This window comes from Actinoplanes sp. NPDC048796, assembly GCF_040650035.1.
Classification (GTDB): domain Bacteria; phylum Actinomycetota; class Actinomycetes; order Mycobacteriales; family Micromonosporaceae; genus Actinoplanes.
Genome location: NZ_JBEZGO010000001.1, coordinates 278,987 through 390,595, shown reverse-complemented (window position 1 = coordinate 390,595; position 111,609 = coordinate 278,987). Strand labels below are relative to the sequence as shown.

The 111,609-nt window shown below is 71.6% G+C and carries 108 protein-coding genes and 1 pseudogene (1 of these 109 running past the window's edge); 62 read left to right on the top strand and 47 right to left on the bottom strand.

Annotated elements, in window-relative coordinates; translation table 11 throughout:
- The first annotated feature begins 161 nt into the window (after window positions 1-161).
- The gene (locus AB0C26_RS01925) at window positions 162-659 is read left to right on the top strand and encodes a DUF456 domain-containing protein (RefSeq protein WP_360239969.1); all 498 of its coding nucleotides are present in this window, start codon (window positions 162-164) and stop codon (window positions 657-659) included.
- Here AB0C26_RS01925 and AB0C26_RS01920 read toward each other — a convergent pair.
- Window positions 648-1,892, bottom strand: a complete 1,245-nt coding sequence (locus AB0C26_RS01920; protein WP_360243457.1) for a serine hydrolase — start codon at window positions 1,890-1,892, stop codon at window positions 648-650. The genes AB0C26_RS01925 and AB0C26_RS01920 overlap by 12 nt on opposite strands.
- 149 nt (window positions 1,893-2,041) lie before the next feature.
- Complete coding sequence (locus tag AB0C26_RS01915) at window positions 2,042-2,473, bottom strand: hypothetical protein (protein ID WP_360239966.1); 432 nt, start codon at window positions 2,471-2,473, stop codon at window positions 2,042-2,044.
- A 204-nt stretch (window positions 2,474-2,677) separates the two neighbouring features.
- On the opposite strand from AB0C26_RS01915, the gene AB0C26_RS01910 reads away from it, so the two are divergent.
- Window positions 2,678-3,028, top strand: a complete 351-nt coding sequence (locus AB0C26_RS01910; protein WP_360239963.1) for an Lsr2 family protein — start codon at window positions 2,678-2,680, stop codon at window positions 3,026-3,028.
- Window positions 3,029-3,034: 6 nt separating this feature from the next.
- Here AB0C26_RS01910 and AB0C26_RS01905 read toward each other — a convergent pair whose 3' ends face one another.
- The 4 genes from AB0C26_RS01905 to AB0C26_RS01890 form a co-directional block, all read right to left on the bottom strand.
- The gene (locus AB0C26_RS01905) at window positions 3,035-3,952 is read right to left on the bottom strand and encodes an LLM class flavin-dependent oxidoreductase (protein WP_360239960.1); all 918 of its coding nucleotides are present in this window, start codon (window positions 3,950-3,952) and stop codon (window positions 3,035-3,037) included.
- Between the two features lie 14 nt (window positions 3,953-3,966).
- Window positions 3,967-4,434, bottom strand: a complete 468-nt coding sequence (locus AB0C26_RS01900; RefSeq protein WP_360239957.1) for a MarR family transcriptional regulator — start codon at window positions 4,432-4,434, stop codon at window positions 3,967-3,969.
- Between the two features lie 90 nt (window positions 4,435-4,524).
- Complete coding sequence (locus AB0C26_RS01895; RefSeq protein WP_360239954.1) at window positions 4,525-5,661, bottom strand: PP2C family protein-serine/threonine phosphatase; 1,137 nt, start codon at window positions 5,659-5,661, stop codon at window positions 4,525-4,527.
- A 101-nt stretch (window positions 5,662-5,762) separates the two neighbouring features.
- On the bottom strand, window positions 5,763-6,152 hold the full coding sequence (locus tag AB0C26_RS01890) for an ATP-binding protein (protein ID WP_360239951.1): 390 nt from the start codon (window positions 6,150-6,152) through the stop codon (window positions 5,763-5,765).
- Between the two features lie 136 nt (window positions 6,153-6,288).
- Between AB0C26_RS01890 and AB0C26_RS01885 the strand changes: the two genes are divergently transcribed.
- Window positions 6,289-8,127: a sigma-70 family RNA polymerase sigma factor gene (locus tag AB0C26_RS01885; RefSeq protein ID WP_360239948.1), complete on the top strand. Its 1,839-nt coding sequence runs from the start codon at window positions 6,289-6,291 to the stop codon at window positions 8,125-8,127.
- 10 nt (window positions 8,128-8,137) lie between these two features.
- Window positions 8,138-9,139, top strand: a complete 1,002-nt coding sequence (fgd, locus tag AB0C26_RS01880) for a glucose-6-phosphate dehydrogenase (coenzyme-F420) (protein ID WP_360239945.1) — start codon at window positions 8,138-8,140, stop codon at window positions 9,137-9,139.
- Here the strand turns inward: fgd and AB0C26_RS01875 are convergent.
- Entirely contained in the window at window positions 9,126-10,766 is a 1,641-nt protein-coding gene (locus AB0C26_RS01875) for a glycosyltransferase (RefSeq protein ID WP_360239942.1), read from the bottom strand. The genes fgd and AB0C26_RS01875 overlap by 14 nt on opposite strands.
- Window positions 10,767-10,997: 231 nt before the next feature.
- On the opposite strand from AB0C26_RS01875, the gene AB0C26_RS01870 reads away from it, so the two are divergent.
- Together AB0C26_RS01870 and AB0C26_RS01865 are read left to right on the top strand one after the other, a co-directional pair.
- Window positions 10,998-11,870, top strand: coding sequence for an LLM class F420-dependent oxidoreductase (locus AB0C26_RS01870; protein ID WP_360239939.1), 873 nt, complete (start codon window positions 10,998-11,000; stop codon window positions 11,868-11,870).
- On the top strand, window positions 11,867-12,523 hold the full coding sequence (locus AB0C26_RS01865) for an HAD family phosphatase (RefSeq protein WP_360239936.1): 657 nt from the start codon (window positions 11,867-11,869) through the stop codon (window positions 12,521-12,523). The genes AB0C26_RS01870 and AB0C26_RS01865 overlap by 4 nt, the downstream gene beginning before the upstream one ends.
- Here the strand turns inward: AB0C26_RS01865 and AB0C26_RS01860 are convergent.
- Window positions 12,471-13,634 (bottom strand): FAD-dependent monooxygenase, encoded by a 1,164-nt coding sequence (locus AB0C26_RS01860; RefSeq protein WP_360239933.1) that lies wholly within the window; start codon window positions 13,632-13,634, stop codon window positions 12,471-12,473. The genes AB0C26_RS01865 and AB0C26_RS01860 overlap by 53 nt on opposite strands.
- A gap of 79 nt (window positions 13,635-13,713) precedes the next feature.
- On the opposite strand from AB0C26_RS01860, the gene AB0C26_RS01855 reads away from it, so the two are divergent.
- The 4 genes from AB0C26_RS01855 (at window position 13,714) to AB0C26_RS01840 (ending at window position 16,745) form a co-directional block, all read left to right on the top strand.
- Complete coding sequence (locus tag AB0C26_RS01855) at window positions 13,714-14,367, top strand: TetR/AcrR family transcriptional regulator C-terminal domain-containing protein (RefSeq protein ID WP_360239930.1); 654 nt, start codon at window positions 13,714-13,716, stop codon at window positions 14,365-14,367.
- A gap of 75 nt (window positions 14,368-14,442) precedes the next feature.
- Window positions 14,443-16,113 carry a sodium:solute symporter family protein gene (locus AB0C26_RS01850; RefSeq protein ID WP_360239927.1) on the top strand — a complete coding sequence of 557 codons (1,671 nt, stop codon included), beginning with the start codon at window positions 14,443-14,445 and terminating at the stop codon, window positions 16,111-16,113.
- 12 nt (window positions 16,114-16,125) lie between these two features.
- A complete protein-coding gene (locus AB0C26_RS01845; RefSeq protein ID WP_360239925.1) occupies window positions 16,126-16,404 on the top strand; it encodes a hypothetical protein in 279 nt (92 codons plus the stop codon).
- 89 nt (window positions 16,405-16,493) lie between these two features.
- Complete coding sequence (locus tag AB0C26_RS01840; RefSeq protein ID WP_360239922.1) at window positions 16,494-16,745, top strand: hypothetical protein; 252 nt, start codon at window positions 16,494-16,496, stop codon at window positions 16,743-16,745.
- A gap of 4 nt (window positions 16,746-16,749) precedes the next feature.
- On the opposite strand, the gene AB0C26_RS01835 is transcribed toward AB0C26_RS01840, so the two are convergent.
- A complete protein-coding gene (locus tag AB0C26_RS01835) occupies window positions 16,750-17,889 on the bottom strand; it encodes a PQQ-dependent sugar dehydrogenase (RefSeq protein WP_360239919.1) in 1,140 nt (379 codons plus the stop codon).
- A gap of 116 nt (window positions 17,890-18,005) precedes the next feature.
- Between AB0C26_RS01835 and AB0C26_RS01830 the strand changes: the two genes are divergently transcribed.
- The 6 genes from AB0C26_RS01830 (at window position 18,006) to AB0C26_RS01805 (ending at window position 27,672) form a co-directional block, all read left to right on the top strand.
- Window positions 18,006-19,481: an alpha/beta hydrolase gene (locus AB0C26_RS01830; RefSeq protein WP_360239916.1), complete on the top strand. Its 1,476-nt coding sequence runs from the start codon at window positions 18,006-18,008 to the stop codon at window positions 19,479-19,481.
- Window positions 19,482-19,528: 47 nt separating this feature from the next.
- On the top strand, window positions 19,529-21,400 hold the full coding sequence (locus AB0C26_RS01825; protein WP_360239913.1) for an MFS transporter: 1,872 nt from the start codon (window positions 19,529-19,531) through the stop codon (window positions 21,398-21,400).
- Between the two features lie 13 nt (window positions 21,401-21,413).
- Entirely contained in the window at window positions 21,414-23,171 is a 1,758-nt protein-coding gene (locus tag AB0C26_RS01820; RefSeq protein WP_360239910.1) for an ABC transporter ATP-binding protein, read from the top strand.
- Between the two features lie 64 nt (window positions 23,172-23,235).
- Window positions 23,236-25,152: an ABC transporter ATP-binding protein gene (locus AB0C26_RS01815; protein WP_360239907.1), complete on the top strand. Its 1,917-nt coding sequence runs from the start codon at window positions 23,236-23,238 to the stop codon at window positions 25,150-25,152.
- 82 nt (window positions 25,153-25,234) lie between these two features.
- Window positions 25,235-27,031 carry a gamma-glutamyltransferase gene (locus AB0C26_RS01810; RefSeq protein ID WP_360239905.1) on the top strand — a complete coding sequence of 599 codons (1,797 nt, stop codon included), beginning with the start codon at window positions 25,235-25,237 and terminating at the stop codon, window positions 27,029-27,031.
- A 116-nt stretch (window positions 27,032-27,147) separates the two neighbouring features.
- Complete coding sequence (locus AB0C26_RS01805) at window positions 27,148-27,672, top strand: peptidase M23 (protein WP_360239902.1); 525 nt, start codon at window positions 27,148-27,150, stop codon at window positions 27,670-27,672.
- Between the two features lie 799 nt (window positions 27,673-28,471).
- Here the strand turns inward: AB0C26_RS01805 and AB0C26_RS01800 are convergent.
- A complete protein-coding gene (locus AB0C26_RS01800; RefSeq protein ID WP_360239899.1) occupies window positions 28,472-29,491 on the bottom strand; it encodes a hypothetical protein in 1,020 nt (339 codons plus the stop codon).
- Window positions 29,488-29,829 carry a helix-turn-helix transcriptional regulator gene (locus tag AB0C26_RS01795; protein ID WP_360239896.1) on the bottom strand — a complete coding sequence of 114 codons (342 nt, stop codon included), beginning with the start codon at window positions 29,827-29,829 and terminating at the stop codon, window positions 29,488-29,490. Before AB0C26_RS01795 ends, AB0C26_RS01800 begins: the two co-directional genes overlap by 4 nt.
- A 62-nt stretch (window positions 29,830-29,891) precedes the next feature.
- On the opposite strand from AB0C26_RS01795, the gene AB0C26_RS01790 reads away from it, so the two are divergent.
- On the top strand, window positions 29,892-30,065 hold the full coding sequence (locus AB0C26_RS01790) for a hypothetical protein (RefSeq protein ID WP_360239893.1): 174 nt from the start codon (window positions 29,892-29,894) through the stop codon (window positions 30,063-30,065).
- Here AB0C26_RS01790 and AB0C26_RS01785 read toward each other — a convergent pair.
- The 5 genes from AB0C26_RS01785 to AB0C26_RS01765 all read right to left on the bottom strand — a co-directional run bounded on the left by AB0C26_RS01785 (window position 30,062) and on the right by AB0C26_RS01765 (window position 36,244).
- Entirely contained in the window at window positions 30,062-32,185 is a 2,124-nt protein-coding gene (locus tag AB0C26_RS01785; RefSeq protein WP_360239890.1) for an ATP-binding protein, read from the bottom strand. The two genes, AB0C26_RS01790 and AB0C26_RS01785, sit on opposite strands and share 4 nt — an antisense overlap.
- A 179-nt stretch (window positions 32,186-32,364) precedes the next feature.
- Window positions 32,365-32,985 (bottom strand): tRNA (guanosine(46)-N7)-methyltransferase TrmB, encoded by a 621-nt coding sequence (gene trmB, locus AB0C26_RS01780; RefSeq protein WP_360239887.1) that lies wholly within the window; start codon window positions 32,983-32,985, stop codon window positions 32,365-32,367.
- A gap of 60 nt (window positions 32,986-33,045) precedes the next feature.
- On the bottom strand, window positions 33,046-33,444 hold the full coding sequence (locus AB0C26_RS01775) for a hypothetical protein (protein WP_360239884.1): 399 nt from the start codon (window positions 33,442-33,444) through the stop codon (window positions 33,046-33,048).
- Between the two features lie 83 nt (window positions 33,445-33,527).
- Window positions 33,528-34,469, bottom strand: coding sequence for a hypothetical protein (locus AB0C26_RS01770; protein ID WP_360239881.1), 942 nt, complete (start codon window positions 34,467-34,469; stop codon window positions 33,528-33,530).
- 1,172 nt (window positions 34,470-35,641) lie between these two features.
- The gene (locus tag AB0C26_RS01765; RefSeq protein WP_360243454.1) at window positions 35,642-36,244 is read right to left on the bottom strand and encodes a hypothetical protein; all 603 of its coding nucleotides are present in this window, start codon (window positions 36,242-36,244) and stop codon (window positions 35,642-35,644) included.
- Between the two features lie 332 nt (window positions 36,245-36,576).
- Here AB0C26_RS01765 and AB0C26_RS01760 point away from each other — a divergent pair, with 332 nt between their 5' ends.
- The gene (locus AB0C26_RS01760) at window positions 36,577-37,371 is read left to right on the top strand and encodes an alpha/beta hydrolase family protein (RefSeq protein ID WP_360239878.1); all 795 of its coding nucleotides are present in this window, start codon (window positions 36,577-36,579) and stop codon (window positions 37,369-37,371) included.
- Here AB0C26_RS01760 and AB0C26_RS01755 read toward each other — a convergent pair.
- Window positions 37,304-38,209, bottom strand: a complete 906-nt coding sequence (locus tag AB0C26_RS01755; RefSeq protein ID WP_360239875.1) for a PAC2 family protein — start codon at window positions 38,207-38,209, stop codon at window positions 37,304-37,306. The two genes, AB0C26_RS01760 and AB0C26_RS01755, sit on opposite strands and share 68 nt — an antisense overlap.
- Before the next feature lie 208 nt (window positions 38,210-38,417).
- Here AB0C26_RS01755 and AB0C26_RS01750 point away from each other — a divergent pair, with 208 nt between their 5' ends.
- Window positions 38,418-39,131, top strand: coding sequence for an EcsC family protein (locus AB0C26_RS01750; RefSeq protein WP_360239872.1), 714 nt, complete (start codon window positions 38,418-38,420; stop codon window positions 39,129-39,131).
- 61 nt (window positions 39,132-39,192) lie between these two features.
- A complete protein-coding gene (locus AB0C26_RS01745) occupies window positions 39,193-39,783 on the top strand; it encodes a fibronectin type III domain-containing protein (protein WP_360239869.1) in 591 nt (196 codons plus the stop codon).
- Here AB0C26_RS01745 and AB0C26_RS01740 read toward each other — a convergent pair.
- The 5 genes from AB0C26_RS01740 to AB0C26_RS01720 all read right to left on the bottom strand — a co-directional run bounded on the left by AB0C26_RS01740 (window position 39,767) and on the right by AB0C26_RS01720 (window position 45,336).
- Window positions 39,767-40,588, bottom strand: coding sequence for an NAD(P)-dependent oxidoreductase (locus tag AB0C26_RS01740; protein ID WP_360243451.1), 822 nt, complete (start codon window positions 40,586-40,588; stop codon window positions 39,767-39,769). The two genes, AB0C26_RS01745 and AB0C26_RS01740, sit on opposite strands and share 17 nt — an antisense overlap.
- A 194-nt stretch (window positions 40,589-40,782) precedes the next feature.
- Window positions 40,783-42,186: a cytochrome P450 gene (locus tag AB0C26_RS01735; RefSeq protein ID WP_360239866.1), complete on the bottom strand. Its 1,404-nt coding sequence runs from the start codon at window positions 42,184-42,186 to the stop codon at window positions 40,783-40,785.
- A gap of 23 nt (window positions 42,187-42,209) precedes the next feature.
- Entirely contained in the window at window positions 42,210-43,622 is a 1,413-nt protein-coding gene (locus AB0C26_RS01730; RefSeq protein WP_360239863.1) for a class I adenylate-forming enzyme family protein, read from the bottom strand.
- Complete coding sequence (locus tag AB0C26_RS01725; RefSeq protein WP_360239860.1) at window positions 43,622-44,356, bottom strand: glycosyltransferase family A protein; 735 nt, start codon at window positions 44,354-44,356, stop codon at window positions 43,622-43,624. The genes AB0C26_RS01730 and AB0C26_RS01725 overlap by 1 nt, the downstream gene beginning before the upstream one ends.
- On the bottom strand, window positions 44,353-45,336 hold the full coding sequence (locus AB0C26_RS01720) for a ketoacyl-ACP synthase III (protein WP_360239857.1): 984 nt from the start codon (window positions 45,334-45,336) through the stop codon (window positions 44,353-44,355). The genes AB0C26_RS01725 and AB0C26_RS01720 overlap by 4 nt, the downstream gene beginning before the upstream one ends.
- A gap of 64 nt (window positions 45,337-45,400) precedes the next feature.
- Between AB0C26_RS01720 and AB0C26_RS01715 the strand changes: the two genes are divergently transcribed.
- From AB0C26_RS01715 to AB0C26_RS01705, 3 genes are read left to right on the top strand one after another with little or no spacing between them, the layout of a single operon-like run.
- The gene (locus AB0C26_RS01715; RefSeq protein WP_360239854.1) at window positions 45,401-46,975 is read left to right on the top strand and encodes a Na+/H+ antiporter; all 1,575 of its coding nucleotides are present in this window, start codon (window positions 45,401-45,403) and stop codon (window positions 46,973-46,975) included.
- Window positions 46,972-47,238, top strand: coding sequence for a UBP-type zinc finger domain-containing protein (locus AB0C26_RS01710; protein ID WP_360239851.1), 267 nt, complete (start codon window positions 46,972-46,974; stop codon window positions 47,236-47,238). Before AB0C26_RS01715 ends, AB0C26_RS01710 begins: the two co-directional genes overlap by 4 nt.
- A 1-nt stretch (window position 47,239) precedes the next feature.
- Window positions 47,240-48,145, top strand: a complete 906-nt coding sequence (locus AB0C26_RS01705) for a ketopantoate reductase family protein (protein ID WP_360239848.1) — start codon at window positions 47,240-47,242, stop codon at window positions 48,143-48,145.
- Here AB0C26_RS01705 and AB0C26_RS01700 read toward each other — a convergent pair.
- On the bottom strand, window positions 48,128-49,345 hold the full coding sequence (locus AB0C26_RS01700; RefSeq protein WP_360243448.1) for a glycosyltransferase family 4 protein: 1,218 nt from the start codon (window positions 49,343-49,345) through the stop codon (window positions 48,128-48,130). The two genes, AB0C26_RS01705 and AB0C26_RS01700, sit on opposite strands and share 18 nt — an antisense overlap.
- A 64-nt stretch (window positions 49,346-49,409) precedes the next feature.
- Window positions 49,410-51,296: an amylo-alpha-1,6-glucosidase gene (locus AB0C26_RS01695; protein ID WP_360239845.1), complete on the bottom strand. Its 1,887-nt coding sequence runs from the start codon at window positions 51,294-51,296 to the stop codon at window positions 49,410-49,412.
- Between the two features lie 223 nt (window positions 51,297-51,519).
- On the opposite strand from AB0C26_RS01695, the gene glgX reads away from it, so the two are divergent.
- Genes glgX through treZ form a run of 3 tightly spaced genes read left to right on the top strand, consistent with a single transcriptional unit; the run spans window position 51,520 to window position 57,632 of the window.
- The gene (gene glgX, locus AB0C26_RS01690; protein ID WP_360239842.1) at window positions 51,520-53,631 is read left to right on the top strand and encodes a glycogen debranching protein GlgX; all 2,112 of its coding nucleotides are present in this window, start codon (window positions 51,520-51,522) and stop codon (window positions 53,629-53,631) included.
- On the top strand, window positions 53,632-55,902 hold the full coding sequence (treY, locus tag AB0C26_RS01685; protein ID WP_360239839.1) for a malto-oligosyltrehalose synthase: 2,271 nt from the start codon (window positions 53,632-53,634) through the stop codon (window positions 55,900-55,902).
- Window positions 55,899-57,632: a malto-oligosyltrehalose trehalohydrolase gene (gene treZ / locus AB0C26_RS01680; protein WP_360239836.1), complete on the top strand. Its 1,734-nt coding sequence runs from the start codon at window positions 55,899-55,901 to the stop codon at window positions 57,630-57,632. Before treY ends, treZ begins: the two co-directional genes overlap by 4 nt.
- A gap of 210 nt (window positions 57,633-57,842) precedes the next feature.
- On the opposite strand, the gene AB0C26_RS01675 is transcribed toward treZ, so the two are convergent.
- Window positions 57,843-58,451: a hypothetical protein gene (locus AB0C26_RS01675; RefSeq protein ID WP_360239833.1), complete on the bottom strand. Its 609-nt coding sequence runs from the start codon at window positions 58,449-58,451 to the stop codon at window positions 57,843-57,845.
- 95 nt (window positions 58,452-58,546) lie between these two features.
- Here AB0C26_RS01675 and AB0C26_RS01670 point away from each other — a divergent pair, with 95 nt between their 5' ends.
- From AB0C26_RS01670 to AB0C26_RS01655, 4 genes are all read left to right on the top strand, one after another.
- The gene (locus tag AB0C26_RS01670) at window positions 58,547-59,662 is read left to right on the top strand and encodes a transporter substrate-binding domain-containing protein (protein ID WP_360239830.1); all 1,116 of its coding nucleotides are present in this window, start codon (window positions 58,547-58,549) and stop codon (window positions 59,660-59,662) included.
- A complete protein-coding gene (locus AB0C26_RS01665; RefSeq protein WP_360239827.1) occupies window positions 59,659-60,663 on the top strand; it encodes a hypothetical protein in 1,005 nt (334 codons plus the stop codon). Before AB0C26_RS01670 ends, AB0C26_RS01665 begins: the two co-directional genes overlap by 4 nt.
- Window positions 60,664-60,733: 70 nt before the next feature.
- The gene (locus tag AB0C26_RS01660; protein WP_360239824.1) at window positions 60,734-61,456 is read left to right on the top strand and encodes a protein phosphatase 2C domain-containing protein; all 723 of its coding nucleotides are present in this window, start codon (window positions 60,734-60,736) and stop codon (window positions 61,454-61,456) included.
- Between the two features lie 69 nt (window positions 61,457-61,525).
- Window positions 61,526-63,787 (top strand): EAL domain-containing protein, encoded by a 2,262-nt coding sequence (locus tag AB0C26_RS01655; RefSeq protein WP_360239821.1) that lies wholly within the window; start codon window positions 61,526-61,528, stop codon window positions 63,785-63,787.
- 7 nt (window positions 63,788-63,794) lie between these two features.
- On the opposite strand, the gene AB0C26_RS01650 is transcribed toward AB0C26_RS01655, so the two are convergent.
- Together AB0C26_RS01650 and AB0C26_RS01645 are read right to left on the bottom strand one after the other, a co-directional pair.
- Window positions 63,795-64,181 carry a hypothetical protein gene (locus AB0C26_RS01650; RefSeq protein WP_360239818.1) on the bottom strand — a complete coding sequence of 129 codons (387 nt, stop codon included), beginning with the start codon at window positions 64,179-64,181 and terminating at the stop codon, window positions 63,795-63,797.
- Window positions 64,182-64,252: 71 nt separating this feature from the next.
- Complete coding sequence (locus tag AB0C26_RS01645) at window positions 64,253-67,750, bottom strand: ATP-dependent helicase C-terminal domain-containing protein (RefSeq protein ID WP_360239815.1); 3,498 nt, start codon at window positions 67,748-67,750, stop codon at window positions 64,253-64,255.
- A gap of 103 nt (window positions 67,751-67,853) precedes the next feature.
- On the opposite strand from AB0C26_RS01645, the gene uraD reads away from it, so the two are divergent.
- The 12 genes from uraD (at window position 67,854) to AB0C26_RS01585 (ending at window position 80,535) form a co-directional block, all read left to right on the top strand.
- Complete coding sequence (gene uraD, locus AB0C26_RS01640; protein WP_360239812.1) at window positions 67,854-68,384, top strand: 2-oxo-4-hydroxy-4-carboxy-5-ureidoimidazoline decarboxylase; 531 nt, start codon at window positions 67,854-67,856, stop codon at window positions 68,382-68,384.
- The gene (uraH, locus tag AB0C26_RS01635) at window positions 68,371-68,733 is read left to right on the top strand and encodes a hydroxyisourate hydrolase (RefSeq protein ID WP_360239809.1); all 363 of its coding nucleotides are present in this window, start codon (window positions 68,371-68,373) and stop codon (window positions 68,731-68,733) included. The genes uraD and uraH overlap by 14 nt, the downstream gene beginning before the upstream one ends.
- 5 nt (window positions 68,734-68,738) lie before the next feature.
- On the top strand, window positions 68,739-69,599 hold the full coding sequence (gene pucL / locus AB0C26_RS01630; protein WP_360239806.1) for a factor-independent urate hydroxylase: 861 nt from the start codon (window positions 68,739-68,741) through the stop codon (window positions 69,597-69,599).
- Window positions 69,596-70,936 (top strand): 8-oxoguanine deaminase, encoded by a 1,341-nt coding sequence (locus tag AB0C26_RS01625; RefSeq protein WP_360239803.1) that lies wholly within the window; start codon window positions 69,596-69,598, stop codon window positions 70,934-70,936. Before pucL ends, AB0C26_RS01625 begins: the two co-directional genes overlap by 4 nt.
- A gap of 236 nt (window positions 70,937-71,172) precedes the next feature.
- Complete coding sequence (locus tag AB0C26_RS01620; RefSeq protein WP_360239800.1) at window positions 71,173-72,570, top strand: DUF1996 domain-containing protein; 1,398 nt, start codon at window positions 71,173-71,175, stop codon at window positions 72,568-72,570.
- 55 nt (window positions 72,571-72,625) lie between these two features.
- A complete protein-coding gene (gene aceB / locus AB0C26_RS01615; RefSeq protein ID WP_360243445.1) occupies window positions 72,626-74,194 on the top strand; it encodes a malate synthase A in 1,569 nt (522 codons plus the stop codon).
- A 1-nt stretch (window position 74,195) separates the two neighbouring features.
- Entirely contained in the window at window positions 74,196-75,314 is a 1,119-nt protein-coding gene (locus tag AB0C26_RS01610) for a DUF6986 family protein (protein WP_360239797.1), read from the top strand.
- A gap of 45 nt (window positions 75,315-75,359) precedes the next feature.
- The gene (locus AB0C26_RS01605) at window positions 75,360-76,298 is read left to right on the top strand and encodes a DUF6454 family protein (RefSeq protein ID WP_360239794.1); all 939 of its coding nucleotides are present in this window, start codon (window positions 75,360-75,362) and stop codon (window positions 76,296-76,298) included.
- Between the two features lie 742 nt (window positions 76,299-77,040).
- Window positions 77,041-77,895, top strand: a complete 855-nt coding sequence (locus tag AB0C26_RS01600) for a polysaccharide deacetylase family protein (protein ID WP_360239791.1) — start codon at window positions 77,041-77,043, stop codon at window positions 77,893-77,895.
- Between the two features lie 23 nt (window positions 77,896-77,918).
- Window positions 77,919-79,232 carry an allantoinase AllB gene (gene allB, locus AB0C26_RS01595; RefSeq protein ID WP_360239788.1) on the top strand — a complete coding sequence of 438 codons (1,314 nt, stop codon included), beginning with the start codon at window positions 77,919-77,921 and terminating at the stop codon, window positions 79,230-79,232.
- Entirely contained in the window at window positions 79,232-80,212 is a 981-nt protein-coding gene (gene alc / locus AB0C26_RS01590) for an allantoicase (protein ID WP_360239785.1), read from the top strand. Before allB ends, alc begins: the two co-directional genes overlap by 1 nt.
- On the top strand, window positions 80,212-80,535 hold the full coding sequence (locus AB0C26_RS01585) for a TfoX/Sxy family protein (protein WP_360239782.1): 324 nt from the start codon (window positions 80,212-80,214) through the stop codon (window positions 80,533-80,535). The genes alc and AB0C26_RS01585 overlap by 1 nt, the downstream gene beginning before the upstream one ends.
- A gap of 80 nt (window positions 80,536-80,615) precedes the next feature.
- Here AB0C26_RS01585 and AB0C26_RS01580 read toward each other — a convergent pair whose 3' ends face one another.
- Window positions 80,616-81,680 (bottom strand): hypothetical protein, encoded by a 1,065-nt coding sequence (locus AB0C26_RS01580; RefSeq protein WP_360239779.1) that lies wholly within the window; start codon window positions 81,678-81,680, stop codon window positions 80,616-80,618.
- An 18-nt stretch (window positions 81,681-81,698) separates the two neighbouring features.
- Window positions 81,699-82,220, bottom strand: coding sequence for a hypothetical protein (locus AB0C26_RS01575; protein ID WP_360239776.1), 522 nt, complete (start codon window positions 82,218-82,220; stop codon window positions 81,699-81,701).
- Window positions 82,221-82,367: 147 nt separating this feature from the next.
- Here AB0C26_RS01575 and AB0C26_RS01570 point away from each other — a divergent pair, with 147 nt between their 5' ends.
- Genes AB0C26_RS01570 through AB0C26_RS01560 form a run of 3 tightly spaced genes read left to right on the top strand, consistent with a single transcriptional unit; the run spans window position 82,368 to window position 84,704 of the window.
- Window positions 82,368-83,090, top strand: a complete 723-nt coding sequence (locus tag AB0C26_RS01570) for a phosphotransferase (protein WP_360239773.1) — start codon at window positions 82,368-82,370, stop codon at window positions 83,088-83,090.
- On the top strand, window positions 83,087-84,166 hold the full coding sequence (locus tag AB0C26_RS01565) for a methyltransferase domain-containing protein (protein ID WP_360239770.1): 1,080 nt from the start codon (window positions 83,087-83,089) through the stop codon (window positions 84,164-84,166). Before AB0C26_RS01570 ends, AB0C26_RS01565 begins: the two co-directional genes overlap by 4 nt.
- Window positions 84,153-84,704, top strand: coding sequence for a DUF6817 domain-containing protein (locus AB0C26_RS01560; RefSeq protein WP_360239767.1), 552 nt, complete (start codon window positions 84,153-84,155; stop codon window positions 84,702-84,704). The genes AB0C26_RS01565 and AB0C26_RS01560 overlap by 14 nt, the downstream gene beginning before the upstream one ends.
- On the opposite strand, the gene AB0C26_RS01555 is transcribed toward AB0C26_RS01560, so the two are convergent.
- The gene (locus tag AB0C26_RS01555; protein ID WP_360239764.1) at window positions 84,676-86,253 is read right to left on the bottom strand and encodes a phospholipase D family protein; all 1,578 of its coding nucleotides are present in this window, start codon (window positions 86,251-86,253) and stop codon (window positions 84,676-84,678) included. The two genes, AB0C26_RS01560 and AB0C26_RS01555, sit on opposite strands and share 29 nt — an antisense overlap.
- Before the next feature lie 56 nt (window positions 86,254-86,309).
- On the opposite strand from AB0C26_RS01555, the gene AB0C26_RS01550 reads away from it, so the two are divergent.
- Window positions 86,310-86,441 (top strand): hypothetical protein, encoded by a 132-nt coding sequence (locus AB0C26_RS01550; RefSeq protein WP_360239761.1) that lies wholly within the window; start codon window positions 86,310-86,312, stop codon window positions 86,439-86,441.
- Here the strand turns inward: AB0C26_RS01550 and AB0C26_RS01545 are convergent.
- From AB0C26_RS01545 to AB0C26_RS01515, 7 genes are all read right to left on the bottom strand, one after another.
- Window positions 86,438-87,637, bottom strand: a complete 1,200-nt coding sequence (locus AB0C26_RS01545; protein ID WP_360239758.1) for an aminopeptidase — start codon at window positions 87,635-87,637, stop codon at window positions 86,438-86,440. The genes AB0C26_RS01550 and AB0C26_RS01545 overlap by 4 nt on opposite strands.
- Before the next feature lie 10 nt (window positions 87,638-87,647).
- Window positions 87,648-88,169, bottom strand: a complete 522-nt coding sequence (locus AB0C26_RS01540) for an NUDIX hydrolase (RefSeq protein ID WP_360239755.1) — start codon at window positions 88,167-88,169, stop codon at window positions 87,648-87,650.
- Window positions 88,166-88,756, bottom strand: a complete 591-nt coding sequence (locus AB0C26_RS01535; protein WP_360239752.1) for a methyltransferase domain-containing protein — start codon at window positions 88,754-88,756, stop codon at window positions 88,166-88,168. The genes AB0C26_RS01540 and AB0C26_RS01535 overlap by 4 nt, the downstream gene beginning before the upstream one ends.
- Window positions 88,753-89,541: an ATP-grasp domain-containing protein gene (locus tag AB0C26_RS01530; RefSeq protein WP_360243442.1), complete on the bottom strand. Its 789-nt coding sequence runs from the start codon at window positions 89,539-89,541 to the stop codon at window positions 88,753-88,755. The genes AB0C26_RS01535 and AB0C26_RS01530 overlap by 4 nt, the downstream gene beginning before the upstream one ends.
- The gene (locus tag AB0C26_RS01525) at window positions 89,522-90,361 is read right to left on the bottom strand and encodes a PhzF family phenazine biosynthesis protein (protein WP_360239749.1); all 840 of its coding nucleotides are present in this window, start codon (window positions 90,359-90,361) and stop codon (window positions 89,522-89,524) included. Before AB0C26_RS01525 ends, AB0C26_RS01530 begins: the two co-directional genes overlap by 20 nt.
- 100 nt (window positions 90,362-90,461) lie before the next feature.
- Window positions 90,462-91,484, bottom strand: coding sequence for a hypothetical protein (locus AB0C26_RS01520; protein WP_360239746.1), 1,023 nt, complete (start codon window positions 91,482-91,484; stop codon window positions 90,462-90,464).
- Window positions 91,485-91,544: 60 nt separating this feature from the next.
- Window positions 91,545-93,623 (bottom strand): cellulose binding domain-containing protein, encoded by a 2,079-nt coding sequence (locus tag AB0C26_RS01515; protein WP_360239743.1) that lies wholly within the window; start codon window positions 93,621-93,623, stop codon window positions 91,545-91,547.
- 226 nt (window positions 93,624-93,849) lie between these two features.
- Between AB0C26_RS01515 and AB0C26_RS01510 the strand changes: the two genes are divergently transcribed.
- From AB0C26_RS01510 to AB0C26_RS01490, 5 genes are all read left to right on the top strand, one after another.
- Window positions 93,850-95,961, top strand: a complete 2,112-nt coding sequence (locus tag AB0C26_RS01510; protein WP_360243439.1) for a SpoIIE family protein phosphatase — start codon at window positions 93,850-93,852, stop codon at window positions 95,959-95,961.
- Window positions 95,962-96,147: 186 nt separating this feature from the next.
- Window positions 96,148-96,879, top strand: a complete 732-nt coding sequence (locus tag AB0C26_RS01505; RefSeq protein WP_360239740.1) for a VOC family protein — start codon at window positions 96,148-96,150, stop codon at window positions 96,877-96,879.
- A gap of 29 nt (window positions 96,880-96,908) precedes the next feature.
- Entirely contained in the window at window positions 96,909-97,100 is a 192-nt protein-coding gene (locus AB0C26_RS01500) for a DUF3072 domain-containing protein (protein ID WP_360239737.1), read from the top strand.
- 102 nt (window positions 97,101-97,202) lie between these two features.
- Window positions 97,203-97,424, top strand: a complete 222-nt coding sequence (locus tag AB0C26_RS01495; RefSeq protein WP_360239734.1) for a helix-turn-helix domain-containing protein — start codon at window positions 97,203-97,205, stop codon at window positions 97,422-97,424.
- Window position 97,425: 1 nt separating this feature from the next.
- Window positions 97,426-98,025, top strand: coding sequence for a Clp protease N-terminal domain-containing protein (locus AB0C26_RS01490; RefSeq protein ID WP_360239731.1), 600 nt, complete (start codon window positions 97,426-97,428; stop codon window positions 98,023-98,025).
- On the opposite strand, the gene AB0C26_RS01485 is transcribed toward AB0C26_RS01490, so the two are convergent.
- Both AB0C26_RS01485 and AB0C26_RS01480 read right to left on the bottom strand, forming a co-directional pair.
- Window positions 98,022-98,429, bottom strand: coding sequence for a hypothetical protein (locus AB0C26_RS01485; RefSeq protein ID WP_360239728.1), 408 nt, complete (start codon window positions 98,427-98,429; stop codon window positions 98,022-98,024). The genes AB0C26_RS01490 and AB0C26_RS01485 overlap by 4 nt on opposite strands.
- 29 nt (window positions 98,430-98,458) lie before the next feature.
- On the bottom strand, window positions 98,459-98,926 hold the full coding sequence (locus AB0C26_RS01480; RefSeq protein ID WP_360239725.1) for a GNAT family N-acetyltransferase: 468 nt from the start codon (window positions 98,924-98,926) through the stop codon (window positions 98,459-98,461).
- Window positions 98,927-98,984: 58 nt separating this feature from the next.
- Between AB0C26_RS01480 and AB0C26_RS01475 the strand changes: the two genes are divergently transcribed.
- Both AB0C26_RS01475 and AB0C26_RS01470 read left to right on the top strand, forming a co-directional pair.
- A complete protein-coding gene (locus AB0C26_RS01475; protein WP_360239722.1) occupies window positions 98,985-99,425 on the top strand; it encodes a MarR family transcriptional regulator in 441 nt (146 codons plus the stop codon).
- A gap of 1 nt (window position 99,426) precedes the next feature.
- Window positions 99,427-100,374, top strand: coding sequence for a pirin family protein (locus AB0C26_RS01470; RefSeq protein ID WP_360239719.1), 948 nt, complete (start codon window positions 99,427-99,429; stop codon window positions 100,372-100,374).
- 506 nt (window positions 100,375-100,880) lie between these two features.
- Here AB0C26_RS01470 and AB0C26_RS01465 read toward each other — a convergent pair.
- Window positions 100,881-101,237 (bottom strand): DUF6401 family natural product biosynthesis protein, encoded by a 357-nt coding sequence (locus AB0C26_RS01465; RefSeq protein ID WP_360239716.1) that lies wholly within the window; start codon window positions 101,235-101,237, stop codon window positions 100,881-100,883.
- 91 nt (window positions 101,238-101,328) lie between these two features.
- On the opposite strand from AB0C26_RS01465, the gene AB0C26_RS01460 reads away from it, so the two are divergent.
- Window positions 101,329-101,685, top strand: a complete 357-nt coding sequence (locus tag AB0C26_RS01460; RefSeq protein WP_360239713.1) for a hypothetical protein — start codon at window positions 101,329-101,331, stop codon at window positions 101,683-101,685.
- Window positions 101,686-101,694: 9 nt separating this feature from the next.
- Here AB0C26_RS01460 and AB0C26_RS01455 read toward each other — a convergent pair whose 3' ends face one another.
- Entirely contained in the window at window positions 101,695-101,904 is a 210-nt protein-coding gene (locus AB0C26_RS01455; RefSeq protein ID WP_360239710.1) for a hypothetical protein, read from the bottom strand.
- A 257-nt stretch (window positions 101,905-102,161) separates the two neighbouring features.
- Between AB0C26_RS01455 and AB0C26_RS01450 the strand changes: the two genes are divergently transcribed.
- Complete coding sequence (locus AB0C26_RS01450; RefSeq protein WP_360239707.1) at window positions 102,162-102,683, top strand: hypothetical protein; 522 nt, start codon at window positions 102,162-102,164, stop codon at window positions 102,681-102,683.
- Here AB0C26_RS01450 and AB0C26_RS01445 read toward each other — a convergent pair.
- The 3 genes from AB0C26_RS01445 to AB0C26_RS01435 form a co-directional block, all read right to left on the bottom strand.
- On the bottom strand, window positions 102,680-102,859 hold the full coding sequence (locus AB0C26_RS01445; RefSeq protein WP_360239704.1) for a hypothetical protein: 180 nt from the start codon (window positions 102,857-102,859) through the stop codon (window positions 102,680-102,682). The two genes, AB0C26_RS01450 and AB0C26_RS01445, sit on opposite strands and share 4 nt — an antisense overlap.
- Window positions 102,860-102,928: 69 nt before the next feature.
- Window positions 102,929-103,393 carry an SRPBCC family protein gene (locus AB0C26_RS01440; protein ID WP_360239701.1) on the bottom strand — a complete coding sequence of 155 codons (465 nt, stop codon included), beginning with the start codon at window positions 103,391-103,393 and terminating at the stop codon, window positions 102,929-102,931.
- Window positions 103,390-104,433 carry a YihY/virulence factor BrkB family protein gene (locus AB0C26_RS01435; protein ID WP_360239698.1) on the bottom strand — a complete coding sequence of 348 codons (1,044 nt, stop codon included), beginning with the start codon at window positions 104,431-104,433 and terminating at the stop codon, window positions 103,390-103,392. Before AB0C26_RS01435 ends, AB0C26_RS01440 begins: the two co-directional genes overlap by 4 nt.
- A gap of 62 nt (window positions 104,434-104,495) precedes the next feature.
- Here AB0C26_RS01435 and AB0C26_RS01430 point away from each other — a divergent pair, with 62 nt between their 5' ends.
- Complete coding sequence (locus tag AB0C26_RS01430) at window positions 104,496-106,070, top strand: NAD(P)/FAD-dependent oxidoreductase (protein ID WP_360239695.1); 1,575 nt, start codon at window positions 104,496-104,498, stop codon at window positions 106,068-106,070.
- On the opposite strand, the gene AB0C26_RS01425 is transcribed toward AB0C26_RS01430, so the two are convergent.
- A complete protein-coding gene (locus AB0C26_RS01425; protein WP_360239692.1) occupies window positions 106,036-106,500 on the bottom strand; it encodes an SRPBCC family protein in 465 nt (154 codons plus the stop codon). The genes AB0C26_RS01430 and AB0C26_RS01425 overlap by 35 nt on opposite strands.
- A gap of 107 nt (window positions 106,501-106,607) precedes the next feature.
- Here AB0C26_RS01425 and AB0C26_RS01420 point away from each other — a divergent pair, with 107 nt between their 5' ends.
- Window positions 106,608-107,801, top strand: coding sequence for a glycosyltransferase (locus tag AB0C26_RS01420; RefSeq protein WP_360239689.1), 1,194 nt, complete (start codon window positions 106,608-106,610; stop codon window positions 107,799-107,801).
- 8 nt (window positions 107,802-107,809) lie between these two features.
- Here AB0C26_RS01420 and AB0C26_RS01415 read toward each other — a convergent pair whose 3' ends face one another.
- Window positions 107,810-108,262, bottom strand: coding sequence for a class I SAM-dependent methyltransferase (locus AB0C26_RS01415; RefSeq protein ID WP_360239686.1), 453 nt, complete (start codon window positions 108,260-108,262; stop codon window positions 107,810-107,812).
- Between the two features lie 80 nt (window positions 108,263-108,342).
- Between AB0C26_RS01415 and AB0C26_RS01410 the strand changes: the two genes are divergently transcribed.
- From AB0C26_RS01410 to AB0C26_RS01400, 3 genes are all read left to right on the top strand, one after another.
- The gene (locus AB0C26_RS01410; RefSeq protein WP_360239683.1) at window positions 108,343-108,588 is read left to right on the top strand and encodes a TetR-like C-terminal domain-containing protein; all 246 of its coding nucleotides are present in this window, start codon (window positions 108,343-108,345) and stop codon (window positions 108,586-108,588) included.
- A gap of 111 nt (window positions 108,589-108,699) precedes the next feature.
- Entirely contained in the window at window positions 108,700-110,061 is a 1,362-nt protein-coding gene (locus AB0C26_RS01405; RefSeq protein ID WP_360239680.1) for a histidine kinase, read from the top strand.
- A 7-nt stretch (window positions 110,062-110,068) separates the two neighbouring features.
- Entirely contained in the window at window positions 110,069-110,749 is a 681-nt protein-coding gene (locus AB0C26_RS01400) for a response regulator transcription factor (RefSeq protein WP_360239677.1), read from the top strand.
- A 63-nt stretch (window positions 110,750-110,812) separates the two neighbouring features.
- Here AB0C26_RS01400 and AB0C26_RS01395 read toward each other — a convergent pair.
- Window positions 110,813-111,028: pseudogene (locus tag AB0C26_RS01395) on the bottom strand (phosphatase PAP2 family protein); the annotation flags it as partial.
- Here AB0C26_RS01395 and AB0C26_RS01390 point away from each other — a divergent pair.
- Window positions 110,937-111,293 (top strand): hypothetical protein, encoded by a 357-nt coding sequence (locus AB0C26_RS01390; RefSeq protein WP_360243667.1) that lies wholly within the window; start codon window positions 110,937-110,939, stop codon window positions 111,291-111,293. The pseudogene AB0C26_RS01395 and the gene AB0C26_RS01390 overlap by 92 nt on opposite strands.
- A gap of 252 nt (window positions 111,294-111,545) precedes the next feature.
- Window positions 111,546-111,609, top strand: the 5' portion of a protein-coding gene (locus AB0C26_RS01385; RefSeq protein WP_360239674.1) for an ABC transporter ATP-binding protein. It continues 836 nt past the right edge of the window; the window shows 64 of its 900 coding nt (coding positions 1-64); it begins with the start codon at window positions 111,546-111,548; its stop codon lies off the right edge, out of view.

The following is a 111,609-nucleotide window of genomic DNA, read 5'->3' as shown; positions in this document are numbered from 1 at the left end:
CCGCCACCCGCAAACCCCGCGGGCGTCGAAAAACCGACTGCCATCTCACCGGCGGCGATCGCGGGACCGGTTTCTCAAAGCCGATCCGCGTGCCGGCTGCCTCACTATCGGGCGGGGAGGCCGCCCGCTTGAGGGTTGTGGGGGGCTGGCACCGTGGGGGCATGGATTTGACCGACTCGCACGGGGTGATCACGCTCATCGCCGGCCTGGCGATCGCGGTGGGGATCGTCGGCGTGGTGATCCCGGTGCTGCCCGGGCTGCTGCTGAGCTGGGCCGGGGTGCTGCTGTGGGCGCTGCTGGGCTCGGACAGCGCCGGCCGCTGGGTGGTGCTGGCGGTGGCGACGCTGGTGGCGCTGGGCGGGGCCGCTGTCAAATATCTGGTGCCGGGCAAGCGGCTCAAGAGCGTGGGCGTGCCCAATTCCGCGCTGCTGGCCGGCGGCGTCCTCGGCGTGATCGGCTTCTTCGTGATCCCGGTGATCGGCATCGTGATCGGCTTCGTGCTCGGCGTCTACCTGGTCGAGCTCCAGCGCCTCGGCCACGAACGCGCCTGGCCGTCGACCAGGCACGCCCTGGCCGCCGCCGGTATGGCCATGCTGATCGAGTTCACCACCGCCCTGGCCGTCGGCGTGATCTGGGTCTTCGGGCTCCTACTGACGTGATTTACGGGCCCTTTGGGTACGCCTGCGTTGGGTGAGCAGGAGCAGCAAGGGTGTGGCCGCCAGGAGAAGGGCCACTGAGGCCGCTGCGGCAACGGACAATAGTTGGGGTGAGGTCGGGCGGGTGTCGGCGGCCGCCGCGGCCTGGTTGCCTGTGGCGCTGGGCTCGGGGGCCGGTGCCGGGGTGGCGTTCTTGGCGGCCGTCTCCTCCGGCGTCACCAGCTTGCCGACCGAGGCGTCGGCCGGCAGCGAGAAGCCCCAGTCGAGCAGCGCGGCGCCCTGGTCGTACCCGCGCTGCGGCCGCGCCTCGGCGCCGAGCAGGGTGACCACGAGCCGCCGGCCGTTGCGCTGGGCCGCGCCGACGTAGCTGTGCCGTGCCAGCTTGGTGAAGCCGGTCTTGCCGCCCAGCGCGCCCGGGTACTTGTAGATCAGCTTGTTCTCGTTCTGGAACTGGAAGCCGCCCTTCTTCAGCGCCGGCTGCGCCGGCATCTGGGCGATCTTCGTCAGCGCGTACTTGCGGAAGTCGGCGTTGGCGAAGCAGACGCGGGCGATCAGGGCCAGGTCGTACGCGCTGGTGAACTGCCCCTGGCCGTCGAGACCCGAGGGGGTCACGGCGTGGGTCTGGAAGGCGCCGAGGCGCTTCGCGGTGTCGTTCATGGCGGCGACCGTCTTGGCCACGCCGTCCTTGCCGCCGCCACCGGCCAGCCGGGCCAGCGCGTTGGCGGCGTCGTTGCCCGAGTTGAGCAGCAGGCCCAGCCAGAGAGTCGAGATCGTGTACTTGCCGCCGACCACCAGTCCGACGGCCGAACTGCCCGGTTCGATCTTCAGGTCGTCGGCCGTGACGGTGATCGTCCTCTTCGGGTCGAGCTTGTCGATCGCGGTGGCCGCCAGCAGGGTCTTCTGCACGCTGGCCGGGGTCTGGTAGACGTGCGGCCCGCAGCCGCCGAGCACTTCGCCGGTGTCGAGGTCGGCGACCATCCAGGTGGTCGCGGTGACCGCCGGCGGCGCCTTCACCCCGGCCGGGACGACCAGGCCGTGGGTGGCCAGCGCGTCCCCGCCGATCGCGAAGCCGACCGGGTCGTCGGCCGGCGGCACCGGCCGCGCCGGCACCCCGGCCGGCGGCGCGATCTTCGGCTTGGGGCAGGGGATGACAGGCGCGGCCTTGCCGGCGGGGGCAGCGGCGACCGGCGCGGCAGCTCGGCCGGGGGCAGCGGCGGCGACGGCGGGGGCGCCGATGGCAGGGACGGCGGCGATGGCGGGGGCGCCGATGGCAGGGGCGGCGGCGATGGCGGGGGTAACCGCGATCGGGGCGGCGGCCAGGGCGGGGGAGGCCGCGATCGGGGACAGCACGGCGACGGCCGAGAGGGACGCCAGGATGGAGCGGATCAAGGCCAGGAAACTCCAGCTTCGAGTCGCTTGGTGAGCAACTGGGCGAGGGGCAGCGTCTCGCCGTCGCCGCCGCCGGCGCCGACGATCAGGCGGGGGACGCTCGGGGACAGGTCGGCGCCGGTGAAACGGGCCCGCCACGAGGCCGGCACGGTCAGCACGTAGTACTCGCCGTCCTCGCCGACGGCGACCGAACGATTCGATTTCAGGTACCACCCGCGCACATGAGTCCGGTACGTGGATCGGCCGTCGAAGGTTCGAGCCATCAACGTTTGTGGATGAATATCACGCTCGGCGGCGTGTCGGACGAAGTCGGCCAGCAGCGCCGCCGCCTCCCGGGCCTCGGCCGCGCGACTTTCCTCCATCGCGGCGGCGTGGCCGGCGACGGCCTGCCGGCGCTTTTCCCGCCAGTCGTCGTCGCGCGCGCTCATGCCAGTGACCCTAAGTGATGCGCCGCCGCGGGGCCAACCGAGCTATCGCCACCGATTTTCCGGTAATGACGGCCCGCCATTTGAATACCGGTGAGGTGTCCTCGTCAAAAGAATGGCGAATTCTTCCAGAGAAACAGTTGCGCGCGAACCCGCGGCGAGCAACACTTGCACCGCGGTTGGTCGGATTACTACTCGGGAGTCGTCATGGCGCGGCAGGTAATCACCACTCTGATCGACGATCTGGACGGAAAGAAGGCCGATCGCACGGTCGAGTTCAGTCTGGACGGTATTAACTACACGATCGACCTTTCCGAGGCCAATGCGGGTAAGCTCCGCAAGGCCCTCGACCCGTACATCAACGCGGGCACGCGTCTCGGCCGCGCGTCGACCGGCCGCATCCCGGCTCGTCGGGGCCCCGGCGGCCGTACCGCCAGCTCCCGCGACGAAAACCGGCTGATCCGCGAGTGGGCCGTCGCCAACGGACACCAGATTTCCGAGCGCGGTCGCATTCCGCAGGGCGTCACCGACGCCTACCGCGCCGCCAACGGCCGCTGATATGGATTAGGCGCCGCCGGCGCGGAGCCGCGGCAGCCGGGAAGCGACCGATTCCAGGACCTTTTCGTCGCCGGCGTACCAACTCCGCTCGCGGGGCCAATGCGTGATGACGTCGGTGAAGCCGAGCTCGCCCGCGCGGCCGACCGCGTCGGTGAAGGCTTCCACGCTGCTCATCGAATAGACCGGCGACGAGTCGAGGTTCAGATAGCGCGGGACCGCGTCGCGGGCGCGGCCCGCCTCGTCGAGCGCCTCGTCGAAACCGGCCGAGAGCCGGGCCACCGAATCCCACCACTGCGCCGCGCTGTCGGGCACGCTGAAGTTGGCGCCGCCGGCCACCCCGGCCACGCCGGTGGTGACCCAGCCGTCGCCGAGCCGGGCGGCTAGCCGCAGCGCCCGCTTGCCGCCGGCCGCCACCACGAAGGGCGGCCGCGGCCGCTGCACCGGGCCGGGGTTGCCGCGGGCGTCGACGGCCGTGTAATAGCCGCCCTGATGGTTGACCGGCTCGTCGCCGAGCACCACCCGGTTGAGGACGTCGAGGAACTCGGCGAAGCGGTCGACCCGCTGGCCGGGGGTGAGCTCGGGCGTACCCAGAACCTCGGCGTCGAAGCCGACGCCGCCCGCACCCAGCCCGAGCATCAGCCGGCCCTGCGAGATGTCGTCGACCGCCGTCACCTCGCGGGCGAAGTGCACCGGGTGCCGGAAGTTGGGCGAGGCCACGTACGTGCCGAGGCGGATCCGCCGGGTCACCATGGCGGCGGCGGTCAGCGTCGGCACGGCGTCGAACCACGGGCCGTCGACGAGATCACGCCACCCGAGGTGGTCGTAGGTCCAGGCGTGGTCGAAGCCGTACTCCTCGGCGCGCTGCCAGCGCCGCCCGGCGACGGACCACCGCTGGTCGGGGAGGATGACGATGCCGATGCGCATCGGACGACGCTATCTCACGCCGTACGGCGGTCCTGATCCGCTCCCTCACCCGGAGCGCGGCGCGCCGCCTCGGCGAACGCCTCCAGAGCCCGTACCAGTTCCTGACGGGCCGCCGGTTCCATCTTGCCGAGCACGTCGCCCAGCGCCCGCCGGCGGCTTTCCCGCAGCTGGTCGAGGAGCCGGCGGGCGGACGGGGTGATCATCAGCCGCACCTCGCGGCGATCGCGGGGGTCGGGCACCCGGCGCAGCAGGCCGGTCGCCTCGAGCCGGTCGCACAGGCGGCTGGCCGAGGAGGGCACCACCTCGAGCGTCTCGGCGAGGCGGCTCATGTTGGTCTGCCGGTTGGCGGCCACGATGGTGAGCACACGCAGCTGGGCCGGTGGGACCGCCGGTGACTGGGCCAGCCGGGCCGCCTCGAGGACGGACACCAGCGAGTCGACCGTCGACTCGACAGCCGCGGCGACGTCGGTGTGCCGGTCCATGTCGGAACTTCCTCGTTCTGCAGACTTGCTCGGCGGTACGCTCGGATGCCCCTACCCGGCGGACGGGAAGTTCATGCCGTCTCAGGGCAGCTATCGCAGCCAATCCAGGCAGACGATGACCGCGTCGTCGTCCGGCTCGACGTCGGCATGGTAGTCGCGGAGCGCTCTCATGACGGTACCCACTGCCTCGGCCGGTGGCTGCAACCGCGTCCGCCGCAATGCGCTCAACAGTGCGGAAGCCCCGTATTCGGGACGGCCGGCCGGGGTGGCGGCGTGCACCCCGTCGCTCACCACGAGCAGTCGGTCGCCCGGTTCGAGCTGGAACTTCTGGGTCTCGTACCGGCTGTCGCCGAACATGCCGAGCGGCAGCTGCTGTTCGAGGCTGACCGTACGGATGTCGCCCTCATGGGCGATGAGCGCGCGCGGCGAGCCGGCGTCGACGGCCTCGACCGCGCCGTCGGTCAGGTCGATCTCCAGCAGCAGGGTGGCCACGTGCGACGCGCCGCCGTAGCGGGAGTAGACGGCGTCGGAGGCGAGCTCGGCCTGCTCGACGATGTTGGCGCCGGAGCGGCGGGCGTTGCGCATCGCGTTGACCGCGACCGTGGTGAGCAGGGCCGCCTCGATGCCGTCGCCGTGACCGTTGAGCACGGTCAGGGTCAGCCGGTCGCCGGTGACGGCCCAGTCGTAGTGGTCGCCGTACATGGCGTACGCCGGCTCGAGCTGGCCGGCCAGCTTGAATCGCTCGCCGCCGAGCGAGCGCCCGGGCAGCAGGGCCCACTGGAGTTCCGCGGCCATGGTGAGACGTTGCCGGCGCGACACCTGGTGGTAGCGGTCGGTGTCCTTCTCGGCGGCTCGCAGGGCGACCGCCAGCTCGTCGGCCACGGCACCCAGCTGCTCGACCAGGTCGGGCCCGGCCGCTTCGGCCAGGTCGACCCGGAGCACACCGAGCCGGTCGCCCCACACCGTCAGCGGGAGCAGGACCCGGGCCGGGGCGGTGTCGGCCAGCGGCAGCTGACTGCCGAAGACGCGCTGTTCGAGACGGCCGCCGGGGGCGCCGTCGGGATCGATCACCGGCCAGAGCGAGGTCAGGGTGAGGTCACTGAGGAAGATCTCGATCCCCGTCACCGGGGGAACGCACGTGCGCAGGTGCTCGGCGGCCACCTCGGGCAGGCGATCGGGCGGAGCCGCACGCAGAAGCGAACCGACGTGTGCCGGGCGGGTGGTCACGCGATCGTCCTTTCGGTGAGTGTGCGTGTGGCGGCCCATGGCAATAGTTGCCGCAGAGCAAGAATCATAGGGGCTTGCCCGCGGTGGGGTGACACTAGGTGTCAGGCGAACGACTTCTCGAAATGGATCAGGCTGCCGCGGCGGGGAACCGAGTGCATGCGTACGTTCTCGCCCAGCGCCTTGATCAGCATCAGGCCCCGCCCGTGCTCGCTGGACGAGGCCGGCGGCGTACCCGGGGAATCGGGGTCGAAACCGGGACCGTCGTCGCTCACATCGATCGAGCACCGGTCGTCGGCCACGTCGAGGCGGACCTCGAAGGTGTCGGTGCCGCTGGCGTGCCGCACCACGTTCGAGCACGCCTCGGTGATCGCGATCTCCAGGTCGTCGGAGACACGCCGGTTCACGTGCAGGACGTCGAGCGCGGAGCGCAGCAGCCGACGGACGGCGGGAACGCTGTCCGCCTCACGGGGAAGGGCCAGCCGGACTGTCATACGCATGTGCTTTTGTTTCCCGGTGCGGGCTCTCGCTAATCGCGCGGGCTTCATCCGACCGGCCGGGAAAAACGTGTTATCCGAGGCAGGCGGGGGCGTCTCCCTTCTGACCGACGCCCCGAGGAAAGGCAGGACCATGGCCGACCAACCCGACATCGCCACCGTTATCGCCGCGCGGGCCGGCGACCCGGTGGCCGTCGACCGGCTGGTGGCCGGCTACCTGCCGCTGGTCTACACGATCGTCGGGCGGGCCCTGGAGGGTCACGCCGACGTCGACGACGTGGTGCAGGACGTGATGCTGCGCGTGCTGCGCAACCTCGGTGACCTGCGCGAGCCCGAGGCGTTCCGGTCCTGGCTGGTCGCGATCACCGTGCGGCAGGTCCGCGAACGTTTCCGGGCCCGCCGCGGCGCCCCCGAGGCGCTGCTGCACGAGGACCTGCGTGACCCCGGCGCCGACTTCACCGACCTGGCGATCACCCGGCTCGAGCTCTCCGGCCAGCGCCGCGAGACCGCCGAGGCGACCCGCTGGCTCGACGAGGACAACCGCGAGCTGCTGTCCCTGTGGTGGCTCGAGGCCTCCGGCGAGCTCACCCGCGACGAGATCGTCGCCGCCACCGAGGTCACCCGCCAGCACGCCGCCGTCCGCGTCCAGCGCATGAAGGGCCAGCTGGAGACGGCCCGGGTGGTGGTACGCGCCCTCGCCGCCACGCCGCCGTGCCCCGACCTCCAGGCGGTCACCGCCGAGTGGGACGGCCGGCCCAGCGCCCTGTGGCGCAAGCGCATCGCCCGGCACACCCGCGACTGCCGGTACTGCTCGCCGTCGTGGAACGGCCTGGTCGCGGCCGAGCGTCTGCTGGCCGGCATGGCCCTCGTGCCGCTGCCGGCCACGCTGCTCGGCAAGGGCCTCACCGCCGGTGGCGCCGCCGCGACCAAGGCCGGCGTGGGAACCCACATCGCGGCCAAGGCCGGCCTGGGCCTCTCCCAAAAGGTGCTGACCGCGGCCCTGGCCACCACCGCGGTCGTCGGCGGCGGCGTCGCCGTCGTGGTCACCCGGCAGCCCGACCCGCCCAAGGTGGCCACGGCCGCGGTGGCCGCCCCCGCGCCCACCCCGACGACGGCGCGCCCGGCGCCCACCCCCGTGCGAACCTCGGCGCGGGCCACGGCCAAGCCGTCACCCACACCGTCGAAGACGCCGTCGGCCAAACCGACCAGCGCCGCCCCGATCGTGATCCCGGCCAAGGAGAGCACGAAGAAGGGCGTCGGGGTCTGGAAGTTCAGCGGATCCAAGGCGGCGCTGGCCGACGTCGGCGCCGGCTGGTACTACAACTGGGGCCCGAACAACAACGACGTGCCCGGCCCGTCCGGCGTCGAGTACGTTCCCATGGTCTGGGGCAAGGCCAACGTCACCGACGCCACCCTGTCCGAGGTCAAGAAGGAGGGCGACGTCCTGCTCGGCTTCAACGAGCCCGACATGGGCGGCCAGGCCGACATGACCGTCGAGGACGCCCTGGCCGCGTGGCCCAAGCTCCAGGCGACCGGCATGCGCTTGGGAAGCCCTTCGGTCGCGTACGGCGGTGACACCCCCGGCGGCTGGCTCGACCGGTTCATGAGCGGCGCCGAGAGCAAGGGCTACCGCGTCGACTTCATCACCCTGCACTGGTACGGCTCCGACTTCAGCGCGGCCGCGGTCAACCAGTTCCTGGGGTACGTGGACGCGGTGCACAAGAGGTACAAAAAGCCGATCTGGGTCACCGAGTTCGGTCTGATGAATTTCTCCGGTACGCCGAAATACCCGACCCAGGCGCAGTTGGTGACCTTCATCAAGGGCGCCACCAAGGGTCTGGAGAACCGGTCCTGGCTCGAGCGCTACGCGTGGTTCGGCCTGCCCGCGGTCGGCGACAGCGTCGACTTCGGGCTGTACAAGGACGGCGACAGTCCGACCGAGGCCGGAAAGGCGTACAAGGCCGCGGGCTAATGTCGTGAACATGATTCGGTTCGGCTACAAGGCCTCGGCGGAGCAGTTCCCGCCGACGGAACTCCTCAACTACAGCGTCCTGGCCGAGGAGCTCGGCTTCGACTCCGTCTTCGTCAGCGACCACCTCCAGCCGTGGCGGCACGACGGCGGTCACGCGCCGGCGGCGCTGCCGTGGCTGGGCGCGCTCGCCGCCCGCACCGAGCGGATCCTGATCGGCACGAGCGTGCTCACGCCGTCCTTCCGCTACCACCCGGCCGTGGTGGCCCAGGCGTTCGCCACGCTGGGCTGCCTGGCCCCGGAGCGGGTCGTGCTCGGCGTGGGTTCCGGCGAGTCGCTCAACGAGGTGCCGCTGGGCATTCCGTGGCCCGACGGCAAGGAGCGCTTCGCCCGCCTGAAGGAGGCGGTGCAGCTCATCCAGAAGCTGTGGCGCGAGGACCGGGTGACGTTCGACGGGCAGTTCTACCAAACCGAGAACGCGACGATCTACGACAAGCCGGAGATCCCGGTGCCGATCTACATCGGCGCCTCCGGCCCGTCCGCGACCCGGCTCGCCGGCCGCATCGCCGACGGCTTCATCACCACCAGCGGCAAGGGCCGCGAGCTCTACACGGACACGCTGCTGCCGGCGGTGCGCGAGGGCGCGGAGAAGGCCGGCCGCAAAATCGACGACCTGGACCTGCTGATCGAGGTCAAGGTCTCCTTCGACGACGACCACGAGAAGGCCCGCCAGGACACCCGGCACTGGGGCGCGCTGGCGCTGACCCCGGACGAGAAGACCGGCGTCGAGGACCCGATCGAGATGCAGCGCCTGGCCGACGAGCTCCCGGTCGAGCGCACGGCCTCCCGCTGGATCGTCTCGTCCGACCACGACGAGCACGTCGCCAAGATCGCCGAATACCTCGACATGGGCTTCAAGCACCTGGTCTTCCACGCCCCCGGCCCCGACCAGGAGCGCTTCCTGCGCCTGTACAGCGAGAAGATCCTGCCGCAGCTGCGCTCTAGGGTTTCTTGACCGACCGCAGCCGGCCCCGGCGGCCGCCGGTCGGGCCCGCACCCTCGCCGTTGATGACGCGCAGGTCGGGCTGAGACTGGCGGCCGGCGATCCGCCGCCGCCGGGCACCGACTTCCCCACTCTGCTTGGGCGCCCGGGGAAGCGGCAGCCACGCCTGTTCACCCATCCGCCCCTGCACATCCGGCCCGAAAAGCGGCTCCGGATGCCCCGCCGGATAGGGCGGCGCCGGCTGATTGCGAACACGCCGCTCCCGCCACAGATCCCCGGAAGGCGGCGCGGTACGCGGCGGCGGACTCCAGATCGGCTCCCCAGGCGCCCGCCGATCGGCCTGCCGCCACACCTCAGCGGTCGCCCCTTCGCGCAACCCTCGTCCCGCCGAGCCGTCTTGGCTCGTGAGCCCGTCTTGGCTCGTGAGGCGGTCTTGGTTCGTGAGGCCGTCCTGGTTCGCCGTCCCTTCGGCGCCTCTCCACGATCCGCGCTCTCGGCCCTTCGAGGGCTCTCGGAGGATCCAGCTCCTCGCCGATTCCCGACTTTCCCGATTTGTCCGGCGGGGCGGATGGTCGGCGGAGCGAGGTTCGGGGGTGATCCGATAGCCCGGCCCGTCCTGTTCGAGCCGGAAGCCCGGTCCGCGCTGAACGGGAGGGATGGTCGGGAACGAATCGCCGCCCGGGAACGGGCCCGCGGTGGAGGAGGGGCCGCTTGGGAACGGGCCGGCGGTGGAGGAGGGGGTGCCGCTTGGGAACGGGCCCGCGGTGGAGGAGGGGCCGCTTGGGAACGGGCCGGCGGTGGAGGAGGGGGTGCCGCTTGGGAACGGGCCGGCGGTGGAGGAAGGGGCCGAGCTTGGGAACGGGCCTGAGGCTGGGGGAGGGGTCGAGCCTGAGGCTGAGGAGAAAGCCGCCGGCCCGGCGGTCGTGGGTGAGGTGTGACGGCGGTCGGCGGCGGGCTTGGGCAGGGCAGTGTGGTTGCGCTCGCGGAGGGCGGTGCGTAGCCAGTGGTGCAGGTGGGGGCGGTCCGCGCGCCGGGTGCGGCGGATCGGTGGGAAGGCGACGCTGGGTACCTCCACGACGCGGAGACCGCGGCGGGACGGGCGGATGGCCAGCAAGGGGGTGATCTCGGGGCCCTCGCCCCAGGAGGCGCCGGCTCGGAGGGCGGGGTCGGGGAGGTTCAGCCGGCTTGCCGCGTCGCGCCAGAGGGCGGTGTAGCCGAAGCCGGGGTCGGTGCGGCGGGTGCCCAGCACGGCGTTCAGGCACCAGATCAGGAGCAGGTCGGCCCAGCGGCGGAAACGGCCGGCGGTCAGGTCGCGGCCGCCCGGTGTGTAGCGGGAGCCCACCGCCATGTCGGCTCCGGCGCGCAGGGCCTCGACGAAGCGCGGGATCTCGGCCGGGTCGGTCGAGCCGTCGCCGTTCAGGGTCACCACCACGTCGCCCCGGGCCGCGGCTATTCCGCACGCGAGGGCGTTACCGGGGCCGGGGCGGGTAGGAGACACCACGACGGCGCCGGGTCGCAGGGTTCGCGCCGCCACCGCGGCCGCCGTGCCCGCCTCGGCCACCACCACGACCTCGTCGACCGGGGGCAGGCCGCGCAGCAGCAGCGGCAGGCCCGCGGGGTCCCGGACGGGAAGGATCACGCTCACGGAAGGTGGCGAGGCGCGGTTCGTCGCTGGGTGAAGCGGCGAAGGAGACATGGCGGTGCTCCTCAAGCTTGTTTCTGATCTTCGAAGCTACCGGCCGGCAACCGTTCGGCAACTCGCCGATTCGGCCGAGGAAGATCGTTCCCGTGGCTCGAACCGGCCGTTGAGCGGACACCCCACGTACAAAAGCATGATTAGGTCTTGTCGGAACGTCGGAGGGAAACCGCTGTGAAACTTGGTTTGCACATCTCGAACTTCACCTGGCCCGAGGGGGCGCCGAGGCTGGGCGCGGTGCTGGGCGAGGTCGCCTCGGCGGCCGACGAGGCCGGCTTCGAGCGGATCAGCGTGATGGACCACCTGTGGCAGATCGGCCCCATCGGGCCGCCCGAGTGGGACATGCTCGAGGCGTACACCGCGCTGGGCTTCCTGGCCGCGCACACCAAGCGGGCCAAGCTGCTGACGCTGGTGACGGGCGTCGTCTACCGCGAGCCGGGCCTGCTGGCCAAGGCGGTGACCACGCTCGACGTGCTGTCCGGCGGGCGGGCCATCCTCGGTATCGGCGCCGCCTGGAACGAGGAGGAGTCGATCGGGCTTGGCCTGCCGTTCCCGCCGACGAAACAGCGGTTCGAGCGGCTCGAGGAGGCGCTGAAGATCTGCCGGCAGATGTTCGCCGGCGACGAGACCGCGTTCGAGGGCACCCACTACCGGCTGGGCCGGCTGCTGAACTCGCCGCAGCCGTTGAGCCGGCCGCGCCCGCCGATCCTGATCGGTGGCGGCGGGGAGAAGAAGACGCTGCGGCTGGTCGCCCAGTACGCGGACGCCTGCAACCTGTTCCCCGGGCCGGAGCTTCAGCACAAGCTCGATGTGCTCAAGCAGCACTGCGAGGACGTGGGCCGCGACTACGACGAGATCCAGAAGACGGTGATGGTCCCGTTCGATCTGGGCGAGAAGGGCGAGCGGGCCGGCGAGATCATCGAGACGCTGACCCGGCTGGCCGGGATGGGCTTTCAGGTCGGGCACGGTGGCCTGCGCAACGTGTGGGACACCAGGCAGTTCGAGATCTTCGCCAAGGAGATCGTGCCGGCGGCGGAGGCGCTGTGACCATCTCCGCGGTGATCTTCGACCTCGACGGCGTCATCATCGATACGGAGGAGGTGTGGGAGGACGTGCGGCGGTCGTACGTGGCGTCGTACGGCAAGTCCTTCCTCCCCGACTCTCAAGATCGCATGATGGGCATGAGTACGGGGGAGTGGTCGGCCCATCTCGCCGAGGAGGTGGGCGTTCCCCGTACGCCCGCTCAGGTCGCCGACGATGTGCTCGGCCAGATGGCCCTCCGGTACAAATCCGATCTGCCGCTCATTCCGGGTGCGGTGGAGACCGTGCGGCGGCTGGGGGAGCGCTTCACGCTCGGGCTGGCCAGCTCGTCGGCCCGCGTCCTGATCGACCAGGTGCTGGCCACGGCCGGGTTGACCGACGCCTTCAAGGTGACCTTCTCGACCGAGGAGGTGCCCCGGGGGAAGCCGGCGCCGGACGTCTATCTGGCCGCCGCCTCGGCGCTGGGCTGTGCACCCGGGGACTGCGCGGCCATCGAGGACTCCAGCAACGGCCTGCGCTCGGCGGCCGCCGCGGGGATGGCGGTGATCGCCGTCCCGCACGGCGTCTACCCGCCGGCCGCGGACGCGCTGGCCGGGGCCGCCCTGGTCATCGACCGCCTGTCGGATCTGACGGCCGAAGCGGTAGCGGCTCTGCGGTGAGCTCCAGGTTCGTGGCCCGGTCGGCCGCGATCTTGAAGGTGAGGTCGAGGAACCACTTCTTGTTGTTGAGGTAGTTCCGCAGCCGGATGCCCCGGTCCGACTTGGGGGCGAGGAATCGGCCGGTGGTGTCGCCGCCCTTCTGGGTGCCGCGCGCGAACCGGCCGATTCTCTTCTCGTACGCCGGAAACGCCACCCGATGGTCGCCGCGCGCCGCCGCCAGTTCGGCCGCGAGCACGTACGCGCAGACCAGCGCCGTCCCGGTGCCCTGCCCGCCGATCGTGGCCCCGCAGGCCGCGTCGCCGACCAGCGCGACCCGGCCCCGGGTCCACTCGGGCGCGTCGACCCGGCAGATCTGGTCGAAGTACAGGTCGTCGCCGATCGCGGCCAGCAGTTCGGGCGCGTGCCAGCCCATGCCCTCGTACCGCTCGCGCAGGATCCGCCTCGGCGCGGCCGGGTCGTGCCGGTCGTAGTCGATCCGCGGCGACGCGAAGACGGCGAAGGCGCCGTCCCGGCCCGTACTGATCATCCGGCCCGGCTCGTTGTAGAGGACGAAATCCTCCTCGACCGTGGGTGTGTTCCAGGTGGCCACGTAGTAGCCCAGGTGCTTCACGAAGCGTTCCTCGGGCCCGAACGTCAACCGCCGCACCCGTGAGTGCACCCCGTCCGCGCCGACCACGAGGTCGAAGGTGCGCTGCTTGCCGCCGGCGAAGGTGACGTCGACGCCGCCCTCGTGCTCGTCGAGCGCGGCGATGCTGTCGCCGAACAGGTACTCGGTGTGCCGGGCGCCGGCGCCGGCCAGGACCCGGGCCAGGTCGCCCCGCCGTACCTCCAGATCGCCTCCGGCCAGCCCGGCCGGCCATTCCATCTGCTTGGCGCCGCTCGCGTCGACGAACCGCATCGCCGTGCCGCCGGTCTGCACCGCGCGCAGCTCGTCGAGCACGCCCATCCGCTCGAGCAGGCCCATGTGCAGCGGCCCGCGGAAGTCGACCGCGTTGCCGCCCGTGCGCAGCTCCGGCGCGATCTCGACGATCGTCGGCTCGATGCCGAAGCGGCCCAGCCAATAGGCCAGGGCCGGTCCGGCGATGCTCGCGCCCAAGATCAGAACCTTCATGCCGTCTCCCCGTAGAAACTGTGTCCGTCGGACTCGGTTATTTCTGTGTACGGTAGACACTGTTTCCGAGGAGGGCAAGATGTTTTTCTGGGAGGAGCGGCCGCGGACCCGTGGCCCGAAACCGGCGTTGACCCTGGACCGGATCGCCGACGCCGCGATAGCGGTGGCCGACGCCGAAGGGCTGGCCGCGGTCACCATGCAGCGGGTGGCGGCCGATGTCGGCTACACGAAGATGTCGCTCTACCGCTACGTGCCCGGCAAGACGGAACTGGTGGCGGTCATGCTGGAGCGCGCGATCGGCGAGCCGCCGGTGGGAGGCGCCGGGGACTGGCGAACCGCGCTCAGCGCCTGGGCCGAGGCGCTGCTCGGCCGCTATGCGCCGCATCCGTGGGCGATCGAGGCCACCGCCGGTGGCCGCCCCATCGGGCCGAACGAGCTGAGCTGGATGGAGAGCGCGCTCGCCGTCCTGCCGGGCGGCCTCACCGGCGCCGAGCGGATGGACGCGGTCGCCGCCGTCGCCGGGCAGGTCCGCATGATCGCCGGTCAGGCCGCCACCACGGAGGGCGAGCTCACCGCGACCATCGGGCTCGTGCTGCGCGAGCACGCCGATCGATTTCCCGCGCTCGCGGCGGCGGTCAGTGACACGGCCACGCGCGGCGGCCAGGACCAGGCCTTCCGCTTCGGGCTGGAGCGGATCTTGGACGGGCTGGAGGTCCTTATCCAACGCCGGTAACGCGAAGGACACATTCAGGTGTGAAAGATCTTCGGCTTGGGTAGCCCATGGCGACTTTCGCCATGGAGGTGGCCTGTGGAGGTACTTGCGGCGAGCGGCCTACGGCTCGACCTCGACATCTTCGATTACCTGATCCTGATCCTCTACTTCGGCACGGTGCTCGGTGTGGGCTTCGCGGCGCGGAGAGCGATCAAAACGAGCGCGGACTTCTTCCTGTCCGGGCGCTCGATGCCCGCCTGGGTCACCGGCCTCGCGTTCGTCTCGGCGAACCTGGGCGCGCTGGAGATCCTGGGTATGGCCGCCAACGGCGCCCAGTACGGTCTGATGACCCTGCACTATTACTGGATCGGCGCCGTGCCCGCCATGGTGTTCCTGGGCATCGTGATGATGCCGTTCTACTACGGCTCCAAGGTGCACAGCGTTCCCGAGTTCCTGCGGCGGCGCTTCAACAACTCGGCCCACCTGTTCAACGCGGTCAGCTTCGCGGTGGCCCAGGTGCTGATCGCCGGCGTCAACCTGTTCGCCTTAGCCTTGATCTTGCAGGCGCTGCTCGGCTGGCCCCTGTTCGTCTCGATCGGCCTGGGCGCCGCGATCGTGCTGATCTACATCGGCATCGGCGGCCTGTCCTCGGCCATCTACAACGAGGTGCTGCAGTTCTTCGTGATCCTGGCCGGCCTGCTCCCGATCACGATCGTCGGCCTGGTCAAGGTCGGTGGCATCGACGGTCTGTTCGAGAAGGTGCGGCAGACCCCGCTCGGTGAGGCCGGCCTGCACACCTGGGCCGACACGGCCACCAGTAACAACCCGCTCGGCGCGAACTGGATCGGGATCATCTTCGGTCTCGGCTTCGTGCTCTCGTTCGGCTACTGGACGACCAACTTCGCCGAGGTGCAGCGCGCCCTGTCGGCCAAGGACATGAGCGCGGCCCGGCGTACCCCGATCATCGGCGCCTTCCCGAAGCTGGTGATCCCGGTCGTCACCGTCATCCCCGGCCTGATCGCGCTGGTCACGGTCAAGGGCCTGGGCGCCTCCGAGGGTGACCTCACGTACAACAACGCCATCCCGCTGCTCATGCGCGACCTGCTGCCGAACGGCGTGCTCGGTGTCGCGGTGACCGGTCTGCTGGCCTCGTTCATGGCCGGCATGGCGGCCAACGTGAGCGGCTTCAACACCGTTTTCACGTACGACATCTGGCAGCCCTACATCCGCAAGGGCCGCAGCGACAGCTACTACCTGAAGGTCGGCCGCTGGGCGACGCTCGGCGGCGTGGTCATCGGCATCGGCACCGCGTTCATCGCGGCCGGCTACGACAACATCATGAACTACATCCAGGCGCTGTTCTCGCTGTTCAACGCCCCGTTGTTCGCGACCTTCATCGTCGGCATGTTCTGGAAGCGGATGTCGGCCTGGGCCGGTTTCTGGTCGCTGGTGCTCGGCTTCCTGGCCTCCCTCGCGCTGTACATCGGGCACCTGACCGACGCCCTGCACTTCAACTCCGACCTGGAGGAGAGCTTCTGGGGCGCCGGCGCGGCCTTCGTGACCGCGGTCGTGGTGGCGGTCATCGTCACGCAGTTCACCCCGCCGAAGCCGGAGGAGGAGCTGCGCGGCCTCGTCTACGGCCTGGGTGGCTCCAGCACCAGCGGCGAAGTGATCATCTCGGGAGACAAGGTGTGGTGGCGTAACCCGGTCCTGCTCGGTGTCATCGCCGTCGTCCTGGCCTTCGTCCTGTACATCCCGGTCTGGTAAGGAGAGCCCGTCATGGAGGAAGACCAGAAGAAGGTGTCCGCGGCCGCGCGTCTGTTCGACGTCCGGCGCGTGATCGGCGGTCTCTTCGTCGTGTACGGCGTGATCGTCACGCTGCTCGGGATCTTCGACAACCAGTCGGAGATCGACAAGGCCGAGGGCGTACGGATCAACCTGTGGATGGGGCTCGGAATGCTGGTCCTGGGCCTGCTGTTCCTGCTCTGGCTGCGGCTCAGCCCGCCCGAGCCGCCCCAGCCGAACACCGACGAGACCGAGGGGTCCGAGACCCACTGATGGCCGGGTTGGTGCGACCCGGTTGCGGTCGGGTTGCACCACCTCCCCAAATCGTGGACCGGGGGCACCCGGCGTCCGATAGACACGGCATGGAACGCGTCGCCCCCATCAGCTACGCCACCGGCGGAAGCTCTCGCTCCGCCGGGTGGCAACAACAGGTCAGAGTCGACTACGTGGTCAACAAGGTCATGCAGACCCACCGAGGACGAGCCGAGGATTCGGTCGCGCAGGCCATCCATGACCAGCTCCGCGCCGTCGGCGTGGTGCCCAACGGCCGCCAGATCGCGGTGTACGCCGCCGCGATCTCGGCCCTTCCGGAACTGCCCCCCAACAACAAGTAGATCGTCAGGCCGCGGGGAACCGCAGGATCCGGTCATCGCCGTCCTGCGGGTCCCCGCGGCCGTCTCGATTCGAGGTGGTCAGCCAGAGCGCGCCGTCCGGTGCGGTCGCCACCGTGCGCAGCCGCCCGTACGTCCCGGTGAACTCGGCCCGCGGCTCCCCGCCGCCGAGCGGAACCACCCAAAGTCGTTCGCCGCGCAGGCCGGCCACGTAGAGGTTGCCGCCGGCGACGGCGGCCCCCGACGGTGAGGCCTCGTCGGTGGACCACTGCACGATCGGATCCACGTACCGGCTGTCGCCGGCCTTGCCCTCGGCCTCGGGCCAGCCGTAGTTCTTCCCGGGCTCGATGACGTTGACCTCGTCCCAGGTGTTCTGGCCGAACTCGATGCCGTACATCGTCTTGTCGGCGCCCCAGGCCAGACCCTGCACGTTGCGGTGGCCCATCGACCAGACCGGCGAACCGGCGGTGGGGTTGCCGGGCGCGGCGGCACCGTCCCGGGTGATCCGCAGAATCTTGCCGTTCAGGTCGCCGCGATCCTGCGAGGCGCTGCCGTCCCCGGCGTCACCGGTGCCCACGTACAGGAATCCGTCGGGCCCGAACGCGATCCGCCCGCCGTTGTGGATCCCGGCCTTGCCGATCCCGTCCAGGATGACCTTGCCCGCCGCCCCGTCCGTGCCACCACCCCCTTCGCCGACAAATCGGATAATTCGGTTATCCGACTCACTGGTGAAATAGGCGTACAAAAACTTGTTGGTCGCATAGTCGGGATCGACCGCGATACCGAGGAGCCCGCCTTCGCCGGCCGGTGAGACGCCGTCGAGGTGATGGACCTTGCGGGGATCGCCGCCACCGGCCGGGATCTGAAGGATGTCGCCGCTCTCCCGCTCGCTGACCAGGGCGCTGCCGTCCGGGAGAAAGGCAAGGCCCCAGGGGACCTCGATGCCGGTGGCGATGGTCTGCGGCTGTCCCAGTCGCGCGCCTCCGGCCGATCCCGGCGCCGATCCGGAGGTGGAGGCCGCGGCTGAGGCGGAGGGCGCGGGCGCGGCGGAATACGTGGCCTGGCCTTTCGGCGTGCTTTCCGCGTCCGAGCAGCCGACGAGCAGTGCTGTTCCCGCGGCGGCGAAGGCGAGACGGGTTCGGTTCATCGCCCCACGGTGCCACGCCCCGGCGAACTTCACCCATTCGCCAGACTCGCGATCGGCGTTCGTCCGAAGATGGGGCCGCGCGGTCCGACGGCCGTGCAGGGCGGAGATACAGCGCGGTGCGAGCTACGGCGCGGCCCTTCCGGGCCGCGATTCTCACGGTCATCACCCTGCTGACGTACGCGGTGACGCCCACCCGGGCCGCGGCCGCCACCTACGTCATCACGTGGAAGACCTGCCCGGAGAACGCGGCGGTCCAATGCGGAACCATGCGCGTCCCGGCCGACTGGGCGGACCCGTCCGGCCCCATGGCGATGCTGACGATCGCCCGGCGCCCGGCCGCCGACCCGGCCCGGCGCCTCGGCGCGCTGCTGGTGAACCCGGGCGGCCCCGGCGGCTCGGCGGTCGACTTCACGCTCGGCGCCACCCAGTTCTTCGGCGAGGAGGTCCGGGCCCGCTTCGACATCGTCGGCATGGACCCGCGCGGCGTCGGCCGCAGCACCCCCGTCCTCTGCTCGCGCGACCTGGTCGACGCCCAGCCCGACCCCCTGATCGATTCCCCGCGGGCGTACGACGCCACCATCGCGTACAACCGCAAGCTGGCCGCCGACTGCGCCGCCCGCACCGGCCCGGTCTTCCCCCACGTCGACACGGCCAGCGTGGTCCGCGACCTGGACGCCGTCCGGGCCGCCCTGGGCGAGCCGAAGATCAGTTTCTACGGCGCCTCGTACGGCACCCTGATGGGCCAGCAGTACGCCGAGCTCTACCCGTCCCGCCTGCGCGCCCTGGTCCTGGACAGCGTGATGGACCACAGCGCGGGCCTGACCCGCTTCCTGACCGAGGAGACCGACGCCGCCGAGGACGCGTTCCACCAGTTCACGGCCTGGTGCGCCCGCGACACCCAGTGCGTTCTGCGCGGCCAGGACCTGGCCCAGGTCTGGGCCGGCGCGGTCGCGCGGGCCCGCGCCGGGACGCTGCAGAACCCGTACGACCCGCCTCAGCCGTTGACCCTGGCCGAGCTGATCGGTGCCGCCTTCGCGGCGTTCTACGAACCGCAGTGGTACTCGTTCGCCTACTACCTGCGCGACGCGCTGGCCGCCAAACCCGCGGCCCGCAAGGCGCCCGCCCCGCCGGTCGACCTGATCGACCACAGCTTCCCCGCCGTGATCTGCGAGGACTGGCGCCTGCCGGTCAGCGGCTTCCCCGAACTGCGACGTCACCTGCAGACCCTGGCCAAGCGCTCCCCGCACATGCTGGTCTCGCCGCTGGCCCTGTCGGCGATGACCGGCTGCCTGGGCTGGCCGTCCGCACCGGACAATCCGCAGCGACCGGTCACGCCCCCGCCCGGCACGGCCCCGATCCTGCTGGTGAACTCCCGCCACGACCCGGCCACGGCGTACACCTGGGCGCAACGGGTGACGGCCCGGCTGGGCCCGAAAGCGCGATTGCTGACGTACGACGGCTGGGGCCACGTCATCTACAACCGGAGCCCGTGCGTGGCCGGCGCGGTGGACAAATACCTGACGGCCCTGACCCTGCCCGCCGCCGGAACAACATGCCCGTCGGTGGCGCCGCAGCCGTTCGGGGTGGGCTGAACCGGGGTACAGAGGCCGTCGGGACCGAGCGCACGGGGGCCGCCGCAATGACCTTGACCCGCTACGTGGGTGCGGCCGTGTGCGCCCGCCTCGCCGACGAGGGCGCCCGGGTGGCGATCCTGCTGCTGGCGCTCGACCAGACAGGCGACGAGGCCCTGGGCGGCCTGTTGATCGCGGCCCTGATGGTCCCGCACGTGGTGGCGGCGCCGATCACGGGCGCCCTGGCCGACGCGGTCCACCGCCGCCGGCTGTTCTATGTCCTGGCTTTCCTGGGGTACGCCGGAGCCCTGCTCACGGGAGCCGAACTGATCGCCCACTCGACGTGGGCCGCGGCGGCGTTCCTGATCCTGGCCGGCTGCTGCGCCCCGCTGCTGATCGGCGGCCTGAGCAGCCTGCTCCCCGACCTGGTGCCGGCCCGCTTGGAACGGGCTTTCGGCTTCGACGTGATGTCGTACAGCATCGCCGGAATCGCGGGCCCCGCCCTGGCCGCGGTACTGGCCGACCTCGCGGGCGCCTCCTGGTCGGTGGTGGGCCTGGTCACCTTGGTCGTGGCCGGCGCCGTCCTGGTCGCTTCGCTCCCACTCGGCACCGCCCCGCGACCCGCCAGCCCGCACACCTCGAGCGACCGCTCCCTGCCGGCATCACGCCCCGGCACCTCGAGCGGCGGCTCCCTGCCGGAATCCCGCCCTTACACCTCGAGCGACCGCTTCCGGCCCGCATCCCGCCCCGACACCTTGAGCGGCCGCCCCCAGCCGGAATCTCGCCCTCACACCTCGAGCGGCCGTTCCGTGCCGGTCTCCGCGCCGGACATTTCCGGCAGTGATTCCACGTCGATCTCCCCGGATATTCCTGACGACCGTTCCGGGCGAACTTCCCGGCCGCACTTCTCGGGCGGCCGTCTTCCCTCGGATCCCCCATCGGACATTTCGGGCGACGATTTCCGAGCGGCCCCCGCATCGGGTAATTCGGGCGACGGGTCGCGAGCGGCCCCTGCGTCGGGCATTTCGAGCGACGGGTCGCGAGCGGCCCCCGCGCCGGGCATTTCGAGCGACGGTTTGCGAGCCACCGCCGGGGCGGGCGTTTCAGGCGGCGCTTCGCCGTCGGCGGAGTCGGGTCTTTCGGGCGGCGCTTCGCCGTGGGCCGAGTCGGATCTTTCGGGCGGCCCTCGCCGGTCGGTGGCCGAGTCGGATATTTCGGGCGGCATTCCCCGGCCGGTGGCGGCGCTGGATAGTTCGGGCGGAGAAGTCGCGGGTGGAGAGGCGGTGGTCGAAAAGGCTGGGGGTGCTGGGCGGCGGCGGATTCAGTCGCCGCTGGCGGCGGTCACGGTCATGGTGCGGCGGCCTCGGCTGGGGGCGGTCACGCTCGGAACGATTTTCAGCATGCTCGGGGTGGGCGCCCTTCCCCTGGTCGCGGCGCTGCTGGCCGACGAGGCGGGGCGCGACGAGCTGACCGGGCTGGTGCTTTCCGCCGGGGCGGCCGGTGGGCTGCTCACCTCGCTGGTGCTCACCAAGTGGCCCATTCGGCGGCGGCCGCCCGAGTGGGTGGTCGCGGTCTCGCTGGCCGCCACCTCGGTGCCGTTCCTTCTGTTGATCCTGTTGCCGGTCGGGTGGGCCGGGCTGCCGCTCTTCGCGGTCGCCGGGGCGCTGGGTGTGCCGGTTTCGGTGGCGGTCTTCGCCGTACGGGATCAGGAGGCGCCGCCGGAGATCCGCACCCAGGTCTTCACCCTCGGGGCCGGGGTGAAAGTCACCGCGGCCGCCGCCGGGGCCGCCCTGGCCGGGCTCGCCGCGCCCGCCGGAATTGTCGCTTTGCTCGCCGGGATCGCGGTCTGTCAGGTGCTCGGGGCCCTGGCCGTCGTCGTGGTACCGCGGGTCACCCGGGCCGCGCGGCCGATCGCGAGTATTGTTAGCCAGGCTAACTAGATTGGAGGCGCCGTTGAGTCGTCGCGCGCCCCGGGCGTCCATCGATCCGGATGTTCGCAAGACCTGGCTGCGCCGGGCGCTGCCGCTGGTCAAGGCCCACAAAGTCCTGCTGATCACCTCGCTGACGCTGTCGTTCGCGGGTCTCGTCGTGCAGGTGCAGATCCCCAACCTGGTCCGCATCGGCATCGACGACGCGGTGGTCGACCGCACCGGCGACCTCGCCACGTACGTGTGGTGGATCGTCGGGCTCGCCCTGGTCCAGGGCGTGATCAACTATCTGGCCCGGCTCTACCTGCTGCGCACGGCGTACGAGATGGAGTACGACCTGCGCAACATCGTGTACTCGCATCTGGTGCGGATGCCGTTCGGCTTCTACGACCGGGTGCAGACCGGCGAGCTGATGTCGCGCTCCGGCTCCGACATCCGCGCGGTGCAGATGTATCTGGCCTTCGGCCCCTCGATCCTCGTGCAGTGCCTGATCGCGGTCGTCGCGTTCGGGCTCATGCTCTCGATCAACGTGCCGCTGGCCGTCGTCGCCATGGTGACCATGCCGGTCATCGGCGTCCTCGGCGTCAGCATGCGCAAGGCGATCTTCCCGGTGTCCTGGCTGATCCAGGCCCGCCTGGCCCAGCTGGCCACGGTCGTCGACGAGAACGTTCAGGGTGTACGCATCGTGAAGGCGTTCGCGGCGGAGGGGCGCCAGCTGCGGTCGCTGGCCGAGAGCGCCGACCGGATCCGCTGGGCGTACCGCCAGGACGCGCGGATCCGCAGCCGCTGGAACCCGCTGCTGGACAACCTGCCCCGCCTCGGGCTCGCCCTGGTGCTGCTCGTGGGCGGGCTCATGGTGATCGACGGGCACACCACAGTGGGCACGATCGTCGCCTTCAACTCCTACATCCTGATGCTGCAACCGCCGTTCCGGATGCTCGGCATGATGATCATGATGGGTCAGCGGGCCTCGGCGTCGGCGCGCCGCATCTACGAGATCCTGGATACGCCGTCGGACGTCGTGGACGGGCCGAACCCGGTCGTCGTACCGCTGCGCGGTGACCTCGCGTTCGAAGGCGTCGTGTTCGCGTACCCCAATGGGACCGTCGCCCTTGAAGGTCTCAACCTGCGCATCAGGCCGGGGGAGACCGTGGCGGTGGTCGGCGGCACCGGAAGCGGGAAGTCGACTCTGGGACGGCTGGCCGCGCGGTTCTACGACGTCACGTCCGGGCGGGTGACCATCGACGGGCACGACGTCCGTGACCTGAGCCTCGCGTCACTGCGCGAGCAGGTGGGCATCGTGCCCGACGAACCGTTCCTGTTCTCCCTCTCGATCCACGACAACATCGCGTACGGCAAACCGCACGCCTCCCGTGACGACGTCGTCGCCGCGGCCGTGGCGGCCGGCGCCGACGAGTTCGTCCGGAACCTACCGGAGGGGTACGACACTGTGGTCGGTGAACGCGGCTACACACTCTCCGGCGGTCAGCGGCAGCGCGTGGCGATCGCGCGGGCGCTGCTGGTCAACCCGCCGATCCTGGTGCTGGACGACGCCACCAGTGCCATCGACGTGACGGTCGAGCAGATGATCCACTCGTCGCTGCGCGACAAGATGCGCGGCCGTACGACGTTGATCGTCGCGCACCGCCTCTCCACGATCAGCCTGGCCGAGCGTGTGGTCCTGATGGCCGACGGCCACGTGATCGCCGACGGGACGCACGAGTCTTTGCTGGCCACAGAACCCCGATACGCGGAAGTTCTCGCAGCGCAGGTGACGGCATGACCGACTGCACCGGAGCGAGCGGAGCGGGCGCAGGGCCAGGAGGGCATGCCCGAGGAGGCTCAGCATGAGCATGTTCGGTGGAGGTTTCGGCGGCTTCAACGTCGGCGGACGGCCGGCCATGGGCGCGGCCGGCCGCAAAGGAAGCGGGCTGCCGTTCGCCGGCATCCCCGACGACCTGGCCGAGGGTGTGGCCAAGCTCGAATCCCGCGAGCCCGAGCACGGCGACCCCGGCGTCCGCTACGACCCGCACCGCGACGAGGGCGCCCGTATCTCGATCGGGCGGCTCCTGATCGGCCGCCCGGGCCTGCTGATCGCCGCGTCCCTGGCCATCCTCGTCGAGACGCTGCTGCTGCAGGCCGGGCCCTACCTGGTGCAGGTCGGCATCGACCACGGCATCACCGGCCGCGACGTCCGCGTGCTGATCATCGCGACCGCCTGCTTCGTGGCGGCCATCCTGCTCACCGGCCTGGCCACCGCCGTACGCATGCGCAAGAGCGGCCTTCTCGCCGCCGCCGCCACCCGCGACCTGCGGATCCGGATCTTCGCCCACCTGCAGCGCATGTCGCTCGACTACTACACGCGGGAGAAGGCCGGCGTCACCCTGACCCGGATGACCTCCGACGTGGAGTCGCTGCAGAATCTGCTCCAGGACGGCTTCGCCCAGTTCCTCATCCAAGGCCTGACCATGGTCGTGGTCACCGGGGTGCTGTTCCACTACAACGCCGAACTCGCCATCATCACCCTGGTCCTGGTCGTGCCGCCGCTCACGATCGCCTCACTGTGGTTCCGGCACGCCGCCGACCGCGGCTACAACCGCCAGCGCGACACCATCGCCGCCATGTTCGCCGACCTGGCCGAGTCGCTCAACGGTGTCCGCGTGGTCACCGCCCACAACCGTCAGGAGCGCAACGTCGTCGCGCACCGCGAGGTGGTCGGCTCGTACCGGGACGCCAACGACTGGACCGGCCGGATCAACGCCATCTACGGCCCCGGCACGTCGGTGATCGGCCTGATCGCGATGGCGGTGATGCTGCTGCTCGGCGGCCGGATGGTGCTGCGCGGCGAGCTGACGGTGGGCGAGCTGACCGCGTTCGTCCTCTACATCAACTCGTTCTTCCAGCCGGTGCAGCAGCTGGTCCAGCTCTACACGCAGTACCAGCAGGGCAAGGCGGCCATCGGCAAGATCCGCGGCCTGCTCTCGTCGGAGCCCTCGGTGGTGCCCGGACGGCGTACCCTCCCCCCGGTCGAGGGCGAGATCGTCTTCGACGACGTGACGTTCGGCTACCTGCCCGACCGCCCCGTTCTCCAAGGCGTGAACCTGCGCATCGCCCCCGGGGAGACCATCGCCTGCGTCGGCCCCACCGGCGCCGGCAAGTCCACCCTGGCCAAACTGGTGACCCGCTTCTACGATCCTTCGTCAGGCAAAATCACGATTGATGGGTACGATCTCCGCGACGTGACCCTGGAGTCCCTGCGTCGCCAGATCGGCGTCGTCCCGCAGGAGCCGTTCCTGTTCGCCGGCACCCTCCGCGACAACATCGCCTTCGCCAGCCCGTCCGCCACGGACGAGGAGGTCTGGGCCGCCGTGGACGCGGTCGGCCTGCGCGACCTGGTCGAACGTTCCCCCGACGGCCTGGACACCCCGCTGCACGAGCGCGGCCAGTCGGTCTCGTCCGGCGAACGCCAGCTGCTGGCGCTGGCCCGCGCGTTCCTGGCCTCCCCGCGCGTGGTCGTCCTCGACGAAGCCACATCGAGCCTCGACCTGCGCTCCGAGCTGCGGGTGGAGGCCGCCCTGGACGCCCTGCTGGAGGGCCGCACCGCGATCCTGGTCGCGCACCGCCTCTCCACGGCCATGCGCGCCGACCGCATCATCGTGGTCGACGACCATCGCATCATCGAGTCCGGCTCGCACGCCGAGTTGGTCGCCGCCGGCGGCGCCTACGCCGCGATGTTCGAGACCTGGGCGGCCCATTCGCGGTAAGCCGGCCGCGGTTGTGCGGCGCAATCGCGGTGAGTCTGGTAGGCAGGAATAGACCGTCAGCTCTGCCTACTTCGGAGGATCGATGCGGATCTTGCCGGTACTAGCTGCGCTTTCCCTGTCGGCGACGGCGCTCGCGGCGCCGACACCGGCTCTGGCCGGCGCTCCCACTCTCGGCCCGGCCGTTTCTTCGGGGCCCACGGCCACCGGGTACGGCGGTGCCGTCGCCACCGTCGACCCGACCGCGACCGCCGTCGGCCTCGACGTGCTGCGCCGTGGCGGCAACGCCGTCGACGCCGCCCTGGCCGCCGCGGCCACCCTCGGCGTGACCGAGCCGTTCTCGGCCGGCATCGGCGGTGGCGGCTTCTTCGTCTACTACGACGCCCGCAAACGCTCCGTCTCCACCATCGACGGCCGCGAGTCCGGCCCCGCCACGATGAGGGAGACCCACTTCATCGACCCGGCCGACGGCCTGCCCTACGACTTCCCGGAGGCGCGGGTCTCGGGTCTTTCCGTCGGTACGCCCGGCACGCTCGCCACCTGGGACACGGCCGCCCGCAAGTGGGGGACCCGCTCCCTGGCCAGCCTCCTGCAACCGGCCGCGCGGGTCGCCGACCGCGGCTTCACCGTCGACGCCACCTTCCGCCAGCAGGTGGCCGACAACGCCGCCGCCTTCGGCCAGTTCACCTCGACCAGCGACATCTACCTGCCCGGCGGCGCACCCCCGGCCGTGGGTTCCACGCTGCGCAACCCGGATCTGGCCGACACGTACCGCCTGATCGCCCGCAAGGGCATCGGTGTGCTCTACAACGGCCCGGTCGGCGCCGACATCGTCCGCACGGTGCAGCATCCGCCGGTCGACGCCACCCCGATCGGCTCGTGGGCGTACCCGATCCGCCCCGGCACATTGACCACGGCCGACCTGCGCAACTACCGGGTGCGGACGCCCGCCCCGACCCGTTCCGACTTCCGCGGCCTGACCGTCTACGGCATGTCGACCCCGTCCAGCGGCGGCGTGGCGGTCAGCGAAGCCCTCAACATCCTCGAGCAGAAGAAGGTCACCCGGCAGAACGCGCTGCACTACTACCTGGAGGCGTCGGCCCTGTCGTTCGCCGACCGCAACCGGTACGTCGGCGCGTACACCTCCCCGGACGTCCTGAGGAAGCTGGTCTCCGACCGGTGGGCCGGCCAGCGCGCCTGCCAGATCTCCCCGGCCCGCGCCCTCACGAAGCCCGTCCCGCCCGGCGACATCACCGCCTCCGGCTGCACCCCGGCCACCGTGGGTGGCCCCACCGAGCAGGGCATGAGCACCACGAACCTGACCGTGGCCGACAAGTGGGGCAACATCGTCGAGTACACGTTCACCATCGAGCAGACCGGCGGCAACGCCATGGTCGTTCCCGGCCGTGGCTTCCTGCTGAACAACGAGCTGACCGACTTCAACTTCACCAACACCCAGGCCCCCGCCGCCGACCCGAACCTGCCCGGCCCGAACAAGCGCCCGCGCAGCTCGATGTCCCCGACGATCGTCCTGAAGGACGGCAAGCCGTTCCTGGCCCTGGGCTCACCCGGCGGCGCCACCATCATCACCACGGTCCTGCAGATCCTGGTCAACCGCCTGGTCCTGGGCCAGTCCCTGCCGGCCGCGATGGCCGCCCCACGCGCCTCCCAGCGCAACTCGGCCGGCATCCAGGCCGAACCCGCGTTCCACACCACGTACGGCCCGGCCCTGACCGCCCTGGGCCACACCTTCGGCCCCGACGTCCCCGAACTGGGCGCCGCCACGGCTATCGAGCTGACCCCCCGGGGCACCTTCATAGCCACAGCCGAACCCACCCGCCGAGGCGGCGGCGCCGCCGCGGTGGTCCACCCCACCCACTGATCCCCACCACCGAGGCCCAGCGCGCTGAACAACAGCCGCTGGGCCTCGCGGCATCTTGCGGGAGGCCGGCGATACCCCTCGATTTGTGAGATCAACAACCGGTACTCTCTGCCGTCGTGCGCCCGCTTTTCGTGATCGCCGTCGCCGTCCTGGCCGGCTTCATCATCAGCCCTCTGCTTCGTGCCAACGCCGCCTGCACGCCGAGCCCCGCGGCCTCGACGTCCTCAGTGGTCCTGACCAAGTGGAGCGACGAGCAGGTCGCCAACGCCCGCCTCATCGTCAGCATCGGCAACGAGCGCCGGGTGCCGAACCCCGGCGTGGTGATCGCCGTCGCCACCGCCTTGCAGGAGTCCGGCCTCCGCAACCTGCGCGGCGGCGACCGCGACTCGATCGGCCTGTTCCAGCAGCGCCCGAGCCAGGGCTGGGGCACCCCCAAGCAGCTTTCCGACCCGGCCTACCAGACCCGAAAGTTCTACGACAAGCTGCTCACCATCGACGGCTGGCAGAAGATGCGCCTCACCGAAGCCGCCCAGGCCGTCCAGATCTCGGCCTACCCGAACGCCTACGCCAAGCACACCTCCTCCGCCACCCACCTCGTCGAAGCACTGAACTCTCCCGCCGCCTGCCCCTCGGAGGTCTGACGGCCGCGGTCCGCACGCCGGAGTCTGACGGCCGCGGTCCGCACGCCGCAGTCTGACGGCCGCGGTCCGCACGCCGGGTTCTGACGGCCGCGGTCCGCACGCCGGGGTCTGACGGTCGTGGCCCGCACGCCGGGGTCTGGCGGCTACGGTCCGCACGCCGGAGTCTGACGATCGTGGTCCGCACGCCGGGGTCTGGCGGCTACGGTCCGCACGCCGGAGTCTGACGGCCGTGGCCCGCACGTCGGGAGTCTGACGGCTGCCGCCTGGGTGTCACGGGTCTGAAGGCCGCAGTGTGCCGCGCGGTCGGGCAGGAGCCGCCGGCCGCTTCGGCTGCGGGCGCGGGCTGTGGCGGTGGCAGGCCGCAGGGATCGTCAGGCGGTAGCGGTAGCGGTGGCGGCGGCGGTAGCGGCAACGGCGAGGGTTGCGGTGGGCGGTGGCTGGAGCGGGAGCGTCGGCGGGGTGACGTGGGCGGCAGCGGAGAGCGGCGGGCGGTAGCGGTGAGCGGGCGGTTGCAGCAGCGGTGTGGGGTGGGCGGCGGCGAGCGGCGGCCGGAGGGCGGCGAAGAGCGGCAGCGGCGAGCATTGAGCCCGCGGTGGCGGCGGGCGGCAGCGGCGAGCGGCCGGCTGCGGTGGGTGGCGGGTGAGCGGCGGCCAGCGTTGAGCCCGCGGTGGGTGGCGGATGAGCGGCGGCGGCGAGCGTTGAGCCTGCGGTGGGCGGTGGTCGTGGGTGGTAGCGGCGAGCGGGCGGCTGTGGTGGGCGGTGGCGGCGAGCGGTCGGCGGTGGCGGCGGGTGGTGGCTGTCAGGTGTGGGCGCGTGGGGTCTTGTCGTAGCGCTGGGTGCTTCGGAGCGGGCCGCCGCAGGACTCGCAGCGGTCGTGGACGGTCAGGCGGCGGTGGAGGGACAGCGCCAGGAGCAGTAGCGCGGTCGCGGTGGCGGCGACCAGCATGGCTGTTGCGGCCAAGTCGGAGTATTCGGCGTTTGTCCGGCCGTAGAGGCTGTTGGTCAGTGCTTCGGTCAGCGACCGCAAAGTGACCAGGCCGATCGGGCCCAGCAGGATCAGCAAGGCCCAGCCGCCCCGGGGCTGGCCGGTCACGCCGAGGCCCACGGCGACCGCGATCGCCACGGCCAGCAGGGTGAGGCCGATCGCCGTCATCATGTATGTGGCGGCCTCGCCCATGTAGATCATGTTGTTCTCGATGATGGGCCGGCTGAGGGCGGCCGCCGCCGCACCGGCCGCCAGTGGGAGCAGTCGCTCGATCACGGGGAGCCGGCCGGCGCCGAGCGCCACGATTCCGAGCGCGAACTGCGCGAGCAGCACGTGGACCGGCGGCCGCCACACGTCGGTCGCGGCCGACAGCGGAACCACTGCCACCGTCCCCAGCAACGCGACCCCGATCGCCATCCGCGACCACTGTGGGCGAACGGCGAACAAGAACGCGGCCAGCAACCACAGCGCCCACACGACGGCGCCGAGCGAGGTGATCGGGCCGATCCGGGGAACAGCCCGCCAGGGGATGTCCGGCGGTGTCGGCGAGGACTCGAGGACCGCCCACAGCGCCGCCAGGGCCGTGGCCGTTGCCATGGCCAGCAGGCCGGCCAGGCGGAGGCCGGGGCGCAGCTCGGTGACCTCGGTGGCCCGCAGATGTTGGCGGGCGCCGCCCGTGGCCAGGTCGGCCACCTCGCGCCACGATGGTCGTCGCTTGCCGGGCGGCGCGAGTTCGAGGTACGTACCGACGATCTCCGACTCTCGCTCGTGCCGGTAGCGGGCCGGGTAGAACAGGCGGATCAGGAGCTGGTATCGGCGTTCCAGGGTGCTCATGCCCATCCTTCGTTGAGCCGGGGGATGTTGCGCAGGCGTTCGGTGGCCGCCTCGACGTTGCGGCGCATGCGTTCGGTCTCTTCCGCCAGGGTCGCGCCGCCCTGGGCCGACAGCCGGTAGTACCGGCGCAGCCGGCTGTCGACCACCTCCTCGTGGTCGACCTCGACCAAGGCGGCGTCGACGAGGCGGTCGAGCGCGCCGTACAGCGTGCCCGGCCGCAGCGTCACCCGCCCGCCGGACAACCGGCTCACCTCGGTGATCAGCCCATAGCCGTGTAGGGGCTCGCCGGCCAGCGCGGTCAGAATCAGGAAGGTCGGCTCCCGCAGCGGTGTTTCCACGTCCCGGAATATATCGGCTGCGAAGGTATGATGGAAGCCCGGAAAGCGGGTATGTCCCAGTCATGAGCGACGACACCGCCGAGGGCGCCAGCACCGATCAGCACGTCACGGGAGTGGAGGAGACCGGAGAGTTCACCACCGACAAGCCGCCCACCGACACCACCCCGGCCGACGGCAGCACGAACGCCGGCATCAACGAGACGAGCGCCAACGCACAGGAGGAAGCGCCCGACTAGCGGGCCACCAGCGGAAGCCGTACGAGCACCGTCGACCCCGGGCCGTCGTGGTCGACTAGTTCGATGCTGCCGTGGTGCTTGCTGACGACCGCGCGGCTCAGGGTCAGCCCCAGCCCCGTACCGGGAATGGCTTTGTCCCTGGTCCGCGCCGTCCGGTACAGCCCGGTGAACATCTTGTCCCGCTCGTCGTCCGAGACGCCCAGGCCGGCGTCCGAGACGGCCAGCTCGGCCGCGTGCCCGGTCGCCCGCAGGGTCACCCCGATGCGGCCGCCGTCGGGGCTGTACTTGACCGCGTTGCCCAGCAGGTTGTCCACCACCTGCCGCAGGCGCTTGCGGTCGCCCGGCAGCATCAGCTGGTCCGGCAGCTCGTCCTCGATCACCAGCGGGGCGCCGTCGATGGCCGCCCGCGCCTTGGCCACCGAGTCGCGTACCACCTCGGCCAGGTCCATCGGCATCAGCTGCACGTCGGCGTGGCCCGTGTCGAGCGCGTTCAGCTCCATCAGCTCGTTGATGATGTCGCGCAGCGAGTTCGTGTTCCGCTCGATCACTTCCAGCAGGCGGGGACCGTCCGCGACCAGGGACTTCTCGTCCGCCTCCCGCAGCAGCTCCGTGTAGGCGCTGATCGAGGTCAGCGGCGTGCGCAGTTCGTGCCCGACCAGCGCCAGGTACTCGTTCTTCGTACGGATCAATTGTCTTTGCAGATCCTCGACGAGCCTCTTCTCGACGAACTGGCCGATGTGCGCGGCGATGCCGGACATCAGGGCCAGCAGCTCGTCCTCCGGATCCTCCACCGTGTCGGCGAAGACGGTGAGCACGCCCAGTGTCTCGAAGCCCTCCCGTACCGGGATGGCCAGCGCCGTGTGCAGCCGCGACGTCGCCGCCGTCTCCTCCGAGATCAGGCTCTGCGGCTGGCCCACGTCGCGGATCCACAGCGGCTTGCCGACCTGCCAGGACCGCCCGGCCAGGCCGGTGCCGTACGGCAGGTCGACCGGCGTCTCGATGTCCTCCCGCCAGCCGGGCGCGCTCCACCGGGCCGCCGAGCGTACGACCGCGGCCGCCTTGTCGACCAGCCACAGCTCGGCGTGCACCCAGTCGAGCGTGCTCACCACCGACTCGAGCACGCGCGGGCCGGCCGCCTCGATGCTGGGCGCCTCGGCCAGCGCGGTGATCACCGCCAGTTCGCACGTGCGGAACCGCTCCACCCGCTTGCGCCGGGTCACGTCCTGCACGGCCTGGACCGCGCCGACCGTACGCCCGTCCGGCCCGACGATCGGGTGCGCGTCGACCAGGTAGTGCCGGGAACGCCCGTGCTGCCCGTGCAGCACCACCTCGGCGTCGGCCACGTGGTCGCCGCGCAGCGCCCGGAACAGTCCGAGGTCGGCCCGCCGGATCGGCTTGCCGCCGGCGTCGGTGAGCTGGTCGAGCGTGTCGTCGGACAGCCCGCTCTCACCCCACAGCTTGCGCATCCGCTCGTTGACGAAGACGATCTGCCCCTGCTCGTCGCACGCGGTGACCCCGTCATGCAGGCTGTCCAGGACCGCGTCGAGGAAGCGCCGCTGCCGGTCGATCTCGTACCGGTTCAGCTGTTCGGTGATGAGCAGGGTGCTGACCTGCGCGGCCTCGGCCACCGAGGCGATGTCGGCGGCCGACCACTGCCGGGGCTTCTCGTCGACCGCGCAGCAGATGCCGAGCACGGCGCCGCTCTGGTCGCGGATCGGATGCCCCAGGTAGGCCCCGGTCGATTCCAGGTTGTCGGCCGGCACCCGATCGTCGGCGTGCACGTCGTCGATCACCAGCGGGGCGTCACCGCGCACCACGAGACCGGCCAGCGAGTCCTCGAGGGGCGTGTCGGCGACGTCCTGCCAGGGGATCCGGAGCCCGTAACCCCCGTACAGCCGAAGCTTGCCGCCCTGCACGAAATGGATGAGCCCGACCGGAGCGTGCGCGGCCCGCGCCACGAGCGCCGCCAGTTGATCGGCGGCCCCACTGGTCAGCACGCCGCGATGAAGCTCGGCCACCTGCATCAGCCCCTCGGGCCGCCACGGCAGTCCACCCCCGGGCCCGGCGGCCGGCTCACGCGCCGTCTCTCCGCCGTTCAGGCCTGGGTCGTCTCGCCGCATCGCCTACCTTCCGGCCCGCCTCCGTTACCTTCACCCTATAAGGTGCCAATAACCAAAAAGACCCAAATTCGGTTGTACGGGGTTGGCGCGTACCCACACACAAGCACGGGGACCACCACCGGACGAGCGGCGTGGTCACGCGAGGCCGCCGGCCGTCTTCGGCGGCGGGGCCGGCCGGGTCAGTCGCGGCGCCGGTAGCGAAGATCGGCGATCGGCCGGCCGGCCAGGGAGCCGCGCCGCTCGAACTTGGTCTCCGGCCGGTCGGCCCGGTCGGTGTCGAGCCGTTCCAGCCCCGGATCGGCGTCCAGTGTCTCGGCCATCGCCTCGGCGTAGTGCGGCCAGTCGGTGGCGCAGTGCAGCACCCCGCCCGGGCGGAGCCGTTCCCGCAGCAGGGCCACGTTGCCCGGCCGTACGAGACGCCGCTTGTGATGCCTGGCTTTCGGCCACGGATCCGGGAAGAAGATGTGCACGGCGGCGATCGACCCCGGCGACAGCCGATGGACGAGTTCCATGGCGTCGCCCCGAGCCACCCGCAGGTTGTCCAGGCCGAGCTCCCCGGCCAGCGCGAGAAGGTTCCCGATGCCCGGCGTGTGCACCTCGATGCCCAGATAGTCCCGGCCGGGGTCGGCCGCCGCCATCGCCGCGGTGGTGTCACCCATCCCGAAACCGATCTCCAGCACGACCGGGGCGTCCCGCCCGAACAACTCGGGCAGGCTCAGCGGCGTACGGTCGCCGTCCTCGACGGTCAGCCCGAGACGCGGCCACAGTTCGGCGTGCGCGTCGGCGTGCCGCGCGCTCATACGACCGCGGCGCGGATGAAAGGTCCGGATGGGTGGATGTTCCTGCACCACCCCAGTTTTTCAGGCGCTGACGTCGATCCGGCGAGCGGCCGTCGTCTGCGCGAGATAGGCCAGGGCCTTGGCCATGTACGGGGCCACCGGGTTGGGGCCGCCGGTCCGCTCGTACCGCCGGTTGAGGTCCTTGACGTAGAGCGCCGAAGCGTCCTGCCCCGGCGCGAGCCGACCGCTGGCCCGCTCGGCCGCGATGATCGCCGCGAAGGCGGTGGGGTGGTCCTTGGCCGGATCGAACCCCGGCCCCACCCGCTGCCCCGTGACCTGAAAGATCAGCTCCCGGTCACTGCCGGTCAGCGAGTCGAAGTCGGTGCGCGCCGGCGCGGGCTTGTCCGCCCGGGAGGCCCGATGCAGCGGGGTCACCGGGGGGTGAGGGGTTCGCGCGGTACCGAGACCGGAGACGCTCATGCAGTACCTCCATCAGAGAGCCGGCCGGTGGCAACCTCGTCGCCACCGGTCAACACCCTCATCGGCACCTCCGGCGACTCTGCTTAGCCCACCGGCTGCACGCTGGGCTGCGACCCGGACCGGAACGGCTTGCGGGTCCCGTCGGCCAGCCCGACCACCATCACCCAGGAGCCACCGGCGTTCTGCCCGGTCGCCACGGCGCGCGCCTTGTCGACGTAGGCCAGCTCGCGGTCACCGGCCCCGCCGACGGTCCGCTTGGCCCGCGTGGTGGTGTCGTACTCGACGAGATGCACCGGCTCGTTCTGCGCCGCGGTCTCCCCTTCCTGGTAGGCGGTCCAGGCCAGCTTCCGCCCGTCCGGCCGCCAGCTGGGCACCACGGCGAACCCGCGGTTCTGCAGCGAGCCACCCCCGTACGCGGCCACGGTCTGCTCCCCGCCGGTGGCCACGGTCCCCACACTGAGGCAGGCGTCGTAGACCGACTCGCAGCTGCCACCCCGGAACGCGACCTGCTTCCCGTCAGGCGACCAGGCCACCGCGTCGTCCCCGGCCAGCCGCTCACTGAGCGACCCGGCCCGCGACGTCACCGGCGCCGGCTCGGCGGGAAGTTCCTCCCCACGGCAGTCCCGGGGAAACAGAACTTCCGGCTGCGCCTGCCCTTTGACGGCGATCCGGTACACCCCGGGCCCACCCGAACACGACAAAGACGAGAACGCGATCCACTTCCCGTCCGGCGACCACGAGGGCCCCGCGGCGGGCCGGGTGGTCAGCCGCCGCTGCCCACTCCCGTCGGCCCGCATGACCCAGAGCAGCCCACCCTTGAGAAAGGCGATCTGCTTCCCGTCCGGCGCCCACCGGGGCCGAGCCTGGTTACCGCCGGAGGTGAGCCGCTTCTCCGCCCCGCCGTCGCTGACGTAGACATCCCCACCGCGCACATAGGCGACCAGCCCAGGCAGCTTGCCCGCGGCCTGCGCCGCCACCGGTTGCACGAGGGTGCCCGCCGCGACCCCCGCCACCGCCAGGCCCACAACTCCACCAAATGCTCCCATGACGAACGCCCCCCGACGCGCCGGTGCCGTGCTGTACACCGAGAGCATCGTCGCAACCGTTCTGCACCTAAGGCATTCCCCACCCGAAACCCCGAATTTCCCCCACACGGCGGTAATCAGAGCTAGCGCCCGCCACCCGAACACCCACTACGCGCCCCACCCCGCACCTCGCGCCGCGCCTTCTCGCCCCGCGAGCCTTCTCGCCCCGCGAGCCTTCTAGCCCGCGAGCCTTATCGCTCCGCGCCGCGCCTTCTCGCCCCGCGAGCCTTCTCGCCCCGCGAGCCTTCTAACCCGCGAGCCTTATCGCTCCGCGCCGAGCCTTATCGCTCCGCGCCGAGCCTTCTCGCTCCGCGCCGAGCCTTATCGCTCCGCGCCGAGCCTTATCGCTCCGCGCCGAGCGTTCTCGCTCCGCGCCAGGACGCTTGCCCTGTGCCGCGTCAGGCCCTCCGTCCCCCGCACCGAGACGCTTGCCCTGTGCCGGCCGTTCCGCCCCGCCGCCCCGTTGGTTCCGCTTCAAAGCTGGGACCGCCCGTCCAAGGTTGGCTCGTCGTGGGGCTGTCCGTCCTGGGGCTGTCCGTCTTGGGGCTCCCCGTCTTGGGACTGCCCGCCCTGGGACCGCGCGGACGCTAGCCGACCGTTGGCCGGCTCGGCGCCGCGGAGGGCCAGGAAGGTGTTTTGGCTGTCCGTGCGCCGTCTCGAAGTGGTCGCGAACCGTCGACGCCACTCCGGAGGGGCCTGACGGCAACAGAGGGTGGCGCTGGCGTTGGCCCACGGCCGAACTACCACGGAGTGTGCAGGGTCGCGGCTGACCGGGGGATGCGAGCTAAGGGCATGCGAGACGCCCGCGAGGCGATGATCCGCCGCAACGACGGTGCGTCGGGCGGCCCTCGCGGATGCTGCGGCCCGGGTTTGCGGCGACGCCAGTGCGGATGGTGCGGCCCGGGTTTGCGGCGACGCCAGTGCGGATGGTGCGGGCCGGGTTTGCGGCGACGGCCTGGGTGGCAGTGCGGATGGTGCGGGCCGGGTTTGCGGCGACGGCCCGGGTGGGGGCTGGTAGCGCAATGGTCGCCGGCTGGGCGGTGGGTAGGGCGCGGCCGCCCCGGAGGACTTGGGCGGTCGGGAACCGGGGCGGCCGCGGGACGGTGGGTGGGTCAGGCGGGGGCGCCCCACATGGCGGTGAAGGCGGCGGCCTCGCCGGAGAGCCAGGCCTCGATGTCGTTGGGCTTGGCGGACGGGTCCATGCGGTGGGTGGTGCCGCGGCGCAGGTCGACCAGGACGGGCTCGGCGTTCGGCAGGATCTGGTCCATGTGGCGGGCCATCAGGTGCAGTGTTGCCGTCACGGCCTCGGGGGTGGGCGGGTTCTCGTCGAAGTGCAGGCGGACGGCCTCGCGGCGGCCGTCCTCGTAGCGCAGGCCGAAGTGGGGGTTGATCTTCACGGCCAGGGGGCCGACGGTGGCCAGGGCGTCGCGGGTCTGTGCCAGGCCTACCTGCTCGGGGTCGCCCAGGGAGGCCAGGTAGGTCTTGGCGCCGGCGCTGACCGACTCGTACAGCGGCTTCCAGCGCTCCTTGACCAGATCGACCACGCCGGACAGGTAGCTGCCGCCGGTGCGGAAGGCGATGTCGGCCTTCAGTGCCTTGACGAGCTGGCCGTGCGGGTTGAAGCCGGACCGGCGCTCGCGGGCGCGGCGCAGGCCGCCGACGAAGGTGGCCTTGGCCGGGCCGGTCCGCGTCACATACCGGGTGAAACCGAGCATGGTCGCGTACGGCGGGATGACGGGCACGGGGTTGGTCGAGGGAACACTCAGCACGGACGAGTTCACGTCGATCTCCTAACTCAAACACCCGAAACACGCTGAAGATCAGCAGGTCAGAGGGCGTCTTTCGTACATACATTCTAATCGACGGGTACGACATTCCCAACCGGGGCGTGGGCACAATGGTCGATATGTGAGTGTCGGCTTCGGAGAACTTCGGCGACGAGCTGCGCGGGCGGGCTGCGCGGGCGGCTGAGGGTGCGGCGGCGGGGGCGGAAGATCGCGTCGCCGTGGGAGCGAAGGGCGCGTGACGCCAGGCGTACGGTCGCTCAATGGCCTTGATCCGTGTTGATTTCGCCTCTGAGGCGCTGGAGCTGGACACCTCGATGACGGTCGTGCTGCCGCAGGACGGGGTGGAGCCGCCGCCGCTGCTCTACCTGCTGCACGGGCTCACCGACGACGACACCGCCTGGACGCGGTTCACCTCGATCGAGCGGTACGCCACCGAGCGCGGGCTCGCCGTGGTCATGCCGCAGGTGCACCGCAGTTTCTACGCCGACGAGGCGTACGGGATGAAGTTCTGGACCTTCCTCAGCGACGAGCTCCCGCGACTCGTCCACCGGTTCTTCAAGGTCTCCGATCAACCCCGGCGGACGTACGTGGCCGGGTTGTCCATGGGTGGCTACGGCGCCTTCAAGTGGGCGTTGCGCGAACCCCACCGGTTCGCCGCCGCGGCCAGCCTGTCCGGCGCGCTCGACCTGGCGTACCTGCAGGAACACGACGACCGGCCGCACATCCGCGCCCTCATGGACCGGGTCTTCGCCGGCCGTGAGGCCGAGGGCACCGACGACGACCTGCTGCATCTGGTCCGCCGGGCGCGCGTGGACCAGCTACCGCCGTTGATGCTGCGCTGCGGCACCGAGGACTACCTGGCCGAGATCAACCAGCGCTTCGCCGGGGCGTGCGCCGAGGCGGGAGTGACGCTGGATTCGGCGTTCACTCCCGGCGATCACGACTGGGCGTACTGGGACCGGGAGATTCAGCAGGTCCTGGACTTCTTCACGAATCCTCGCGGCCCTGTTCGGCCAGGAAGCGCTCCAGCTCGGCCCCCAGCTCCTCGGCCGTAGGCAGCGGACGGTCGGTGTCGGCGAGCAGGTTGGTCTCGCGGCCGCGCAGGAAGGCGTCGTACTGCGCCTCCAGCGAGGCCACCAGGCGGGTCGCCTGCTCGTCGTCGGCGATCTGCTTGTCGACGTCGTCGCGGACGGCCCGGGCCGCCTCGCGCAGGTCGCCGGTGGGCAGGGCCAGACCGGTGCCCGAGGAGAGCGAGTCGAGCAGCAGCTCGGCGGCGGCCGGGTACGTGGTCTGGGCCAGGTAGTGCGGCACGTGCGCCGCATAGCCCATGGCGCTGCGCCCGGCCTGGCCGAGCCGGAACTCGAGCAGGTTGCCGACGCTGCCCGGCACCTGCACCCGCTGGAGCCACGGCTCGCGGTCACCGAGCAGCGACTTGTCGGTGGCGTGGGCGGTGACGCTGCCGGGGCGGGTGTGCGGCACGGCCATCGGGATCGCGTTGAGCCCGACGGTCACCCGGACGCCGAAGCGCTCGGTCAGGGCCACCACGGCGCTGATGAAGCGCTCCCACTGCAGGTCGGGCTCGGGCCCGGTGAGCAGGAGGAACTCGGTGCCGAGCTGGTCGCGGACCAGGTGAAGGGCCAGGGCCGGCTCCTCGTAGCTCTCCCAGTGGTCCTCAACGAAGATCATCGGAGGGCGGCGGGACCGGTAGTCGAGGAGCTGGTCGACGTCGAAGGTCGCGATCACGCGGCTCTCCAGGCTGTCGAGCAGACTTTCCCGGGCCAGCTGGATCGCGCTGCCCGCGTCGACGAACCCGGTGAGCGCCTGGACGAGGACCGGCTCGTCGAGCTCGGGCAGGTCGTCGGCCAGCTCGTACAGCTCGTGTGGGTCGAGCACGTCGAACGCCTCCTGTTGTGGTCCAAAACGGGGTACCCGGTGCGAACAAGCCTGCCCCGGCTTTCATTCCGTGCGACCGGCTTGTGCCCGTCGACACATGAAAAACGTACCGAATCGGTGATGTGGCCCTGACGTTCGGGCAGCGAAGATCTCGGAGAAGGCACAACCGAAGATCGGGTCTCGCGTGCACGTGCATCCGCACGGCACAATGGCACGGGAACGTTCCCTTCCCCCCTCGGAGCGATCTGTGACCGAAGCCCCGCAACGTCCCGTACTCGCCGAAACCGCCGAACCCCCCGGCTCCCTCTGGTCGCGCATGAAGGCCGACCCGACGTACGCGCCGGAGCACCTCGCCCTCGAAGCCGTTCGCCGCCTCGGCCCCGAAGCCACCGAGTGGGTGCGCCTGACCCGCGCCGACCACCCCGAGCTGACCCCCCACCAGCTCGCCGACCTGGCGATCAAGAGGTTCACCACCCTCGCCCGCATCTCCGGCGCCGCCGCCGGCGCCACCGGCCTGCCCGGCGCGGTCCTCGACGTCGGCGTCCTCGCCTGGAATCAAGCCCGCATGGTGCTGCACGTCGCCGCCGCGTACGACCACGATCCGACCGCCTCCGAACGCGCCACCGACCTGCTGGTCCTCCAGCGCGTGCACAAGGTCGCGCAGACCGCCCGTCTCGCCCTCGGCGTCGCCGCGGGCCGGGAGCGGGCCAGCCGTCTGCTCGGCGAGGCGACCGCCCGGCCGCTGAGCGGCACGATGGTCCGGCTCGGCGTCAAGCTGGCCGGCATGGCCGGCGTACAGACCGCCAAGAAGATCTTCGCCAAGATGATTCCGGGCGCGGCCGTGGTCCTGGGCACCTGGGCCAACTCGGCCGCGACGAGAAATTTGGCGGTACGCACCCGCGAGCTCTACCGACGCGACTAAGTTGCCGCCGTCTCCGGCCGAACGGAACCCCTGACGGGAACCGAACGGACGGAGGCTGCGAGTGCGTCGTCGTTGGCTGGGCACCATGGGACTGGGCACGCTCGCGCTGGTGCCGTTGCTGGCCGCGTGCGGCAGCGGCGGCAGCACGCCGAACGCGCCGGTCACCCCCGGCACCACCTGGGTCCGCGTGGCCAACGGCAGCGCGACACCGTCCCCGGTGGTGACCGGCGCCAAGTCGACCGCGACCCCGTTCCCGACGGGCTTCCTGCCGCTGCCGAGCACGACGCCGGCGCCCACCCCCACGGGCTCGGCCTCGTGCCCGCCGAACAAGCGGAACCCGATCAACGGCGCCACCGCGGTCACCGGCGCCACCTCGGCCACCGTCACCTGGTACAACCCCGGCGGCGACAACCTGGTCGACTACCGGGTCACCGCGATCAGCCACGACGCCCTGCTCGGCGAGCAGCGCGACATCGGCTGGACGGTCGTCACCCCCGGCCCCGCCTGCGCGATGATGAGCGCCACGGTGACCGGCCTCGACCGCGACACCCGCTACGAGTTCTCGGTCGACGCGGTCACGACCCGCCTCGGCAGCGACGGCACGCTCGCCAAGACGGTCGCCCGTTCACAGGTGGTCAGCACAACCGCGTGACGGGGGCGTACCCGCACGCCAGCGCCCGCCCGATGTCCAGCACCAGGCCGTCGGTGACTTGATCGATGGAGTACGGCGTGAGCATCGGCTCCCGCCGCCACGAGCTCACCACGGCAACGGCCCGAGCGACGGCGACAGGCACATGCCGTACGGGCACACCGAGCACCGCCGCCACGGCCGAGTCCCGCCGGTACACGACATCGTCGGCGATGTTGTACGCCCCGGCCGGCCACCGAGGGGCGGCCAGGCAGGCCTGGGCGAGGTTGCCGACCGCGGTCAGACTCAGCGGAACGTCGGGCCCGGGCAGCCAGGCGCGCCCACCCCGAACGGTCCGCCGCAGCCGGGGCAGCAGGTGGGGATCGCCGTCACCGTAGACGGCGCGCGGCCGCAGCACGACCTTCCCGGCGTCGAGGGCGAGGCGTTCCCCGGCCGCTTTGGTACGCCCGTAGGCGGTCCGCTGCCCGTCGGTGGGATGGTCCTCGCCGACGGCCCGGTCATAGGGCCCCGGCCGGTAGACGCTGGCACTGCTGACCCACACCACGGGCCGATCCCCGGCGGCCGCGAGAAGCCGCCGGGTGCCGTCGACGTTCACCCGCTCGAAGTCCCCATGCCGCGAGTCCCCGACGGCCGCCGCCAGATGCAGCACCACATCAGCACCGGAAAAGTCGGGCACCTCCCGCGCGGCGTCCCACGGCCGGTGCCGCCCGACCGGCCCCGGCCGCCGCCCGTGGCAGGTCACGTCGTGCCCGTCCGCCGCCGCTCGCCGAGCCACTTCCGCCCCGCAGAACCCACTGGCTCCCGTCACCGCGACCTTCACCGAGCCTCTTCCCTCCCGCAAAACCCACTGGCACCCGTCACCGCGACCTTCACCGAGCCTCTTCGCTCCCGCAGAACCCACTGGCATCCGTCACCGCGCCACACCTTCACCGCCACCGTCATCGGCGCAGCAACTTTCGCCGCGCGCTTGTCCGTCGTCGTAGTGGGGTCCGCGGGCTTCCGTCATCGCGGCTCATCCGCACAGCCTCCGTTGCCCGGGCGCGGTCGGTGGCCTTCGCGACTCTCATCGGTGCGATGCGCCGCCGGCATGGCAGACGCGGTGCCGGGGAACGCCTCCGGGCAACCGGTGCGTTGCCCGGGGACGCGGGACGCGCCGGCGAAAGGGGCACCATGCGGGGCGCGCATCGTGGCTCGCACGGTCAGGGAGCGCCAGCCCGGCAACGCGGAGCGGCGGTCGGCCCGGGCCCGTACGACCGTCGGGCGGAAGGGGGCCAGGGCGGCCAGAACGTCCTCCAGCTGGGTGCGGGCGAGGCGGGCGCCGGGGCAGGCGTGCGGGCCGGCGCCGAAGACCAACTGCGAGATCTGGGCCGGCGCCGGATCCTCGGGACAGGGGTCGCGGCGGTGCGCCTCGGCGGCGTGCCGGGCGATCAGCAACATACGGTCACCGCCCCGGACCGGGCAGCCACCGACCTCGGCCTCGGCCGCCGCCACCCGCGGCAGCAGCGGAGTGGGCGCGGTGACCCGCAACAGCTCCTCGGCCAGCGCCGGCGACGCGGCGTGCTCCCACAGCCCGGCGTCGCAGGCCCAGGCCACCGCCCGGGGAATGGCCGCCACGGTGGTGTTGATCGCCGCCACGGCCAGCATCGCCGCCAGCGCCGCATCCTCCCGTCCGCCATCAAAGGCCGCACCCGGCCGCCCAGAGTCGAGCTCCGGCCCCTCTCCGCCGGGGCCGAGGGCTACGTCCCGCCGGTCGAGGTCGAGCGTTTTGGTCCGTTGGCCGCGGTGGAGCGCTGCGTCCGCGGCGGCGGATGAGAGGGCTGGGTCGGTTCGGGTGGGGTCGGGGGTTGTGGGTCGGGCGGTGGGGGTCAGGAGGGTGAGAAGGTGGGCGGCGGCTGCTTCGGCTGACTTCTCGGCGCGGTGGCGGGCCGGGCCGGGCAAATGGGCTCGGGCCGCGGCGGCGGCGGCCTTCCGGGCGGCCGCGGCCAGCGTCAGGGGGTCTACGTCGATCTTCAGGAGGGCCGCGGCGGTTGCTCCGGCGATCTCGGCCGTGAGGGGGACCAGGTCGACGTCCTCTCCTTTCTCCAGCGACTGAAGGCGGTCGGCGAGCAGGGCGGTCCAGATCGGGCGCAGGCGGGCCACCCCGGCCGCGCCCAGCAGGTCGGCGGTGCCGCGGCGGGTGTCGCGGTGCTCGTCGCCGTGCTGGTCGAACAGGGCGCCGCGGCCCGCGAGCGCGCCCGCGGCGCCGCCGGTCGTGCCCTCGGCCGTACGGTCCAGGGGGACCTTGGTCAGGGCCTTCCGGTATGCCTCCCGGTCGTGCACCAGCACATTGCGGCCGATCCGCAGCGCCGGCCGGCGGCGGGTGACGGCCAGCAGCGCGAAGAGGACCGGATGGCTGGCCAGGTACACGCGCCGATCACGACCGCGGGCGTTCACCGGCGGGCCGCCAGGGCCGCGGTGGCTTGGCGGTCGGGTTTGCGGGAGCGGCCGGCCAGGGGGATCCGGGCGAAGACGAGCCGGTCGGGGCGGGCCGAGCCCATCCGGGCCAGCGGCTCGCGGAGAGCCGACCGCACCGTGCGCTCGTCCGCGCCGGCCGTGGTCTGGACCACCGCCACCACGTGTTCGTCGCCGTCGCCGGCGGGGACGCCCACGAGCAGGGCCAGTTCGACGCCGGGGACGTGCAGCGACGGCTCGTACAGGCCGGGATAGATGTTCTCCGCCCGGCGCAGGATCATGTCCTTGGCGCGGCCGCCCAGGACGACCTTCCGGTCCTCCGTGACCCGGCCGATGTCGCCGGTGGCGACCCACTCGAAGGGATCGTCGCCCAGGTAGCGGTCGGCGGCGGTCGGGCCGGACAGCAGCAGCTCGCCGTCGGGGGCGACCTGGGCGGTGACACCCGGCAGCAGCCGGCCGACCAGGTCGCCGTCGCCGGTGAAGGCCGCTTTCTCCGACTCTTCGACGGCCGCGGCCGGGAAGACCTCGGTCAAGGCGTAGACGCCCCACGCCTCGGCCGCGCCGGAGCGGCGTACGGCCGAGAGCAGGGCGGCGCTGACCGGGGCCGAGCCGCTGTAGACGCGGCCGGTGAAGCGGGCGCCCGCGGCCAGGCCGGCGCGGATCTGCGGCGGGGTCAGGTAGGTCGCCTGCGGGTTCAGCTCGCGGATCTGGCGGGGCAGGGCCCGCCGCGACGGGAAGGCCACCGGGGCGCCCCCGGCCAGGGACGGCACCAGCACGAAGAACGTGCCGCCGAGCACCGGCGCGCCGGGCACCGGGCGGACCAGGTCGTGGACGGCTGTCATGCCGGCCGCTAGGGAACGGCGGGTGTGCACCACGGCCCGGGGGCGGCTTGTCGTGCCCGAGGTGAAGACGATGACGGCGTCGCCCTCACCCTCGTACCGCCGGGGGAGACGGCCCGGCCGGGGACGCAGCGCGGGCGGCGAGCCGGGCAGCCGGCGGCCGACGGTGCGCACCGGCGCTATCGCGCCGAGTTCGGGCAGGGCGAGGTGGGCGCGGCGGGCCAGGCGGGCGGCCCAGCCGGCCACGGCCTGGGCGGCGGCGTCGGCCAGCACGAGCTTGGGCGCGGCCAGGGCCAGGCGGGCCCGCAGGACGTCCGGGCCGGCGGTCGGGTCCAGCACGGCGACGCGCAGGCCCAGGTGGTACGCGGCGAGCAGGGTGGCCAGCGAGCGTGGCCCCGGGCGTACGGCCAACGCGATGGTGTCGCCCGGATCGAGGTCGGCGAGCGCCACGGCGTAGCCGCGGACGAGCTCGGCCAGTTCGCCTCGGGTGGCGCCGGGCAGGGCGGGGCGGCCGTCGCCCGCGTGCAGGGAGTCGAGGAGTTCGGTGAGCATCAGCGCGGGTCCGCCGTCCGGAGGCCGCTGCCGCGGTCCAGGTACCACTTGGCGGTGCCGAGTACGCCGTACGCCCGAATCCGCCTGGTGGAGTTGGCGACCACCATCTCGCGGCTGTGGACGATGGCGGCGGTCGTGCGCCGCACGCGGTTGAGGAAGGTGCGGTCGGTGGGGGAGGGGCGCCGGGGCATGCCGCCGCACGCCTGGTAGAGCTCGGCGGTGATGGCCATGTTGTTGCCGGCGTGCATGCGGTACGGGGCCTTGAACTCGGGCTTGCGGTGCGCGGGGCGGATGCGGCCGAAGAAGGCGGCCAGACCGACCAGCACCCGGAAGAAGCCGCGGCCGAGGGGACCGTGCTCGTCCGCCCGGGCGGTGATCTTGCCGCAGGCCATGCCGTTGCTTCTGGTCAGGGCCTCGCGAGCGGCGGCGACCCAGCCGGGGGCGGGAAGGCAGTCGGCGTCCGTACGGGCCAGAAAGACAGCGCCCGCCGCGATGGCGTGCCGGAAGCCGGTGTCGACCGCGCAGCCCACGCCCTTGTCGGTCTCGATGAGCAACTGGACCGGGAACGGGGCTCGGAAACGACGGACCACGGACGCCGTGCCGTCGGTCGAGTTGTTGTCGACGACCAGCAGCGTGAAGTCGGTGTCGGTCTGCGCCGCCAAAGCATCGAGGGTCGCCGCGATCCGGCTTTCCTCGTTGTACGCGGGCACGACCACCCAGAGCGGCGCGCTCATGACACCTCCCACACCATGGTCATCAGGCTGACGCCGCCGCCGAGTCCGACCATCAGCACCCGATCTCCCGGGTTCAAGTCCGGATATGCCCGAGCGAGCTGGACGCCCAGCGTGGCCGAGGCCATGTTGCCCAGCTCGTCGACCGTGATCACGAGCTTGTCCTCGGGAACGCCGGTGACCTCGACGAAGCGCGACAGATACGGCAAGGTCACCTGATGGACCAGCACGCGGGCGTAATCGCTCCAGGAGTGGTCGAAGCGCTTCATCACGCGTGCGATCAGTCCGGGGCCGATCTCCTCGAAGACGGCCCGGAGCCGGCGGCCGTCGCCGGAGAAGTACGTGTGCTCGTCACCCCGGGGGTGCCGGGACCCACCGCCGAAGATGCCGCCCACGGTCCAGTGTTCGGAGTGGGTCTCCGCGTCCACGTCCAGGATTCCGCCGGTGGCCACCGGCTCGACCAGCACGGCCGCCCCGGCGTCACCGAACGTGTAACCCGCCAGCGCGGTACGGGCCTGGGCAAGGCTGGTGAGAGAGGGCCGCATGGCCCGGGTCGGCGTCTCACCGGTGACCACCAGCGCGGTGCGCGCCCGCCCGGTGAGAATCATCGAGCGGGCCAGGTCGATGCCGTTGAGGAAGCTGTTGCAGGCGTTCGTGACGTCCAGCGCGTGCGCCCGGCTGCCCAGCGCGGCCTGCACCACGTGCGCGGTCGCCGGCTCGGCCATGTCCCGGGTGGCGCTGGCGAACAGCAGCAGGTCGATGTCGAGCGGATCGCGGCCGGCGTCGGCCAGCACCTTGGTCGCGGCGTCGACGGCCAGATCCGAGGCGTACTCGTCGTCGGCCGCCACCCGGCGCCGGGTGATCCCGGTCGCCTGCTCGAACATCCGCGGGGGCAGCTTCGGCGCGACCCGCCGCTGGAGTTCCGCGGTCGTGACCTCGCGGGCCGGCAGGGCGTACGCGATCCCGGTTATTCCCACATTCATGGGCGACAGCCTGCCGTACGAACGTGATCCGGTCGTGAGCACGAGTACTTATAAGCTTCCCGCCATGGAGAGCATCGTCGACGTGGTCGTGTTGGTGGCGATCTCGGTGATCGGCGCCGCTCTGGCCCGCCGCCTGGGTTTCGTCGCCCCCCTCGTGCTGTTGGTGGCCGGCCTCGCGCTGTCGTACGTGCCGGGTTTCCCGGACGCTCATCTCGAGCCCGAGATGGTGCTGATCGGGATCCTGCCGCCGCTGCTGTACGTGGCCGCGCTGGAGACCTCGGTGCCCGCGTTCCGCCGGGCCCTGCGGCCCATTCTGCTGCTCGCGGTCGGCCTGGTGCTGGTCACCGCGTTCGCCGTCGGCACCGCCGTTCACCTGCTGATTCCCGAGATTCCGTACGCCGCGTGCGTCGCCCTGGGCGCGGTCGTGGCCCCGCCCGACGCGGTGTCCGCGACGGCCATCGCGCGCCGGGTCGGCCTGCCGCGCCGGGTGGTCACGATCCTCGAGGGCGAGAGTCTGCTCAACGACGCGACCGCCCTGGTGATGGTCCGCATCTCGGTCGGCGCGCTGGCCGGCGCCGCGGTCGGCTTCTGGCCGATCGCCGGCGAGGTGGCGCTCAAGGCCGGCGGCGGTCTGGTGATCGGGTTCGTGGCGGCGTTCCTGGCGGCCAAGCTGCACCGCAAGATCGAGGACTCGCTGCTCGACGACGCCGTGTCGTTGCTCACGCCGTTCGTCGTGGTGATCATCGCCGAGGAGGTGCACAGCTCCAGCGTCGTGGCCGTGGTGATCGCCGGCCTGTACCTGGGCCACCGCCGCCCGTACCTGCTGTCGGCCACCTCGCGCCTGCAGATGGACGCCATCTGGCGGATGATCAACTTCCTGCTCGAGGGCGTGGTCTTCCTCATGGTCGGCCTGCAACTGCGCAGCATCGGCGAGAGCATCGAGACGCCGGTCGCCACGACCATCCAGGTGTCCGTGGCCGCCGTGCTGGTGGTGATCCTGACGCGGTTCGTCTGGATGTACCCGGCGACCTACCTGGCCCGGCTGCTGCCGAAGGTCCGCAACCGCGAGGAACGGCCGCCGGTCGCGGTGCCGACCGTCATCTCGTGGGCCGGCATGCGCGGCGTGGTGACGCTGGCCGCCGCCCAGACGCTGCCGGTGCCCGGGGAGAACGGGGTGCCCGACTATCCCCGCGACCTGTTCATCTTCGTGGCGTTCGTGGTGATCGTGGTCACCCTGCTGCTTCAGGGCACGACCCTGCCGTGGCTGGCCCGGGTGCTGAAGGTCCGCGAGGACACCACGACCGAGGACGCCCTGGCCGAGGCCGGAGTGCAGCATCAGGCGAGCCGGGCCGCGCTCGAGGCGCTGGAGAAACACGCCGACGGCGCGCCCGCCTCGGTCGTCGACCGGCTGCGCGCCCTGGTCGACAGCCGCTCCAACAACGCGTGGGAGCGGCTGGGCAATCAGCAGCAGGAGACGCCGTCGGCGGCGTACGGTCGGCTGCGGCGCGAGATGATCGGTGCGGAGCGGCGCGTCTTCAAGGTGGCCCGCAACGAGGGCCGTATCCCCGAGGAAGTGCTCACCCGCGCCCAGCGCGATCTCGACCTGGAAGAGTCCCAGCTGACACGGAGTGAAGATTGACCTGCCTGCATCTCAAGGAGTCCGGCGACCCGGCACCCCAGTCGGCGTATTCCGACGGCTGCCCCGAGTGCGTGGCCGACGGCCATCACGACTGGGTCCACCTGCGTAAATGCCTCACCTGCGGAAAGGTGGCCTGCTGCGATTCGTCGCCGCGGAGGCACATGTCCGCGCACCATCAGGAGGCCGGTCACCCGGTGATGAAATCGTTCGAGCCGGGCGAGAACTGGAAGTGGTGCTTCGACGACGAGCTCCTGGGCTACTGACGTGCGCATCCTCTTCGTCGGAGCGGGCGCGACCGGCGGCTACTTCGGTGGCCGCCTCGCCGCGGCCGGCCGGGACGTCACGTTCCTGGTCCGGCCGCCGCGCGCGGCGTCCCTGAGCGATCGTGGCCTGAAGATCATCGGACCGGACGGGACGACGTCGGTACGGCCGCGCACGGTCGTGGCGGGGCAGATCAATGGCCCGTACGACATCGTGGTCATCGCCGTGAAAAGCTACGGCCTCGAACAGGCGATGATCGACCTGGCGCCCGCGGTGGGCACCGGGACGGTCGTCATCCCCCTGCTCAACGGCATGCGGCACGTCGAGGAGCTGGTGGGCGCGTTCGGCCCGTCCCGCGCCTGGGGCGGCGTCTGCCTGATCCACGCCAGCCTGAACGCCGACGGCGACGTGGTCCAGATGACCGGCCTGCACAAGCTGAGCTTCGGCTCGCTCGACGGCACGGAGCGCCCCGAGGTCGAGGCGGCACTGAGCGGCACCGAGTTCGACGCCTTCGCCTCACCCACGATCGTCCAGGACATGTGGGAGAAGTGGGTCTTCCTGGCCAGCCTGGGCGCCGCCACGACCCTGATGCGGGCCACGGTCGGCGACATCAACCGCGCCCCCGGCGGCAACGCCTTCGGCGCCCGCATCGCCGCCGAGGCCATGGCGATCGCCACCGCGGCCGGCCACACCCCGCGCCCGGCCGCCGTGTCCGTCCTGCAGAACGGCCTCTCCACCGACCAGCCCATGACCTCGTCGATGTACCGCGACATGATGGCCGGCCTCCCGGTCGAGGCCGACGCCATCCTGGGCGACTTCGTCGCCGAGGCCGACAAGCACGGCGTCCCGGTGCCGGCCCTGTCCGCCGCCTACACCAACCTCGCCATCTACTCAGCTCAGCGGGGTTAGCTGAGCCAGGACGCTCTCGGCCTCGCGGGTGACGCGGTCGGCGTCGTGGTGGCGGGCCCGGTCGTAGGTGTCGAGGGTGGCGGCGGCGATGCCGGGCCAGGCGAAGTCCTCGCGGACCTTGCGGCGGCCCCGGCGGGCCATGCGGCGGGCCAGGTCGCGGTCGGTCAGGACGGTGTCGACCGCCTCGGCCAGGGCATCGGGGGAGCCGGGGGTGAACTTCACGCCGGTCACGCCGTCGTCGACGATCTCGGCCAGGCCGCCGGTGTCGGCGACCGCGATGGGGGTTCCGGCGGCGGCCGCCTCCAGGGCGACCATGCCGAACGGCTCGTAGATGCTCGGCACGACGTAGCAGTCCGAGGCGCCCATCAGGGCGGTCAGGTGGTGGCCGGTCAGGAAGCCGGCGAACGTCACCCCCTCGGTGGCCAGCGCCTCCAGCTCCGCGCGGTAGGGCCCGTCACCGGCGATCACCACGCGCAGGCCCGGGTGCCTCTCCCTGAGCGCCGGGACCGCGGCCAGCAGGTGCTGCACGCCCTTCTCGTAGACCAGGCGGCCGGCGAAGCTGATCAGCGGACCGTCCGAGCCGGCGAAGCGGCGGCGGGCCGCGGCGACCGCGCGGGGGCGGGCGAACCAGCGGAGCTCGTCGACGCCGTTGTAGACCACGTCGACCCGGGCGGCCGGGACGTCGAAGAGCCGCTGCACCTCGTCGCGCATGTAGTCGGAGCAGACGATCGTGCGGACCGCCTCGTGGGCCAGCCAGCGCTCGATGTCGTCGATCGTGCGGTTGTGCGGGTGCGGCAGCCAGCCTTGGTGGCGGCCCGACTCGGTGGCGTGGATGGTCGCCACCAGCGGGATGTCCAGGTGGTCGCGGACCGTCACGGCGGCGTGGGCGACCAGCCAGTCGTGGGCGTGCACGACGTCGTAGGTGCCGGTGCGGGCGGCGCGCAGGGCGGCCCGGGTCAGCGTGTGGTTGAAGGCCATCGCCCAGGCCAGCAGGTCGCCGTCGCGAACCTCGAAGCGGGGCGCGTCGTCGGGGGCCCGGATGATCCGGACGCCTTCCGCGTACTCCTCCCGCAGCGTGCCCGGCGTGTGCCGGGTGACCACCGTGACCTCGTGGCCGGCGGCGGCCAGGGTGGTGGCGAGCGCGTGCACGTGCCGGCCCAGGCCGCCGACCAGCAGCGGCGGGTACTCCCAGGAGAGCATGAGGATGCTGGTCACGGCTCGTACCTCCACGATGATTTGATCTTGCAGTGCGGCGAAGCCGCTTTCAGAGGCTCAGTTCTGTGCGGAGTAGTTCGGCGACGGAGCGGGCGGAGAACGGGCTGCCCGTGGCGCGGTGCGGCGGGTCGCCGTCGGCGGTTTCGCTGACCGATCCCACGCCCCACTCGGACAGATGGGCCTTCAGGCCGGTGAGCAGGCCGTCGGTGGGCAGGCCGGTGGCGGCGCAGGCGTCGGCGTACGGGCCGATCAGCCATGGCCAGACCGTGCCCTGGTGGTAGGCGATGTCGCGTTCGTCGCGGTCGCCGCGGTGCACGCCCTGATATCCGTACTCGCTCGGGGCGAGGGTCCGCAGCCCGAGCGGCGTCAGCAGTGCCTCACCCATCGCGAAGAGGGAGGTTCCGCGCATCGGGCCGTGCGGCAGTGACCACGCGAGCAGCTGGTTCGGCCGCAGCGTCGGATCGTCGTGGTGGGCGCCGGCGCCCAGCGGGTAGGTCGCCGCCGGCCCCTCGATCACGTCGTAGAGCCAGCCCTCGGGCGCCGGGAAGCGGTCGCGGAACGCGTGCTGGGCCCGGGCGTGCCGGTCGCGTAGCGAGGAGTCGTCCAGTCCGGCCTCGACGTGCAGGTCGGCCATGGCCGCCAGCGCGTTCACCCACAGCGCGTTGATCTCGACCGGTTTGCCGACGCGGGGCGTGACCGGGCCGTCCTCGGTGAAGCCGTTCATCCAGGTGCCCGCGTGCCCGAGCCGCAGCAGGCCGTCGGCCGGGTCGAGATCGAGGGGGCCGCCACCGCCGAGCCGTTCGCCGAGCAGCCGGCCGAGCGGTCCGATCAGCTCGGCGGCCAGGTCGCTGTCGCCGGTGCGCCGCACATGCCGGTCGACGGCGTGCACCAGCCACAGCGGCGCGTCCGGCGAGTCCTTCGGCGCCCATGATCCTTCGGGTTCTGTCCAGGTCGAAGACGCGTTTCCGGTACGGGCGGTCAGCAGCTCCCGGCCCTCGTCGGCCCGGTTCGTGTCCAGGAACAGCCCCTCGTACGCGGTCATCGTGTCGCCGAGATAGCTGCCGAACCACGGGTACCCGGCCACCACGTCCGGCCCCTGGGGCGTGCGCACCACGAAAGCGTCGGCCGCCAGCACCAGCGTCTCGTCGGCCTTGGCCCCGGCGATCAGCTTCCGCGCCCGTACCCGCGCCTCGGTGATCACCGCCGTGGCCGGCGGCGGCCGCCGCCCGAGGTCGCCCGCCCAGGCCGAGATCTCCAGGGTCGCGCCCGGATTCACCCGGTCGAAGTACGTGCCCGCGTGCCACAGGTCCTCGACGGCCGGCAGGCCACGCGCCTCCTCCTCGCGGGCGAAAGCGCCGAGATGCCACTCGCCGGCGGGCTGCCAGCCGGGGCCGGCGATCCGGTACGCGTCCTCGACGACCACCCCGTCGGCCACCTGCTCGGCCCGCAGTCCGGGCCCGGAGGCGTGCCGTTCGCCGTGCGCGTCGCGCCACGTGCACATGGCCGCCACGGCCAGGCCGACCGGCCCGGGCGCCGACACCACCCGGTGGGTCACCCCCACCGACGGGTGGCCGTGCCGCAGGGCCAGCTCCCGCTCGATCACCACGTCGCCGATACGCCAGCGCCACCGCGGAACCCCGTCCACCAGCGCGAACGTCTCCAGGTAGCGGTGCCCCGCGGGCGCGACGGCGCCGGAGGCCCACTCGTGGGTGTAGAGCGGCACCTTCGTGCCGGAGGGCAGCGTCACCGTCAGGTCGAGCGCGGCCAGCGCGGTGTGCCGGATCGCGGTGGCGGGGTCGGCCACGGTGAGCAGCGAATGGTATCGGCGGGTCCGCAAGCCCGGAACGGTGCCGGTGGCGAACCCACCCGTGCCGTCCGTGACAAGCCATTCCCGGGTGGTGGAGCCGCAGTCGTGCGGTCCGAAAATGATCGGCACGACGCATCTATGCTCAGTTTCGGCGGTGGCAAACCATGTCGCCCTTACCTGTTCGGCGGGTAACCGGGCGGTCGCGCAGACGCCGTACCGGCCATCGGCCACAATGACGCTGACGTGACCTCAGATGATTACGCCACCGGATCGCGGGGCAAACCAGCCCCGCCGCCGGCACGCCATCAGCTGTGGTCGCAGCGCACCGACGGTCGAGGGGTGGGAGCAAGAAATGCAGGTTTGGCCTGGTCACCGGTACCCGTTGGGTGCCACGTACGACGGGACGGGCACGAACTTCGCGATCTTCGCCGAGGGGGCCGAGGCGGTCGAGCTGTGCCTGTTCGACCCGTCCGGAAACGAGCGGAAGGTCCAGCTGCACGAGCAGGACGCGTTCGTCTGGCACGCCTACCTGCCCGGCGTCGAGCCGGGGCAGAGGTACGGCTACCGGATGTACGGTCCGTACGACCCGTCGCGTGGTCTGCGGTACAACCCGCACAAGCTGTTGCTCGACCCGTACGCGCGGGCGGTCGACGCGGACATCGAGTGGCATCCGTCGCTCTACGCGTACGACTTCGAGAACCCCGACCAGATGTCGGATCTCGACTCCGCCCCGTACATGTCCAAGGGCGTCGTGGTGAACCCCTACTTCGACTGGGGCAACGACCGGCGGCCGGACATCCCGTACCACCACTCGGTCATCTATGAGACCCACGTGAAGGGCCTGACCGAGCGGCACCCCGAGGTCCCCAAGGACATGCGCGGCAGCTACTCCGCGATCGGGCACCCGGCGATCATCGAGCACCTGAAGAGCCTCGGCGTGACGGCCGTCGAGCTGATGCCCGTGCACCAGTTCGTCCACGACAACCGGCTGCACGATCTCGGGCTGCGCAACTACTGGGGCTACAACACGCTCGGGTTCTTCGCGCCCTACCACGGCTACTCGTCGACCGGGACGCTCGGGCAGCAGACCCAGGAGTTCCGCGGGATGGTCAAGGCCCTGCACAAGGCGGGCATGGAGGTCATCCTCGACGTCGTCTACAACCACACGGCCGAGGGCAACCACCTGGGCCCCACGCTGTCGCTCAAGGGCATCGACAACCGGACGTACTACCGGCTGGTCGACGACCAGCCGCAGTTCTACATGGACTACACCGGCACGGGTAACAGCCTGAACGTGCGCAGCCCGCAGAGCCTTCAGCTGATCATGGATTCGCTGCGCTACTGGGTGACCGAGATGCACGTCGACGGCTTCCGCTTCGACCTGGCCTCGACCCTGGCCCGCGAGTTCTACGACGTCGACCGGCTCTCCACCTTCTTCGAGGTCGTGCAGCAGGACCCGGTGGTCGGCCAGGTGAAGCTGATCGCCGAGCCGTGGGACGTCGGGCCCGGCGGCTACCAGGTCGGCAACTTCCCGCCGAACTGGACCGAGTGGAACGGCAAGTACCGTGACACGGTCCGCGACTTCTGGCGCGGCGAGCCGGCCACCCTGGCCGAGTTCGCGTCCCGGATCACCGGCTCGGCCGACCTCTACCAGGACGACGGCCGCAAGCCCTTCCACTCGATCAACTTCGTGACCGCGCACGACGGGTTCACGCTCAACGACCTGGTCGCCTACAACGACAAGCACAACGAGGCCAACGGCGAGGAGAACCGGGACGGCGAGAGCCACAACCGGTCGTGGAACTGCGGCGTCGAGGGCCCGACCGAGGACAAGCAGGTGCTCCAGCTGCGGGCCAAGCAGCGGCGCAACTTCCTGGCCACGCTGATGCTCAGCCAGGGCGTGCCGATGATCTCGCACGGCGACGAGCTCGGCCGTACTCAGCAGGGCAACAACAACGCGTACTGCCAGGACAACGAGCTCTCCTGGATCGACTGGGGCAACGCCGACGAGACGCTGCTCGAGTTCACCCGCAAGCTGACCGCGTTCCGCCACCGGCACCAGGTGTTCCAGCGCCGCCGCTTCTTCACCGGCCTGCCGGTGACCGCCCGCGGCGGCGGCGACCCGCTGCCCGACCTGGAGTGGTTCACCCCGGACGGGCGGCCGATGGCCGGCGACGACTGGGGCAACGACTTCGGCCGGGCGGTGGCGCTGTTCGTCAACGGCGAGGGCATCCGCGAGCGCGGCCAGTACGGGCAGCGGCACGTGGACAGCTCGTTCCTGCTGTTCTTCAACGCGCACGACGCGCCCATCGAATTCGCCACTCCGCCGGCTGAGTACGGCGAAAAGTGGGAAAAGGTCATCGAGACGGCCGAGCCGTCCCCGGATCAGCCGTCGGTCGTCGAGGCCGGCAACAAGATCTGGGTCCCCGACAGGTCCCTCATCGTGCTCGACAGGACGGTTTAAATGGCTCCTTCCGGAACCTACCGAGTCCAGGTCCGCCCCGACTTCCCGCTGTCCGCCACCGCCGAGCTCGCCGACTACCTGGCCGATCTCGGTGTGTCGCACCTGTACACCGCTCCGCTGCTGACCTCGACTCCCGGTTCCGAGCACGGCTACGACGTGGTCGACCACTCCAAGGTGAACCCGGCGCTGGGTGGCTGGGACGGTTTGCGCGCTTTGTCGCAGGCCTTGAAGAACGCGGGCCTGAACCTCGTCGTCGACATCGTGCCCAACCACGCCGGAGTGGCGGTTCCCTACGCCAACCCGACGTGGTGGGACGTCCTGCGACGCGGGCGCGAGTCCGAATTCGCCGATTTTTACGACATCGACTGGTCACGCGGGCGGTTGCTGATCCCGGTGCTGGCCGACGACCCCGACGCGCTCGACGAGCTGCGCGTCGAGGACGGGGAGCTGCGCTACTACGACAAGCGCTTCCCGATCGCCGACGGGACCGGCGAGGGCACGCCGCGGGAGGTGCACGACCGGCAGCACTACGAGCTGGTCAACTGGACCCGCGGCGACTCCGAGCTCAACTACCGCCGGTTCTTCGCCATCGTCGACCTGGCCGGCCTGCGCGTCGAGGACCCCCGCGTCTTCGAGGCCACCCACGCCGAGATCCTGCGCTGGCACCGCGAGGGCATCGTCGACGGCATCCGCGTCGACCACCCCGACGGCCTGCGCGACCCCGGCCAGTACCTCGACCGCCTGCACGAAGCCGCCCCCGGTGCCTGGCTCGTCATCGAGAAGATCCTCGAGCCGGGCGAGGAGATGCCGGCGTGGCCGGTCGCCGGCACCACCGGCTACGACGCCCTGGCCGAGGTCGGCGGCGTCTTCGTCGACACCAGCACCGAGGCCTTCTTCGACACCCTCGACCGGCACCTGACCGGCAGCGAGCGCTCCTGGCCCGACCTGGTCCACGAGGCCAAGCGCACGGTGGCCACCACCCTGCTCGCGGCCGAGCTGGCCCGGATGGCCCGGCTCGTGCCCGAGATCGAGGCCGCGCCGCAGGCCCTGGCCGAGCTGGCCGCCTGCTTCCCGGTCTACCGCTCCTACCTGCCGTTCGGCTCCCGGCACCTGGCCAAGGCCCGGTCCGAGGCCGGCCGCCGGCGCCCCCAGCTGATCCCGGTCCTCGACCAGCTCACCGGGCGGCTGCGCAACCCGGCCGACGAGCTGGCCGTCCGGTTCCAGCAGTTCACCGGCGCCGTCATGGCCAAGGGCGTGGAGGACACCGCGTTCTACCGCTGGACCCGGTTCACCGCGCGCAACGAGGTCGGCAACGACCCGGCCAAGTTCGGGGTCAGCCCCGACGAGTTCCACGAGGCCAGCGACGAGCGGCACCGCAAGTGGCCGACGTCGATGACCACCCTGTCGACCCACGACACCAAGCGCAGCGAGGACGTGCGGGCCCGGCTGGCCGTGCTGGCCGAGGTGCCGGGGGACTGGACCGAGGTCGTACGCCGGTGGGTCCGGGTGGCGCCGCTGCCCGACCCCGCCCTGGCCCACCTCGTCTGGCAGGCCGCCGTCGGAGCCTGGCCGATCGAACGGGAGCGCCTGCAGGCGTACGCCCTCAAAGCCGCCCGGGAAGCCGCCACCGGAACCTCCTGGCAGCACCCCGACGAGACCTTCGAGGCCGCGCTGCGCGCGATGGTCGACAAGATGTACGACGACCCGGCGCTGAACCGGGAGCTGACCGATTTCGCGGCGTCGATCACGCCGCCGGGCTGGTCGAACTCGCTCGGCCAGAAGCTCGTGCAGCTGACCATGCCGGGCGTGCCTGACGTCTACCAGGGCACCGAGCTGTGGGACTACTCGCTGGTCGACCCGGACAACCGCCGGCCGGTCGATTTCTCCCAGCGGCGCGAGCTGCTGGCCCGCATCGACGACGGCTGGCTGCCGCCGGTCGACGACACCGGCGCGGCCAAGCTGCTGGTGACCAGCCGGACGATGCGGCTGCGCCGGCAGCGGCCGGAGCTGTTCGCCTCCTACCGTCCGCTGTTCGCCGAGGGCCGGGTCGGCGAGCACGCGCTCGCCTTCGACCGCGGTGGCGCGGTGGCCGTGGCCACCCGGTTGCCGGTGGGCTTGTCACGTCACGGCGGCTGGAGTGACACCACCTTGTCACTCGATGGTCACAGCTGGCTGGAAGTATTCACGAATACGAGCTACGGCGGGAACAAGCTGCAAGTTTCCGAACTGCTGCGTACGTACCCCGTCGCTTTGCTGGTGAAAGAGACATGACGACATTTGAGGTTTGGGCGCCGGAGAAGACTGTCCGGCTGCGCATCGGTGGGGACGAGCTGGCGATGGAACGCGGCGACGACGGGTGGTGGCGGCTCGACGTGCCGTCGGCCGGGCCCGGCGCCGACTACGCGTACGTCCTGTCCGGTCAGGAGACGCCGCTGCCGGATCCCCGCTCGCCGTGGCAGCCCGAGGGCGTGCACGGGCCGAGCCGGGTCTACGACCAGTCGGCCTTCGCCTGGAGCGACGAGGCCTGGACGGGCCGTCAGCTGCCCGGTTCGATCCTGTACGAGCTGCACATCGGCACGTACACGCCCGAGGGCACCTTCGACGCCGCCATCGAGCGCCTCGACCACCTGGTCGAGCTCGGCGTCGACCTGGTCGAGCTGCTGCCGGTGAACTCGTTCAACGGCGAGTACAACTGGGGCTACGACGGCGTCTGCTGGTACGCGCCGCACGAGGTCTACGGCGGTCCCGACGGGCTCAAGCGGTTCGTCGACGCGGCCCACCGCCGCGGCCTCGGTGTCGTGCTCGACGTGGTCTACAACCATTTCGGGCCCTCGGGTGCGTACGCGCCGATGTTCGCCCCCTACCTCAGCGCGGCCGGCTCCAACCCGTGGGGCGACTCGGTCAACCTGGACGGCCCGCACGCCGACGAGGTCCGCCGCTACATCATCGACAGCGCCCTGATGTGGCTGCGCGACTACCACGTCGACGCGCTGCGGCTCGACGCCGTGCACGCTCTCGTCGACCACTCCGCGGTCAACCTGCTCGAACAGCTCGCGGTCGAGGTGGAGTCGCTCTCCACCCACCTGAACAAACCGCTGTCGCTGATCGCCGAGTCCGACCTCAACGACGCCAAGCTGATCACGCCGCGTGAGGCCGGCGGCTTCGGCCTGCAGGGCCAGTGGGCCGACGACGTGCACCACGCGCTGCACACTCTGCTCACCGGAGAACGGCAGGGCTACTACGCCGACTTCGGGTCACTGGACTGTCTCCAGACGGTCCTGGAGGGGGCGTTCTTCCACGCCAACACGTGGTCGAGCTTCCGCCAGCGCCACCACGGGCGCCCGGTGAACCGGGCGCTGATCCCTGGTCACCGCTTCGTCACGTACCTGCAGAACCACGACCAGATCGGTAACCGGGCCATCGGTGACCGGATCTCGGCCACGCTGTCGCCCGGCCTGCTCAAGATCGGCGCGACGCTGCTGTTCACCTCCCCCTTCACGCCGATGCTGTTCATGGGCGAGGAGTGGGCGGCCAGCAGCCCGTGGCAGTTCTTCACCAGCCACCCCGAGCCCGAGCTGGCGGCGGCGGTCCAGAACGGCCGGCGCCGCGAGTTCGCCACCCACGGCTGGGCCGAGGCCGAGGTGCCCGATCCGCAGGATCCGGCGACCTTCCAGCGCTCGAAACTCGACTGGGACGAGCTCGGCAAGCCCGGCCACGCCGAGATCCTCGACTACTACCGCCGGCTGATCGCGCTGCGCCGCGAGCGCACCGACCTGTCCGACCCGCGGCTCGACCGGGTCGAGGTCTGGCACGGCGACAACCACCTGGTGATGAAGCGCGGCAACTGCGCGGTGGCGGTCAACCTGGCCTCCACCCCGCAGACGGTGAGCCTGCGCGACGTACCCCGCAAGGTCCTGCTGGCCTCGTCCGACGGCGTCGTCCTGCAGCGCGACCGGGTCGAACTGCCGGCCGAGACCGCCGTGGTGGTCGCCTTCCGCTGACGCGAGTGGCATCCCGGACGGTCGTGCTCGACACCGTCCGGGATGCCGAGGCGCCGGAACCTCGGCCTCCCGGGGCGGAGCAGCGACCGTCCGGGTGCGGGAAGCTCCGATCAACCGGTCGACGGGACAGCAGCATCCATGGGGGCACGGACGCCTCCGGTTGTCGTCCAGGGCTTCCTTGGCGCGCGGGGTTCCCGGCGCCCATGACCACTAAACCTTCACGCCACGCCACTTTTGGCTGAGCGGATAGGCCAGGCCGCGGGCGCCGTGGATCGCGCCGGTCGGGTGCAGATCGGGGGCGGTGTGGCGCATCGGGTTGTACGCGGGCGGGTCGTCCACTTCGGCCCCCAAGGTGACCCGGCCGACCGCCCGCTCGTCGACGTACAGCGCGATGACGCCGTGCTTCATCCTCGCTCCGAGGTAGACCTTGCGGTCACCGCCGGTCCGGTAGGCCAGGATCGAGCCGTACACGGTGTCGTAGTCGCGGCGGGGTACCGGCAGATGGCGCGTGAACCGGCCTTTCCCGCAGGTCGACACGAGCAGGTCGATCGGGGCGTCGCCGTGCACCCGGATCGCGATGCCGCGCACGTCGAGGCGGTCGCCGTCCGTGCCGAGACCCTTGGAGATCCGTACGGTGATCCGGTGGCGGCCCGGGCGGTCGAGCAGAGCCGCCCCGGTGTTCCCGCCTCCCCAGATCTCCAGCTCGCCGTCGAACGTGCGCCCCTTCGGGTGCAGGAAGCGCTGATGCCGCGACTTGACCACCCGGACCGCCAGAGCCGCGGCCACGACGGTGATCGCTACGACGCGTACGGCTCTCATGAACCTGGACTACCCGGCGCGGCGCGGGTGAATCCCCGTCCAAGATTCCTGGCCGTAGCATTCGTGCGGCACGATGGGGCCGCCATGAATGGGAGGTGGCTGTGCCCGAGAGCTCGAGCCGGTTCGCGTGGCCGCTGCGCCGGCGCATGCCGGGGCCCGACGGAAGCGCCGAGGACATCGCGGTGCAGGACGTCGCGGAACGTGAGGCGGCCGACCGGCGGCTGCCGCCGCCCGATCCGGAGCCGCTGGTCGACCCGCCGCCGCGCTTCAACCTGGCCATGTTCCGGCTGGCCGCGCTCGGGCTCGCGCTCGTGCTGGCGCTGGCCCTGGCCGTCGTCCGCGTCTTCGTGGGCGGGCCACCCTCGGTCGCCGAGCTGCGCGCCGAGTCCGGCGTGGACAGCTGGACCGTCCTGCCCATCGGGGTCAAGGACGACCAGCCGGGCGTGGCCTTCCGCGACAAGAACGGTGTCTGGAGCGGCTTCGACATCGACGTCGCGTACATGGTCGCCGAAGATCTCGGTTTCCGCCGCGACGACGTGCGGTTCTACGGGATGGAGAGCGAGGACCGGCTGCGCATGCAGGCGGTCGACCTGGCCGGTAAGCGCGTCCCGGTCAAGATGGTCATCGCCAGCTTCAGCATCACCCCGGAACGCGAGGCCGAGCCCGGCGTGACGTTCTCGCAGCCCTACCTGTTCACCGAGCAGTCGGTGCTGACGCTGACCAAGTCCAAACACCGCGCGGTCTCCACGCTGCGCGACCTCAAGGGCGACCGAGTCTGCTCGCTGTCCACAGCGACCAGCGTCAAGGCATTCCAGGGCTACGACATCGACGTGATCAGCCGCAACCGCATGCGCGAGTGCATCACCGACCTGCGCAACGGCGACGTCGACGCGGTCTCCACCGACGCCGCCATCCTGGCCGGCTTCAAAGACCGGTTCCCGTCCGAGTTCCAGCACTGGGATCTGGGCCTGGAGAAGACCGAGGCGTACGGCGTGAACGTCGGCGACAGCGTGGCCCTGAAGAAACTCGTCGACCTGACGCTGTACCGCTCCTACACCGACCCCGCCGACGACCGCTGGGAGGACGCCTACAAGCGCAACCTGCAGTCCGAGACCGACGCCAACGGGACCACCCCGATCGCCGTCGCCCAGCAGCCGCGCATCACCCGGCCCGACATCCGCGAACTGCCGTGGGAGGACGTCTTCGGATGACCGCCACCTTCGTCCCGCGCCGGCGCCGGGCCCAGCTCAACTGGCTGCTGACCGTCCTGCCGGCCTTCCCGCTGGTGCTGCTCGTCCTGCGGTTGTGGTACCTGAGCCGGCAGGACCTGCCCACGATGCTGCTGCTGGTGCAGTACATCAGCCCGCTCGGCATGATCAGCGCCCTGATCATCACGCTGATCTGGACCGTGCCCGCGGTCATCCTGGTGCTGCGCCTGCTCGGCGGCATCCTGCTGGTCAGCAAGCCCGACGACACCGGCCGGTCGATGCTGGCCGTGACCGCGCTGCGGATGCCCGACTGGGTGGTGCTGCTGGCCGCGATGCTGGCCGCCTTCACCTGGCAGCTGCGCCTGCTGCCCACCCTCTGCATGCTGATCGTGGCCATCCTCGGCCTCACCGCGGCCCAGCGCTTCCGGGGCGTGCGCCCGCTGATGCTGTGGATCACCCTGGGCGTACCGGTCCTCGTCGGCGCCCTTGTCCTGATGTTCGTCTGGCCCGGCATCATGGCCGCCCTGCGTACCGGCGAGATGTCGACGGCCATCCTGCTCGGGGTGCCGCCGCTGCTCGGCCCGTTCCTCACCGGACCGGTGCCGGCGTCGGCGGCCCGCCTGTTCACCCACTGGCCGGCGGTCGGCGCCGCCCTGATCGCCCCGCTGCTCATCGGCATCGTCTTCCTGCGCGCGCCCGTTCTGCCCAACAGCGCCGTCGAGGTCGGCCCTCCGAACGGAGCGATCGAGGTCGTACGCGGTCAGCTGATCAGCGTCGACGACACGTCGACCACGGTGTTGCGGACGACCGGCGAGGTCACCTTCATCCCCAACGACCAGGTGCGCTCCAAGACCCTGTGCCCCGAGCCGGTACGCCCACCGGAAAGCAGCGTCGCCGTGCGCGGATGGCCCCTCTCGGCCTCCGTGCTCTCGTGGATCGCCCCGACACGCCGCGTCACCGAAGTCGACCCGCGATGCCTCGGCCGCCCCACGAATCCCAGCTAGGCGCGTTTTCGGGCGACATGCCGCCGACCACGTGCAGACACGGTTGCAATGATCTGGGAAGCTGCACGCCATGACCTTGCACCTGCGGTGGGCGGCCGTCACCGATCAAGGACATGTCCGGAGCAACAACGAGGACTGTTACTACGCCGGTGACCGGCTCCTCGTCGTGGCCGACGGCATGGGCGGCATGGCCGCCGGCGACCTCGCCAGCCGCCTCGCGATCGAAGCCCTCAGCCCGCTCGACATCCCGATCGACGACGATCAGCAGATGGACGCGCTGCACCATGCTCTGGAGGTCGCCAACGGCCGGATCGCGGAGCAGGTCGAGGCGGACAACTCGTTGCAGGGCATGGGCACCACGCTCACCGCGGTCATCTTCTCCGGCTCCCGGGCCGCGATGGCCCACGTCGGCGACTCCCGGGCCTACCTGCTGCGCGACAGCCGGCTCAACCAGCTGACCAAGGACGACACGTACGTCCAGATGCTGGTCGACCAGGGCCTGATCCGGCCCGAGGAGGCGGCCGGGCACCCGCGGCGCTCGGTGGTGACCCGGGTCCTGCAGGGCGAGCCGGTCAGCCCGTCGTACGTGATCGTCGAGCCCGAGGCGGGCGACCGCTGGCTGCTGTGCAGCGACGGCCTGACCGCCGTGGTCAGCAACGACACGATCGAGCAGGAGATGCTCGCGGCCGAGGATCCGAAGTCGTGCTGCGAGCGGCTGCTCGACCTGGCCCTGCGCGGCGGCGGCCCGGACAACGTCACGGTGATTGTCGCCGATCTGACAGCCGGCGACTGACCGTCACGACTGCGGTACCTTACTCCGGTCGCGGATCAGGGGGCCCGCGGCTCGTATCGGGTGGTGATGATGACGGCGCGACTCTTCGTCACGCTGGCGCTCGTCCTCGGTGCCGTCGCGACCGGAGAGCTCACCGGGCCGCGGGGGTGGCGGCTCTTCGAGGACGGCGCGCAGTTGGCCGCGGGAGCGGCCGCGGCTTGGGTGTGTTTCGCGACGGCGCGCGGCCTCGCGGGCCTGCACCGGCGCTGGCGGCTCTTCGCCGGCATCGGGCTGTCCGGATGGGCGCTGTTCCGGCTCTGGTGGCTGGTCCAGGAGCTGACGGTTCCGGGGCGGCCGGCCGACGGCGTCTCCGACGTCGGCTTCTTCGTGCTGCCCGCGTGCCTGCTGGTGGCGCTGCTGTACGCGCCGTACACCCGGCCCCGGCCGGTGCCGACGTCGGTCCGGCGTGACCAGATCGCGCTGCTGATCGACAGCGTGCTGATCTCCGGGTCCATCCTGGCCCTGCTCTGGTCGGCTGTGCCGTTCGACTGGGGTGGCCGCACCACCGCGATGATCGTGGTCGCCGCCGCGTACCCCGTGGCCGACCTGTTCCTGCTCACCATGGCCGTGCTGCTGTTGCTGACCCAGCCCGGCTCGCGGGCCGGGCGGCAGCCGCTGATCTGGGGCGCCCTGGCCCTGCTGGCCTTCGGCGTCTCCGACACGTTCCGGCTGATCGAGCTGAGCGACGGCCGGCTGACGCCGCTGCAGTCGGCCGGCTACCTGGCCGGCCCGCTGCTGCTGGCGATGGCGGCGCTGAGCCCGGTGGTGGTCGCCGACGGCCGCGCGCCGTTCACCGACCGCCACGACTGGCTGCACCTGCTGCTGCCGTACATCCCGGTCACCGCCACCGGCGTCATGATCGCGATCAACACCGGCACCGGCAAGCCGCTGTCGCCGTTCGAGGCGTACCTCGGCTGGCTCGGCCTCGGCCTGGTCGTGGCCCGGCAGATGTTCACCATCGTCGACAACACCGTGCTGCTCGACCGGGTCTCCGAGGGCCGGCAGCGGCTGCACCACCAGGCCTACCACGACCCGCTGACCGGGGTGGCGAACCGGGCGCTGTTTCACGACCGCCTGGCCCGGGCCGAAGGCCGGCCGGTGGCCGTGCTCTTCGCCGACCTCGACGACTTCAAACTGATAAACGACAGCTTCGGCCACGCCATCGGCGACCGCGTCCTGCACGCCATCGCCGGCCGCCTGCAGCGCTGCGCCGGCCCGGACGAGCTGGTGGCCCGGCTCGGCGGCGACGAGTTCGCGGTGCTGCTCGACCACCGCCCCGACGGCGCCGAGGCGGCCGGCCACCGCATCCTGGCCGCGCTGCGCGAGCCGTTCGTGATCGACGGCCACACCATCAGCGTCGGCGCCAGCATCGGCCTGGTGGCGCCCACACCGGGCGAGCCCCTGACGGCCGACGCCCTGCTGCGCCGGGCCGACGCGGCGATGTACGCGAGCAAGCGGCGAGGCAAAGGCACCATGGCCCGCTACGCCGGCGCCCAGGACGGCGGCCCCCACGCCGACCTGCCCCACCTGCTGGCCCAAGCCCTCGAGGACCATCCCGGCGACGCCGGCTTCGAAGTCTTCTACCAGCCGATCGTCCGCTTCACCGACGGCGCCACGGTCGCGGTGGAGGCCCTGGCCCGCTGGACCTCACCGGTGGTCGGCCCGGTACACCCCGACGTCTTCGTCTCGGTCGCCGAACGCACCGGCCTGGTGGCCGCGATCGACGACTTCGTCCTGAACCAGGCCTGCGCCGACGCGGCCGCCCTGGCCGTCGTCTTCGGCCGCCCGGTCGACCTGCACGTGAACGTCTCCGCGGCCCGCCTGGCCCCCGGCCTGGAGGACGTGGTGGTGGCGGCCCTGTCCCAGCACGGCGTTCCCGCGTCCCGCCTGGTCGTCGAGATCACCGAAACCCGCCGCATCTCCGACCTGCCGGCCGCGGCCGCGGTGGTGACCCGCCTGCGGTCGCACGGCATCCGGGTGGCGCTGGACGACTTCGGCAGCGGCTTCAACGCCCTGGCCCAGCTCCACTCCCTGCCGGTGGACATCGTGAAGCTCGACTCGACCCTCACCGACGTCGACATAGCCCCCGACCAGGCGGGCGCGCTGTGCCGCTCGGTGGTGACCCTCTGCGACGGCCTGAACATCGCGGTGGTGGCGGAGGGTATCGAAACGCACTCCCGAGCGGCGGCCCTCGCCTCGCTGGGCTGCTCGATGGGCCAGGGCTACCTGTTCGGCCAGCCCGGCCCGCTGCACCGCCTCCAGCCGCCGGCGATCCCCGCCCAGCTCGCCTGACCGGCCCTCAGTCGCGGGGCCGGTGGTACCTCGTCGTCACACCGAAGGTGACGTCGCGGATCTCCACGAAAGACAGCTGCGGGAGCTCCCGGGCCAAAGCGGCGTGGAGATGGCGGGCGACCAATTCGAAGGTCGGCCGGAAGGCGAAGAGTTCCGTCCACGGTCGAGCCTCGAGCTCGGCGCAGTGTCCTCGGAGGGTGATCGCCGCGGCATCGGTGTCGAAGAACCAGCCGCGCTCGGTCAGTTGCTCATCGTCGAACGCCACTCCGGCCGTGACCACGACCTCCACCCCGCCTCCGGCCGGCAGAAGCGGCAGACCGTGCCGCGCCCGCACCGGAGAGACCAGACCCTGCACCGCCCGGAAGCGATGCTCCACCTCGACGACGAAACTCACGGAACCTCCTTTTCTGTGCCCGGCCAGCCGCTCGAGCCGGACCAGCGCCCACCCGGCCTTGATCGAACCGGTCAGCGGGAACGGGGGTTGGCCCGCCGGGTCGGCGTGGCGGTGGTCGGGTCCTCGGGCCAGGGGTGCCGGGGGTAGCGGCCGCGGAGCTCGGCCCGCACCTGGGGATAGCCCTGCTGCCAGAAGGACGCCAGGTCGCGGGTGACGGCAACCGGCCGGCCGGCCGGTGACAGCAGGTGCAGCAGGACCGGAACGCGCCCGTCGGCCAGGCGGGGAGCGTCCCGCCAGCCGAAGGCCTCCTGCACCTTGACGGCGAGCACCGGCGCTTCGACATCGGAGTAGTCGATCCGCACCCGCGACCCGCTCGGAACGGGAAGCCGCTCGGGTGCCACCTCGTCGAGGCGTCCCGCGACGGACCAGGGCAGCAGCCGGCGCAGCCCGGCGGCCACATCGACCTTGGCGAGATCGGCGCGGCGCCGGGCCGACCCGAGGTCGAGCCAGTCCTCGGCCCGCGCGAGAAGAGCCTCATCGGACACGTCCGGCCAGGGATCGCCCATCGCCGCGTACGCGAAAGCCAGCCTCTCCCGAAGTTCAGTGGCGGCCCGGCTCCAGCTCAGCAGCCCCAGACCGGCACGATGCAGCCCTTCCACGAGCGCCGCCCGCACCAGCGCCGGATCGGGATCGGCCAGCCGCCGCTCCACGAGCGTGATCGCCCCGAGCCGCCGCACCCGCCGCGCCACGACATCACCGTCGACCCACCCGATCTCGACGGCCTCGGCCGCAAGTGTCCCGGCCGCCTCGACCGCGGTCGCCTCGTCGAGCGGCGCCGCCGACCGGATCCGCGCGGTAGGAGCCCCCGGCGCCCGATCGGCCGCCGCCACGGCCAGCCAGGCGACCCCCGCCAGCCCGGTGCCCTGGTTCAGCTCGGCAGCGGTCCCACCGGCCATCAGATAGGCCCGCCCACCCGCTTCCCGAACCCGCGCGACCCGCTCCGGATAGGCCAGCCCCACCACGAGCCCCGCAGCCAGATCATCGGGCAGCCACCCATCTCGCCCGCCGCCCCCGGCCTTGCTGTCGGCCCCGGTCTTGCTGTCGGCCCCGGTCTTGCTGTCGGCCCCGGTCTTGCTGTCGGCCCCGGTCTTGCTGTCGGCCCCGGTCTTGCTGTCGGCCCCGGTCTTGCTGCCGGCCCCCGGCTGCCTTCCTCCCGCGCGCCGGCCGCCGCGAACCCGCCCCTCCGGCTCGCTGACCCGAATCGGCCTGCCTGCCTCCGCGACATGTGCCCGCTCCCGAGGGCCCTCAGCACCCACCGGCACACCGGCCCGATCGGGACGCTCTTCCGCCGGGCCGCTTTCCGCCCGCGAGCTGCTTTCCGCGTGCGGGCTGCTTTCCGCGTGCGGGCTGCTTTCCGCGTGCGGGCTGCTTTCCGCCCGCGAACCGCTTCCCGCGCGCGGGCCGCTTTTGGTCTGCGCGCCCCCTTCCGCCCGCGAGCCGTCCTCCGTTCGCGAGGCGCCGTCCGCCCACGAGGCGCGTTCCATTGGCGAACTGCCTCCGCGTGCCCTGTCGCTGGATCGGGGAATGGCGGCATCGGTTCCGTCGAGGTGGGGAAGGCCGGTGCCGCTTTCGCCGGGGTGCGGAAGAGCTGTGTCGGTTTCGTGGGAATGAGGGCGGGTGGCGTCGGTCGTCTCGGGCTTGGTGAGGGCAGCGGAGCCGGCCTTGCCGGGCTCGAAGAAGGCGGCGTCGGTCGTGTCGGAGTCGGTATGGGCGTTGACGAAGGCGGGGTCGTCGGCGGCGGTGAAGGTGGCGTCGGCGTCGGAGTCGGGTTCGGCGGCGTTGACGGAGGCGTCGGAGTCGGGGTCCGAGTCGGGGTCGGCGGCGGTGAAGTCGGAGTCGGCGTGGGCGTCGGCGGCGGTGAAGGTGGAGTTGAAGTCGGCGTGGGCGTGGGCGTCGGGGTCGGCGGCGGTGGTGAGGGTGGCGTGGGCGTCGGTGTGGGCGTTGGTGAAGGTGAGGTCGGTGTCGGTGTGGGCGGCGGCGTCGGTTACGTCGGGGACCGTGTCGTCGGTGGGGGTGCGGGTCAGGGCGGCCGTCAGACGGCGTACCTCGTTGCGCCATGTGGGGTCGGCGGCGTTGCGGGCTCGGCGCCAGGCGGCGACCAGGTCGTCGGTGGTGGTGCGGTCGTCGTCGAGGAGGGCGACGATCTCGGCGGCCCGGCGGGGGCCGACCATGGGGGCGCCGTCGAGCAGGGCTCGGGCCAGGCGCGGGTGGAGGCCGGCGTCGGCCAGGGCGCGGCCTCGCGGCGTTATGCGGCCGGTCTCGTCGACGGCGTCCAGGTCGCGCAGGGTTGCCGTGGCCGCCTGGAAGGCGCCCGCGGGTGGTGGGTCGGGCAGGGACAGGCCGGTGCCGTCGGGGTGGCCCCACAGGGCCAGGTCGAGGGCGAAGCCGGTCAGGTCGGCGGCGGCGATCTCGGGTTCGGGCTGGGGTGGCAGGCGGTCGTGCTGTGCCTCGGACCAGCAGCGGTAGACGCGGCCGGGGGCCTCGCGGCCCGCGCGGCCGGCGCGCTGGACGGCGGCGGCCCGGGACACCGGCACGGTGGCCAGGGCGCCGAGGCCGCGTGCGTGGTCCATGCGGGGCACCCGGCTCAGGCCGGCGTCGACCACCACCCGGACGCCGGGCACCGTCAGGCTGCTCTCGGCGACGGCCGTGGACAGGACGATCCGGCGGCGGGGACCAGGCCGCAGCGCGGCGTCCTGCACCGCGCCGGGCTGGCGCCCGTGCAGAGCGATCACGTCGACCCCGGCTTCGACGCCGGCGAGCTTGGTGGCGACCTGGTCGATCTCGCGGGCGCCGGGAAGGAAGACGAGCACGTCGCCGGGAGCCTCGGTCAGGGCGCGGCGGACCGTGGCCGCCACGTGGTCGAGCAGGCGCGGGTCGACGCGCAGGCCCAGCGGGGGCGCGATCGGGGTGGTCGGCGGGCTCCAGCTGACCTCGACCGGGTAGAGCGGGGACTCGGCCTCGACGACCGGCGCGCCGCCCAGGCTCTCGGAGCCCAGGATCTCGGACAGGCGCCGGGCGTCGGCGGTGGCCGAGGTGGCCAGGACCGCCAGGTCGGGGCGGAGAGCCGCCCGTACCTCGATCAGGAAGGCCAGGGCCAGGTCGGTGTCGAGGTGGCGTTCGTGGCACTCGTCGAGGATCACGGCCGCCGTGCCGGCCAGCTCGGGGTCGCGCTGGAGGCGGCGCACCAGGACTCCCGTGGTCACGACCTCTATCTCCGTACGACGGGAAACCTGTCTGTCGCCTCTGACCGTGTAACCCACCCGGTCGCCGACGCGCTCGCCGAGCAGGGACGCCATGCGGCGGGCGGCGGCCCGGGCGGCCAGGCGGCGGGGCTCGGCGACCACGACGCGGCCGTCGCCGCCGGCGAGAGCGAGCGGCACCAGCGTCGTCTTGCCCGTGCCGGGCGGCGACACCAGCACCGCCGCGCCGGCGCCGGACAGCGACTCTCGCACCCGGGGCAGGACCGGGCGGATCGGCAGGGCGGGCAGGGCGTCGTCAGCGATCAGCACCCGCCAATCCTCGCGCAGGGGTACGACATGTTCGCCGAATGTCGTACCGCTCTGGCAAGGTGTCCTGAAACCGGAAAGGACTGCACCCGTACGAGATGGCTGCTTGACTGATCTAGAGGAAGGGGTTGCCCGGATGGACGCGGTCGAGGTGTTCAACTCGATGCCGGCCGTACACCTCGGTGAAAGCCTCACAGCCTGCTGCGCGGCACCCACCTGGGGCGCCACCGTCGTCGCGCGGCGGCCCTATCGCGACCGCGCCGCCATCCTGGCCGAGGCCGACGCCGCCTCGCGCGCCCTGAGCTGGGAGGGTGTGCTGACGAGCCTGGCCGCCCATCCGCGCATCGGTGAGCGGGCGGCCGGCGATTCGGCGGAGGCCGCCTGGTCGCGGATCGAGCAGTCCACCGCCGCCGAGGGCGATGACCGGGCCGAGTTGGCGAGGGTCAACCAGGCGTACGAGGAGAAATTCGGTCATGTGTTCTTGATCTTCGCCAGCGGGCGTTCGCAGGCGGAGATCCTGGCCGCGGCCCGGGAGCGGCTCGGCAACGACGAGCAGACCGAGCGGGAGATCGTGTCCGACGAGCTTCGCAAGATCGCGTTGCTGCGGCTGGAGCGGGTGATCGATGCCCTCGCATGACGGCACCGAGCCGGAGTTCCACGCCAAGATCTCCACGCACATCCTCGACACGGTGAGCGGCGAGCCGGCCCGCGACGTCTACGTGCGGCTGGAGCGGCGCGACTCCGAGGGCTGGCAGCAGCTGGCCGACGGGCGCACCGACGACGACGGCCGGTTCCGGTTCCGGGTGCCGATGCACCAGTGGCAGGCCGGCGGCTTCCGCCTCTTCTTCTACGTCGAGCCCTACCTGGGCGACGACTGCTTCTTTCCCGAGGTCACGGTCGCCTTCCACGTTCGTGACCCGGAGCGGCACTACCACGTGCCGCTGCTGCTCAGCCGCTACGGCTACACCACCTATCGAGGGAGCTGACGGGCGTGTCGATCGTGCTCGGGGAAAACCGTTACGGAAAGGCCGAGACGCGGCTCGTCCGTGTCTCCCGTGACGGCGGGACGCATTCGCTGATCGACTTCACGGTCGGCGTGGCGCTCTCCGGTGATCTCGCCGCGACCCATCTGAGCGGCGACAACTCCGGCGTGCTGCCGACCGACACGATGAAGAACACGGTGTACGCCTTCGCGAAGGAGCACGGCGTCGGCGAGCCGGAGGAGTTCGCGCTGCTGCTGGCCCGCCACTTCGTCACGTCGCAGCCGGCGGTGCGCGCGGCCCGGGTCAGCGTGGAGGCGTTCGGCTGGGAGCGGCTCGGCCCCCACTCGTTCCGGCGCGGCGGCGACCACGTCCGTACGGCCGTGGTGACCGTGACCGTCGAACAGACCGAGGTGATCTCCGGGGTGACCGGGCTGACGCTGCTCAACTCGACCGCGTCGGAGTTCCACGGCTTCGTCCGCGACAAATACACCACGCTGCCCGAGACCACCGACCGCATTCTCGCCACCGCGGTCGACGCTCGCTGGCGGCATCTGTCCGACGGCGCCGACTGGGCGAAATCGTTCGACGGCGCGCTGGACGCGCTGATCAAGGGCTTCGTCGACACGTACAGCCATTCGCTGCAGCAGACGCTCTTCTCGATGGGCAGTCACGTGCTGCGCACCCGTGACGAGATCGCCGAGATCCGGCTCGTGCTGCCGAACAAGCATCACTACCTGGTCGACCTGTCGCCGTTCGGCCTGGCGAACGACAACGAGGTCTTCATCGCCGGCGACCGGCCGTACGGGGTGATCGAGGGAACCGTGACGCGCGACGACGTGCCCGAGGCGCTGACGGCGTGGTACCAGTGATCCTCATCGAGAACGTCGCGGTCGCCACGGTCGACGACCACGACACGTACCACGCCGACGGCCACGTCCTGGTCGGCGACGACGGGCGGATCGCCGCGGTCGGCGCCGGCCGTTTCGCCGGAGATCTGCCGCGGGTCGACGGCACGGGCTGCCTGGTCACCCCGGGCCTGGTGAACACCCATCACCACCTCTACCAATGGGCGACCCGGGGGCTGGCCCTCGACGAGACGCTGTTCGGCTGGCTGCGGACGCTCTACCCGATCTGGGGCCGGCTCGACGCCGACATCGTCGGCGCGGCCGCCGGGGCCGGGCTCGGCTGGCTGGCGCTGTCCGGCTGCACCACCTCGATGGACCACCACTACGTCTTCCCGCGCGACGGCGGCGACGTGCTCGAGGCCGAGATCGAGGCGGCCCGGCGCCTGGGCGTGCGGTTCCACCCGACCCGCGGCTCGATGGACCTCAGCCAGAAGGACGGCGGGCTGCCGCCCGACAACGTCGTCGAGAAGACCGACGAGGCGCTGGCCGCCACCGAGGCGGCGATCGACCGGTGGCACGACCCCTCCCCGGACGCGATGCTGCGGATCGCGGTGGCGCCGTGCTCGCCGTTCTCGGTCACCGAGCGCCTGATGAGCGAGGCGGCGCAGCTGGCCCGCCGCAAGGGCGTACGGCTGCACACGCATCTCGCCGAGACCGACGACGAGGAGGAGTTCTGCCGCGAGCGGTTCGGCTGCACCCCGGTGGAGTACGCGGAACGCCTCGGCTGGCTCGGCGACGACGTGTGGCTGGCCCACGGGGTGCATCTCGACGACAAGGCGATAACCAGGCTTGCTGGTACGGGTACGGGGGTGGCCCACTGCCCGAGCTCCAACGCGCGGCTCGGCGCCGGCGCGGCCCGCGTGCGCGAACTGCTTGATCACCGGGTTCCGGTCGGCCTGGGCGTCGACGGCTCGGCCTCGCAGGAGGCGGGCCATCTGGGGGAGGAGCTGCGGCAGGCGCTCTACACGGCGCGCCTGCGCGGCGGGCCGGGCGCGCTGAACGCCCGCGAGGCCCTGCGGCTGGGCACGATGGGCGGCGCCCGGTGTCTGGGCCGGCAGGACGATCTCGGCTCGATCGAGGTGGGCAAGCTGGCCGACCTGGTCGTGTGGCGCCTGGACGGTCTCGGGCACGACGGCATCGACGACAAGCTGGCCGCCCTGGTCTTCGGGCCGGCCGCCCCGGTCGAGCTGTCACTGGTCGGCGGCCGGCCGATCGTCGAGCGCGGGGAGCTCGTTCACGGTGACGCGGAGACCCTGGCGCGGGAGGCTCGCCGAGCGCATCGCCGCCTCGTACAGACTTAAGAAAGACTTAAGGAAGTTCGCCGGCAAAAATGTTATCGAGAATGGATATCGCGGCCACCTGCGGCGTTGGAAATAGCAATTCTGAAGTCTTTCTCCATGGTTTGAAATAGGCGCCTTCGATCTGCATACTCCCTGGTGAAGCGGTCCCCCCCCCACGATCACCTGGAACGGCAGAACGAAGAATGCGGACTGAATCCCAGCACGTCGAACCGCCCAATCCACGTACCCGGCGCCGCGTGACCCGCACCGTCCTCGGCGCGGCCGTCGTCGCGACCCTGGGCGCCAGTGGCGTCTACATCGCCAACGCCAACGCGGCCGAGACCGTCGTGCCCGGCCGCCTCCAGGCCGAGGCCTTCTCGGCCCAGTCGGGCGCGCAGACCCAGAACACCGACGACAAGGACGGCGGCAAGAACGTCGGCTGGCTCGCGAACGGCGACTGGCTGCGCTACGACAACGTCACCATCGGCTCGACGATCACCGCGCGCATCGCCTCCGACAACGCGGCCGGCGGCTCGATCGAGCTGCGGCTCGGCTCGGCCACGGGCACCCTGCTCACCACCATCCCGGTCGGCAAGACCGGCGGCTGGCAGAAGTGGGCCACGCGCACGGCCACGGTGAAGGCGCCGGCCGGCAAGCAGAAGCTCGTCGCGGTCATGAAGAGCCAGCAGTCCGGCGACTTCGTGAACATCAACTGGTTCACCCTCGGAGCCACCCCGGCTTCGAGTACGCCGACCACGGCCCCCACCACGGCTCCCGCGACCACCCCGCCCGCTCAGACGGCGGGCTGGGTGACCATGGACCAGGCCAAGTGGAAGGCTCAGCTGGCCGCCTTCAACGCGATGACCCCCAAGGCCATCACCAACAACCCGGTACGCGTGTCGGAGTTCAACGCCTCCTGCACGGTCAGCCACTCGCTGGCCGACGACCCGATCGTGCTGCCCGGCCTGCCCAAGGGCTCGCACATGCACTCGTTCCTGGGCAACGACTCGACCGACGCCTTCACCACCACCGACACGCTGCTCAAGAACGCCGGCTCCAGCTGCAAGCCGCTGCAGGACCGGTCCGCGTACTGGATCCCGAGCCTGTACGAGAACGGCAAGGCGATCGAGCCGCACGGCGTCACCGTCTACTACGGCTCGCGGCTGCCCGACCCGACCAAGACCGTGCCGTTCCCGCAGGGCTTCCGGATGATCGTGGGCGACGCGAAGCGCCAGGTCGCCACGCCCAAGGGCGCCCCGGGCCAGTTCTGGTGCGCCGGCGCCGGCGGCGAGACCGGCCGCAGCGCCGACGGCAACTGGCCGGTCTGTGCCAAGACGGCCGAGCTCACCTTCCAGCTCACCTTCCCGGACTGCTGGGACGGCGTGCACCTGGACAGCCCCGACCACAAGTCGCACGTCGGCCCGGCCGACGGCCAGGGCAAGTGCAGCGGCAAGTTCCCGGTGGCGATCCCGTCGCTGTCGTTCGTGATCGGATACCCGACCTCGGGCACCAGCGCCGGCTTCAAGCTCTCCTCCGGCAACGCCAGCTCGATGCACGGCGACGCGTTCTTCGCCTGGGACGACGCGGCCCTCGGCCACCGGGTCAAGGACTGCATCGTGCAGAAGGCCAAGTGCAACACGGACGGCAATTTCTGACATAACCGGCGGACAAAAGGGGCTGTGGACAACCGGGCACAGCCCCTTTTTCTCCATTACCGTACGGAGGAAGCCAGCACCGCGAGAGGAGCCGTCGACGATGACCGAGATCCTGTCCGACGAAGCAGTGGCGTTCGTCGCCGATCTGAACCGGCGGTTCCGTCCCCGTCGTAACGAGCTGCTCGAGGCCCGTAAGAAGCGCCGCTTCGGTTTTCTTCCGGAGACGGCCGACATCCGCGCCGCCGAGTGGAGCGCCCCGCCCGCGCCGGCCGACCTGCGCGACCGCCGCGTCGAGATCACCGGCCCGACCGAGCGCAAGATGACCATCAACGCGCTCAACTCCGGGGCCAAGGTCTGGCTGGCCGACCTCGAGGACGCGAACACCCCGCACTGGCAGAACGTCGTCGACGGCCAGCGGAACCTGCACGACGCGATCCGGCGCACGATCACCCTGAAGACCGAGGCCAAGACGTACGAGCTGAACGGCGGCCCCTACCCGACGATCGTCATGCGGCCCCGGGGCTGGCATCTCGACGAGCGTCACCTGCCGGTCGACGGCGAGCCGGCGGTCGGCGCGCTGGTCGACTTCGGCCTCTACTTCTTCCACAACGCCAAGGAACTGATCGAGCGCGGCAGCGGGCCGTATTTCTACCTTCCGAAGATGGAGTCCCATTCCGAAGCCGCTCTCTGGAACGACGTCTTCACGTATGCGCAGGAGACGCTCGGCATCCCGGTCGGCACCATCCGCGCCACCGTGCTGATCGAGACCATCCCGGCCGCGTTCGAGATGGAGGAGATTCTGTACGCGTTGCGCCCGCACATCTCGGGCCTCAACGCCGGCCGGTGGGACTACCTGTTCAGCATCATCAAGTACTTCCGCGACGACCCGTCGATGATCCTGCCCGACCGGGCCTCGGTGACGATGACCGCGCCGTTCATGCGGGCCTACACCGAGCTGCTGGTCAGCACGTGCCACCGGCGCGGCGCCTTCGCCATGGGCGGCATGGCGGCCTTCATCCCCAGCCGCCGCGATCCCGAGGTCAACGAGGTGGCGCTGGCCAAGGTGCGCGAGGACAAGGAGCGTGAGGCCGGCGACGGCTTCGACGGCTCCTGGGTCGCCCACCCCGACCTCGTGCCGGTCTGCCAGGAGATCTTCGACCGGGTGCTCGGCGACGGGCCCAACCAGCTGGCCAAGCAGCGTCCCGACGTCCAGGTCACCGCCGAGCAGCTGCTCGACGTCGCGAGCACCCCGGGTCAGGTCACCGAGACCGGCCTGCGCTCGAACGTCTCGGTCGCCCTGCAATACCTGGAGGCGTGGCTGCGCGGCAACGGCGCGGTGGCGATCAACAACCTGATGGAGGACGCGGCCACCGCCGAGATCTCCCGGTCGCAGGTGTGGCAGTGGATCCACAACGGCGTGCGCCTGCCCGACGGCACCGAGATCACCGCCGACCTCGTGGGCCGTGTCGAGGACGAGGAACTGGCGGCGATCCGCGAGAAGATCGGCGACGAGGCGTGGGCCGCGAGCCGCTTCGACGACGCGCGCAAGCTGTTCGAGCGGGTGGCGCTGGCCGACGACTTCGCCGACTTCCTGACCACCGCCGCCTACGACTCGATCGACTGAGATGCGACTCACCGGCGACGACTACGCCGAGCTCGACGCCCGGCTGAAAGACCACGACGCCCACCTGGCGCGCCGCTATCCGGGCGAGCGCGCCGGTCGCCAGCCGGTGCACACCGTCTACGTGCCCGCCGACCGGCTCGACGGGTTCCGCGACTGGGGCCCGAGCGCGCTGAAGGCCATGGACGAGTTCGGCTTCCCGTGGCGCGAGGAGCAGATCGAGGACAAGCTGCGCACGGAGCCGATCGAGGACCTGCGCGTCGACTTCGAGGACGGTTACGGCGTCCGCGACGACGAGCAGGAGGACGCCGAGGTCCGGCGGGCCGTCAAGATCTTGCGGGACGGGCCACGGCCGCCCTTCCTCGGCCTGCGGATCAAGTCGCTCGAGGCGCCGACCCGCCACCGGGCGCTGCGCACGCTCGAGGTGTTCCTCGACTCCTATCAGGACACCGACTTCGTCGTCACCCTGCCCAAGGTGAGCGGCCCGGCCCAGGTCGCGGCCATGGTGGCACTGCTCGACAAGCTCGGGGCGCCGATCGGCTTCGAGATTCAGGTCGAGCTGCCCAGCGCCATCCTGTCGGCCGACGGCGTGGCCACTGTCGCGCAGCTGATCACCGCCGCCGAGGGCCGCTGCACGGGACTGCACTACGGCACGTACGACTACAGCGCGGCCGCCGGGGTGGCCGCCGCCTACCAGGCGATGGACCATCCGGCGGCCGACTACGCCAAGGCCGTCATGCAGGTCGCGGCCGCGCAGACCGGGGTCCGGCTCTCCGACGGCTCGACGAACGTCCTGCCGGTGGGCAGCCGCGACCAGGTCCACCACGCCTGGGAGCTGCACCACCGGCTGGTGCGCCGTTCCCTCGAACGCGGCTTCTACCAGGGCTGGGATCTCCATCCGGCCCAGCTGCCCACCCGGTACGCCGCCACGTACGCGTTCTTCCGCGACGGCCGCGACGCCGCGGTCACCCGGTTGCACCGCTACGTCGACCGGCAGGACAGCGGCATCGCCGACGAGCCCGCGACCGCGCGCGCCCTGGCCGCGTACCTCCTGCGGGGTCTCGACTGCGGCGCCCTGACCGACGCCGGCTTCTCCCGACCCGAGTTGATCTCTTTTCTCTAACGTGATCGACGAGCCTCGTTCAAGGAGGCGATCCATAGTGACCGAATGAAGAAACTCGCCCTGATTCTCGGCGCGACCCTCGCCCTGGTCTCCGCCGGCGCCTCGGCCCAGGCGACCCCCGGCCGCGGCGACAGCGCGCTGGCCAAGGACCTCGCCGCCGTGACGCGTTCCACCGCGTGGACCCAGCTGTCCGCGCTGAAGCTGAACTTCCCGACGTTCCACCCCGAGGGCCTGGTCGTCACGAAGGACCGCTTCTACCTGAGCTCGGTCGAGATCATCGAGCCCACCGTGAAGTACCCGGAGCCCGTCGACGGGTACGACCGCACTCCCGGCAAGGGCGTCGGCCACCTGTTCGTGATCGACCGCGCCGGCAAGCTGATCAAGGATGTGATCCTCGGCCACGACATCGTCTACCACCCCGGCGGCATCGACATCGCCGGCGACGACATCCTCGTCCCGGTCGCGCAGTACCGCCCGAACAGCTCGGCCGACATCTACAAGGTCAGCACCCGGACCCTGAGGGCCACCCGCCTGTTCACGGTCCGCGACCACATCGGAGGCATCGTCTACGACCCCACCACCGGCCGCTACGTCGGCAACAACTGGGGCTCGCGCAAGTTCTACGAGTGGACGCGCGAGGGCCGGCAGCTGACCACGTGGCTCAACCCGACCAACCTGATCGACTTCCAGGACTGCCAGTACGTCCCCGCCGGCAAGCTGGCCTGCGCCGGCATCACCGGGCTCCCGGCGGCGCCCGGCGCCACCGGCGGCTACGAGCTCGGCGGCATCACGCTGATCGACCTGCACCGCCGCGCCATCGTCAACGAGTTCCCGTTCCAGCAGTGGTCCGCCGCCGGCCATGTCCTGACCCGCAATCCCGTCAAACTCGCCGCCACCGGCTCCACCATCACGATGTGGGCCGCCCCCGACAACGGCGAGGAAGTGGCGGGCACGCAGATCTACACCCTCCAGGCCACGATCTAGAGGTACGCGGCGACAGGTGGGCCAACCGCACGAGCGGGAACCCGCCTGTCGGGCGCGGCCTTCTGCCGCTCGGGGCCGTAGCGCGACTCTCGCGCCACGGCGTTGTTGCTCGTTCGGGCGGTTAGGGCAGGCTTCCCTTCGGGGCGGGTCGGTGATCCGCTACGTTGGCTCTGGTGCGGACGCCGATCGATGTCTCCACATGGGACGGTCGGGCCGCGATTCCCGGAGGAGTACGGTGCAACCGCGTATCGTGACGCGACCCCGCCCGAGCCGGCAGACCGTCTGCTCCGCGCGGCGCGTACGGCGCTGGGCGAGCGTCCTCGCCGGCTGGCCGAGCTGGCCGTCCCGGCGCCGGCGCCGGCCACCCACCCGAAACTGGTGAACCCGGCGTCAGCGTGACAAGCGTTCCCCACGCCGGCGTGTCGCCGACGGCATCGAGAACGCTCATCGTCCTGACCTCGACGGTAGGCCGGCGACCGGACGTTTGATCGGCGACGGCCTGCGCCCCGGCCCCGAGTTCGCGCCGCCCGGAACCCGCGTCGTCCGCGTCCTCCGCCAGGACTTGCCGGGCACGGAGACCGCCACCCAGCCCGCGGCCACATGCCTCGACCCTAGGCCGCGGACTAGGCACGCGACAACGCGGTAGGAGCCAATGAGCTGCAATAACGAGCATCTGGTGCTCCGGGGTTGCGCGCGGGGTCGATCATGGCTCGGGACAGTGGAAGCGGGTTAGGACGTACGCATGCGAATGAGCAAGGCAGTCAGGGCGGTCGCCGTGGGCACGATGCTGGCGGTCGTCGCCGGGTGCAGCGGCCCGGCCGCGACCCCGCCGGGCGGCGCCCCGAGCCCCAGCGCCCCGGTGGAGAGCGCCCCGGTCGAGAGCGCCCCGGTCGAGAGCGCTCCGGTGGAGAGCGCGCCCGACGTCCATCAAGCCGCCCTGGCCTCCCTGCCGGCGAATCTGCGCGCGCGGATCCCCCGGTTCCCGCCCGCGCCCGCCGCGACCAAGGTGACCCTGCCGCCGGGCGACGCGGCCGGCTGGTTCAGCCGGATCCCGACGAACCAGAAGGTCGCTTTCATCACCATCGACGACGGCTGGGTGAAACATCCCCTCGCCCTGAAGCTCTTCCAGGCGTCGAACGTGCCGATCACGCTCTTCCTCGAGGTCAACGCGATCAAGGACAACCCCGGCTACTTCAAGCCGCTGCAGGCGGCCGGCGCCACCATCGAGGACCACACGATCAGCCACCCCAACCTCCGGGGCAGGTCGTACGCGTTCCAGAAGCGCGAGATCTGCGGCGGCGCCGACCAGCTGGCCGAGTACTACGGCCGCCGGCCCGTCCTGTTCCGCCCGCCCGGCGGCACCCACGACGCCACCACGCTGCGGGTGGTCAAGGACTGCGGCATGAAGGCCGCCTTCTACTGGAAGGAGACCACCGACCACGGCGTCGTCTTCTACCAGGAGGGCAAGACGGTCCAGCCCGGCGACATCATCCTGATGCACTTCCGCCCGCGCTTCGTCGACGACTACCTGGCCGTCCTCAACGCCATCCACAAGGCCGGCCTGACCCCGGCCCGGCTGGAGGACTACATCCCCTGACACCGAGCCAGTAGGCTCGGCGGATGGTCGATCTGGTGCTCCGGTCCCGGCAGGCCGTGACCAGCCATGGGGTGCGGCCGGCGGCGGTGGCGGTCGAGGGCGGCCGGATCGTCGGGGTCGACGACTACGACCAGGTGTACGACACGGCGATCGACACCGACCTGGGCGAGACGGCGCTGCTGCCGGGGCTGGTCGACACGCACGTGCACGTCAACGAGCCGGGGCGGACGGCCTGGGAGGGGTTCGCCACGGCCACCCGGGCGGCGGCCGCCGGCGGTGTCACCGTCATCGTCGACATGCCGCTGAACAGCCTGCCCCCGACGGTCAGCGCCGGCGCCCTGGCCGTCAAGCAGGAGGCGGCCCGCGGGCAGACCCACGTCGACGTGGGGTTCTGGGGCGGCAAGATCCCCGGCAACACGCATGACCTGCCCGGGCTGCACGCGGCCGGGGTGTTCGGGTTCAAGGCCTTCCTGGCCGACTCGGGGGTGCCGGAGTTCCCGCCGGTGTCGGGGGAGGAACTGGCCGAGGCCCTGACCGCGACGGACGCCCTCTTCGTGGTGCACGCCGAGGACCCGGCGCATCTGACCGCCCTCGCGCCGTCCGCCTCGTATCGGGACTTCCTGCGCTCGCGGCCGGCCGAGGCCGAGCACGCGGCGGTGGCGACGGCGATCGAGGCGGCACGGCGGACCGGCGGGCGGGTGCACATCCTGCATCTCTCCGCGGCCGGGGCGCTCCCGCTCATCGCGGCCGCCCAGGCCGACGGCGTACGGGTGACGGCCGAGACCTGCCCGCACTACCTGACGCTCGACGCGGACGCGATCGCCGACGGGGCCACCGAGTTCAAGTGCTGCCCGCCGATCCGGGACGCGGCGAACGCCGGCCTGCTGTGGCGGGCCCTGGCCGACGGGCTGATCACCTGCGTGGTCAGCGACCACTCGCCGTGCACACCCGAGCTGAAACGGCGCGACACCGGCGACTTCGCGGCGGCCTGGGGCGGCATCGCCTCGGTGCAGCTCGGGCTGCCGGTGATCTGGACCGAGGCCCAGGCCCGCGGTCACACGCTCGGTGACGTCGCCGAGTGGATGGCGCGGCGGCCGGCCGACCTCGTCGGCCTGCGGAACAAAGGGCGGATAGCGGTCGGGGCGGACGCCGATCTGGTGGCCTTCGACGCCGAGGAGACGTTCGTGGTCGAGCCCCACCGGCTGCACCACAAAAACCCGGTGACGCCGTACGCCGGAAAGACGTTGCGAGGTGTGGTCCGCACGACGTGGTTGCGCGGGCACGCGGTCACCGGGTCGGCGCCGGCCGGCATGTTCCTGAGCCGAGAGGACGCTTGATGGACGATTTCATCGCGCTTCCCGACCTGGCGTCGAGGGCGTTCGGCGGGGGCGTCGTCTACGCGAACGACGAATTCTTCGCCGCGGCCGACCATCTGGTGCTGCCCACCCCGCCGGTCTTCGTCCCGCGGACCTTCGACCACAAGGGCCAGGTGTACGACGGGTGGGAGACCCGCCGGCGGCGTCAGCCCGGGTCCGACGTGGCCATCGTGCGGCTGGGCGCGCCCGGCGTCGTTCGCGGCGTCGATGTGGACACCGCGTTCTTCACGGGCAATTTCCCGCCGTACGCCTCAATCGATGGTGTGGCGGTCGACGGATACCCGGCGCCGTCCGCGCTGGCGGAAGCGGAATGGATTCCGCTGGTTGCCAAATCACCGCTGACCGGGGACAGCCGAAACCTGTTCGCGGTGGCGGACGAGCGGCGCTTCACCCACGTACGGCTGACCATCCATCCGGACGGGGGAGTGGCGCGGCTCCGAGTGCACGGCACGCCCGTTCCCGACCCGTCGCTGCTGCCACCGGAATTCGACGTGGCCGCGATCGCCTACGGGGCGGCGGTGACTGACTGCAGCAACACGTTCTACGGCCACCCCGAGAAGATGCTCATGCCCGGCCCGGCCCTGCACATGGGCGACGGCTGGGAGACATCGCGGCGCCGCGACGACGGCAACGACTGGGTGGAGATCCGCCTGGCCGCACCGGCGACGATCTCGTTCGCCGACCTGGACACCACCCACTTCAAGGGCAACTCGCCCGGCTGGGCCGCCGTGCACGGCCGGTCGGGCGAGTCGGAGTGGCGGGAGATCCTGCCGAGGGTCGCCTTGACGCCGGACACCCCGCATCGCTTCCGCGTCGAGCCGTCGCCGGCGGTCACCCACGTACGGCTCGACATCTACCCCGACGGTGGCATGGCCCGCCTGCGCCTGCACGGACGCCCCACACCCGGCCATCTCGAGGGCAACTTCGAGAGGTCCCGCTGATGGCATACGACGAAACCCTGGCCCGGCGCCTCCGCACCCGCCTCACCGATCCCGCCCTGACCGAGCGCAAGATGTTCGGCGGGCTGGCCTTCTTCACGAACGGCAACATGACGGTCGGCGTGCACGCCGACGAGCTGATCGTGCGCCTCGGCCCGGACGGCATCGCGGCCGCCTTGACCCGCCCCGGCGTGCGGCCGTTCGAGGTCGGCGGCCGCTCGATGAAGGGCTGGATCCTGGTCGCCGGCGACCACCTCGACGACCCGGAACTCGACGCTTGGCTGGCCGAGGCGCGCGATTACGCGGGAGCGCTCCCGCCCAAGTGAGCGAACGGCGCGCTAATCGCCGGTTCGCTGTCGCTGTCGCCGGTTCGCTGTCGCCGGAGTGAGCGGGTGCGGTGTGCGGTTCAGGCCGGGTTGCTGCCGCCGAAGTGGGCGGGTGGGGCGACGCGGCGGGCCCACTCGGCGGCCTCGTCGGTGGGCAGGGTGCGGGTCACGACCATCTCCGGGGGCATGAGCGGGTAGGCGCGGCCCAGGTTCCAGCTTCGGGCGTACGGCGGAGGATCGAGCACCACCACACGGTGATCGCCCAGCAGCGGGATGTCGGCCGGGCGGCCCTCGTTCCAGATCCAGGCGCCGGTGGCGTCGGCCAGGTTGAACTGGCCCCGAATGCCGCCCTCGGGCATCATCTCGCCGTTCGTGGCGGCGGCCACCCAGGCCGGCTGGGGCGCGGTGCCGGGCAGCCGTTCCGGCCCGATCAGCGTGGCGGCCAGCAGAGTGTGCAGCTGGAAGTTGTCGCCGATGCCGCTGATCTTCAGGTCGTACGCCCGGCCGGTCTCCCGATGCAGCACCAGCAACGGCTCGTCGTCGAGAACCAGCAGCAGACCATGCAGCCAGGGCGCGTCCTCGACCCGGCCGCCGATGGCGGTGGTGGCGGCGGTCAGCCGATCCCGGTGCGGCAGCGACAGCCGTGCGTTCTTCTGCTGCAGCGGCAGCAGCAGGGCGGGAATCCACGCGTTCACGGTGAACCACGCCTGCGTGATCTCCCCGGCCTCCTCGACGGCCAGCCCCGACACCCGGGCAACCCGTTCACGCAGCTCCCGGTACTCGGCCGCGCCGGACGGCGCGGCGACCTCACCGAGCTCGCCGGCGACCGCCCCGAACTGCGCGGCCAATTCGAGGCCACCGGCCACCCGGTCGGCCAGCACACCGAGAACCGGCACCGGATCGGCCCCGATCTCGATCAGGGCCGCGGTGAGCGAGGCCAGCTGACCCCCGTTGCCGAGCGCGACCTGCTCGAGGGCCGGCGTGAGCCGGACCAGCCCGGCGCTCAGATCCTCGGTGGAGGACTGCTGTGCCCGCTCGACGACGGCACGGAAACTCTTGGTCGAGGCCCGCTCGTCAAGCCGGATCACGGCTTCGGCCAGCTCGGTGCAGAGATCGGGAAGGGGGCGCGCGCGACGTCCGAACATCGATGCATCGTACGGTTCTCAGTTGTGACCCGAACCGTGACACTGCTCCTGATCGATGCGGATGGCGCGCTGCTGGGCGAGTTGCCGCCGTTCGAGACCCCAGTACCGTGGTGGCAGGAGGTAGGCGACTTCACCACCTTGGCCGGCCTGACCCCCGACGCCCAGGTGCTGCGCCTCCTGCACGGCGACCGCCCCACCCCACCGGGCGGCCACGTCACTTATCTCGTCCAAGTCGCCGACAAGCCCACAAATATCCGAAAAATCGGGCAGCCCCACGATCTTGGCGCCACGGGCGCTGACGGAGCGGCGGGTGGCGCAGCGAGCGTGAGTGGCGCTGCGGGCGTTGGAGGTGCGGCGGCCGGTGGTGGCGCGGCGGGCGTGGGCGGCGCGGCCGAGGTGGGTGGCGCGGCGGGCGCTGGCGGCGGGGCCGAGGTGGGTGGCGCGGCGGGCGTGGGCGGCGCTGGGGGCGCGGCGGGCGTTGGGGGCGCGGTGGGCGTGGGTGGTGCGGTGGGTGAGGGGGGCTTCGGTGTTGCCTCGCATGCCAAGCGGGCCGCCTACGCGGAGGTCAACGGGCCCGCTGAGACTCTGGCCTGGGCCGGTGGAATACTGCCCGGGGCCACGGCTCGGCAGCAGCGGACCTGGAATCTTTCGGCCATCTGGCGGCTCGATGACGGTGCCGGGCGGGCCGTGGCCTGGCTCAAGCAGGTGCCCCGTTTCTTCGGTCATGAAGCGCATGTCATCCGGCTTCTCGGGGAGGTCGCTCCGGGGCTCGCGCCCGAACTGATCGCGGCGGGCGAGCACGGGCGGATGCTTCTCGCGCACGCGCCGGGGGAGGACCGTTACGGCGCCGGGCCTGAGCTCTGCGCCGACATCGCCGCCGCTTTTCATCCCCTTCAGGAGTACTTCGCGAAAAATCCGGCGCTTCTGAGCGGTGTGCCCGACGCGCGGCTGGCGCCTGGGCCGTTCGAGCGCGTGGCCGCACCGTACCTCGCAAGCGTCTCCGGCCTTGGGAAGTTGATCGAAGGGCTTCCTGAGCGCATCGCGGCCATCGAGGAGTGCGGGCTGCCCGACACGCTCGTGCATGGGGATCTGCACCCGGGCAACGTGCGTACCGACGACGCCGGGCGGCTGACCATCATGGACTGGGGTGACTGCTTCTTCGGGCATCCCGGCTTCGACATTCTGCGGCTGACCGACGACCCCGCCGTCATCCGCGCCTGGTGCCGGCGCTGGCGGGGTGGCGGCGCCGACCCGGAGCGGGCCATCGAGCTGCTGCGGCCGCTGGCTCCTCTGCGCAGTGCCGTCGTCTACGCCGGCTTCCTCGACAACATCGAACCGTCTGAATTTCCCTATCACGCGGAAGACGTTCCGGCCGCGCTCGCCGCTGCCGCCTCTATCGTGGGGGAGTGAGCCGGCGCGGGTTCCTCGAGCAGATCCGGCAGGGCGGCGTGTCCCTGAGCCCGGAGCTGGCCGCCGCCTTCGCCGCCGTGCCCCGTGAGGCGTTCGTGCCGGACGGATTTCAGCGCCGCGACGGCACCTGGGCCATGCCGTCCGACGCCGACTTCCTCGAGCTGATCTACAGCGACGACGTGCTGGTCACCAAGGTCGACGGGCGGGTGCCGGTCAGCTCGTCCAGCCAGCCGTCGCTGATGGCCATGATGATCGAGGCCCTGGACGTTCGCCCGGGTCACCGCGTTCTCGAGATCGGGGCCGGCACCGGCTACAACGCCGCCCTTCTCGCTTCGCTCGGTGCCGAGGTGGTCAGCGTCGACGTCCAGCCCGACGTCGCGCTCAAGGCCCGGGCGGCTTTGAAAGCGGCGGACATCGCTGGTGTACGGGTGGAGCACGGCGACGGCTACGCCGGATCGACGGGCGGCCGCTTCGACCGGGTCATCGTGACCGTCGGCGTCTCCGGCCTGTCACCGCGGTGGCGAGCCGAGATCGTGGTCGCCCCGGTCGAACACGCCGGCACCCATCCCGTCCTGGCCGTGCAGGACCAGGTGGGTGCGGTCGTCACCCCGGCCGGTTTCATGACCGCGGCCGGCCCGCTCACCGCCGCCCACCCGTTCCCCGCCCCGGCCGCCCCGGGCACGCTGACCGAGTTCGCCGGCCACGAGGGGCCGGCCTTCGACCCGCCCCTGGAACCGCTCGCGTACCGCGACCTGTGGTACGCGGCCGGCGTCTGGAACCGCCGCGCCACCCTGACCGCCGTTCCCGGCCGCGAGCAGAACGCCCTGATCATCCTCGACCGGCCGCGCACCGGCGGCGCCGTCGTCCTGCCCGACGGCAGCGTGCTCGCCGGTGGGCCGGAGGCCGCCGCCTGGGCCGCCGAGGCCGCCGCCCTGCGCGACCGCTGGGCCGGCGCCGGTCGGCCTCCGATGCGCGCCTGGCGGGTCGGGCTGGCCCCGGCCGGCGACCCGGCCGCGCCGATCCTGATCCCGTCCACCTGGAAACTCACGCGGGGGAGCAGCGATGAGCCGTACTGACGTGGTCCGGGCCTGGCTGCGTGACCGGGGCGCCGAGGCGATCCCGCACGCCGGCGGTTCCCTCTACGAACATCTCCACCGGGTGCGGGAACGCCTCGAAGGGCACGGCCTCGGCGAGGACGAGCAGCTGGCCGGGCTCACCCACGCCGCGTACGGGACCGACGGTTTTCCGGTCGTCCTGCTCGACGTGGCCGAGCGGCAGCAGTTGCGGGCGCTGATCGGGCGGGAGGCCGAGGCGATGGTCTACCGGTACGGCGGATGCGACCGCGGGCGCACCTGGCGGGCGCTGCCGTCGACGTGCACGGTGTGGAGCCGCTTCACCGGGCACGCCGAGTCGCCGACCCCGGAGCGGCTGCGCGCCTTCGCCGACCTGAGCATCGTCAACGAGCTGGACGTCTACGAGCGGTCGCCGGAGATCGCGGCCAAGGCCGGCGACTACTTCCGGTCGGTCTTCGGATCATGGGCGCCCCTGGCGTCGCCCGCCGTGATGGCCGACTGCCGGCGCACGCTCACCATCGGCCCGCCCGGCGGTCGCTGATCGAGCGGCCGTCCGGGTCGTACATGAGCCGGTAGGCCGGCACCGCCCAGATCCGCTGGTACCACGGCAGCTTCGACGTCTCGTGCGGCATGATCTGCCCCGGCGGCCGCGGGCCCTTCTCGCCCTCGTCGTGCCACTTCTTCAGGCGCTCGGCGGTGCTGTTCATCACCCGTACCACCGAAACCGGATCCACCAGGTCCTCGTCGGACTCCCGGTCGACATGCTCGCGGGTCAGCGCGAGCCGCAGATCGCGGGGGAAGCGGCGGGCGCCGTCACCGAGGCCGGCCGGGTCGCGCGGTTCCCGCTCGTCGAGCGTGTCGTCGAAGATGGCGTTGGAGAGCTCGCTGTCGTGCGTCCACGAGCGCCGGTTGAAGTTGTCGCTGCCCACGCTGCACCACACGTCGTCGACCACGCACACCTTGGCGTGCACGTAGATCGGGGTGCTCTCCCGGTTCTCCAGGTCGAACACGTGCACCCGGTCGGGCGCGGCCATCCGGCACAGCTGGATCGCCTGCTCGCGGCCGACCTCGTTGGGCGGCAGCGCGAACCGCCCGTCCACGTCCGGGTGCCGGGGGACGACGGCGATCAGGTGCAGTTCCGGGTTGGCGTTCAGCGCGTCGGCGAACAGCTGGGCCACCTCGGCCGACCACAGGTACTGGTCCTCGATGTAGATCAGCTTCCGGGCCCGCTTGATCGCCTTGGTGTAACCGCGCGCGATGGTCTGCTCGCCGTTCGACGCGAACTTGTACGGCGGCCGCATGGCCGGGTACGTCCGCAGGACCTGGATGGCGAGCGGCCCGCACTCGGGCGGGTCCGGCGGCTGCTCGGGCAGGCGGTCGGCCCGCAGGTCGGCGCCCTTGAGCTTGTCGGTGACGGTGGAGATGGGGCCGTTCTGGTCGAGCGGCGTCGGATCGTTCCACCGCTCGCGGAACGTCAGGTCGAGCGCGCCCACCACCGGTCCGCGCAGCGCGAGCTGCACGTCGTGCCAGGGCGGGGTCTTCCCGTACGCCTTCGCCATCGCGACCGCCTGCGGGTCACCCAGGTGGTTCTCGTCGTCCCGCCGGCTGTGGCACAGGTCGATGCCACCGGCGAAGGCGATGTCACGCGACGGGTCGCCGGGGTGGCGCAGGATCACCAGTTTCTGGTGGTGGGAGCCGCCGCGCCGGACCCGCTGGTCGAGCAGCACCTCCCCGCCCGCGGCCTCGATCTCGTCGCCGAGGTTGCGGTTCTCCTCTTCGCTGTAGGCGAGCTTGTCCACGTGGGAGCGCCAGAGCAGCCCCTTGACCACCACGCCCCGCTTGGCCGCCGCGCTGAAGAGCTCGGCGATCGTCGGCCCGTCGTCGCGCATCCGCTCGTCCGGGTCACCACGCCAGTCGGTGAAGAACAGGTGGTCACCCTCTTGGAGGCTTTCAACCTCCGTCACCAGACGGTCAAAATAGGCTTTACCGTGAATTAGCGGTTCAGCCGCGTTTCCGGTGACCCACGTGGGTATGGAGGAGTCCGGGTTGTCGCGCTCCCGCGCACTGAGAAACCAGTCAGGCAACGGCACGACAACCAACCTAAGCCCGCACGCCACCAGGCGCACCCCGACCGGAGGGACCAATCATGAGCAGCGAGCCGCTGACCACCACCACCGCCGCCCCGGCCGACGCCGCCCAGGCGGCCGAGAAAGGCCTGCTCATCGCGGTTCTCCTGATCGTTCTGCTCGGTGTCGGAGCCATGCTGTTCATGGCCTAGTCAAGCACCCATGCGTCGTCCTTGATGATCTCTACCACACCTCGCGGCCCGCGGCCGGTGACGGTGATGCCGTCGCCGCCGATGACGACGTCGGTGTGCACGCTCGACATGTTCAGGCCGGCCTCGGCGCGCTGCCCCTCGGTCAGCGCCGTGCCGCCCTCGACGGCGAACGGGAAGCTCTGCCCCCAGGCGACGTGGCAGCCGGCGTTCTCGTCGAACAGCGTGTTGTGGAAGACGATGCCGGCCCGGGCGATGCGGCTGTCCCGGTCGACCAGCGACACCTCACCCAGGGAGCGCGCCCCCGCGTCGGAGTCGAGCTGAGCCCGTACGACCTCGGCCCCGGAATCCGCCGCGACGTCGGTGATCCGCCCGCCCACGAAGGTGACCCGCAGCCCGGTGACCAGAACCCCGCCCAGCACCAGGGGCTTCGTCAGCCGGATGACGCCGTCCGCGCGCGTCTTGTCCGGGCTGGTGAAGACCTCCTCGGTCGGGATGTTCGGCATGTACGGCACACCGGCCGGGTCGACCAGCCCACCACCGGTCCAGCGCGTCCCCGGTAGCAACCCCACGGTCAGGTCGGTGCCCTCACCCACGTACCGGACCTCGGTCAGCTCCAGCTCGTCGAGCCGCCGCGCCCGCTCACCGAGCGTCGCCGACCGCTCCCGCCACGCCGCGACCGGATCGTCCGCGTCGAGCCGCATGGCCGTGCCCACGGCCTCCCACAGCCGGTCGGTGTCGGGCTCGCCGAAGATCTGCCGCGCCCACCCCGGATTGGGCGCACCCACAGCGGTCCACCGGACACCGTCGAACAGCGCCCGCCGCATGGCCTGCGACTCCTCCACCGGCACGGCCGCGGCCCGGGCCGGATCGGCCCCGTCGAGCAGATGAGGGTCGGCGTCACCGAGAAGCCTGATGAAAGCGACGCCTTCCTTGTGGTACCACTCGGTGCGCTCGAGAGCCCAGGGCCGGCTCGCGGTCAGCCGCTCCAGCGACTGATGGTCCACGGCCAGCCGCCGGATCGGCCCGTCCTCCCACTCGACCTCGGCCCAGCCCGCCCCGGCCCGGTAGGCCGCCGCGACCACCGCCCGCGCGATCTCCCGATGCGCCGTGTCGCTCCTGATCACCACACCCTGCCCGGGCTGCACGTTGACACCCACCCGGACCACCAGATCCGCGAACCGCTCGACCACGCTCATGCGCCCGAGCTTAGGACAACCGAAACAACGTCAGGGCGGCCAGCGAGGGCGCGTCCACGATCCCACCGCTCCGCAGCATGGCCACGATCTCGTCGTCGGTGAACGCCCGATGGACCATGTCGAGCTCGGTCACCTCCCGATCCGGTTCGCCCTCGGCCAGGTCGGTCGCGAGATAGACGTCGAATCCCTGTGTCGAGTAGCCGTACGCCTCGTACAGATGCCCCAGATGCGTCAGCGTCCCGGCCCGTAACCCGGTCTCCTCGGCCAGCTCCCGCCGGGCCAGCGCCGTCTGGTCCCCCTCATGGCCGGCGCCCCAGCTGCCCTGCGGGAACTCCCAGGCGCGCCGCCCAACCGGATAGCGGAACTGCTCGACCATCCAGAACCCCCGCGACCAGCGCGGCAGCACGAGCGCGAAGTCGGGTTTCTCCACCACGCCGTAGATGCCGGGACTGCCGTCCGGCCGCTGGACCCGGTCCTCCCGCACGGTCATCCACGGGTTGCGGTAGACGACGCGACTGCTCACCTGCTTCATGGTTTCCTTCCGTGCACCCGCTCGACCGTCCCCGCCTTGAGGCGCTGGGATTCGACGATCTCAAAACCCGCTTGCTGTACGGCGGTGAGCGGCCGCCGGGTGAAATGCTCGCCGGCCGTGGGAATCGTGACTCGTTCCAGCAACCACTGCGCCGCCCGCACCGGAACCGAACTGCTGACCACGTGGTCGAGCAGCAGCAGCCGGCCCCCGGAGGCGAGCACGCGCCGCATCTCGGCGATCGCCGCGACCGGGTCGGGAATCGTGCACAGCCCGAGCGCGCACACCACGGTGTCGAAGGCGCCGTCGGCGAAGGGCAGGTGCTCGGCGTCGCCGATCGCCTTGGTCAGCCCGGCTCGCGGCGCGACCGCCAGCATCCCGCTGCTCAGGTCGACCCCCGTCACCGTGACACCGGCCCGGTAGTAGGGCAGCTGCCGACCGGTGCCCACGGCGACCTCGAGGACCCGCCCACTCGCCCGCGCCCCCAGCCACTCACGCCCACCGGCGAACCAGTGGCGTTCCAGGAACGCGATCTGCCCGTCGTAGCGCGCCGCCGACCGGTCCCACACCCGCCGCTGCTTGTCGGTCACAGGATCGCCGCGATCAGCTCCGCCGCCGGCGTCGACGTCGGACGGTCACTGACCTGCCCGTCACCGAGCTCGACCACCCGCCACTGCCCGTCGCTCCGCAAGGCGAGGTCGACGGTGACGAAGGGCAGCCCCTTGACCGCGTCGCGCAGGAACGACACGTCGATGTCGGGCGGAAGCTGGCCGGCCGTGTCCGGATGCGCCGTGACCAGCCGGCATTCGCCATCCACCCACCATGTCCGCGCCTCGGCCCCGGTGAAATCCTCGAACCGCCGCAGCACGTACCCACCCGTGAAGTCGTCCCCCCGCAACTCCCGGAATCGCCGGGCGACGGCCCACGCCTTGCCGGCGTCGGCCAGATCGGGAATGTACGCGGCCTCGTACCAGTAATGCTTCATCGATTTGGTGTAGTCCCGCAGAACCGCGGCCCCCCGGTTGCCCAACCCGGCCCGAGCCTCCTCGAAATCACCCCAGGCCGACTCGGGAGTGAAGGGCGCGAGCGCCTCGTACCAGCCGGGAAGCTCATGCCCCCGGCGGTACTGCGCGGCGCTGGTCCGAAGCCGCCCACCACAGGCGTCGGCCAGCCCGGCGTAGGCGGCGCTGCCGAGCATCCACCCGCGGTAGACGACCGGCTCATCCCCGTCGACACGCACGGCCCGCCCCGCAGCCACCGCGTCGTGGTCAACCATCGCCACCGTGTGCCCAGCGGCCCGCGCCGCGTCCGCCTCCTCAGCAAAGTGCTCATCGACCCGGCGCGGATTCACAACGTCACGAGGCACCAGCAGCATCATGAGCCCTTGATAGCAGGCTTCCGTCGAGGACGGTGACCGCGCGGCCGCTCAGCTCGACCCGGTCGCCTCGCAGAGCCGTACGGACGATGCCGGTGCGGGCCGAGGCCTGAAGGCCGGTCAGCTCGGGGCGGCCCAGGCGCGCCGACCAGTACGGGGCCAGAACGGTGTGCGCTCCGCCGGTCACGGGATCCTCGGGAATGCCGTCGGCCGGCGCGAAGAAGCGCGACACGAAGTCGTAGTGCTTTCCCGGTGCGGCCGGCGCCGTAGCGATGAAGCCGCGCAAACCGGTCGTCGCGCGCAAGCCCGCCAGAGCCGGAAGATCGGGCCGAAGGGCCCGGACCGCGTCCTCGTCGGGCAGAACCGCCAGCAGGTCGCCGAGCCGATCCGCCCGGAGAACGAGGAGCGGCTCCACTCCGAAGGCGGCGACGAACCCGGCGGGCGCGGCCGCCTCGACCGGAGGGGCCGCCGGAAAGTCCAGCGTGATCAGCCCATCGGCGGCGACGCGAGCGGTGAGCTCACCACTGAGCGTGTCGAACCGATACGTACCCGGTGCGCCGGCGTCGGCGGCGAGCGCATGGGCCGTGGCCAGAGTGGCGTGCCCGCAGAGCTTGACCTCGACGGTGGGAGTGAACCAGCGCAGCGCCCACCGGTCGCCGCCGAGACGGTGGGCGAAGGCGGTCTCCGAAAGGTTCAGCTCGGCCGCTACCCGCCGCATCCAGCCCTCGTCCGCCCAGCCGGCGCCGTCCAGCAGGCAGACGCCCGCGGGATTGCCGGCGAACGCCCGGTCGGTGAACGCGTCGATGACCCTGATCCGCATGATCAACACGGTAGGCGCCGGATCCCGGCCCCGTCGAAAGCCAATTCCGTCACCGTGGCGCGCCGGCCCGGGCGGTTCGGATCTCCGTTCGGGCTGGGCGCTACCGCTTGTCCGGGTCGGTGGGCAGCGGGCGGGTCGTGGTGGTGTCGGGCGGCGGGATCACCTGGGTTTCGTCGGCGCCGATGACGACCGTGTCGTCCCGGCCCGGATTGACGACCGTGGTGTCGTCGGTCCGCGAGGTGATCACGCTGGTGGTCTCGCCGTCGGGGGCCGGCTCGGACGGCGCGGGCGCTGAGCGGGGCGGCGGGATCACCTGCGTCTCGTCCGCGGAACTGGCGGCGGGGGCGGCGGCCGGCTGCGCGGCGGAGGCGGCCGGCTGCGCGGCGGGTGCGGCCGGCTGCGCGGCGGGGGCGGCGGCCGGCTCGGTGGCGGGTGCGGGTGCGGGTGCGGGTGCCGGCTCGGTGGTGGGGGCTGCCTGGCGCTCGGCGGCGTAGGCGCGGGCCTGGTCGCGGATGGTGGTGGACTCGGCGGCGGCGCGGGTGAGCCAGTACTCCCAGCGGGCCTGCATGGGGCGGATCAGGCCACCGCCCACGCCGACGATGATGACGCCGGCGATGGTGGCCAGGATGGCTATCAGGACGGGCCTGGTCACCGATGTGGCGATGCCTACCTCGTCCAGGGCGGCCATGACGCCGAGCGTCGCGATGATGATGGAGACGGCTCGGGCCAGGGCTCGGGCGTACGGCAAAGCGCCCAAAGCATTCACGATCAGGTCGGCCGCCGCCCGGCCGATCGCCAGCGCCACGACGACGATGACGATGGCGACGAACGCGCGGGGCAGCCAGGCGATGACGGCCGTGAGCAGGTCACTGACCGGGTTCGGGCCCCACAGGCCGAAGGCCAGTTGCAGGGCGAACAGCAGAACCCCGTAGAAGACGATCTTTCCGCACAGAACACTCGGTACGACCCGGAACGGGGTCGCCCGGTCGAGGCCGGCCCGGGCCAGACCCTTGGTGACGGCGGTGCGGAGCAGGCGGGCCACCAGCCATCCGATCAGGACGACGGCGGCGAACGCCAGCGCCGTGGGAACCGACCGCAGCACCGGGTGCCAGACGTCTTCCATCGCGCCTCCTCGTTCCTATCGCGACCATAGGACGCAACGACCGAGTCGGCACGGGGACGTTCAGGAGCAGGCGTTTCCGTTGATCGTGCAGCCGCTGGGCGCGCCGTCGCCGTCGGACTGCATCTCGAAGGTGAAGGTCGCCGAGTTCCGCGCGCCGATGGCCGCCCCGCCGAAGGTGACCCGGGTGCCGCTCGTCGAGGCCGAGACGCCGCCACTGAGGACGGTGATCGTGGCGCCGCTGGGGATGGTCAACCTGACCTGCCAGTCCGTGACGGCCGCCGAACCGGGGTTGTTCACGGTGACCGTACCCACGTCACCGTTCTCGTCGAACCCGTAGACGGCGGTCAGCGGCGCGGCGGCCGGCTTGGTCGGCACCGGCACGAGCGTCTTGGTCGGTGCCGGAGCGGCGGTGGTCGGCCGGGCCGTCGGCGCGGTCGTGGCCGGCCGGGTCGTGACCGGCGCGACGGGCGCGGCCGGCTTGGTGGTGGCGGCCGGTTCGGTGGTCGGCGCGGCGCTGGTCGGCGACGCGCTGGTCCGGGTCGGCGAGGCCGAGGTCGCGGCCGCGGTCGCCTGTGGAGTGGGCGCGTCCACCGTCGGATCGGCCGTCTCCACCGGTGCCGTGGTGGCCACGGCCGCGGTGGTCGGCCCCGGCTCCGAACTCGGCCGCAGCACGATGTATCCGGCACCCCCGGCCAGGAACACGCCGGCCGCCGCCAGAGCCACGATCCCCGCCCGCCGCCGGTTCCCTTCCCGGTGACTACGAGGCTCGGCCCGCGGCGCCGACAGGTCGATCATGGCGGTCTCACCCGCCACCGCCCCGCTCTCACTCCACGGCTCGGCGAACATCGTGGTCTCGGCCTCAGCCGGCCGTCCCACACGGGGGTCGATCTCCGGCGTCATGCCGCCGGCTTCTTGGTGGTACGCCTCGACGCCCACCCCGGCCGCGTTCCCCCCACGGCCGTACGCGTCATCGCGCCCCGAGCCTTCGCGGCCGTACATGTCCTCGGGCGGGGCGAAGCCCTCGCGGCCGTACGGATCGGCCTCGAAAGCGCCGCCCGGCCCGGAAGCGGAACCCTCGTGCCCGTGCGATTCGGCGCTTGTCCCCAGCCCGGCGCCGTCCCGCGGATAGGCCTCGGCTTCCGGCCCATAAACGCCTTGCCCGTACGGATCGACGTCCCGTTCGTGCCCCTCGCCACCCGGCCCGTCGGTGTAGGTGGGGTAGCCCTCGTTCCGATCGCCGAAGTCGGCCTCTTCGGCGCGGACCCCATCCCGGACATATCTGTTATATCCGTCTGGCTGGTTCTGGTAGTAGCCGTCGTTGTCGCTCCGCCCCTCGAAGTCGGCCTCGTCGGCGTGAATCCCATCCCGGACATATCTGTTATATCCGTCTGACTGTTTCTGATCGTAGCCGTCGTCGTCGCTCCGCCCCTCAGAGTCGGCGTGGCTCCTGACAAAGGCGTCGTGCCCCGCGAAGGTGCCGTTCTCGTTGAAGGCGTCGGGCCCCGCAAAGGTGCCGTTCGCCGCGGAGGCATCGCGGCCCGCGAGGGCGCCCTGACCGTTGAAGGTGTCGTGACCAGTGGAGGCGTCGTGACCGTCGAAGGCGCCTTGGCCGGTGGAGACGTCACGGCCGTGGAAAGCGTCGTAGCCGGTGGAGATGCTGACGCCGGTGGAAGCGTCGTTCCCGGCGAAGGCGTCGTGGCCGGCGAAGGCGTCGTGGCCGGCGAAGGCGTCGTGGGTGCCGTTGGGCCCCTCCGAAGGCGCGCCGCTCTGGGCATATCCGTTATATTCGGCCGAATCGGTCCGGCTGTAGGCGTGGCCCTCGGGCGCGTACGCGTAGCCGTTCGGCTCGGGCCAAGTCTCCTCCGCGCCGGGCCACTCGTCGCCGGATCGCTGGTGGGGGATGTCGGCCGGCCAGCGGTCGGGTGCCTGCTCGGGCGTACCGGGAACCGGCTCTGGCCATGAGGTGTCGCGGCGCGGCGGCCACGACGGGTCGAACGAGGGCCGGGGCGCCTCGAACCGCGTCGTCTCCGCGTCCGACGGGGGAGCGGGCTCGAAGGCGGAGAAGGAGGCGGGCGGGGTCTGCCGCACGTCGGCGCGGTAGTCCGGTGCGCCATGGCGGGGGCGGCGGTCCTCGGTCACGGCCGCGACTATAAGTGAGCGAGTTAAGGACGGCGACGCTCTCCGAAGCAGCAATCAGCTACCCTCAGTGACTTCGCGCGGGGTGGGCTGGGGACGCTCCGGATAGTGCGGACTGGTCGTACCGTCAAGAATCGGACGGTTGGCCGGTGCGGCATCGTCCGAATGGCGGAGTCGGGATACGCTTTCGAGCATGGCCGGCAGCACGGGTGGGGTGAGCCCTTCAGTCATGCCCGCGCGGCCCTCGGCGACCCGTCTCGTGCATGAGGCCGACTGGTCCGCGACGGCGCTCGGCGCCCGCGACGGCTGGGATCCGGCTGTCGCCGCCACTATAGAGCTGGTGCTCGGCTCGCCGATGCCGATGGCCTACAGCCACGGCGACGAATTCCTGCTGATCTACAACGACGCGTACGCGGACCTGATCGGCTCCCTGCATCCGGCCGCGCTGGGGCGCCCGGCCGCCGAGGCCTTCGGTGACCTGTGGCGCGCGCCCGGCCTGGGCGGCGCCATCCAGGAGGCGTACCGCAGCGGCCGGCCGTTCCTCGAGGCCGAGACCCAGCTGACCGTGGTGCGTGGCCCGGGCGGCCGGCCCGAGCAGGCCTTCTTCACCCGCGGCCACTCGGTGGTCCGGGACCGGCGCGGCGAGATCACCGGTGTGCTCACCGTGGCCGCCGAGACGACCCAGGTCACCCGCCGGCTGCAGAGCCTCGGCGATCTGACCGCCCGGCTGGCCGGCGCGCTCACCGTCGACGACGTGGCCCGGGTGGTTCTCGGCTACGCGTCGACCTCCTTCGACGTCGACCACTGCGTCTTCGCCGTCGACGACGGCGGGGCCTACCGGTATGTGCGCCGTATCCGCGGCGAGATGCTCGACGAGGCCGACGAGCGCCTGCCCCCGGTGTGGAAACGGGCGCCGAACGATCCGCGGGCCCCGCTGGTGGCCGCCGCGACCAGCGGGCAGCCGTCGTTCGTGACCGACGGTGAGCCGTTGCGCGCGGTCGCCACCGACCGCCACGAGCAGCGGGTCCGCTCGCTGGCCTCGCTGCCCCTGCGGACCGCCTCGCTGACCGGGGCGCTCACCATCGGCTACCGCCACGCCCACACCTGGCTGCCGGCCGAGCGGGCCCTGCTCAACGCGGCCGCCCAGCTGGTCGGGCAGGCAGCCGAGCGGGCCCGCCGGTTCGAGGCGCAGCACGGCACGGCCCAGCTGCTGCAGCGAAGCATGCTGCCGGAGCATCTGCCCGAGTTGGACACCTTCCGCATAGCGGCCCGCTACGACGTCGGTGTGGACGGCAACGCCGCCGGCGGCGACTTCTACGACGCGTTCACCCTGCTCGACGGCCGGCTGGCCATGGTGCTCGGTGACGTCGCGGGCCACGACGTGCGGGCCGCGGCCGTGATGGGGCAGGTGCGGGCCGCCCTGCGGGCGATGGCGCTGACCGACCCCGCCCCGCCTAGTGTCCTGGCCGGACTCGACCGGCTGGTCGGCTCGCTCGGCGCCGAGTCGCGTAACGAGGAGATCTTCGTGACCGTCGTGTACGGGGTGCTCGACCCGGCCGACGGCACGATCACCATGTCGAGCGCGGGTCATCCGCCGCCGGTGCTGCGGCGGGCCGGGGTGGCCGGCGAGGCGCCCACCGCCGAGCTGGTCAAGGTGCCGCCGGGCGCGCCGCTCGGGCTGGGCGGCCGCTGGCAGACCGGTCAGGTGCGACTGGAGCCGGGCGACTCGATCCTGCTGTTCAGCGATGGTGTGGTGGAGCGCCGCGGCCGCGCGCTCAACGACGGCCTCGACGCGCTGGTCGCGGTGACGGCGGCCGCCCCCAGTGGCGATCCGCGGAACTTGTGTGCGCTGGCGACGACGGCGGTGCCGGGGTCGACCGACGACGACGTGGCCGTGCTGGCGGTGGAGCACGCGGTGGCGATGAGCCGGTCGGCGACCATGCTGGTGCCGGCCGAGCCGACCGGGCCTTCCCGGGTACGCCAGTGGATGACCACCCGCCTGCGCGAGTGGAGCCTGCCCGAGTCGGTGATCGGCGCCGCCATTCTCTGCACGAGCGAGCTGACGACGAACGCCCTGTTGCACGCCGGCACGCCGGCCCAGGTGCACATCGACCTGAACGCCGAGCGGCTGCTGGTCTCGGTGGCCGACACGGGCACCCGCGGCACGGTCATCCGCGCGCACACCGACACGATGAGCAGTCGCGGCCGTGGTCTCGGTCTGATTGAAGAGTTGAGCGATTCGTGGGGCACCGACCCGTCGGTGCGGGGGTCCACTGTGTGGTTCGAGATGCTCGTGCCGGGCAGGAGCGCTCCCACGGCCGGCGACTTGTCAGCAGATTAACGATCACGTTACATGTGACGTACGGACGGTTACCTTCAGTAGCGGAAAGCCGCTCTAAAGCGGACATTGAACCCCGGGGTAGTGACGGCGCGTATTCATTGCCGTAGAGTCATTCGCAAATCGGGGACGTCCACGTTGGAGCGGTATATGCGGATCAGAGGCTTTGCGCCGTCGACCCCCTGCTGGGTGGAGCTCACCACGTCGAACCCGGAGGAAGCCGCCGGTTTCTACGGCGGGCTCTTCGGCTGGCGGCTCGACGGTGATCGATTCACGCTCGACGGCCGTGCGGTGGCCGGACTCAGCCGGAGCCGGTCGGATCGGCCCGAGGGCTGGCTGACCTACCTGGCCGCCCCCGATCTCGAGGGCACGGCCGAGCGCGTCGCGCAGGCGTACGGAAGGGCCTTGACCTGGCCCGAGGAGCGCGACGGCGCCCGCAGCGCGATCGTGGCCGACGGGGCCGGCGCGGTCTTCGGCCTGTGGCAGGCGGCGGGCTTCGCCGGTATGCAGGAACGCGGCGTGCCGGGCACGATGGCCTGGGCCGACCTGCTCACCGACGACGTGGCCACGGCGACGTCGTTCTACGCGCGGGTCTTCGGCTGGACCCTGACCCACGAGTTCGGCAGCGGCGAGTGGCTGACCGAGGCCCACGACTCGGTGGCCGGCCTGATCACCGGCCGCTACGGGGCCCGCTGGCAGCCGTCGTTCCAGGTCGCCGACTGCTCGGACGCCATCGACCGGGTGGCCGGGCTGGGCGGCCGCGTGCTCACCGGGCCGGCCGAGCTGGGCCTGGGCTGCTACGCCGAGATCGTCGACCCGTTCGGCGGCTCGTTCGCGGTGACCTCGCCGGTCGCCCGTGAGGTGCGGCTCGACGTCGCCTACAACGACATCATCGGCATGGAGTTGACGTACGGCGGGTAAGAGAACAGGCGTTCGAAGGAGGAGAGCTGATGACGACGACGAACGCCGAGAAGGACCCGTCGGACTGGACCACCGGTGACGAGCCGGCGACCGGCGCCCAGGAGTCTTACCTGCACACTCTCGCCACCGAGGCGCGGGAAGAGGTGCCGGACGGCCTGACCAAGGCCGAGGCGTCGGAGAAGATCGACGAACTGCAGGAGAAGACCGGCCGCGGCCGGTAGATCCACTCGAGGGCCGGCCCTGTGTGAACAGGGCCGGCTTTTTCGTGTCGAAGACGTCAACCGAAGTTGACACGACGGCGGCTGTCAACGTAAGTTGACAGCATGACCGAAGCAACCGATCTCGCCGCGGCGGCGAGCAGTGCCGACCCCCGGGTCGGACTCCGCGCCGTTGTGGCCCTGCGCCGCCTGCTCGAGGGGCTCGAGCACCTCCAGGTGGCCAACGCCCGCCGTAAGGGCTGGTCCTGGCAGGAGATCGCCGACGCGCTCGAGGTGACCCGCCAGGGCGTACACAAGAAGCACGCGCGCACGATGCCGGAGGACTGACATGTTCGAGCGATTCACCACCCCGGCCCGCGAGGTCGTCACCCGGGCCCAGACGGAGGCCCGCGCGCTCGGCCACGGCCACATCGGCACCGAACACGTGCTGATCGCGCTGGTCGCCGATCCGGACGGCCCCGTCGCCACGGCTCTCAAGGGCAACGGCGTCACTGCCGATTACGTACGCGACGAGGCGCGCCGAAAAGTCGAGCGCACCCCGCCCCTCTCGCCGGTCGACTCCGACGCCGAGGACAGGGCGGCCCTGAAAGCGATCGGCATCGACCTCGACGCCGTACGGGCGGCCATCGAGCAGAACTTCGGAGCCGGCGCCCTGCAGCTTCCCCGCCCCGAGCCGAAGAAGCGCGGGCTGTTCGGCCGCTTCTCCAGCGGTCACATCCCGTTCACCAAGCGCAACAAGAAGGTGCTGGAGCTCTCGCTGCGCGAGGCGATCCGGCTCAACCAGAAATTCATCGCCCCCGAGCACATCGCGCTCGGCCTGATCCGCGAGGGCGAGGGCCTGGCCATGCTGATCCTGAGCGAGAAGCACGTCGACTTCGACCGCCTCCGCGACGACCTGGCCCGCTCCGTGAAGAGCCAGGCCGCCTAGCGGTAATAGAGGCGCAGCTGGTGGCCGTCGGCCGTGCGGTGCCAGCCGACGTCGCCGAGCGCCTCGACGTCGGGTCGCCGGGTGAGCCATTCCGTGGCCATCGCGAACGCCTCGGCCGGTGTCCGACCGATGAAGACGACCCGGCGCTCCCACTCCTCGTAGACGGTGGGCGCGCCGGTCTCGGGCCGGGTTCCGCGCGGGCCGGTCACCACCGCCGTGGGGCCGACGCGCCGGCCGTTGCGGACGGCCTGGACGAACCAGTCGTTGACGGTCTCGTCGTGTTCCACGGTCCAGCCGTCGAGGCGGCCGACGTCGTCGGCGATGATGCGCCGGGCACGGTCGAGCGCGGCGTCGAGCGTGGCGAAGTCGATGTCCTCGCCGTTGTACTCGACCCGGTACGTCATGCACGGTGATGATAGGGGCCGAACGGCGGTTATCGAAGCCTCAGGCGCATGGCCGGGTCGTCGGTGCGCCGGAAGCCGAGTGACTCGTAGAGCGGTTCGCCGTCGGCTGAGGCGCGCAGGTCGACCCGGTGGACGCCGCGACCGCGGAACCACTCGATCAAAGCGGTCACGCAGGCCCGCGAGTGGCCGTGGCGACGCTGGTCGGGGTCGGTGACGACGCTGAAGATGTAGCCGACGCGGCCGGTCGCGTCGCCCGGGCCGCCGAGGCGCTGCTCGACGGTGCCGACCGCGGAGGCCGCGAGACCGCCCCCGGGGCGGTCGACCACGAAGGCGGTGAGGTCCGGGTCGGGTGCGGAGAGTTTCTCGACCAGCGTCCGGCGGGCCGGCTCGCGCCAGTCGTCGTCCCAGTCCGCGCCGCGGTCGAAGCTGCGCAACATCACCGCGCGGAGCCGGACCAGCTCCGCGGCGTCTTCGGGAACGGCCTGCCGTGCAGTCATGCAGATCATGCTAGGCAACGCTTGTTATTTCAGATTTGAAAGAGATACAGTTCTGGACATGGCCGAACCGCTGTCCGACGCCGAGGCGATCGCCTGGCGCACCTTCATCGAGAGCTCGTGGGCCCTGCACACCCACCTCGAGGACGAGTTGCGCGCCGACACCGGGCTCAGCATGAACGATTACCACGTTCTCGTCGTCCTGTCCGAGGCCCCCGACCACCGGCTACGCATGGGCGAGCTGGCCGGCCGCCTCGTCTTCTCGCCGAGCCGCATCACGTACCAGATCAGCTCCATGGTCAAGCGGGGCCTGGTCCGCAAGCAGCCCTGTCCCGAGGACGGCCGCGGCCAGGAGGCCGTACTGACCGAGGACGGCCTGGCCGCCCTCAAAGCCGCCGCCCCCATGCACCTGGTCACCGTCCGCGACAGCTTCATCGACCGTCTCGACCCCGACGAGCTCGCCGTGATCACCCGTGTGTTCAGCAAAGTTAGGAAGTCCTGAGATGCCCGCCATCACCGTCGACGACGTCCTCGTCCTGCCACGGCTTCCCCACCTCGACCACACCGCCGCCGTCCGCCCGGTCCGGCGCCTGACGACCGCCCCGCAGGGATACGAGGGTGAGGGCTTCCCGGTCCGGCGCGCGTTCGCCGGCGTACCCCTGGAAGAGCTCGACCCCTTCATCCACCTGGACCAGATGGGCGAGGTCGACTACGCGCCGGGCGAGCCCAAGGGCACGCCGTGGCACCCGCACCGCGGCTTCGAGACCGTCACCTACATGATCGACGGCATCATGGACCACCAGGACTCCCTGGGCGGCGGCGGCACGATCACCAACAGCGACACCCAGTGGATGACGGCCGGCCGCGGCATCCTGCACATCGAGGCCCCGCCGGAGCACCTGGTCATGAGCGGCGGCCTCTTCCACGGTCTCCAGCTCTGGGTCAACCTGCCCGGCTCGGCCAAGATGATCGACCCCAAGTACCAGGACATCCGGGGCCGGGAATCGGCCCTGCTCACCACCCCCGACGGCGGCAGCCTGATCCGCGTCATCGCCGGCGAGGTGGCCGGGCACAAAGGCCCCGGCTCCACCTTCACCCCGATCAACCTGGCCCACGTGACCCTGCAGCCCGGCGCCCAGCTCGACCTGCCGTGGCAGCGCACGTACAACGCCCTGGTCTACGTCCTGTCCGGCCGGGGAACGGTCGGCGCCGACAAGCGCCCCATCCGGATGGGCCAGCTGGCCACCCACGGCGCCGGCGACTCGATCCGGGTGAACGCCCACGACGAGATGGACCTGTTCATCATGGGCGGCCGCCCCATCGGCGAGCCGGTGGCCATGTACGGCCCCTTCGTGATGAACACGAAGGCCGAGCTGAAGCAGGCTTTCGAGGACTATCAGAAGGGCCGCCTCGGCGTCATCCCGGCCACCCGCCTGCCGCACACCGACTGAACAGGGCCGCACACCGACTGAACAGGGCGCGCCGCTCGCGAACGTACGCCACGTCGCCCAGGTAGAGCCGGTCGTGCCCCTCGGCGAGGTGGCGCGCGAACGCCGCGTCACCGCCGGCGGCCGCGTCGCGCATGACATCGACCATCGCGAGCAGCCGGGCCACCACGGCGTCCGGCGCGGTCGCGGCGCAGCCGGCGGTGGCGTCGTGATAGTCGCGCAGCAGGCAGGCGTGGCCGGGTAGTTCGACACCTCGCCGGGCAGGAAGTCGAGAACTTCGAAGCCGTCGGGTGTCACCTCACGCACTCACGGCGCCTTCCGGAACCCCACCGCCTCGAGATGTCGAAGCAGGTCGTGGACCAGAGGGGACCATAGGCCGGTGAGCGCCGGTCGACGTTTCGCGATCATCCATGGTCGGCAGGATATGAGGACGGCCGGTACCGGGGGGTTCCCCGGTACCGGCCGTCGAAAATGAAAGGTCGGTCTACGGCGTTGCTAGTGGCGCCAGCTCAGTGGGCGGTCGGCAGCGTCTGGGCGAGCGAGCACACCGCCAGCAGGCGGCAGAGGACCCAGTCGCTCTCGGACCAGTCGATCAGGCCGACCGGCGGGCGCCAGCCGTGGGTGAAGGCGGCGTCGCGGACGCCCTCGGCGTAGGCGGCCAGCAGGACCGCGGTGAGCGGGCGGCTGTCGGCCGACAGGCTGTCGCGGATGCCCGCGGCGTGCTGGTCGACGACGGCCATCAGGCCGGGGTTGGCGTCGGCGGCCGGGAGGCCGGAGACACCCACCGTGTCGTGCAGCTCGGTGAGGGCGGCGTGGGCGGAGCGGAGAGCAGCACGGGCGGCGGCGCCGGAGAACAAACCATTCATGAGAAGAAAGTTAGAGACGCCGGGGTAGCTGACGGTTCTCCGAACGGGTGCAGCTCGGTTGAAGCTGTTCGCGCGGGGAAAGATCCGAGTCATGGATGACAAGACGGTCGAGGCGCTGGGGAAGCTGAGCGAGGCGCTGGAGACCACCGAACGCGCCCGCGGGCATCTGTACGAGATGCATCAGCTCACCGGGTCGGCCGACTTCCAGCTCGACGAGGCCGTCTCGCTGCTGCGCGAGGCCGGGCACGACGCGATGGCCGATCGGATCGAGCGCGAGCTGATCGGCCTCGACGTCATCGAGGGGCGCTGGACGTTCCAGATCGTCGAGGAGTACGACGACGGCTACTACGCCACGTTCCGCGCCGTCGAGAAGGCGGCGCGGGACGAGTTGGCGGGCGGGCGCCGCCACCTTTACGAGGCCGGCCTCAAGGAGAAGCGGGGCCGCTGAAACAGCGTCTTATTCGATCGGCTCGGCGGTGACCGGGCGGCGGCGCTGGGCGTCGTCGGCGAGGATCACGGTGGCGACGACGAGGGCGACCACGACGGCGAAGAGCCAGGAGGCGTCGTCGATCAGCTTGGCGGCCAGCGGGGCCTGAAAGGCGGCCAGGAGGAAGCCCAGCCAGGCCAGCTGACGCTGGCGGTCGGTGAGGAATCCGGCAGAACGCATTCGGACAGTCTGGCTCGGAAAGGGCTGATCGCCGTCACCCGTTCGGCCGATTTTGCGTTGGTCCGATCGTGCCCCGAGTCTTGCGTCAAGGTCGCTCAACAACGCTGTTTCTGCTGGTCGGAGCGTTGCTCCTGGGTGGCTGTCAGAAACCCACGATCGCTCCGCAAGCCCCCGGCCGAGTTGCGGTGGGAGCGCTCCACGGGCGTACCCAGGCCATTTTGACGGTCGACGACGCGGCCTCACGCGTGCAAGTGATCATGGCCAGTCTGCCGGGGATGCTCTACCGGGTCAGCACGCCGGCCGGCGGGGGATTGGAGCCGCATGTCCGGGTCGACGGCATGTCGGTGCGGGCGAGCCTGCGGGCCACCGGGACCCAGGGGCCGCACGAGGTGCGCATCGTGCTCAACCGGGACGTCCGGTGGGGGATCCGGCTGCCCGCGGGAGCGGGGGAGCAGCAGCTGGACCTCGGCCGGGGCCGGGTCACCCGGGTCGACCTGGGCGCCTCGGGGCTGATCGAGCTGAACCTGCCCGAGCCGGCCGGCACGGTGCCGGTGACACTGGCCGGCGGCGTGGGCACGCTTTCGGTCACCACGCCGGCCGGGGTGCCGCTGCGGATCGGTCTCGACCAGGGCGCCGGCTCGGCCACCACGCCGTGGACGGTGGCCGAGTCGCTGCCGGCCGGCACCTATCTGGGCCCACCGATCTGGCCGGCGGCCCGGCATCGCTACGCGCTGCGGGCCACCCAGGGGGTCGGTTTCCTGGTCGTACGGAGGTCCTAGTTGGGGCCGCTGTGCGGCGTGGTGCTGGGGCGGTCGCTGGTGATGTCCGTACCTTCCTCGTTGTCCGAGGGGTCGTTCTGGCCGTCGATGTCCCACGAGGCCATGGCCTTGTCGAGCTCGGCGAGGGGCAACTTCTCCTCGTCGCGCCATACGCCGTCGTCTGCCGGATGCGTCATGATCCGTACATACCCCCTCCGCGCACACGAAAACGGCCGCCCGAGGGCGGCCGTTCGCGCGATGAGGGATCAGGCGCCGGGGCGGTCGACCTGACCACGCCAGCCGCCGGTCTCCCGGCCGCCACGGCTCTCGATGTACTCCTTGAACCGCTTGAGGTCGCCCTTCACGCGGCGGTCGACGATGCCGAGCTTGTCGCCGGCGTTCTCGACCAGGCCCTGCGGGTCGTAGTCCATCTGGACGGTGACCCGGGTGTGCGTGTCGTCGAGCCGGTGGAAGGTGACCACGCCGGCCTGCTTCTCACCCTCGGTCGACTTCCAGGCCACCCGCTCGTCGGGAAGCTGCTCGGTGATCTCGGCGTCGAACTCGCGCTTCACGCCGGCGATCTCGGTCTTCCAGTGCGTGTGGGTCGCGTCGAGCTGACGGATCTCGTTCACGCCCTCCATGAACCGGGGGAACTCCTCGAACTGGGTCCACTGGTTGTAGGCGGCTCGCACCGGCACGTCGACGTCAACGGACTCGGTAACCGTACTCACGGTGTCTCCTTCTCATGATGTTTCCCCGCCTTGCTGACAGAAGACGTGCCCGGCTCGCCCGCCGCTAAACGCGGGGCGAGCGGAGTTTGTGGATCTTCGTCGCCGGCCTGGCGCAGCCGCTGCCGCAGAACCTCGGCGTTGACCTGCACACCCAGCAGCAGCGCGGTGTTCGACAAATAAATCCAGACGAGGAAGGCGACGATCGCGCCGAGACTGCCGTACGTGCGGTTGTAGGAGCCGAAGTTGGCCACGTACAGCCCGAAGCCGAACGACGCCACCGACCAGGCGACCAACGCCACCGCGCCGCCCACGGTGAGCCAGCGGAACCGGGGCGTCTTCACGTTCGGCGCGATCCAGAACATCAGCGACAGCACCACCATGGCGATCACGACCAGCACCGGCCAGCGGCCGATCGACCACACCTGGCGGGTGGTCGCGCCGGCGTGCAGGGCGTTGCCGACCGCGTCCACCACCGGGCCGCTGATCACCAGGCCGGCCCCGATCGCGGCCAGCAGGACCAGGGCCACCGCGGCCAGCCCGATCTGCAGGATCTCGAGCCGCCACCAGACCCGGCCCTCCTGGACGCCGTAGATGCGGTTGGAGGCGCGGGTGAACGTACCGACATAGCCCGACGCCGACCAGACCGCCAGCACCAGGCCGAAGCCGAACAGCACCTTGGCCGAGGACTGCTGGACCAGCAGCGCCTGGATCACCGAGATCAGGCTGTCGTTGTCCACCACCGAGCCGATGCCGAGGTCGCGCAGGATGCCGACGGCCGCGTCGAGCACCGTCGAGCCGTCGGTGACCAGGTTGACCAGGGCGACGATGACGACCAGGGACGGGATCAGCGCCATGAAGGTCTGATAGGTCATCGCGGCCGCGAAGTCGGAGCAGTCGTCCTCGATGTACCCGACGACGCTGCGCCACCCGACCGAGCGCCAGCTCTTCCCGCTGAGCTGGCGAAGCTTGAAGGGAACGGGCCGGGGCGTAAGGTCCGCGGCGTGCGCCTCGGACTCCCGGTCGAGCGTCGGCTCAGCCACTCTCCGGCTGCTACCCGGGCGCGATGAGTGACAAACGCCGCCGGGAGGGTACGACGTTCTCGATGGACACTGCAGACGCGATCGTCATCGGCGCGGGCCACAACGGCCTGGTCGCCGCGAACTTGTTGGCCGACGCCGGGTGGTCGGTGGTGGTGCTCGAGGCCGCCCCGCAGCCGGGCGGGGCGGTACGGTCCGGCTTCGTGACCGCGCCCGGATATCTGAGCGACCTTTTCAGTTCGTTCTACCCCCTCGGGTACGCCTCGCCGGTGCTGCGCGATCTCCACCTCGACCTGGAGTGGACGCGCTCGCCGGACGTGCTCACCCACCTGCTGCCGGACGGGCGGGCGGCGACGATAAACACCGACGTCGCCCGGACGATGGAGTCGGTCGAGAAGTTCGCGCCCGGCGACGGCGAGCGCTGGAAGAACGCGTACGACGACTGGCGGGGCGTCTCGGCGCCGATGCTCGACACCATCCTCACACCGTTCCCGCCGGTGCGCGGCGGCATCTCCCTGTTGCGGGCTCTGGGCAGCGTCGACGCGCTACGGCTGGCCCGGCGGCTGGTCCTCTCGGTGCGCGAGCTCGGCTCCGAGCTGTTCAGCGGGGAGGGCGCGACCCTGCTGATGGCCGGCTGCGCCCTGCACACCGACCTCTCCCCGGAAGAGGCCGGCGGCGGCGTCTACGGCTGGCTGCTGGCCATGCTCGGCCAGGAGCACGGCTGGCCGGTGCCGGTCGGCGGCGCCCAGCGGATCACCGATGCCCTGGTCTCGCGGTTGAGGGCCAAGGGCGGCGAGATCGTGTACGAGGCCCCGGCCGACCGCGTCCTGATCGCGCGGGGCAAGGCCGTCGGCGTCCGGACCGGCGACGGCCGGAACTTCCGGGCGACGCGGGCGGTGATCGCCGACGTGCCGGCCCCCGCGCTCTACCTCGACCTGGTCGGCGAGCGCTGGCTGCCGGCGCGGCTCGTCGAGGATCTCGCCCACTTCCGCTGGGACGGGGCCACGGTCAAGGTCGACTGGGCCGTCCGTACGAAGATGCCGTGGAAGAACCCGGCCGCCGCCGGCGCCGGCACCGTGCATCTGGGCGCCGACCTCAACGGCCTCACCCGGTACGCGGCCCAGCTCGCCACCGACCAGGTGCCGGACCACCCGTTCATGCTCCTCGGCCAGATGACCACGGCCGACCCGGGCCGCTCGCCCGAGGGCACCGAGTCGGTCTGGTCGTACACCCACCTGCCGCACCGCGACCACTGGGAGCCGGACGAGATCGCCGCCCACGTCGAGCGCATGGAGGCGACCGTCGAGCAGTACGCGCCCGGCTTCCGGGCGCAGGTCGAGGGCCGCAACGTCTACTCACCGGCCGACATGCAGCGAGAGAACCCGTCGCTGGTCGGCGGTGCCCTCGGCGGCGGCACGGCGGCCGCGTTCCAGCAGCTCTTCCTGCGCCCGGTGCCCTCGCTGGGCCGGGCCGACACCCCGGTCGACCGCCTGTTCATGGCCAGCTCGTCGGCCCACCCGGGCGGCGGCGTGCACGGCGCTCCCGGCGCCAACGCGGCGCGGGCCGCCCTGGCCCGCCACCGCGTACCCGGCTACCGGGCGGTGATCAACTCAGCGCATCGCGTCGTGTATGGCGGCTAGAGCGCTCGGCGATGTCGGCCAGGCGGCGCAGGGTCTCGATGTTGCGGCGGTGCAGCACCAGGTCGTTGAGCTTGTTGCGCACCGCCAGCAGCGGGCCCCGCTCGAAGTCCTCCTCGATCGTCACCTTGGTGGCGCCGCCCGGTGCGGGCTCGAGCTTGATGTCGACCACGGCCTCACCCAGGGGCCACAGGCCGGCGTTGAGCCGGAGCCGCCGGTCCGGCTCGACGATCAGCACCTCGGACTTGTCGTGCAGGGAGAGCGGCCACGGTCCGGCCTTGTGGTGGAGACGGCTGCCCACGGCGGGCCAGTTCTCGTCGACGTCACGGATGTGTACGGTGCCGACCACCCAGTCGCTGTAGGTCCAGCCGTCGGCGAGGACGGCGAACACACGATCGGGCGGGGCCTGGACGGTTCGCTGCACGATAGCCACGGCGAGGACATACCCTGAGAGAACAGTCTGTAACGGATAGGTCAGGTTTACGGATGTTGCCCTAGGGCAAGGTCTCCGGCGAACACCTGCCCGACCGGAGGGACCACGTGCGCATCGCCATGATCTCTGAGCACGCCAGCCCCCTGGGTGATGGCGGCCAGCACACCCACGTCGCCGACCTCTCCACGGCTCTCGCCGAGATCGGTCACGAGGTCCGCGTCTACACCCGTCGCGACTCACCGGACGTCGCCGACGTGGTGACCACGCCGGGCGGCATCCACGTCGTCCACATCCCCGCCGGGCCCGCCCAGACGGTGCCCCCCGACCTCCTCCTTCCGCACATGGGCGAGTTCGCCCGCCTGCTCGAGCACGAGTGGCGTACCGGCGACTGGCACCCCGACGTCGCTCACGCCCACTTCTGGACCAGCGGCCTGGCCGCGATCACCGCCGCCCGCCAGTTCGGCATCCCGGTGGTGCAGTCGTTCCACGAGCTCGGCCTGCCCTCGCTCAGCGGCGGCGCCGACCGGCCCTCGCGCAGCGGATACGAGCGCGCCCTGGGCCGCGCCGTCGACCGTGTCGTCGCGCAGTCCCAGGACGAGGTCAGCGGCCTGGTCCGGATCGGTGTGCCCCGGGCCCGGCTGACCGTCGTGCCGGCCGGCGTCGACAGCATCCGGTTCAGCCCCGACGGCCCGTCGGCCGAACGCGACCCCGAGCGGCTCCGCATCCTCTCGGTCGGCAAGCTCGTCGAGCGTAAGGGCCTGGGCGACGTCATCCAGGCCATGCGGTACGTGCCCGGGGCCGAGGTGGTCGTCGTCGGCGGCCCGCCGGCCGAGGAGCTCAGGGCCGATCCGGGCGCCGCGAAATTGCGCGCGCTGGCCGACCGGTTGCAGGTCGGCGACCGGTTGAAGCTGGTCGGGCGGGTGCCGGCCCGCGACATGCCACACTGGTACCGCTCGGCCGATCTGCTGGTGGCGGCGCCCTGGCAGGAGCAGTTCGAGCCGGCCGCCCTGGAGGCCATGGCCTGCGGCGTCCCGGTGATCGGCACGACGGTGGGTGGCCTGACCGAGACCGTGGTCGACGGCCTCACCGGCGATCTGGTGCCGCCGCGCGACCCACGCGCCCTCGGCGGCGCCCTGCGCCGCCTGGTGAACGACAAGGTCCGCCGCTTCGCGTACGGCACGGCGGCCCTGGACCGTGCCCGTCAGGCGTACTCCTGGAAGCGCGTCGCCGCACAGATCGGCTCGGTCTACTCCGCCGTCACCGGCCTGCGCCGCGGCAGCAACACGGAGGCCATGGTCTGAGCGGCCGATCAGCGGCCCGTCCAGCAGCTGATCTCCATGCCGTCCTCGACCGGGAAGTCGACGCTCACGTAACCGTGGCCGGGGTCGCGGACGTAGGCGACATAGTCGCTCGTCGACGCGAACGTGGAGTCGTCGCCGATGACGAGGGCGCCCGGTGCGAGCCGGTCCTCGAGCAGGCGCAGGACGGGCAGGCACATGTCCTTCCAGCCGTCGAGCAGGGCCAGGCCGATCGGGCCGCTGACCGTGCCGAGGGTGGCCGGCGCGTCGCCCTCGAGCACGGTCACGAGGTCGCCGAGCCCGGCCGCCTCGATGGTGGAGCGGGCCGCCTCGACCTTGGTCCTGCTGAGCTCGGTCGTGACGACGTGCCCGATCCCGTTGTCGCGCACGGCGGCGGCGAGGTGGAGCGTCGAGATTCCGTACGAGGTGCCGAACTCGGCCACCGTCCGCTCCAGGACCGACATCTTGATCGACGCGTTCGCCGCCGACAGCGCTCAGGAACTCACGCTGCCGGACACCGGCGCCTTGCGCTCCGCGGGCCGAGGTGCTGCCACGACTGCGCGCCCGCGACCGAGTGCCGTTCGACCGGGCGGCGGCCCGGGGCGAGCTGCCCGCCGGCGCCGACATCGACCTGCTCGTCGACCAGACGGTGGGGCCGATCCACTTCCGGGTGCTCGTGACCGGCGAACCCGTGACCCCCGCATTGCTGGACGCCCTGGTCACCACAGCGAGCCAGAGACACCCCCAGGCGCCGCCGATCCAGGAGAAGCCGAGCGCGGCCACCGCCTAGAGACGTCGTTGGGGCCTACCCGCATGGTCACCCCGCCTGCCACTCCCGGTCCGGCGCTGGGGGCGGAGCCGGGGCAGCCGGGGTGGGCGTCCAGCCCGTACCGTCGCCTTGGTGAAGCGGGTGACGATCGTGGCCGCCGTTGTGTTCGCCGGTCTCAGCATGGTGAGTGGGTGGTGGGTGCCGGCCACCGTGGTCGCCGCGTTTCTGGCCGGGCGGCGGCCGGGGCGGACCGGGCCGGCGGTGCTCGGGCTGGTGGCGGTGCTCGCGGGTGGCGTGCTGGTGTTGTCGGTCGTGCCGGGCTGGCTGTCGCTGGCCGGGCGGTTTCTGACCGTGTTCGTCGCCGCCACGATGACGCCGTGGTTCGCGGGACGGTTCTGGCGTCAGTATCAGGATCTCGCCCGGGCCGGCTGGGAGCGGGCCGAGCAGGCGCAGCGCGAGCAGCGGCTGGTCGCCGACCAGGCGCGGCTGCGGGAGCGGGCGCGGATCGCCCAGGACATGCACGATCTGCTCGGCCACGACCTCAATCTGATCGCGCTGTCCGCCGGCGCGCTGAAGCTCGCGCCGGGACTCGGGGAGGACCATCGCCGGGCGGCGGCGGACCTCAGGGCCCGCGCCGGGGACGCGGTGGAACGCCTCGGCCAGGTGGTCGGCGTCCTGCGCGACCGGGACGACAGTGCCCCCATGGACGTCGACGGCCCCGGCCTCGCGGCGCTGACGGACGCGGCGCGCGCCTCGGGACTGGCGGTGGACCTGCGGGTCGACGGCACGGCGGGTGAGCTGCCGCCGATGGCCGAGCGGGCCCTGCACCGGGTCGCGCGGGAAGCCCTGACCAATGTGGCCAAGCACGCCCCCGGGGCGCCGGCGACCGTCTCGGTGACGCACACGGCGGACGAGACGACGATCGTGGTCGAGAACGGGCCGCCGAGCGCCCGGCCGCGGCCCGGCGCCGGCGGCAGCGGACTGGCCGGCCTCGACGAGCGGGTGCGGCTGGCCGGCGGCACCTTCGAGTACGGCCCGCGGGACGGGGGCTTCGCCGTCACCGCCCGGATTCCGCACACCCCGGGGCCGCCGCCCGTGATTCCCCAGGCCGACCAGGCGCTGCCCGAGGAACATCGCCGTGCCCGGCGGCGGGTGGGCCGGTCGCTGGTCGTCGCGGTCATGGTGCCGCTGGTCCTCGGCGGGCTGCTGAGCGGGGCCCTGGCCGGCTGGGAGACCCTGTCGGCGGCACAGTCGGTTCTGGACCCGGGCGACTACGCCCGTCTGCGCGTCGGGCAGGATCGCTCCGAGGTGGAGCGTGTCCTGCCGCGCCGGCAGACGCGTTACCGGCCGGTGACCGCCGAGCCCGCCGGGGAGGGACTGACGTGCCAGTACTACGCAGTGACGGCCGACCGCTTCGACGACCGCTCGGGAGACGTCTACCGGCTCTGCTTCCGCGACGGTGTGCTGGCGTCGCGGGACACGGTCACTCCGTGAGCCGCCGATGATCCGGGTGGTGATCGCCGACGACGAGCCGATGATCCGGGCCGGGCTGCGCGCGGTTCTCACCACCTCCCCGGACATCGACGTCGTGGGGGAGGCCGGCGACGGGCGCGAGGCCGTCGAACTGGCGCGGCGGCACCGGCCCGCGGTGGCCGTCCTCGACGTCCGGATGCCCGGCCTGAACGGCATCGACGCGATGGCCGAGCTCCGCCGGGCCGTGCCGGACACCCGGGTGATCATTCTGACCACGTTCGGGGAGGACGACTACATCATGCGGGCGCTCGGCGGCGGCGCCGCCGGTTTCCTGGTCAAGTCGGGCGAGCCGGAAGAACTGATCTTGGGGGTACGGGCCGTGGCCGACGGCGCCGCGTACCTGTCACCGAAGGTCGCCGCCCGCGTCGTCGCGCACCTCGCCGCCACGGGCGCGGACACCCTGGCCGCGCGGCACGCGGCCGCCCGGGACCGGGTCGGCGCCCTCAGCCCCCGGGAACGGGAGGTGCTGGCCTTCCTCGGCGGCGGACTGTCCAACGGGCAGATAGCCCGCCGGATGAGCGTGGTCGAGGGAACTGTCAAAGCGCATGTGAGCTCCATCCTGGCCGCCCTCGGTGTGGACAACCGGGCCGCCGCCGCGGTGGTCGCCCACGAAGCGGGGGTCGCGGTTCCACCGTCGCAGCGGCAGTAACAGCAGCAGGGCGGTCGCCACCGTGGCGCCGCCGAGCAGGGCGCCGGCCAGTACGTCGTGGGGGTAGTGGACCCCGACCAGCACCCGCAGCACCACGGCCGCCCCGGCCAGCGACAGGGTGAGCGGCGCCAGGCGCGGCCACAGCACCGCCAGCCCGACGGCCAGTCCGGCGGCCAGGGTGGCGTGGTTGCTCGGGAACGACCAGTCCCCGCTCGCGGGGCACTCGGCGATCGTCTCGGCCGCCGTCCGCAGCGCCCGGCACGGCCGCTCCTCGTCCACCACGAGCTTGACCGCTTCGCTGACCCCGTACGCCGCCACCGTGCCGGCTCCGGTCAGCACGGTCCCGGCGACCCGGCGGACGTCCCGGCGGCGCAACGCCGTCCACCACATCACGGCCAGCAGCGCGCCGAGAATCACCAGGGTGCCGTCGGTCGCCGCCGCCAGCACCGGGCCGATCCAGGACGGTGCGCCCGCCATCGCCTCGACGACCGCTCGGTATCCGGACGCCGAGGCTCCGCCGGTGACCCGTATCGGCTCGGCCTGACCCCACCCACCTGGCGAAAGCCAGGCGATCGCGGCCGCCGCCGACACCAGGACGCCGGCCGCGGCCGGCCACTGTGTTCCTCGTTTCATGGGTGTCGACCGTAGGAGCGCAGCCGGCCGGAAACCCGAGCCGAACGACAAGGTCCACCCCCGACGATCGTCGGGGTTGACACCGGCATCCACCAACTGGTGGATGCCGGCTCTCGCTCGCCGGTCGATTCGGGGAGACGGGCCGGACCGCGATTCTCTAGGCATGACAGTCATCGAGGTCCAGAACCTGCGAAAGGCGTACGGGGACACCGTCGCGGTGCGGGACG

What these genes read in the sequence shown, in the direction of transcription:
- AB0C26_RS01925 (WP_360239969.1), top strand. Translation starts at nt 162, where the DNA reads ATGGATTTGACCGACTCGCACGGGGTGATCACGCTCATCGCCGGCCTG.
- AB0C26_RS01915 (WP_360239966.1), bottom strand. Translation starts at nt 2,473, where the DNA reads ATGAGCGCGCGCGACGACGACTGGCGGGAAAAGCGCCGGCAGGCCGTC.
- AB0C26_RS01910 (WP_360239963.1), top strand. Translation starts at nt 2,678, where the DNA reads ATGGCGCGGCAGGTAATCACCACTCTGATCGACGATCTGGACGGAAAG.
- AB0C26_RS01905 (WP_360239960.1), bottom strand. Translation starts at nt 3,952, where the DNA reads ATGCGCATCGGCATCGTCATCCTCCCCGACCAGCGGTGGTCCGTCGCC.
- AB0C26_RS01900 (WP_360239957.1), bottom strand. Translation starts at nt 4,434, where the DNA reads ATGGACCGGCACACCGACGTCGCCGCGGCTGTCGAGTCGACGGTCGAC.
- AB0C26_RS01890 (WP_360239951.1), bottom strand. Translation starts at nt 6,152, where the DNA reads ATGACAGTCCGGCTGGCCCTTCCCCGTGAGGCGGACAGCGTTCCCGCC.
- AB0C26_RS01885 (WP_360239948.1), top strand. Translation starts at nt 6,289, where the DNA reads ATGGCCGACCAACCCGACATCGCCACCGTTATCGCCGCGCGGGCCGGC.
- fgd (WP_360239945.1), top strand. Translation starts at nt 8,138, where the DNA reads ATGATTCGGTTCGGCTACAAGGCCTCGGCGGAGCAGTTCCCGCCGACG.
- AB0C26_RS01860 (WP_360239933.1), bottom strand. Translation starts at nt 13,634, where the DNA reads ATGAAGGTTCTGATCTTGGGCGCGAGCATCGCCGGACCGGCCCTGGCC.
- AB0C26_RS01855 (WP_360239930.1), top strand. Translation starts at nt 13,714, where the DNA reads ATGTTTTTCTGGGAGGAGCGGCCGCGGACCCGTGGCCCGAAACCGGCG.
- AB0C26_RS01845 (WP_360239925.1), top strand. Translation starts at nt 16,126, where the DNA reads ATGGAGGAAGACCAGAAGAAGGTGTCCGCGGCCGCGCGTCTGTTCGAC.
- AB0C26_RS01840 (WP_360239922.1), top strand. Translation starts at nt 16,494, where the DNA reads ATGGAACGCGTCGCCCCCATCAGCTACGCCACCGGCGGAAGCTCTCGC.
- AB0C26_RS01835 (WP_360239919.1), bottom strand. Translation starts at nt 17,889, where the DNA reads ATGAACCGAACCCGTCTCGCCTTCGCCGCCGCGGGAACAGCACTGCTC.
- AB0C26_RS01825 (WP_360239913.1), top strand. Translation starts at nt 19,529, where the DNA reads ATGACCTTGACCCGCTACGTGGGTGCGGCCGTGTGCGCCCGCCTCGCC.
- AB0C26_RS01815 (WP_360239907.1), top strand. Translation starts at nt 23,236, where the DNA reads ATGAGCATGTTCGGTGGAGGTTTCGGCGGCTTCAACGTCGGCGGACGG.
- AB0C26_RS01810 (WP_360239905.1), top strand. Translation starts at nt 25,235, where the DNA reads ATGCGGATCTTGCCGGTACTAGCTGCGCTTTCCCTGTCGGCGACGGCG.
- AB0C26_RS01800 (WP_360239899.1), bottom strand. Translation starts at nt 29,491, where the DNA reads ATGAGCACCCTGGAACGCCGATACCAGCTCCTGATCCGCCTGTTCTAC.
- AB0C26_RS01790 (WP_360239893.1), top strand. Translation starts at nt 29,892, where the DNA reads ATGAGCGACGACACCGCCGAGGGCGCCAGCACCGATCAGCACGTCACG.
- AB0C26_RS01785 (WP_360239890.1), bottom strand. Translation starts at nt 32,185, where the DNA reads ATGCGGCGAGACGACCCAGGCCTGAACGGCGGAGAGACGGCGCGTGAG.
- trmB (WP_360239887.1), bottom strand. Translation starts at nt 32,985, where the DNA reads ATGAGCGCGCGGCACGCCGACGCGCACGCCGAACTGTGGCCGCGTCTC.
- AB0C26_RS01775 (WP_360239884.1), bottom strand. Translation starts at nt 33,444, where the DNA reads ATGAGCGTCTCCGGTCTCGGTACCGCGCGAACCCCTCACCCCCCGGTG.
- AB0C26_RS01765 (WP_360243454.1), bottom strand. Translation starts at nt 36,244, where the DNA reads ATGCTCGGTTTCACCCGGTATGTGACGCGGACCGGCCCGGCCAAGGCC.
- AB0C26_RS01760 (WP_360239878.1), top strand. Translation starts at nt 36,577, where the DNA reads ATGGCCTTGATCCGTGTTGATTTCGCCTCTGAGGCGCTGGAGCTGGAC.
- AB0C26_RS01750 (WP_360239872.1), top strand. Translation starts at nt 38,418, where the DNA reads ATGGCACGGGAACGTTCCCTTCCCCCCTCGGAGCGATCTGTGACCGAA.
- AB0C26_RS01730 (WP_360239863.1), bottom strand. Translation starts at nt 43,622, where the DNA reads ATGCTCACCGAACTCCTCGACTCCCTGCACGCGGGCGACGGCCGCCCC.
- AB0C26_RS01725 (WP_360239860.1), bottom strand. Translation starts at nt 44,356, where the DNA reads ATGAGCGCGCCGCTCTGGGTGGTCGTGCCCGCGTACAACGAGGAAAGC.
- AB0C26_RS01720 (WP_360239857.1), bottom strand. Translation starts at nt 45,336, where the DNA reads ATGAATGTGGGAATAACCGGGATCGCGTACGCCCTGCCGGCCCGCGAG.
- AB0C26_RS01715 (WP_360239854.1), top strand. Translation starts at nt 45,401, where the DNA reads ATGGAGAGCATCGTCGACGTGGTCGTGTTGGTGGCGATCTCGGTGATC.
- AB0C26_RS01700 (WP_360243448.1), bottom strand. Translation starts at nt 49,345, where the DNA reads ATGCTCTCCTGGGAGTACCCGCCGCTGCTGGTCGGCGGCCTGGGCCGG.
- glgX (WP_360239842.1), top strand. Translation starts at nt 51,520, where the DNA reads ATGCAGGTTTGGCCTGGTCACCGGTACCCGTTGGGTGCCACGTACGAC.
- treY (WP_360239839.1), top strand. Translation starts at nt 53,632, where the DNA reads ATGGCTCCTTCCGGAACCTACCGAGTCCAGGTCCGCCCCGACTTCCCG.
- treZ (WP_360239836.1), top strand. Translation starts at nt 55,899, where the DNA reads ATGACGACATTTGAGGTTTGGGCGCCGGAGAAGACTGTCCGGCTGCGC.
- AB0C26_RS01675 (WP_360239833.1), bottom strand. Translation starts at nt 58,451, where the DNA reads ATGAGAGCCGTACGCGTCGTAGCGATCACCGTCGTGGCCGCGGCTCTG.
- AB0C26_RS01665 (WP_360239827.1), top strand. Translation starts at nt 59,659, where the DNA reads ATGACCGCCACCTTCGTCCCGCGCCGGCGCCGGGCCCAGCTCAACTGG.
- AB0C26_RS01660 (WP_360239824.1), top strand. Translation starts at nt 60,734, where the DNA reads ATGACCTTGCACCTGCGGTGGGCGGCCGTCACCGATCAAGGACATGTC.
- AB0C26_RS01655 (WP_360239821.1), top strand. Translation starts at nt 61,526, where the DNA reads ATGACGGCGCGACTCTTCGTCACGCTGGCGCTCGTCCTCGGTGCCGTC.
- uraH (WP_360239809.1), top strand. Translation starts at nt 68,371, where the DNA reads ATGCCCTCGCATGACGGCACCGAGCCGGAGTTCCACGCCAAGATCTCC.
- AB0C26_RS01610 (WP_360239797.1), top strand. Translation starts at nt 74,196, where the DNA reads ATGCGACTCACCGGCGACGACTACGCCGAGCTCGACGCCCGGCTGAAA.
- AB0C26_RS01605 (WP_360239794.1), top strand. Translation starts at nt 75,360, where the DNA reads ATGAAGAAACTCGCCCTGATTCTCGGCGCGACCCTCGCCCTGGTCTCC.
- AB0C26_RS01600 (WP_360239791.1), top strand. Translation starts at nt 77,041, where the DNA reads ATGCGAATGAGCAAGGCAGTCAGGGCGGTCGCCGTGGGCACGATGCTG.
- allB (WP_360239788.1), top strand. Translation starts at nt 77,919, where the DNA reads ATGGTCGATCTGGTGCTCCGGTCCCGGCAGGCCGTGACCAGCCATGGG.
- alc (WP_360239785.1), top strand. Translation starts at nt 79,232, where the DNA reads ATGGACGATTTCATCGCGCTTCCCGACCTGGCGTCGAGGGCGTTCGGC.
- AB0C26_RS01585 (WP_360239782.1), top strand. Translation starts at nt 80,212, where the DNA reads ATGGCATACGACGAAACCCTGGCCCGGCGCCTCCGCACCCGCCTCACC.
- AB0C26_RS01580 (WP_360239779.1), bottom strand. Translation starts at nt 81,680, where the DNA reads ATGTTCGGACGTCGCGCGCGCCCCCTTCCCGATCTCTGCACCGAGCTG.
- AB0C26_RS01575 (WP_360239776.1), bottom strand. Translation starts at nt 82,220, where the DNA reads ATGCGAGGCAACACCGAAGCCCCCCTCACCCACCGCACCACCCACGCC.
- AB0C26_RS01560 (WP_360239767.1), top strand. Translation starts at nt 84,153, where the DNA reads ATGAGCCGTACTGACGTGGTCCGGGCCTGGCTGCGTGACCGGGGCGCC.
- AB0C26_RS01550 (WP_360239761.1), top strand. Translation starts at nt 86,310, where the DNA reads ATGAGCAGCGAGCCGCTGACCACCACCACCGCCGCCCCGGCCGACGCC.
- AB0C26_RS01545 (WP_360239758.1), bottom strand. Translation starts at nt 87,637, where the DNA reads ATGAGCGTGGTCGAGCGGTTCGCGGATCTGGTGGTCCGGGTGGGTGTC.
- AB0C26_RS01540 (WP_360239755.1), bottom strand. Translation starts at nt 88,169, where the DNA reads ATGAAGCAGGTGAGCAGTCGCGTCGTCTACCGCAACCCGTGGATGACC.
- AB0C26_RS01530 (WP_360243442.1), bottom strand. Translation starts at nt 89,541, where the DNA reads ATGCTGCTGGTGCCTCGTGACGTTGTGAATCCGCGCCGGGTCGATGAG.
- AB0C26_RS01525 (WP_360239749.1), bottom strand. Translation starts at nt 90,361, where the DNA reads ATGCGGATCAGGGTCATCGACGCGTTCACCGACCGGGCGTTCGCCGGC.
- AB0C26_RS01520 (WP_360239746.1), bottom strand. Translation starts at nt 91,484, where the DNA reads ATGGAAGACGTCTGGCACCCGGTGCTGCGGTCGGTTCCCACGGCGCTG.
- AB0C26_RS01510 (WP_360243439.1), top strand. Translation starts at nt 93,850, where the DNA reads ATGCCCGCGCGGCCCTCGGCGACCCGTCTCGTGCATGAGGCCGACTGG.
- AB0C26_RS01500 (WP_360239737.1), top strand. Translation starts at nt 96,909, where the DNA reads ATGACGACGACGAACGCCGAGAAGGACCCGTCGGACTGGACCACCGGT.
- AB0C26_RS01495 (WP_360239734.1), top strand. Translation starts at nt 97,203, where the DNA reads ATGACCGAAGCAACCGATCTCGCCGCGGCGGCGAGCAGTGCCGACCCC.
- AB0C26_RS01490 (WP_360239731.1), top strand. Translation starts at nt 97,426, where the DNA reads ATGTTCGAGCGATTCACCACCCCGGCCCGCGAGGTCGTCACCCGGGCC.
- AB0C26_RS01485 (WP_360239728.1), bottom strand. Translation starts at nt 98,429, where the DNA reads ATGACGTACCGGGTCGAGTACAACGGCGAGGACATCGACTTCGCCACG.
- AB0C26_RS01480 (WP_360239725.1), bottom strand. Translation starts at nt 98,926, where the DNA reads ATGACTGCACGGCAGGCCGTTCCCGAAGACGCCGCGGAGCTGGTCCGG.
- AB0C26_RS01475 (WP_360239722.1), top strand. Translation starts at nt 98,985, where the DNA reads ATGGCCGAACCGCTGTCCGACGCCGAGGCGATCGCCTGGCGCACCTTC.
- AB0C26_RS01470 (WP_360239719.1), top strand. Translation starts at nt 99,427, where the DNA reads ATGCCCGCCATCACCGTCGACGACGTCCTCGTCCTGCCACGGCTTCCC.
- AB0C26_RS01465 (WP_360239716.1), bottom strand. Translation starts at nt 101,237, where the DNA reads ATGAATGGTTTGTTCTCCGGCGCCGCCGCCCGTGCTGCTCTCCGCTCC.
- AB0C26_RS01460 (WP_360239713.1), top strand. Translation starts at nt 101,329, where the DNA reads ATGGATGACAAGACGGTCGAGGCGCTGGGGAAGCTGAGCGAGGCGCTG.
- AB0C26_RS01455 (WP_360239710.1), bottom strand. Translation starts at nt 101,904, where the DNA reads ATGCGTTCTGCCGGATTCCTCACCGACCGCCAGCGTCAGCTGGCCTGG.
- AB0C26_RS01450 (WP_360239707.1), top strand. Translation starts at nt 102,162, where the DNA reads ATGGCCAGTCTGCCGGGGATGCTCTACCGGGTCAGCACGCCGGCCGGC.
- AB0C26_RS01445 (WP_360239704.1), bottom strand. Translation starts at nt 102,859, where the DNA reads ATGACGCATCCGGCAGACGACGGCGTATGGCGCGACGAGGAGAAGTTG.
- AB0C26_RS01430 (WP_360239695.1), top strand. Translation starts at nt 104,496, where the DNA reads ATGGACACTGCAGACGCGATCGTCATCGGCGCGGGCCACAACGGCCTG.
- AB0C26_RS01415 (WP_360239686.1), bottom strand. Translation starts at nt 108,262, where the DNA reads ATGTCGGTCCTGGAGCGGACGGTGGCCGAGTTCGGCACCTCGTACGGA.
- AB0C26_RS01400 (WP_360239677.1), top strand. Translation starts at nt 110,069, where the DNA reads ATGATCCGGGTGGTGATCGCCGACGACGAGCCGATGATCCGGGCCGGG.